Annotated in this window: 85 protein-coding genes, 4 tRNA genes and 1 pseudogene (1 of these 90 only partly in view); 44 read left to right on the top strand and 46 right to left on the bottom strand. The window is 43.9% G+C overall.

Translation table 11 applies throughout. The features are described 5' to 3' along the window. The 3 genes from AB4405_RS03385 to AB4405_RS03395 all read right to left on the bottom strand — a co-directional run. Window positions 1-1,643 carry the 5' portion of a TRAP transporter permease gene (locus AB4405_RS03385; RefSeq protein WP_372059631.1) on the bottom strand. Its footprint begins 511 nt before the window's first position, so 1,643 of the gene's 2,154 nt are visible here — the first part of the coding sequence; the start codon lies at window positions 1,641-1,643; its stop codon lies beyond the left edge, outside the window. A 156-nt stretch (window positions 1,644-1,799) separates the two neighbouring features. Beyond that, entirely contained in the window at window positions 1,800-2,813 is a 1,014-nt protein-coding gene (locus tag AB4405_RS03390) for a TAXI family TRAP transporter solute-binding subunit (protein WP_372059632.1), read from the bottom strand. A 355-nt stretch (window positions 2,814-3,168) separates the two neighbouring features. After that, complete coding sequence (locus AB4405_RS03395) at window positions 3,169-4,518, bottom strand: sigma-54-dependent transcriptional regulator (protein WP_372059633.1); 1,350 nt, start codon at window positions 4,516-4,518, stop codon at window positions 3,169-3,171. Between the two features lie 156 nt (window positions 4,519-4,674). Here AB4405_RS03395 and AB4405_RS03400 point away from each other — a divergent pair, with 156 nt between their 5' ends. The 4 genes from AB4405_RS03400 to AB4405_RS03415 all read left to right on the top strand — a co-directional run bounded on the left by AB4405_RS03400 (window position 4,675) and on the right by AB4405_RS03415 (window position 11,287). Then, a complete protein-coding gene (locus AB4405_RS03400) occupies window positions 4,675-6,741 on the top strand; it encodes an ATP-binding protein (RefSeq protein WP_372059634.1) in 2,067 nt (688 codons plus the stop codon). A gap of 160 nt (window positions 6,742-6,901) precedes the next feature. Further along, on the top strand, window positions 6,902-8,977 hold the full coding sequence (locus AB4405_RS03405; protein ID WP_372059635.1) for an alpha-amylase: 2,076 nt from the start codon (window positions 6,902-6,904) through the stop codon (window positions 8,975-8,977). Window positions 8,978-9,155: 178 nt separating this feature from the next. Beyond that, window positions 9,156-9,401, top strand: coding sequence for a hypothetical protein (locus tag AB4405_RS03410; RefSeq protein ID WP_372059636.1), 246 nt, complete (start codon window positions 9,156-9,158; stop codon window positions 9,399-9,401). A gap of 431 nt (window positions 9,402-9,832) precedes the next feature. Further along, window positions 9,833-11,287, top strand: coding sequence for a catalase (locus AB4405_RS03415; RefSeq protein ID WP_372059637.1), 1,455 nt, complete (start codon window positions 9,833-9,835; stop codon window positions 11,285-11,287). 50 nt (window positions 11,288-11,337) lie between these two features. On the opposite strand, the gene AB4405_RS03420 is transcribed toward AB4405_RS03415, so the two are convergent. Beyond that, complete coding sequence (locus AB4405_RS03420; RefSeq protein WP_372059638.1) at window positions 11,338-12,597, bottom strand: patatin-like phospholipase family protein; 1,260 nt, start codon at window positions 12,595-12,597, stop codon at window positions 11,338-11,340. Window positions 12,598-13,200: 603 nt separating this feature from the next. Between AB4405_RS03420 and AB4405_RS03425 the strand changes: the two genes are divergently transcribed. Then, window positions 13,201-14,610, top strand: a complete 1,410-nt coding sequence (locus AB4405_RS03425) for a CoA transferase (RefSeq protein ID WP_372059639.1) — start codon at window positions 13,201-13,203, stop codon at window positions 14,608-14,610. Window positions 14,611-14,795: 185 nt separating this feature from the next. Here AB4405_RS03425 and AB4405_RS03430 read toward each other — a convergent pair whose 3' ends face one another. Beyond that, a complete protein-coding gene (locus AB4405_RS03430; protein ID WP_372059640.1) occupies window positions 14,796-15,605 on the bottom strand; it encodes a ribonuclease H family protein in 810 nt (269 codons plus the stop codon). Window positions 15,606-15,959: 354 nt separating this feature from the next. Further along, entirely contained in the window at window positions 15,960-16,316 is a 357-nt protein-coding gene (gene hpf, locus AB4405_RS03435; RefSeq protein WP_372059641.1) for a ribosome hibernation-promoting factor, HPF/YfiA family, read from the bottom strand. 489 nt (window positions 16,317-16,805) lie between these two features. Between hpf and AB4405_RS03440 the strand changes: the two genes are divergently transcribed. Then, window positions 16,806-18,506 carry an amidohydrolase gene (locus AB4405_RS03440; protein WP_372059642.1) on the top strand — a complete coding sequence of 567 codons (1,701 nt, stop codon included), beginning with the start codon at window positions 16,806-16,808 and terminating at the stop codon, window positions 18,504-18,506. 461 nt (window positions 18,507-18,967) lie between these two features. Here AB4405_RS03440 and AB4405_RS03445 read toward each other — a convergent pair whose 3' ends face one another. Then, window positions 18,968-19,645, bottom strand: coding sequence for an HAD-IA family hydrolase (locus tag AB4405_RS03445; protein ID WP_372059643.1), 678 nt, complete (start codon window positions 19,643-19,645; stop codon window positions 18,968-18,970). Between the two features lie 122 nt (window positions 19,646-19,767). Beyond that, the gene (locus AB4405_RS03450) at window positions 19,768-20,262 is read right to left on the bottom strand and encodes a flavodoxin (RefSeq protein ID WP_102468542.1); all 495 of its coding nucleotides are present in this window, start codon (window positions 20,260-20,262) and stop codon (window positions 19,768-19,770) included. Between the two features lie 75 nt (window positions 20,263-20,337). On the opposite strand from AB4405_RS03450, the gene AB4405_RS03455 reads away from it, so the two are divergent. Next, window positions 20,338-20,811, top strand: coding sequence for a CreA family protein (locus tag AB4405_RS03455; protein ID WP_372059644.1), 474 nt, complete (start codon window positions 20,338-20,340; stop codon window positions 20,809-20,811). 285 nt (window positions 20,812-21,096) lie between these two features. On the opposite strand, the gene AB4405_RS03460 is transcribed toward AB4405_RS03455, so the two are convergent. Together AB4405_RS03460 and phhA are read right to left on the bottom strand one after the other, a co-directional pair. Beyond that, on the bottom strand, window positions 21,097-21,441 hold the full coding sequence (locus tag AB4405_RS03460) for a 4a-hydroxytetrahydrobiopterin dehydratase (RefSeq protein ID WP_372059645.1): 345 nt from the start codon (window positions 21,439-21,441) through the stop codon (window positions 21,097-21,099). After that, entirely contained in the window at window positions 21,431-22,225 is a 795-nt protein-coding gene (gene phhA / locus AB4405_RS03465; protein WP_372059646.1) for a phenylalanine 4-monooxygenase, read from the bottom strand. The genes AB4405_RS03460 and phhA overlap by 11 nt, the downstream gene beginning before the upstream one ends. A 199-nt stretch (window positions 22,226-22,424) precedes the next feature. Here phhA and AB4405_RS03470 point away from each other — a divergent pair, with 199 nt between their 5' ends. Further along, complete coding sequence (locus tag AB4405_RS03470) at window positions 22,425-24,443, top strand: acetoacetate--CoA ligase (protein ID WP_372059648.1); 2,019 nt, start codon at window positions 22,425-22,427, stop codon at window positions 24,441-24,443. 425 nt (window positions 24,444-24,868) lie between these two features. Here the strand turns inward: AB4405_RS03470 and AB4405_RS03475 are convergent, their stop codons facing one another. The 3 genes from AB4405_RS03475 to AB4405_RS03485 all read right to left on the bottom strand — a co-directional run bounded on the left by AB4405_RS03475 (window position 24,869) and on the right by AB4405_RS03485 (window position 29,217). Next, entirely contained in the window at window positions 24,869-26,137 is a 1,269-nt protein-coding gene (locus AB4405_RS03475) for a DUF1254 domain-containing protein (RefSeq protein WP_372059715.1), read from the bottom strand. 269 nt (window positions 26,138-26,406) lie between these two features. Then, window positions 26,407-27,564 carry an anaerobic sulfatase maturase gene (locus AB4405_RS03480; protein ID WP_372059649.1) on the bottom strand — a complete coding sequence of 386 codons (1,158 nt, stop codon included), beginning with the start codon at window positions 27,562-27,564 and terminating at the stop codon, window positions 26,407-26,409. 123 nt (window positions 27,565-27,687) lie between these two features. Next, window positions 27,688-29,217: a sulfatase-like hydrolase/transferase gene (locus AB4405_RS03485; protein ID WP_372059650.1), complete on the bottom strand. Its 1,530-nt coding sequence runs from the start codon at window positions 29,215-29,217 to the stop codon at window positions 27,688-27,690. 210 nt (window positions 29,218-29,427) lie between these two features. Here AB4405_RS03485 and AB4405_RS03490 point away from each other — a divergent pair, with 210 nt between their 5' ends. From AB4405_RS03490 to AB4405_RS03505, 4 genes are all read left to right on the top strand, one after another. Continuing rightward, window positions 29,428-30,333 (top strand): LysR family transcriptional regulator, encoded by a 906-nt coding sequence (locus tag AB4405_RS03490; protein ID WP_372059651.1) that lies wholly within the window; start codon window positions 29,428-29,430, stop codon window positions 30,331-30,333. Between the two features lie 180 nt (window positions 30,334-30,513). Next, window positions 30,514-31,902 carry a DUF1254 domain-containing protein gene (locus tag AB4405_RS03495; RefSeq protein ID WP_372059653.1) on the top strand — a complete coding sequence of 463 codons (1,389 nt, stop codon included), beginning with the start codon at window positions 30,514-30,516 and terminating at the stop codon, window positions 31,900-31,902. A 449-nt stretch (window positions 31,903-32,351) separates the two neighbouring features. Continuing rightward, a complete protein-coding gene (locus tag AB4405_RS03500) occupies window positions 32,352-33,143 on the top strand; it encodes a helix-turn-helix domain-containing protein (protein ID WP_372059654.1) in 792 nt (263 codons plus the stop codon). Window positions 33,144-33,219: 76 nt separating this feature from the next. Next, the gene (locus tag AB4405_RS03505; protein ID WP_372059655.1) at window positions 33,220-33,675 is read left to right on the top strand and encodes a GNAT family N-acetyltransferase; all 456 of its coding nucleotides are present in this window, start codon (window positions 33,220-33,222) and stop codon (window positions 33,673-33,675) included. Window positions 33,676-34,074: 399 nt separating this feature from the next. Here AB4405_RS03505 and AB4405_RS03510 read toward each other — a convergent pair whose 3' ends face one another. Continuing rightward, window positions 34,075-35,619 (bottom strand): ParB-like protein, encoded by a 1,545-nt coding sequence (locus tag AB4405_RS03510; protein ID WP_372059656.1) that lies wholly within the window; start codon window positions 35,617-35,619, stop codon window positions 34,075-34,077. A gap of 636 nt (window positions 35,620-36,255) precedes the next feature. On the opposite strand from AB4405_RS03510, the gene AB4405_RS03515 reads away from it, so the two are divergent. Together AB4405_RS03515 and AB4405_RS03520 are read left to right on the top strand one after the other, a co-directional pair. Continuing rightward, window positions 36,256-36,807, top strand: coding sequence for a hypothetical protein (locus AB4405_RS03515; RefSeq protein ID WP_372059658.1), 552 nt, complete (start codon window positions 36,256-36,258; stop codon window positions 36,805-36,807). 823 nt (window positions 36,808-37,630) lie between these two features. Beyond that, window positions 37,631-37,811: pseudogene (locus tag AB4405_RS03520) on the top strand (IS5/IS1182 family transposase); the annotation flags it as partial. A gap of 608 nt (window positions 37,812-38,419) precedes the next feature. Here the strand turns inward: AB4405_RS03520 and maiA are convergent. From maiA to AB4405_RS03545, 5 genes are all read right to left on the bottom strand, one after another. After that, a complete protein-coding gene (maiA, locus tag AB4405_RS03525; protein ID WP_372059659.1) occupies window positions 38,420-39,094 on the bottom strand; it encodes a maleylacetoacetate isomerase in 675 nt (224 codons plus the stop codon). A gap of 56 nt (window positions 39,095-39,150) precedes the next feature. Next, window positions 39,151-40,188, bottom strand: coding sequence for a fumarylacetoacetate hydrolase family protein (locus AB4405_RS03530; RefSeq protein WP_372059660.1), 1,038 nt, complete (start codon window positions 40,186-40,188; stop codon window positions 39,151-39,153). A gap of 12 nt (window positions 40,189-40,200) precedes the next feature. Next, a complete protein-coding gene (locus tag AB4405_RS03535) occupies window positions 40,201-41,346 on the bottom strand; it encodes a homogentisate 1,2-dioxygenase (protein WP_372059662.1) in 1,146 nt (381 codons plus the stop codon). After that, complete coding sequence (hppD, locus tag AB4405_RS03540; RefSeq protein ID WP_372059664.1) at window positions 41,339-42,412, bottom strand: 4-hydroxyphenylpyruvate dioxygenase; 1,074 nt, start codon at window positions 42,410-42,412, stop codon at window positions 41,339-41,341. The genes AB4405_RS03535 and hppD overlap by 8 nt, the downstream gene beginning before the upstream one ends. Before the next feature lie 643 nt (window positions 42,413-43,055). After that, window positions 43,056-43,247 carry a hypothetical protein gene (locus AB4405_RS03545; protein WP_102468532.1) on the bottom strand — a complete coding sequence of 64 codons (192 nt, stop codon included), beginning with the start codon at window positions 43,245-43,247 and terminating at the stop codon, window positions 43,056-43,058. An 831-nt stretch (window positions 43,248-44,078) separates the two neighbouring features. Between AB4405_RS03545 and AB4405_RS03550 the strand changes: the two genes are divergently transcribed. Together AB4405_RS03550 and AB4405_RS03555 are read left to right on the top strand one after the other, a co-directional pair. Continuing rightward, window positions 44,079-44,945: an MBL fold metallo-hydrolase gene (locus tag AB4405_RS03550; RefSeq protein ID WP_372059665.1), complete on the top strand. Its 867-nt coding sequence runs from the start codon at window positions 44,079-44,081 to the stop codon at window positions 44,943-44,945. Between the two features lie 39 nt (window positions 44,946-44,984). Further along, entirely contained in the window at window positions 44,985-46,142 is a 1,158-nt protein-coding gene (locus AB4405_RS03555; RefSeq protein WP_372059666.1) for a DUF1566 domain-containing protein, read from the top strand. A 302-nt stretch (window positions 46,143-46,444) separates the two neighbouring features. Here the strand turns inward: AB4405_RS03555 and AB4405_RS03560 are convergent, their stop codons facing one another. Continuing rightward, on the bottom strand, window positions 46,445-47,542 hold the full coding sequence (locus AB4405_RS03560) for a Fic family protein (protein ID WP_372059667.1): 1,098 nt from the start codon (window positions 47,540-47,542) through the stop codon (window positions 46,445-46,447). Between the two features lie 202 nt (window positions 47,543-47,744). Then, the gene (locus AB4405_RS03565; protein WP_372059668.1) at window positions 47,745-48,680 is read right to left on the bottom strand and encodes a diguanylate cyclase; all 936 of its coding nucleotides are present in this window, start codon (window positions 48,678-48,680) and stop codon (window positions 47,745-47,747) included. A 208-nt stretch (window positions 48,681-48,888) separates the two neighbouring features. Between AB4405_RS03565 and AB4405_RS03570 the strand changes: the two genes are divergently transcribed. Then, the gene (locus tag AB4405_RS03570; protein WP_372059669.1) at window positions 48,889-50,193 is read left to right on the top strand and encodes an inosine/guanosine kinase; all 1,305 of its coding nucleotides are present in this window, start codon (window positions 48,889-48,891) and stop codon (window positions 50,191-50,193) included. A 168-nt stretch (window positions 50,194-50,361) separates the two neighbouring features. After that, window positions 50,362-52,110 carry a formate--tetrahydrofolate ligase gene (locus tag AB4405_RS03575; RefSeq protein ID WP_372059670.1) on the top strand — a complete coding sequence of 583 codons (1,749 nt, stop codon included), beginning with the start codon at window positions 50,362-50,364 and terminating at the stop codon, window positions 52,108-52,110. Window positions 52,111-52,180: 70 nt separating this feature from the next. Here AB4405_RS03575 and AB4405_RS03580 read toward each other — a convergent pair whose 3' ends face one another. Continuing rightward, the gene (locus tag AB4405_RS03580) at window positions 52,181-52,813 is read right to left on the bottom strand and encodes an OmpA family protein (RefSeq protein WP_372059671.1); all 633 of its coding nucleotides are present in this window, start codon (window positions 52,811-52,813) and stop codon (window positions 52,181-52,183) included. Between the two features lie 182 nt (window positions 52,814-52,995). On the opposite strand from AB4405_RS03580, the gene AB4405_RS03585 reads away from it, so the two are divergent. Both AB4405_RS03585 and AB4405_RS03590 read left to right on the top strand, forming a co-directional pair. Continuing rightward, window positions 52,996-53,619, top strand: coding sequence for a thioredoxin domain-containing protein (locus AB4405_RS03585; RefSeq protein WP_372059672.1), 624 nt, complete (start codon window positions 52,996-52,998; stop codon window positions 53,617-53,619). A gap of 57 nt (window positions 53,620-53,676) precedes the next feature. Then, window positions 53,677-54,150: an FKBP-type peptidyl-prolyl cis-trans isomerase gene (locus AB4405_RS03590; RefSeq protein WP_102468523.1), complete on the top strand. Its 474-nt coding sequence runs from the start codon at window positions 53,677-53,679 to the stop codon at window positions 54,148-54,150. A 169-nt stretch (window positions 54,151-54,319) separates the two neighbouring features. On the opposite strand, the gene AB4405_RS03595 is transcribed toward AB4405_RS03590, so the two are convergent. Together AB4405_RS03595 and helD are read right to left on the bottom strand one after the other, a co-directional pair. Then, window positions 54,320-54,916 (bottom strand): beta-phosphoglucomutase family hydrolase, encoded by a 597-nt coding sequence (locus tag AB4405_RS03595; RefSeq protein ID WP_102468522.1) that lies wholly within the window; start codon window positions 54,914-54,916, stop codon window positions 54,320-54,322. A 70-nt stretch (window positions 54,917-54,986) separates the two neighbouring features. Further along, window positions 54,987-57,056 (bottom strand): DNA helicase IV, encoded by a 2,070-nt coding sequence (gene helD / locus AB4405_RS03600; protein WP_372059673.1) that lies wholly within the window; start codon window positions 57,054-57,056, stop codon window positions 54,987-54,989. Window positions 57,057-57,329: 273 nt separating this feature from the next. On the opposite strand from helD, the gene yccS reads away from it, so the two are divergent. The 3 genes from yccS to AB4405_RS03615 all read left to right on the top strand — a co-directional run bounded on the left by yccS (window position 57,330) and on the right by AB4405_RS03615 (window position 61,347). Next, on the top strand, window positions 57,330-59,519 hold the full coding sequence (gene yccS, locus AB4405_RS03605) for a YccS family putative transporter (RefSeq protein ID WP_372059674.1): 2,190 nt from the start codon (window positions 57,330-57,332) through the stop codon (window positions 59,517-59,519). Between the two features lie 220 nt (window positions 59,520-59,739). Beyond that, on the top strand, window positions 59,740-59,901 hold the full coding sequence (locus AB4405_RS03610; RefSeq protein ID WP_198593060.1) for a hypothetical protein: 162 nt from the start codon (window positions 59,740-59,742) through the stop codon (window positions 59,899-59,901). Between the two features lie 186 nt (window positions 59,902-60,087). Then, window positions 60,088-61,347 carry a hydroxymethylglutaryl-CoA reductase gene (locus tag AB4405_RS03615; protein ID WP_372059675.1) on the top strand — a complete coding sequence of 420 codons (1,260 nt, stop codon included), beginning with the start codon at window positions 60,088-60,090 and terminating at the stop codon, window positions 61,345-61,347. A gap of 186 nt (window positions 61,348-61,533) precedes the next feature. On the opposite strand, the gene AB4405_RS03620 is transcribed toward AB4405_RS03615, so the two are convergent. From AB4405_RS03620 to AB4405_RS03640, 5 genes are all read right to left on the bottom strand, one after another. Beyond that, on the bottom strand, window positions 61,534-64,017 hold the full coding sequence (locus AB4405_RS03620) for a LuxQ periplasmic sensor domain-containing protein (RefSeq protein WP_372059676.1): 2,484 nt from the start codon (window positions 64,015-64,017) through the stop codon (window positions 61,534-61,536). Window positions 64,018-64,109: 92 nt separating this feature from the next. Next, window positions 64,110-65,210, bottom strand: a complete 1,101-nt coding sequence (locus AB4405_RS03625; RefSeq protein WP_372059677.1) for an autoinducer 2-binding periplasmic protein LuxP — start codon at window positions 65,208-65,210, stop codon at window positions 64,110-64,112. A gap of 67 nt (window positions 65,211-65,277) precedes the next feature. Continuing rightward, on the bottom strand, window positions 65,278-65,559 hold the full coding sequence (locus AB4405_RS03630) for a GIY-YIG nuclease family protein (RefSeq protein WP_372059678.1): 282 nt from the start codon (window positions 65,557-65,559) through the stop codon (window positions 65,278-65,280). 102 nt (window positions 65,560-65,661) lie between these two features. Next, window positions 65,662-66,324 (bottom strand): YceH family protein, encoded by a 663-nt coding sequence (locus AB4405_RS03635; protein ID WP_372059679.1) that lies wholly within the window; start codon window positions 66,322-66,324, stop codon window positions 65,662-65,664. Between the two features lie 43 nt (window positions 66,325-66,367). Continuing rightward, window positions 66,368-66,601, bottom strand: coding sequence for a hypothetical protein (locus tag AB4405_RS03640; RefSeq protein ID WP_133148205.1), 234 nt, complete (start codon window positions 66,599-66,601; stop codon window positions 66,368-66,370). 192 nt (window positions 66,602-66,793) lie between these two features. Here AB4405_RS03640 and AB4405_RS03645 point away from each other — a divergent pair, with 192 nt between their 5' ends. From AB4405_RS03645 to ureG, 15 genes are all read left to right on the top strand, one after another. Beyond that, complete coding sequence (locus AB4405_RS03645; RefSeq protein WP_102468515.1) at window positions 66,794-67,111, top strand: DUF496 family protein; 318 nt, start codon at window positions 66,794-66,796, stop codon at window positions 67,109-67,111. 354 nt (window positions 67,112-67,465) lie between these two features. Then, window positions 67,466-67,711 (top strand): YgjV family protein, encoded by a 246-nt coding sequence (locus AB4405_RS03650; protein WP_102468514.1) that lies wholly within the window; start codon window positions 67,466-67,468, stop codon window positions 67,709-67,711. 669 nt (window positions 67,712-68,380) lie between these two features. Continuing rightward, window positions 68,381-69,661 carry an urea ABC transporter substrate-binding protein gene (urtA, locus tag AB4405_RS03655; protein WP_372059680.1) on the top strand — a complete coding sequence of 427 codons (1,281 nt, stop codon included), beginning with the start codon at window positions 68,381-68,383 and terminating at the stop codon, window positions 69,659-69,661. 204 nt (window positions 69,662-69,865) lie between these two features. Further along, window positions 69,866-71,479: an urea ABC transporter permease subunit UrtB gene (gene urtB / locus AB4405_RS03660; RefSeq protein ID WP_372059681.1), complete on the top strand. Its 1,614-nt coding sequence runs from the start codon at window positions 69,866-69,868 to the stop codon at window positions 71,477-71,479. Window positions 71,480-71,488: 9 nt separating this feature from the next. After that, window positions 71,489-72,616: an urea ABC transporter permease subunit UrtC gene (gene urtC / locus AB4405_RS03665; RefSeq protein WP_372059683.1), complete on the top strand. Its 1,128-nt coding sequence runs from the start codon at window positions 71,489-71,491 to the stop codon at window positions 72,614-72,616. Next, complete coding sequence (gene urtD, locus AB4405_RS03670; RefSeq protein ID WP_372059684.1) at window positions 72,613-73,464, top strand: urea ABC transporter ATP-binding protein UrtD; 852 nt, start codon at window positions 72,613-72,615, stop codon at window positions 73,462-73,464. The genes urtC and urtD overlap by 4 nt, the downstream gene beginning before the upstream one ends. 2 nt (window positions 73,465-73,466) lie before the next feature. Beyond that, a complete protein-coding gene (urtE, locus tag AB4405_RS03675; protein ID WP_102468509.1) occupies window positions 73,467-74,162 on the top strand; it encodes an urea ABC transporter ATP-binding subunit UrtE in 696 nt (231 codons plus the stop codon). A 44-nt stretch (window positions 74,163-74,206) separates the two neighbouring features. Next, window positions 74,207-75,082, top strand: coding sequence for an urease accessory protein UreD (locus tag AB4405_RS03680; protein WP_372059716.1), 876 nt, complete (start codon window positions 74,207-74,209; stop codon window positions 75,080-75,082). A 110-nt stretch (window positions 75,083-75,192) separates the two neighbouring features. Further along, entirely contained in the window at window positions 75,193-75,495 is a 303-nt protein-coding gene (gene ureA / locus AB4405_RS03685) for an urease subunit gamma (RefSeq protein ID WP_102468508.1), read from the top strand. A gap of 10 nt (window positions 75,496-75,505) precedes the next feature. After that, entirely contained in the window at window positions 75,506-75,841 is a 336-nt protein-coding gene (locus tag AB4405_RS03690) for an urease subunit beta (RefSeq protein WP_372059685.1), read from the top strand. Window positions 75,842-75,927: 86 nt separating this feature from the next. Continuing rightward, complete coding sequence (gene ureC / locus AB4405_RS03695; RefSeq protein ID WP_372059686.1) at window positions 75,928-77,631, top strand: urease subunit alpha; 1,704 nt, start codon at window positions 75,928-75,930, stop codon at window positions 77,629-77,631. Between the two features lie 13 nt (window positions 77,632-77,644). Continuing rightward, complete coding sequence (gene ureE / locus AB4405_RS03700) at window positions 77,645-78,100, top strand: urease accessory protein UreE (RefSeq protein ID WP_372059687.1); 456 nt, start codon at window positions 77,645-77,647, stop codon at window positions 78,098-78,100. Window positions 78,101-78,235: 135 nt separating this feature from the next. Next, on the top strand, window positions 78,236-78,865 hold the full coding sequence (locus AB4405_RS03705) for a HupE/UreJ family protein (RefSeq protein WP_372059688.1): 630 nt from the start codon (window positions 78,236-78,238) through the stop codon (window positions 78,863-78,865). A gap of 47 nt (window positions 78,866-78,912) precedes the next feature. Next, window positions 78,913-79,641 (top strand): urease accessory protein UreF, encoded by a 729-nt coding sequence (locus AB4405_RS03710; protein WP_372059717.1) that lies wholly within the window; start codon window positions 78,913-78,915, stop codon window positions 79,639-79,641. Window positions 79,642-79,651: 10 nt separating this feature from the next. Next, window positions 79,652-80,278 (top strand): urease accessory protein UreG, encoded by a 627-nt coding sequence (ureG, locus tag AB4405_RS03715; RefSeq protein ID WP_102468502.1) that lies wholly within the window; start codon window positions 79,652-79,654, stop codon window positions 80,276-80,278. 284 nt (window positions 80,279-80,562) lie between these two features. On the opposite strand, the gene AB4405_RS03720 is transcribed toward ureG, so the two are convergent. The 7 genes from AB4405_RS03720 to AB4405_RS03750 form a co-directional block, all read right to left on the bottom strand. Further along, window positions 80,563-80,636: transfer RNA gene (locus AB4405_RS03720), tRNA-Cys, on the bottom strand. A 68-nt stretch (window positions 80,637-80,704) separates the two neighbouring features. Further along, window positions 80,705-80,791 (bottom strand) — tRNA-Leu (locus AB4405_RS03725). 97 nt (window positions 80,792-80,888) lie between these two features. Beyond that, window positions 80,889-80,964 (bottom strand) — tRNA-Gly (locus tag AB4405_RS03730). A 37-nt stretch (window positions 80,965-81,001) separates the two neighbouring features. Beyond that, window positions 81,002-81,075 (bottom strand) — tRNA-Cys (locus AB4405_RS03735). Between the two features lie 344 nt (window positions 81,076-81,419). After that, window positions 81,420-82,865, bottom strand: coding sequence for an ATPase RavA stimulator ViaA (gene viaA, locus AB4405_RS03740; RefSeq protein ID WP_372059689.1), 1,446 nt, complete (start codon window positions 82,863-82,865; stop codon window positions 81,420-81,422). A 23-nt stretch (window positions 82,866-82,888) separates the two neighbouring features. Continuing rightward, window positions 82,889-84,550: an ATPase RavA domain-containing protein gene (locus AB4405_RS03745; protein WP_372059691.1), complete on the bottom strand. Its 1,662-nt coding sequence runs from the start codon at window positions 84,548-84,550 to the stop codon at window positions 82,889-82,891. Between the two features lie 174 nt (window positions 84,551-84,724). After that, window positions 84,725-86,218, bottom strand: a complete 1,494-nt coding sequence (locus tag AB4405_RS03750) for a VWA domain-containing protein (RefSeq protein ID WP_372059692.1) — start codon at window positions 86,216-86,218, stop codon at window positions 84,725-84,727. A gap of 223 nt (window positions 86,219-86,441) precedes the next feature. Between AB4405_RS03750 and AB4405_RS03755 the strand changes: the two genes are divergently transcribed. From AB4405_RS03755 to AB4405_RS03770, 4 genes are all read left to right on the top strand, one after another. Continuing rightward, the gene (locus tag AB4405_RS03755; RefSeq protein ID WP_372059693.1) at window positions 86,442-86,960 is read left to right on the top strand and encodes an NUDIX hydrolase; all 519 of its coding nucleotides are present in this window, start codon (window positions 86,442-86,444) and stop codon (window positions 86,958-86,960) included. A gap of 10 nt (window positions 86,961-86,970) precedes the next feature. Next, window positions 86,971-87,975 (top strand): low-specificity L-threonine aldolase, encoded by a 1,005-nt coding sequence (gene ltaE, locus AB4405_RS03760; RefSeq protein WP_372059694.1) that lies wholly within the window; start codon window positions 86,971-86,973, stop codon window positions 87,973-87,975. A gap of 449 nt (window positions 87,976-88,424) precedes the next feature. After that, on the top strand, window positions 88,425-89,585 hold the full coding sequence (locus tag AB4405_RS03765; protein WP_102468496.1) for an efflux RND transporter periplasmic adaptor subunit: 1,161 nt from the start codon (window positions 88,425-88,427) through the stop codon (window positions 89,583-89,585). A gap of 9 nt (window positions 89,586-89,594) precedes the next feature. After that, window positions 89,595-92,717: an efflux RND transporter permease subunit gene (locus tag AB4405_RS03770; RefSeq protein WP_372059695.1), complete on the top strand. Its 3,123-nt coding sequence runs from the start codon at window positions 89,595-89,597 to the stop codon at window positions 92,715-92,717. A gap of 530 nt (window positions 92,718-93,247) precedes the next feature. On the opposite strand, the gene tdh is transcribed toward AB4405_RS03770, so the two are convergent. Both tdh and AB4405_RS03780 read right to left on the bottom strand, forming a co-directional pair. Then, entirely contained in the window at window positions 93,248-94,279 is a 1,032-nt protein-coding gene (gene tdh, locus AB4405_RS03775; RefSeq protein ID WP_372059696.1) for an L-threonine 3-dehydrogenase, read from the bottom strand. A 111-nt stretch (window positions 94,280-94,390) separates the two neighbouring features. After that, the gene (locus tag AB4405_RS03780) at window positions 94,391-95,584 is read right to left on the bottom strand and encodes a glycine C-acetyltransferase (RefSeq protein ID WP_102468493.1); all 1,194 of its coding nucleotides are present in this window, start codon (window positions 95,582-95,584) and stop codon (window positions 94,391-94,393) included. A gap of 155 nt (window positions 95,585-95,739) precedes the next feature. Here AB4405_RS03780 and AB4405_RS03785 point away from each other — a divergent pair, with 155 nt between their 5' ends. Both AB4405_RS03785 and AB4405_RS03790 read left to right on the top strand, forming a co-directional pair. After that, a complete protein-coding gene (locus tag AB4405_RS03785) occupies window positions 95,740-96,663 on the top strand; it encodes a LysR family transcriptional regulator (RefSeq protein WP_372059697.1) in 924 nt (307 codons plus the stop codon). Window positions 96,664-96,782: 119 nt separating this feature from the next. Then, window positions 96,783-97,169, top strand: coding sequence for a VOC family protein (locus AB4405_RS03790; protein WP_372059698.1), 387 nt, complete (start codon window positions 96,783-96,785; stop codon window positions 97,167-97,169). 70 nt (window positions 97,170-97,239) lie between these two features. Here the strand turns inward: AB4405_RS03790 and AB4405_RS03795 are convergent, their stop codons facing one another. The 8 genes from AB4405_RS03795 to AB4405_RS03830 form a co-directional block, all read right to left on the bottom strand. After that, window positions 97,240-98,025: a LytR/AlgR family response regulator transcription factor gene (locus AB4405_RS03795; RefSeq protein WP_372059699.1), complete on the bottom strand. Its 786-nt coding sequence runs from the start codon at window positions 98,023-98,025 to the stop codon at window positions 97,240-97,242. Window position 98,026: 1 nt separating this feature from the next. Next, window positions 98,027-99,097, bottom strand: a complete 1,071-nt coding sequence (locus AB4405_RS03800) for a sensor histidine kinase (protein ID WP_372059700.1) — start codon at window positions 99,095-99,097, stop codon at window positions 98,027-98,029. A 2-nt stretch (window positions 99,098-99,099) separates the two neighbouring features. Further along, window positions 99,100-100,572 carry a hypothetical protein gene (locus tag AB4405_RS03805; protein ID WP_372059701.1) on the bottom strand — a complete coding sequence of 491 codons (1,473 nt, stop codon included), beginning with the start codon at window positions 100,570-100,572 and terminating at the stop codon, window positions 99,100-99,102. Continuing rightward, window positions 100,572-101,351, bottom strand: a complete 780-nt coding sequence (locus AB4405_RS03810) for an outer membrane lipoprotein-sorting protein (RefSeq protein WP_372059703.1) — start codon at window positions 101,349-101,351, stop codon at window positions 100,572-100,574. The genes AB4405_RS03805 and AB4405_RS03810 overlap by 1 nt, the downstream gene beginning before the upstream one ends. Further along, the gene (locus tag AB4405_RS03815; RefSeq protein ID WP_372059704.1) at window positions 101,344-102,675 is read right to left on the bottom strand and encodes an ABC transporter permease; all 1,332 of its coding nucleotides are present in this window, start codon (window positions 102,673-102,675) and stop codon (window positions 101,344-101,346) included. The genes AB4405_RS03810 and AB4405_RS03815 overlap by 8 nt, the downstream gene beginning before the upstream one ends. Before the next feature lie 102 nt (window positions 102,676-102,777). Further along, a complete protein-coding gene (locus AB4405_RS03820; protein WP_372059705.1) occupies window positions 102,778-103,461 on the bottom strand; it encodes an ABC transporter ATP-binding protein in 684 nt (227 codons plus the stop codon). Between the two features lie 392 nt (window positions 103,462-103,853). Then, window positions 103,854-104,927 carry an RHS repeat domain-containing protein gene (locus AB4405_RS03825; protein ID WP_372059706.1) on the bottom strand — a complete coding sequence of 358 codons (1,074 nt, stop codon included), beginning with the start codon at window positions 104,925-104,927 and terminating at the stop codon, window positions 103,854-103,856. A gap of 85 nt (window positions 104,928-105,012) precedes the next feature. After that, complete coding sequence (locus AB4405_RS03830; protein WP_372059707.1) at window positions 105,013-106,095, bottom strand: MBL fold metallo-hydrolase; 1,083 nt, start codon at window positions 106,093-106,095, stop codon at window positions 105,013-105,015. Window positions 106,096-106,261 lie beyond the last annotated feature (166 nt).

Below are 106,261 nucleotides of genomic sequence, written 5' to 3' on the forward strand. Positions count from 1 at the left end.
TGTTCAAGTAACGTTTCGACAAAATCTGCTGGGACAAGCGCGACCAATTCTTTTGCTGTTTCTAACGACATAGGTGCATTGAGTAGATCAAGACGCTCAGGCGCAGCCAACATAAATATGGCCTTGGCTTGTTCCGGCAATTGACCCGACATCATCAGTTCAAACAGTTGATTTTCTGCAATAAGCTTATACAAAGCAGGAGCCGACAAAGTCCCTAATACGATGTAAGCAGCCGTCACAGGTAATCCCATACCAAGCACGAGAGACGCTAAGGCGATCAACAGCAGCATGACTAATAAATTGCCACTTGCCCAGCCGTCAATCATAAGAGAGAACGTGTTACCAATGCCGGTTGTACTGATCACATTAATCACTAAGCCAATACCAACGAGCAATATCGCCGTGGTCGCCATATTCTTCGCGCCTTGCGAAAGCGCTTCAATGATGGCTTTCGGTCCCATTTTATGATCTTTCGAGAACCAAGACGCCACCACGACTGACAAAATTGATATACCCGCCGCGTACGTTGGGGTAAAACCTTGCACCAATAACGTCACGAGAACCGCAAGTGGGATAAGGTTATGCCAACCTGAAATAAGTACTTTCCACAATGGCACCTCACTCGTGGTCACTTTTTGTACGCCGCTGCGTTTGGCTTCGATACGAACAAAGAAAGCAACAGATAAAAAGTAAATCAATGCGGGGACAAATGAGACCGCGATAATATCCACATAAGGAATTTGGGTGTAAGACGCCATGATAAACGCGCCGGCTCCCATAACGGGCGGCATGAGCTGCCCACCTGTCGATGCTGCAGCTTCTACGCCCGCAGCAAACCGAGAAGGAAAGCCCGCCTTTTGCATTAATGGGATGCTGATGACACCTGTTGACACCGTGTTGGCGACGCTCGACCCCGAGACCGATCCCATCAACCCTGATCCAATCACCGCAATAAACCCGGGGCCACCGATTATTTTCCCGGCCGCGGCGCGAGCCACATTAATAATGTAGTCACCCACTCCTGAACGAACCAGAAATGCCCCAAACAAAATAAACATGAACACAAAGGTCCAGCTAATACGAGAAATCGCCCCGAACATCCCTTCAGAAGAATAAAAACTGCGATACAGCAAGGTTTCCATACTTAAACCGGGAAAATGAAAAATCCCACTGGCCCACTTACCCCAAAACACGACATAACTTAAACAAATTAAAATAAGAATGGGAATGAACCAGCCCATTGTGCGGCGAATGAGCTCAATAACAATGACAATCGCAAGGATCGCGAAGACCCAATCACTCGTCACAAACTTCACGCCTCGTTCGTACAGCGCATCTTCTGCGTACGGGATATAGAGCAAACAGGCCATCGCCCCCAGCGCGATAAACACATCCACAACAAGCGCAATTTTGCTCGACTTCAATGAGACATGAGCGGGATACCACAAGCTGCATATCACGGCAAACCCAGCAAAGTGCGTCGCAGAAATCCACAATTCTGGTAACGTCGATAATGTATTAAACCATATATGCAATAAAGACAGCACCACGCCAAAAACGGTAATGGTTGTCGTCACCCACGGGAAATCACTTCGGGTAGGTAACTCGAACTTCTGCAATTCCTTCTGTACGTTGTCACTCATAACATACTCCAAGCCTTTTGGCTTCTTCTCCTAACCATTTGGGTATGCCCCCTGCTTAGCAAGAGGCAATGTCGAGTGTGTAAAAGGACGTGGTTTCAAGAAGACCTACGCCCTATGACTCATCACTCTTATGACTCATTAGCCTTTGCAATTAAACTATTGAGCAATCAGGTGGGAAGGGATATCAAGCCCTACTTCTTTATAGTAGCGGGCGGCACCCGGATGGAGTGGTACAGGTAGGCCAGCAATGGCTTTTTCTAGTGCCATCGCTTTGGTTGCTTTGTGAATACCTTGCAAAAATGACAAGTTCTCATAGATAGCTTTTGTGAGTTCATATACGTCGTCTTCAGAAATATCGTCTCGTACCGCTAAAAAGTTAGGTTGCGCAATCGTGGTGATCGGTTTATCTAACCCTGGGTAGGTATTCGCTGGAATCTCGTATTTCGTCCAAAGCGTAAAGCCACCGTTCGCTTCTTTGATTTGCTCGTCGGTGAAGGACAGAATAGAAATATCATCACCTAGCGCTGCGAAAGCTTGCGTCACCGCACCCACAGGCACACCAGCTGGCGTATTCATGCCATCGATGGTGCCATTTTGCAATGCACTGGCACTGCCGCCGTATCCCATATAGGCGAGATTGAATGAGTTAGGGTCAACGTTCAAACCTTTCATAATTTGGCGACCTGAGTTTTCTGTCCCCGAGTTCTTCTTACCTATTGAGAACTTCTTATCTACAAGGTTATTTAAGTCGGAAACCGTTCCTGTTTTCGCTAACTCTGTGCGAACAATAAAGTGCTCTACATTTTGCCAAAGCATAGAGACCGAACGCAATTGCTCTTGACGACCTGTCTTCGCATAAGGGCCTTCACCAGACCATGCCCAAGCGCCATATAGACCTTGTAGAATCGCAAACTGTGCTTCATTTTCATTCAGCAACTTTACATTTTCGCCCGATCCTGCAGAACTAATTGCAGATAAAGAGAAATGATACTTTGGCGCCAACTTCACTTTACTTAATGTTGCCAAGGCGACGCCTACAGGATAATACGTACCCCCTGTCGAGGCCGTGGACAAAATATAGCTTCGCTCTTCCGCGGCAGCGACATTCGCAGCCAGTCCAAAAGAAGTGAGGGCGATGATCAACGCTTTAGCTACTCTATTTCTGTTCATTGTTACACTCCGTGTTATTTAGTGTTGCGAACTCGTTACTTGTAAACTCTTAATTGCAAGCACAATGCCAAAACACTAACCAACTGATTTAACAATATTAAATTTAAATTTAGCAACAAAACAAGCAAGATATTGCTCAAATAAATCCGTTTCGATAAGCAAAATATTGCTCATAGATACCAGTGACAAATCACCTGACTGCGTGAAAATGTTAACAATTTGTGATCAAGTAAGCAGTTTAAAATAAATAACACTAAGCAAGTTATTGCCGATCACACCGTACATTTTTAGGGACTCAATGCTTGTTTAGCCACTCAATACGTTTCCGGGTACTCAGGTAAACCGAAAACGAGTGTCAGGTGAAATCTGCCCTGTTTAACCCTAATTTTTGCATTTTTTGATTGAGTGTTCGTCGCGGTATATCCAACTCTAATAGCACATCACTGATACAGCCGCGGTGACGAGCCAGCGCTTCACTCAACACCTTCCTTTCAAAATTATGCAGCTGGATCGCTAAAGGTACGCCACTTTGGCTGGGCTCTGTGGTCGAACTGGGTCTCGTGGTGATAATCTCCATTACGGAAGTCGTATCATCTAACGCAAAACGAACCGCAACGTTTCTAAGTTCACGTACATTACCCGGCCAGGCATAACTGAGCACAGCCTGTCTATCTGCATCACTGAGTGTTCGGGTTTCAGTCCGGGTCTGAGAAGCGAAGTGTTCAAATAGAATCAGCGTATCTTTATCTCGTTCACGTAACGGGGGAATATGAATTTGTGCAACATTGAGGCGATAATATAAGTCTTGTCGAAACGCTCGGTTCTCACTGAGATCCTCTTTAGCCGCGGCGATGACTCTAAGATCCGTTTTGATCGTTCGGTTACCACCAATTCGTTCCACGGTATTTTCTTGGATGCTTCGTAGCACCTTAACCTGCATGGCTAATGGCATGCTTTCTATTTCATCAAAAAATAATGTACCTTTATCGGCATACTCCAACTTACCAATTCGTTTACCGCTTGCTCCGGTAAACGCCCCTGCTTCGTGACCAAACAGCTCACTTTCAAATAAGTTTTCTGGAATAGCACCACAATTAATCGGTACAAAGGCTTGGCCATGACGAGGACTTTCATTATGCAAACTCGTGGCGACTAATTCCTTACCACTCCCCGTTTCGCCATAAATAATGACATGAGTATCTATCCTCGCTAACCTCACCAACTGCTCTCTCAGCTGCACCATTGCGTCACTTTGCCCAATAAGTACTTGCTCTAAGCCACTAATACTCGCTAAGTAGTCTTGACGATCTTGGACAGACATTTGAGACCGGTAGGAATCAACGGCATCTTGGACTCTTTGTGACAGACGCTCTGGTTGGAAAGGCTTTTCGATAAAATCAAAGACACCGTTTTGCAGCGCCTTTACCGCCATATCAACATCACCATGCCCGGTAATGAGAATCAAAGGGGTCGTAATATTGGCTGCGACTAACTCAGAAAATATGGTTAAACCATCGATATCCGGTAAACGTACGTCACTGACTATCGCATCATAGTCATCGGTGAGCACCGCCGACTTCCCCTCCACGCCATTACTGAACGCATTAACGTGGAATCCTGCTAACTGTAACCATTGGCTTGTTGCTTGGCGAACAATGTCATCATCTTCGATGAGTGCCACACGTGGTGCTTCGGAGAAAACCATAATCTATTACCAAAATGAATACGCCTCACCTACGGTATGGAAATTTTCAATGAGATAAAAGGAGCTAGCTCTCAATTTATGATCACAACTCTTTTACAACCTGTTAAAACAGCGCAGTCTTTTAATGAGGCAAATTAACCGATCGCAGGATGGATAATGAGGAAGAAATGGACAGCTGCTGTGGTTATCATCACGTTGATCGCCTCTTTTTATTGGACGAGTCGAGAGATCGCTCGACAATGGCTTATCAGTCAGGCTCAAGAGCAGGTCCAGCAGCGGTTGTTAGATTATATTGGCGAAGTACGTCGCACCCTTAAACGCTTCTACCACCTCCCCTATCTTGTCACTAACAACCCTAAAGCGATCGCCTTAGTTCAAGGTGACATCCGTCAAATTGATGCGATTCAAGAAGAGCTATTGCAGCTTGATAAAGCGGCTAATACCGAAGGTTGGTTGATTTTATCCGTTACCGGAGAAGCATTAGTGTCTAGCCTAATAGGAGAACGCTTTAGCCTCTCGGATAGACAAGCCATCGCTCGACAAATTCACTCTCAAGGGGAAGGCGTTTCATTGGTGAGTAAGACAAAAGGCTCAAGCCCGTTTTATTATCTTACCGCGCCTATTTTTGACGGATTAACAATTGCTGGCATCGCCGTAGTACAAATTGATCTGAGCCTTTTAACTGATCAGATCATTACCAGTAGCGATGTCATTGCTTTGCAAAACCGCCAAGATCTATTTTTCTTATCAAGTAGCGCTCGATACAACGCAGACTGGTTAAACGACTCAAACCATCAGGTCCTACGAAATAGCCATTGGCTTTATAACAACACTCGTATACAGGCTTGGCAACTTGCCGACGCTCTTCATGTAAACGATGAACGTTATTTGGGCCATACGGTGACCTTAGATGATTTGAACTGGAAAATTAGCTATCTCACACCAATGAAACCGATACAACAACGTATTAACGACATCGGTTGGAGCTCGATCACCTTATTATTATTCATCCTTTTACTTGGCATTATCATCTTTCAACGTCACCAAAAACAATTAAGCAAACAGCAGATTCAAACTATTTTGGAAGAGTCTCAACAACGACTCACACAGATGATCAACAAAACACATGTTGGATTAATGGTGATTGATGATAAGGGGCTTTTGTTTGATGTTAACCCCATGGCTCGACGTCAGTTTTGTTTACCCGACCGCCACAGCAAGTCGATAAAAGCATGGGAGTTGTTTGATGCGGGAAACCCCAACTCTACGACGCTCAAGCTGCTAAAAAACTTATCGACTCACAAAGAGCATACCGAATTAAGCGCCGTTGATACGATGGCAAAACGAAGTGATGGTAGCCTTTTCCCCGTCTTATTTTCATTAACCTTGTTTCCTTGGCATGGACAGGCTTTTTTTCTTGCCACGGTCATCGACATCAGCAAAAGAAAAACGGCAGAACAAGCGCTTCAGCAAGCGAACCAAGATCTCGCGAGGCGTGTAGAGGAGCGTACTCAAGCACTGAAGCATGCGCAAGATGAGCTCATTCAAGCCAGTAAAATGGCGGCCTTAGGCCGTATGTCTAGCGCTATTACGCATGAGTTAAATCAACCGCTCACTGGGCTTCGCACGCTCCTAACCACCAATGAGCTATTAATGGAGCGCAATGAGCACGATATGATGCGTGCCAACAATACCCTCATTCAGACATTAATCGACCGTATGGCGAATATGACTCGTCAGCTAAAGAGTTTCGCCTACAACAAACCAGAATTACTGAGCGCAATATCATTACCTGATATTTTGGAAGAAACGCTGTGTATTTACCAATCTGCATTATCTAGCATTAACATCCGAGTCCGAGCGCCATCAGAGTTGCCCCACATTCTTGGTGAAGAACAGCGCCTTAGGCAAGTACTCGGTAACCTGATTTCGAACGCTATTGACGCACTCAATCATGTTGAGCGCCCGACTCTCATCATCACAATGAACTGCGTTGGCTCAATGGTCGAAGTACACATTATAGACAATGGCTGTGGCATAGAACCGTTATCGTTAGACGCGATATTTGAACCCTTTCAAACCAGTAAAAAAATCGGGGATGGGCTTGGTTTGGGCTTATCGATCACGGCAAATAATATGCGAGACATGAATGGCACTATAACGGCGCACAATAACCGAAAGCAAGGAATGACGTTTACGTTATCTCTACAAATAGCGTCATGATAAGACTCCCTATCGTCATATTCTTTATGGCCTATTTCTACGCCCCTGCTTTTGTAAAATGTGAACAACAACAAAGTTTAAGGCGTAGGCCGCGAGAATGATGTGGATTGACTGATGGCTGCGTACAGTAAGGGTGAAAAATAATAACAATGGAATGACCATGAATTACAAGACTCTATTCACCTGTATGCTAGCTGCTGCGCCGTCAATGATGGTAACGACTGGTCTGCATGCCTCGCCTTACCTTACTATTTCGACAACCACCACCAGCCGAGATTACCCGATAGAAGATGGCCAAGCGGTCGTTATACCGTTAACCAAAGATGACTATCAACTTAAAGTGTCTGGAATTAACGCGCAGTGCGATAATCACTTACCTGATAAAATCAAATTTAATACCCCTATTCCTTTATTATGTGGCCAAGATTCTGACTTGCCCCTAAAGATCAGGTTCACCGGTGACTATGCGTTCACTTACGATCAAGAAACTCACTCATTAGTTTTTAAGCGACAGCCTAAAAAGGTGGCTAAAACAGAATTTAAGCGCCCATTGCCCAACGTGACGTGCGAAGTATTTAGTGAAGGCGAAAGATCCATTGATCTTGCCGAAAGTTATCCTGACGGAACCGTCTTACAAGATGCTTTATCTGGGCAAAAAGTGATTGTTAAAAATGGGCGAGTGAACGTGACGCCCTCGATGGACAATGGCGGCTTAATGCTTCTAGAACCTGTCTCGACGCCGACTCGAACGAAACCCGTACTGAATTATCGAAATGCCAATATCTATTTCGTCATGGTTGATCGCTTCAACAACACAAGTTCAACACAGCCCCAACCGTATCAACGACAAAACGACAATAATCAAGAGATTGGTACGTTTCATGGCGGCGATCTAAATGGCGTAACTGAAAAACTCGATTATATAAAGAGCCTCGGCACTAACGTAATTTGGCTTTCTCCGATTGTCGAACAGGTTCATGGTTTTGTCGGTGGCGGGGACAGCGGTTCCTTTCCGTTTTATGGCTATCATGGATACTGGGCACGTGATTTTACCAAAGTCGATGAAAGCTTTGGTAACGATGCTGATTTAAAACGATTGGTCGAGGAAGCACATAAACGAGATATAAAAGTCCTTCTTGATGCTGTTATTAATCATCCCGGATACGCGACATTAGCGGATATCCAATTTGACCAATTGAAAGTGATTCCAACTCCCGAACACCTCCCTGCATTGTGGGCTGAATGGGCGCCCAAAAATGGCGAAAATTGGCATAGCTTCCACAGCAGTATTGATTATACTTCAACACACTGGAAAGATTGGTGGGGAGCGGATTGGGTGCGCACTGGACTTCCCGGTTATGATAAACCTGGTTCAAGTGATACCACCTTATCTTTGGCCGGTTTACCCGACTTTAAAACCGAATCATCGGATCATGTTACCCCTCCTCAATGGCTACTCGATAACCCTGGAACACGCGTCACAGCGCGTGAAGATTATACCGTAGCCGATTACCTGATTGAGTGGCAAACAGACTGGGTGAAACGTTTTGGCATCGATGGCTACCGCGTTGATACGGTCAAACATGTCGAGGCTGATGTTTGGTTAAAACTGAAATCGGAAGCGACATCCAGTTTGCAACAATGGCGAGAATCAAATAACACCTCAGGCCAACCATTTTGGATGATGGGCGAAGTATGGGGGCACAGCGCTTATCGAAGCCCATACTTTGATGATGGATTTGATGCATTAATCAATTTCGATATGCAGAAGAAGCTTGATAAAGGTGCCGCTTGTTTCAGCCAAATGGCCGACACTTATCAGCATTATTCCGACTCAATCACCAATTCTGACGACTTTAACCCCGTCAGTTATATGTCATCCCACGATACAGAATTGTTCTTTAGTCGTTTTAAAGATTATGACATGCAAAGAAATGCCGCGAATGCTCTTCTTCTCAGTCCAGGTGCCATACAAGTTTACTATGGTGATGAAGTCGCGAGAAACATTGGTCCTTTCGCTGATGATTTTCATCAAGGTACTCGCTCTGACATGATTTGGACGTTAACCGAGGATAAACAAAAACTACTGGATCATTGGAAGGTGGTTGGACAATTTAGAGATCGACACCCTGCGGTGGGTGCTGGGCAGCATCAAGTACTTGCCAACGAAAATGCGTATGTGTTCTCGCGGTCACTAGGAGACGACCGCGTTGTCGTCGCCTACTTTGGTAAATAGTTTGATGTGGGAAGTCTTTATCTGACAGGGCAATGAAGCCGAGTTTCTTTCTTTAAAGGTACTCGGTTTCTACGCCTTACCTATTCACATCCTTCTACTTGCGTTGTAAAGTGCCTCCATTATCAACCAACCGTGTTGTGTCGATGAAAGACCACGTACAACATGAATAAGGGATACCATGAATAGTGAAAACGAAGTAATTGAAAATCTTGATGATTTAGAAGCATTTTTATTATCTGTAGAAAACGGCGGACTCGGGTTAGAAGGCGTTGCCGGTGTAGGTATGGCTACGAACAATTCAGATGGACGTCATTTTGTTGCGGTATTTAATGAGAAGCAACAATTGCTTTTAGCCCGATGGGTCACTGACAACGTGTTTGAAACTGGCAAAGATTTAGTCCGAAACGGACCAAAACGCCGTTAATGCCCGTTCTACGCTAGCGTTTCAGCCTTACTAAACATGCCTCAGCCATTTAAAGATATCTCCTATTATTAAATGGCTGATTCCAACCTGCACACCATCCTCTAAATAACAGCCAAACCCGTTCATTTAGCTGGCACTTTACGACAAAATTATTCAATTGATACCATAACAATTTCCATCACAAATAAGCACGCCAGCCCCAGAAGCCATTCCATTATGTTGATTTAAATCAATAAACTAGCCGCACAACATCACACTTCAATGATACAGTTTCGTCGTTTGTAAAGCTGTGTAAATAACGTTGAGCAGTCATACCGAGCTAGACTACAAAATTACTATTCGATATTAGTTTCTGATTCATTAAAACCATCGAATTACAGAATTTAAGTCATTGTTTTACTACATACGCTATTAGCAGAAAAGGATTCTCTATGAGTAAAAAGCTCACTACAGCTGCAGGCTGCCCTGTTGCACATAACCAAAATGTACAGACGGCAGGTAAACGCGGTCCCCAACTCCTGCAAGATGTTTGGTTTTTGGAAAAACTCGCACACTTCGATAGAGAAGTCATTCCCGAGCGTCGTATGCATGCCAAAGGTTCCGGTGCGTATGGTACGTTTACGGTTACCCACGATATCACCCAATATACCAAGGCTAAGCTGTTCTCTGAAATAGGCAAAAAGACCGACCTATTTGCACGATTCACTACGGTTGCCGGTGAACGCGGTGCCGCTGATGCAGAACGAGATATCCGTGGTTTTGCTTTAAAATTTTACACAGAAGAAGGCAACTGGGATCTAGTTGGAAACAACACACCAGTATTCTTCTTGAGAGATCCATTAAAATTTCCAGATCTAAATCATGCCGTTAAACGTGACCCAAGAACGAACATGCGTAGTGCAAAAAACAATTGGGATTTTTGGACTTCACTACCGGAAGCATTACATCAAGTAACGATCGTAATGAGTGACCGTGGGATCCCTGCCAGTTATCGTCACATGCACGGATTTGGTAGCCATACATTCAGTTTTATTAACAGTGATAACGAACGATTCTGGGTTAAATTCCACTTCAAATCACAGCAAGGTATTCAAAACTTATCCGATGCAGAAGCAGAAACAGTCGTCGGTAAGGATCGTGAAAGCCACCAACGTGATCTATTGGACAGTATCGATAATAAAGATTTTCCGAAATGGACATTAAAAGTTCAAATCATGCCTGAAGACGATGCGGGGAAAGTACCGTACAACCCATTCGATCTCACTAAAGTATGGCCGCATAGTGATTATCCACTAATCGAAGTGGGTGAATTTGAACTCAACCGTAATCCTGAGAACTTCTTTGCAGAAGTTGAGCAATCGGCATTCAACCCTGCTGCTGTTGTACCAGGTATCAGCTTCTCTCCAGATAAGATGTTACAAGGTCGTCTGTTCTCGTATGGGGATGCTCAACGATACCGTTTAGGTGTTAACCATCATAGTATTCCAGTAAATGCGCCACGTTGCCCAGTACACAGCTACCATCGTGACGGCGCAATGCGTGTCGACGGTAACCATGGTGGCACTTTAGGCTATGAACCTAACGATCAAGGTGAATGGGCTGAGCAGCCTGATTTTTCAGAACCACCATTGAGTCTTGATGGTGCCGCCGATCACTGGAATCATAGAGAAGATGAAGATTACTTTAGCCAACCGGGTGATTTATTCCGCTTAATGACACCAGAAAAGCAAGCCATATTATTTGATAATACGGCTCGAAATTTAGAGGGTGTCCCTAAAGAGATTCAGATTCGACATTTAAAACACTGTTACCAAGCGGATCCTAACTATGGTAAAGGTATCGGTTCCTTATTAGGTATTGACGTAAGCGAGTTTAATACACTGTAACTTTAAGTCTCACACGGTGGTGCTGGAACGACATTACCACCGTGTGTTATTCATTTCACTGACATTTCATCATGTAATTCATCCTCGCGTTTTTCTATTTTCTCTCCCGCTTTAACGGTCGCAGTCCATAGTTGCCCGCTCTTCGCTTTGTCATAACCGTAGTCATATAACGCTTTCATATAATTTTCGTCAAAAAACTTTGACTCATCCGTCTTAACATCAAAGTCTTTCTCTATGTTTGTCAAATACGCATTGGCATTGGCCGTACCACTGAGATAAATCTCTTTGTATAGATCACCGAGCGTTTGAGAAAAGATCAAGTTATCAATACTTCTCGCACCAATCGCAAGAATTTTATTTTCAACTTGTTTGAAGTCATTATGAAGGAACCCATTCCGTATTATATAAATGTTTGGCGTACCACTCACACCATAGGCCTCTGATGCGGATTTTAAATCAAAGCCATAAGTATTAAAGAACAGTTGATGAGACAACCCACCATCGACATGCATTTCCTCGTAAGCTTTACCATGGTCATACACAGTAAAGTACTGAGGAGGAAAAAATCCGGGAATAGAAGCACTCGCCATCAATATTTTGTGAATAAGTTCTGCTTTATTAGGAAGATCGCTTGACGCAATTCGACCCACATTCCAAATCATCTGTCTTCCTGAATCAAAATGCGTCGTGCCTATTTGTAAGCGTTTACCTTTGTTGTACTCTCTCGCGATAGCTTCTATCAAGTCATCATCATAAGTATCTTCAATAAACTGATAAAAGGTTTTTCCTTTAACCATCGATGTACTGTAAGCCGGCCACAATAAACCACGTTTATCTAACAAACCATCATTAAGGGCTAGCATAGCGTCTTTGAGTTTATGTATATATTCACCACCAGCGAAAACGAAGGGAGCAGTCAAAGCACCTGTGCTAACGCCTGTCACTAAAGAAAACTCAGGAAGGTTTCCATTATCATATAATCCATTAACGATCCCCGCCCCATAGGCCCCTCTTTCACCACCGCCTGACAATACCAACACGTCAAATTCGTTGCCGACAATTTGTGGAGCATTCGGTGTGTCAACTAATTCATTCAAAGCCCTTTCTTCTTTTAGTTTTGCTAAAAACGGTGGCACTTCGTCACCAAAAAATCGATAAGGTTCTTCAAAGTGCGCATCTGGTGAGACCGCAACGTTCTTAGTCAGCGTCACTTTAGTATAGTTTTGTTCTGTGACTCGTTTGTCTATCGAGTGAGTCGTTGAGCAGGCCATCATCGCTAAACTTAACATCACTATAATAAAATTTTTCATATCAACTCTTACGCTGTTAGTGTCAATAATTAATATCCTGGGCAAGCAGCATCAATTATTAGACTTATTTAGTAAATAATGGAACAACCTTATCCATCACTCTCACTTGTGAATAATTAACCATTATTTTATATCTATTAATAAAAACATAAACACCTCAAGACAAAAGCCAGTTTTGCATAGAAGCAAGAATAGAAACAAACTGACAAACCAAACAAAGAACATAATTAAAATATAAAGACGATACTCTACAGTACGCAAACGCGTTATTGCCTGTGTGCAATAGTCACTTTGCATCTAAGCTATTTATTCTTTAATCAAGCTAAAACATAATGACCGAACTTTCATCGCATGCTTGATAGGTTGTCAAAGATAAACGCACAATCAAGCACTAACACTGTACGCTTGGTACAGCCGATGATGGCGCAGTGCATGACGAATCGAGGCTAAATGCCTTAACGTTCAAGTTCAACAAACATGGTCACCTGGCCTATATCAATACAAAAAAAAGAGAGCATTAATAGCTAATGGCGATATTTGCTTATCGAAGCATACCGTTTATTAAATTAAAAACTCATCATCAACATTAAATAAGGCATTATTATGTTACACGCACTAAATAATTTAAAATCGATGCTTGCCGTCGACATCGACCCTTCAATTGACGCTATCGACATTAATTATGTTGAAGGAAGCGACTCGTTATCCCCATATAACCTATCTGATAGTTTCTCTTCTTTACTCATGATGAATGGCTTGCTGGTCGCCAACATTTGGAAACTTAAGACTGGGCAAACTCAGTCAGTCATCATTGACCACAATCACGCGATGGAAATGCTTTATCGTCCAAACTTTTTACATATCAATGACCAACCGCTCTCTCTGGATGCTTTTAAACGGTTTGAGTCATTAACACATAAAACAAAAGATGGATATTTTGAGACAATTACAGCGTTAAACCATCTTCATGACAAAACACTTAATCTATTAAATTGCCCTCCAAACAAAGAAGCCATCGAAGCCGCCTACCTAACTAAAACAGCAGAAGAATGGGAACACATCTTCAATGAGAATGGTTTAAGTGGGACGAAAGTTCGTACACAAAAAGAATTTCGTGAGCACCCTCAAGGTCAATTTCTTAGCAAGTTACCACCGGTTCAGGTGACATCGCTAGGGAAAGGTACCATCGTTCCATTTAAACCGAGTGATCGTCCATTGAGTGACATTAAAGTCGTGGATGTTAGTCACATCATTGCGGGGCCTTCGATGTCAACATTTTTGGCTGAGCAAGGTGCTGAAGTCATCCATATAGCAAATCCTACTGCCGAACGCATTGCATCCAACTATCTAGATACTGGATTTGGTAAGAAGAATGCCTATCTTAATTTTAATCAACAAGATGACCTCGCAACATTCTATGAGTTAATCAAAGATGCTGATGTCTATGTCAATGGTTATGCACCTGGCCGGTTACAACATAAATTTGGTATCACTAACGATAAATTATTATCTATCAATCCAAACTTAATCATTGTTACTAGCTCTGCTTTTGGCGAAGTTGGTCCTTGGAAAAACCGTCACGGCTGGGAAAACATTGCACAAGCTGCCGTTGGCTCTTCATTTGATCATGGTTTAACAAACCAACCAATCCTCTGTCCTTACGGTTTCATAACGGACTACGGCACTGGCTTGATGGGTTCGATGGGAATTCTAAAAGCACTCCATAACAGAGCGTCAATCGGTGGCCCGCAGCAGGTCAGTGTTTCACTTGCCTCAACATGTATGTGGTATCAAGACCAGCAAACCCAACCTGTACTCAAAGACAGTGAGGCGATGTTAAAAACAATACAAAAAGTGGTGTCAGGTGGGAACATCAGTCAATTTTCAACAGATACCATGACGCCATTTGGGCGAATTACCCACCTAAAACCGGTGTTGGTTTATTCGCAAACACCCGCTTACTGGGCGCGACCAACCTCTCCGTTGGGAAGTGATTTGCCTAAATGGGACTAGGCTTACATGGTTGTGGAAGCAAGAGCGCATTTTCTTGTTTCCCTATCCATTTCATATCCGGCATCAACACATTGGTGCCGGATACTTTGATGCGTTAGTACATTGATAAGTTCGTATTTTTACACGTTACTAGTTTTACGCATTGATAGCTTTATGCATTAGGACTAAGGACACGCCTTTAGCTATTAACCCGTTCTTAATCCGAGGATCTTATCAATGTCAGAAAGATCCGAGTATAAGACAAACCCTTCCTCAGCTGAATCTATTGCGACAATAGACATACGGTCAGCCAATTCATTACCTTCAATACCAACGTGACCATTAACATGGTAAATGTCGATATTCTCTTTAATTTCTAGATACAGGGAATACATTGGTTGAATTAAATCCAGATTTTTTATTTCTCCTCCTGATTTTTTCCAACCTTTTGCCGACCAACTTTTCGCCCATGTAGTGATGCACTGGATGGCATACATTGAATCGCAATAAATGCTGACTGTCTGGCCTTGCGCAAGTTTTTGTTTGGCTAATAACATCGCCTCATATAACCCATTCAACTCGGCAGTATTATTGGTACCAAATGACTGGTATTTGCCATACCACAGTTCACTTAAGACGTTAGCACTGTATACCGCAATACCAGTTCCGGCTTTACCCGGATTCGGCTCACAACCTCCATCGGTGAATATTTTAATATCGAACGGCATCATGTCGATTGTTTGTTGCGTCAACTTTTCTTTGGTGGTGTTGGATGCGTTAGCTTTGGATACGTTAGCTTTGGGCGACTTTTTAGACGCAGTTGAATTGGATTTAGCCGGAGTTGAATTAGGATTTGGCGTGCCAGTTGATCCAAACGCAGTCTCTGCTTCTGCTAGTGTCGGAAATGATTTATATCTCGCGCCATTGAAGCGGTCTACCTGCGCTTTACACTCTGCCCACGTCAAAAAGATACCCGTTTCACGTCCTTTCCAAACTACATAATACTTCTTTGCCAATGTTGTACCCTTAAATGTTGTGCCTTAATTTTCCATCACAGGTTAGACCGTCAAACGAATCCTCGTAAAGCCTGTAACCAATGATGTTGTACATTCCGACTACCTTAACCAAGTTAAACGTCAATTTCCATTGCCAACAATGCTTTCCTGCAACTGCAGACGAGCACGCTTGGATATGGGTAAACGATGAGGTGAAGTAAGCATATCTATTAACCGCGATTGCCAATACCGACTTATTACTAACAATTTGCTACTAGCCATTCACTAATGCCGATAGCGGAATATCGACATAAACGGAAGACATGAAAAAAGCCAGCACTAAGTGCTGGCTCTAACGTTGTTCGTTGTACCTTATTACACAAGTTTCATTTCTTGAATGATATCCGATGCAATTTCAGGTTTCGTACTCGTTGGTTTCTCATGGAGATCAGATTTTAGCTGTCCTTTACGATTTCGCAAACCTGCTTCAAGTTTTTTCAATGCGGCTGCGATAGCTGGATACATAACATCGTCGGTTGATTTTGCTACAACTCGAACACCTTCGTAGTTGGTAAAGACTTCCACATTATGCTGCCCATGTTCCTTTGTGATAATAATGTCGCAGCTGATCAGTTGTGGAAAGTGAGCGGAAACCTTCTCAAATTTGCTTTCAATTTCTTTGCGAGAGTCATCGTTGATTGATACATGATGTGTTTGAACATTTACTTTCATATAATTCTACCTTTCCAATCACTGTGTCATTTAAACGTAGCAAACTCCGCGTAGTTTCACCAAGTGAATTTGTGCTCTTGTGTGATTAACTTCCGTGTTCTCAAATAATTTTCACGCCAACCCTTGAATACGTCACCATTCGACAGAATATGTTAGGGGCAAGTGATTCACTCTTGTCATTTTTCACTGAAAAACAAGAAAATTGCTTCCTATTCTGGTGGTGTCCCGATTCTACTGCAAGCCTCAGCGAATCGATGACATCGAGCATACGCGAGAGCGATAATCCTTCTGAATGACACTCACAATTAGTGACAGCGTCACGCATCACTATTTATTCTCATCGGTTTTTATTGTCGAGCAATTCGTCGCGGCTGTCTCATTATTCTTAAAGCGAGTATTTTTCCTTTCTTCCTTATGTTAAGTACAATTAAAGCATTGCCGTACACCGCGATATTTCTAATGAAAAGAACGGTATGAAAGGAACAGACCATGAAATCAATCTCTTCAACGACAACCCTCATTTTAGCTACAATGCTGATTAATACAGGTTTAGTTTCAAGTGCCATTGCCGGTGCATCTGCAGATACTATTTTAACCAACGCGACGATTTATGGACATCACAATGCCGATTCAATCGCTGTGCAAAACGGGCGTATTGTCTATGTAGGTCCCGTCTCAAAGATTAATGGCTATCGTTCTGCAAATACGAAGGTCCTTGACTTAGAAGGTGCCATGATACTGCCTGGGTTTATTGATAACCATAATCATGTATTTGAGGCAGCCTCAGAAGCTGGCGGAAACTGCGAGCTTAGTATGAGCGCGTCTCTTCTAGAACATATTCCTGCTTTAGAAGCCTGCCATCGCCAATCTAAGGGCGATGGTTGGGTTATGGGTTATGGTTTCTCATTAGACGCCGTTTTGGACAGTAGCAGCTCACTCACGCCGCTTCAGGTCATTGACCGTATTTTTCCAGATCGACCCGTTATCTTGATGGAGCAGACTTCTCATTCTATGTGGGTTAATTCTGTGGCATTGCAACTCGCGGGCATCAATAAAGCCTCTCCAGCCCCACAAGGTGGCGCTATCCTCAAAGACGAAGTGACAGGCGAGCTTAATGGCATATTGTTTGATAATGCCGGTGATATCGTGATGGAATTGGCTTGGAATAGCCTCGATGACCAATTCAACCAAAGCTATGATGGCCTAATAATGGGATTAAACGAAGCGGCAGCACATGGCATCACAACCATTGGTGACGGGCGACTATATTGGAAGCGTGGGTGGTATGAGGTATGGCAACAAGCACTAAAAGACAATGCCTTAACGGCTCGCATTTCTTTGCGCCCTTGGATCTACCCTGCTGACCCAATGAATAAACAGCTCGCTTTTCTAAAGTCCGTTTATTCTAATAACCCATCCCGCTTACTAATCGTCAACCAAGTCAAAATGTACAGTGATGGCATATTTATTAATGGCACAGCGAAAACGCTTACGCCTTATCAAGATACCTATCTGCCCGACTTCCCTTACGGGATAAATTACATCCCACCCACGCAAATGAAATCATGGCTGACGGCGCTTGATAAAATGGGGTTCAGTGCGCATATCCATGCGATCGGAGACGGTGCCGTTCACGAATCTCTCAATGCGATTGAGTCAGTAAGAAAGGCCGGATCAGACAAACCCTATACACTGACTCACGTTGAACTCGTCAATAAAAGTGATATTCCTCGCTTTAAAGAACTCAATGTTACAGCCGATTTTCAAGTCGGCTCAGAGTACATTGTGCAGCATGAACACCAATGGGCTGAACCCTTTTTAGGTCAATCTCGAGCCAATGCTATGATGAACCCACGAGCAATACTTGATACCGGGGCTAACCTCACTTTAAGTAGTGATTGGAACGTGCACGACATTAATCCACTCGTTGGTATATCTAACAGCTTACGGATGGGCAAGACTGGCTTTCACTCCATTGAACAAGCGGTCGATGCATACACGATCAACGCAGCCCATAGTTTAGGAATAAGCGATGTGACAGGGTCACTTAGTGTTGGGAAATTCGCTGATTTCGTCGTACTAAATAAGGACATCACTAAAATTCCAGTGTCTGAGATTTCGAACACAACCATTTTGATGACGTGGTTAAACGGAGTTATGGTTTACAACTATGGTATGCAACAAAGATGAGGACTAACGACAAGTACGAGATTATCACCTTCTAAAGTAGCCGTTGAAACCGTCAGGCTAACAGTTACAGCAACAGTGCAATTACAACAGAGCAACCGTTAACGCAAGTTTATTGAATTGAAATGTTGGTGATTTAAATATTGGCTCATCAATGCCGTGATATAACTCGCAGCGTACAATGCAAGAGGCTAATTTTTCAACATAAAATTAGTGACCCGTATTATGCTTAAGCTGATGAGAGACCACTCAATTAAAAAAGTGAAAAGGTTTAGTACATGAAAAAGAACACCATTGATACCCAGTTAAACCAATGCTGTCCAAAATGTAACGCCGATGAATATTTACTGTCCGATAGCGGCGAAACCTTCTTATGTGCAAATTGCGGGTTTTACACAAAAGAGTACTCAAAAGAGTGGACCTCGATGTACATAAAAAAGATGATGGTGCAGACAAGGATTAGATTACGAACTAACTGCGTGATGCACTGACCCATTCAAATCACTGATATAATCCACCACTTGATCCATTGCCGTTAAGCACACTACGTTGGATTGTTTGATATGGCATACTTTAGCAAAATGAATCGTATTAATATCCGTCGCCACCCCCATCGTCACCCCTTTAATGGTATCGTCGATATAGACACACTCATTGGGTAAAAAGCCCATCATCGTTACGGCATATCTCAACAAATCGGGCTCAGGTTTCCAGCTGTTTGCATCAAAAGCAGAAATAACTCGCCCTTTAAATCTATTTGCCAAACCGACAATCGTTAACATATGAATGGCTTTGTGTGTCGGACTGTTTGTCACAACGCAGTATTCAACGCCTTCGCTATCCAAATAGTCTAATAGAAGTTCGACGCCATCGATAGGCGTCAACTTAGATTCAAACAGTTCGGTGGTAATTCGACGATAAATTGGCTCGAGAATATCCAGTGACACACGTGAACCTGCAGCCTGCTGCGCCGACATTAACACGTCTGCTATCTTCCCACCGGTGAAGTCTTCGCTGACGACCGTTAAAGGTAACGTAACCCCCACCTCTTTAAAGGTGGCAACAAGTGCATCACAACACAGCATTTCGCTATCGACTAGCGTGCCATCACAATCGAACAAAACGCACTTAACTACCGTCATATCTCTCTAAGTCCATACTACTTAATTCGTCGTAAATATTAACCGACTATGAGTACGCAAAACGGTATCTACGCGAGGGTTTACAACATTTATTTAAGTAATAGTCGAAACTTCCAAGCCGATCACCGTTTTTCAATCCAAACTTCAGATAAGTTTGAACTTTCTAAACTCTGTATTAAAGACAACGCGATTCGGTCATAATCGACCGCGGTATCTGAACTAATAACGTCAGAAACCAGCATAACGTTATCGTCTTGACTTAATAATGCGGCGCACGTTGGCTGACCATCCTCAAAACCAACATACAACCCATAGTCAGGTTCAAGAATAATTTGAGTTAAGAACTCCACGATAAGGTTTTGCCCTTCTTCGGTTCCCCATTGCTTAGATTGCATTAAGGCAAACATAACAGTAAGTCGATGAAAGTCGACAAGGTGCCACTCAATATTCACCTTCTGCATTTCTGAGTTTGGAACAGACTCTAAATATCGACTCGTGAGTGAATCAAGATACAACGCTCGCCCTTTTAGGCTTTCTGGGGTAGGAAATTCCACATCAACTTGGCTCGCTAACCATTCATTCTTTTTGTTATATAGAGCAATTGCCGCGTCTTTCATTGTAAATCCTATTTGATTTTTTGCTGACCGTGGTTATGGTATACGTAAGCTCTTATATTAAAGGATTACACCAATATGTTGAAAAAGCTCTTGATCGTTCCAGCTATCGCCCTCGCCCTAACAGGTTGTGGAGATAAGGAGGTCGGTGATGTTTCACTTGGCATGTTTACATTAAAAGACATTAAACTCAACACATTAACGGACCCCGAGGTCCCTGGTGTAACGTGCCACATCGCGAGTATCGAGGCCAACTTGAGCTTTTCAGACCCAAGTGACAGTTCAATATCTTGCCGTCAAACTGGCGAAATTACGCCTGAAATGATAGCACAGATAGACAGATCTAAATCTGGAGAAATTGTCTTTCGAAAATCAAAAAGTATTCTATTTAAAACCATGAAAGTACGACGTATTTTTGATGCTGACAACCAAACTATTATGTATTTATCTTACTCAACGAAAGAGACATCGGGTAGCTTTAAACATAGCTTGTCAACGGTACCTCTATGGGGAACGAAAGCTTATGTAGAGACCGTAGAGACCGCACAGTAGTCCAATCATTGGGTAGTCCAACACCCGTTGACTACCCATAAAATTTAGCAGACCTCAAATTCGTTACTCTCAAATACAACGAATATATTGCCTTAAACACCATCCTTATCTCTTCTCCCGCGACAATTTTTGTCACCCATTTTATCCATCCTAGCGACATTGGATCGCCTTCCCTTGTGAAACGAGACTCTTTTAAACCGTGTGACTCACTTTAGATAAAAACCAAAGGGTAAGAATCAACTCACAACGTGCTGATAAAGATTCTTTTGTTCAAGGGATTGACGGTTAGTTTTTATTTGTTGCTACAGTGACATCGCAGCGTGAGGCGCAGATGAAATCATTTTTGTGCAGGCCTTTGATCGAATGGCTCCACCATGTCACCGTGACTTGGCCCCACTCCAATAAGATAGAAGGGTGATGAAATTCTTCTTCCGCCAACGCTGCCACTTTATTACTAAATGCCCACGCCTGCTTAAAATTGTTAAACTTATACACTTTTTCAAGCTGTGGGATACCGTCTCTTTCGATAATCTGCCACCCAGACAACTCCAATAGTAAAATTTGTTGATCATCTTTATTAAGCGCAATGGCATCGATACCGCAGGCTTCACATTTTTGTTCATTCAACATGTACTGGTTCCTTGGGTTCATAAAGTGGTGGTAGTAATCCCGCTTCTATCGCGCGATCAACGTGCTGTAAAAGGTTTGTCTGACTGATTTTAAAGAGTTCAGACAGTCCCTCGATGACGTAATATTTAGGCTGCATGATATCGATGCGATAAGGGGTTCTTAGGACAGTGTGTATATCAAACTCATCACGGATCGCCACGTTCCCTTCTAACGCATAAAGCGTTTCTGCTGGAGACGAAAGAATGCCACCCCCATAGATTTTCAGTTTCTGCCCCTCTCGGACTAAGCCGAACTCAACCGTAAACCAATACAAACGAGCAAGATAAGCGCGCTGCTTGGGTGTTGCCACCTGTCCTAGTTTTCCATAATGCTCCGTAAAAGCAGCGAAATCGGTATTGGTCAACATGGCACAGTGGCCAAAAATTTCATGGAAGAAATCAGGTTCTTGTAAATAATCGAACTCATCTCGTGTTCTAAGAAAAGTCGCAACAGGAAATCGCTTGTTGGCGAGTAAATCAAAGAAATGGTCAAAATCGATCAATGCCGCAACAGGCTGCACCTGCCAGCCCGTAGTTTCCTTTAGCACCTTGTTTATCTCAGGGAGCTGAGGAACCCTGTCTGAGGGTAGATCAAGCAGGGTCAAACCATGCAAATACGCATCGCAAGCGCGATCGTTGACTACGTTCAATTGCCTTTTCACTAAGTCGTGCCAAATGGCGTCGTCTTCGAGGCTCCACTCAACCCACCCCTCTTGGCTCACGGGCTTAGAATGATATCGTGTCATTATCCACCTCCTAACGAATGTCTCCCTTTAAGCCTACCTCCACTCTTACTAAGCGCCAATTTGTACCATTTATCGAAACCAGCCTTTCTGTAACATTTTGTTTACACAATTCTGTCAGGTGCTTATTTTGCTGATCTTTTGACTTTGTAAAACCTGAATACCAGACTGAAAACGTTAACCTTTTGTTAAAGGCAAAGGAATGCACCAGAGCAATAAGCCAATTTGGCGACCCAGCAAACAACGTATCACACAAGCCAACGTAACCCGATTTATAGATAGCCTCGTTCTACCAGAATCGAAGCCACCAAGCTTGGGTCTCGATAGGGAGCTAACCTGCTACGCCGACCTCCACCAATGGTCGGTGGATCAGCCCGAGTTATTTTGGCAACACGTATGGCAGTTTTGTGGCATGGTGGGTTCGCAAGGAGACAGCGTATTAAAACAAGGCAACAGCCGTTGGCAGCAAGCAAAATCTGAGCGTGATGCCATTTGGTTCCCTGACGCGCAAGTCAATTATGCAGAAAACTTGCTGCATAGTGCGAATACATTGCCAAACGAGCTCGCAATTTGGTTTGAGAATGAACGCGGTGATCAACAGACCTACACTTGGCAAACGCTATGTGAGGAAATATCCGGTGTTCAACAATGGCTCATTGCTTGCGGCGTGCAACAAGGCGATGTGGTCGCAGCCTACACCCCTTACCTGCCGCAAACCATCGTCGCAATGCTAGCCACCACCAGCTTAGGCGCGATTTGGACATCGACTTCGCCTGACTTTGGTGTAGAGAGTGTGATTGAACGATTTGGCCAAGTAAAACCCAAGGTACTGTTCACCTGCGATGGCTACACCTTCAATGGCAAGGCGTTCGATATGACGGACAAAAATCACGACATCAGCGAACACTTAAACGAGCTAAAGCAGGTGTGTTCCATCGGCTATTTAAATCAGAGCGGTCACTTTCAAAAAAACAGCGTTGAGCCTGATGTATTGAGCCAAAGCTGGCAAACCATCATTAATCATTATCAGCCGCAACCTTTGCGCTTTACGCGTGTAGATTTCAATTGCCCATTGTTTGTTCTGTATTCTTCTGGCACAACGGGCAAACCGAAATGCATTGTGCACTCGGTGGGTGGCACCATCATCAACCATCTGAAAGAGCATCAACTTCATTGCGATATTAAACCAAGCGATCGCGTTTTCTACTACACCACTTGTGGTTGGATGATGTGGAACTGGCACGTCTCTGCGCTCGCCAGTGGCGCTTGTTTGGTGATATTTGATGGCAGCCCAGTTTATCCGCAGCCCGATGTACTTTGGGATTTAGCGCAACGTGCCAATGTGTCGCTGTTTGGCACCTCAGCTAAATACTTAGAAACGATTGAAAAAGCGCCGCTTTCTCCCGCTAAGAGCCACTCCCTTCCTCACTTAAGAACCCTCTGCTCGACAGGTTCGGTGCTCTACCCTGAGCAGTTCGATTACGTCTACAAGCACATCAAGCAAGACCTGCATTTAGCGTCCATTTCTGGCGGCACAGATATTTGTGGCTGCTTTGTATTGGGTAACCCTATCTCCCCTGTTTATCGCGGCGAGTGCCAATTCGCGGGGCTGGGAATTGATGTACGAGTATTTAATTCAGAAGGACAAAGTCTCACGCAGCGACGAGGTGAATTGGTGTGCACCAATTCCCTTCCCAACTTCCCTGCAGGCTTTTGGAATGACACTGGTGAGCGCTACCACAGCACTTACTGGGACAAGTTCGACAATGTATGGCATCACGGTGACGAAGTTGAACAAACTATCCATGGTGGCTACCGGTTCTATGGACGAGGCGACACCACGCTCAATCCTGGCGGCGTCAGAATTGGTACCGCCGAGATCTACCAGCAAGTGAATACCATCGAGGGCATCGTTGACTCCATCGCAGTCGGGAAAAATATCGACCGCAATGAACAGATATGGCTGTTTGTTCAATTGCAGCAATACATGACTTTGAGTGACGAATTGCTGGCAACCATCAAGAGCAAACTCAAATCCTCATGCTCGCCGAGGCACGTTCCAAGCCAAATATTTGCTATCAGCGACATTCCAAAAACACGCTCAGGCAAACTCGTGGAGCTTGCGGTTAAACAGGTGGTCAATGGTAAGCCAGTTGAGAACATGGGCGCGATAGCCAACGCCGATGTGCTGGACGAGATAAAGCGCGTAGCTTCACTTTAATATAAAAATAGAGAGGCTCATTTCTAGAAGAACGTAACTTAGAAAACCCTCCATGGATTGAAAGGTATGGCAGTTTTTCCGGTCTTTGAGATGCAACTGATGATCGACAAAATTGTAAGCTGCAGTTCATCTTGCGGGTGATAATACTGATCAGGTTCAAGGCTTTTCAATGCAGCCAGAAAATTCTCCATATGACGGCAAATGTCACTATCATTACTTTGCAAAGAACTCAAAGCGGTAATGCCTCTGCGATCATCGTTGCGATCATTAATGAGCGCATTAGGTTCACATTGCCCTACTTCAAGTGGTATCCCACATCGCATCATAAATTGTCTTGTACTTATGAAAATCCTCGACCAAGTAAAAGTAACTGGTCTCAATAGTGTCAGCAACAGGGTTCTAGCGTCCTTGCCAATCCATATCCTTTATTTTCGTACTTTGTTAAATGGCGTAGACTTCCATTCGTCATTTACCACAGTTTGTCCTGGGGTATACATTCTCAGAATCGAATACCACTTATGATTGGGTATAGGCAGGAAATTGGGATTATTTTCTTGCCCTTCAACGTTCGAACTCATGGTTATTGTGTATGTGCCATCGGGATTTTGCTGTAATGTCCGGTCCCCTCGAGAGTGGCGATTAAGTGCGTTGTTTTCCATAAGCCTACTGGCTGCACTGTACGCAGTATAAGACCAGAAACCACCTGAATTAATCTCGGGGGCGGTAAATGTCACCGTGTAGTCGTACTTACTGCCATCAAGTGCGTCACCGTCAGAATCAAAGAAGTCTCCTCCGTACATGGTGTGCTGAGCAGGTAAACCCCATTGCCCCATTAACGTTCCGTAGGCGTGTTGGAAGCTCGGAACCTGCGTCATTTGTTGACGTGTACCCAACACATCTCTGGAATCGTCAAACCCTGCATTTACAATGCGTTCAGTACCATTTTTCTGCGCTAGAGCAATCCAATCTAATTCGGACTCTGTCCATTCGTTTGTCGGATTGTCACCTAATTTAACCAGACCGAAAAAGCTCAGAAGCATTGAATCGTGTTGTCGCATAGACCCTTCAGAGAGAATAAAGTTCGTTCTCTCTACCCAATGAGATTGATCTGGGTCAGGGTAATGTCTGGCAATAGGCTCGGGGCCTTTTTGACCTAAAAAAGCGGACAACGTTCTGATGTTCCAATGATCCATCAATGATTGCGCAGTTTTCGAGTCCTCTCCGCCTAAATCCATAATACGCCCCATCATTTTGACTAAAGGGTGTTCGACGTAAATGACCTCATCGACACTGGCAGGAACGACCCCTTGCCATCCTTCCAATGCATACATAAACATGCCTCCTTTGGAGCCTCTATCCGGTGAGCCAAAAGCCGAATCGGTAAAGTGTTGCATGTTCATGGTATGAAATAACCAGTAGCGCCCTTCATCATGGTCAGGAATGGTCACGATAACCGGTTCAGCCCCCACATCCATCCAGCCCATAAGGTGCAAGGTGTCGTTGTTAATGGACGGGTGCGCGGTATATGTGTCATCCGCCAAAGTTCGAATGTTTTGAAACTGATTTAATGGGTAGTCAGCAACAACGACGGTGTCATAAAAATACTTGTACGCCTCATCGATGCTGTACGCGTATTCATAGGCAAGCTGGGCCAGCTGCTGGTTATCTTGTTGCGACTGCGCATCGGTTGCCATTTCGACCGGTTTTGTCAGCGAACGTTGCTGGCTTGCAAAGGAGGCGTGGCAACTGACGACGCTAATAAGTAACGCTACTAATAGTCTTGAAATCATTGAATTCACCAGTGGTGTCATAAGGTAATCATTGTCAGGTTGAGTTAAAGGAGATAGAAAAATCGGTGGACTTGCGCCAACGCAGGCTTTGCAAAATTAACTGGTTTGTAAAAACAACTAGTTTGCAAAAGCGCATGACTTACACCAGGGTCTTTTCTACACAAGGGCATTTTTTACACAAGAGAATAGTATTGCGGTGGATACCCACTGTTCATTGCATCCACCATTTTGAGCATTCTTGGCAGTGCATAACGGAAAAAATGCTGATATCCGGCACAAAGTACATTGTGTTGCTGTTCGTTCTCCCCCTTTTCATCCGTTACTTTCTCAATGCGATACTTAGGGCATCCACCTTGGCATAATTGCAAAAAGTCGCACTCGTGACAGTGTGTGCTTAGTGTCGCTTGTTTTTGCTCAGCAAACTCTCTTTGCTGTTTATCCGTCACTAGAAATTGCAAAGGCGTATCGAATCCATCCCCAATTCGGTGCTTTCTATAGCCATAATGGTCACAGCTATAGACGTCTGCGTTGGCTTCCATCATTAATTGCTGCCCACATTGAGCACTGTGATGGCACATTTGGCTGGGTTGTCCCATTAAAATCATCAGACAGTTTTCAAAAAACTGCACATAGACCTTTCCAATATCGTCTTTGCACCACTCATCAAACACATCGCAAAGAAATTGCCCCCACTGATCCCCTGTCAGCGACCAATCAACGCTAGAGCGGCGATCAAGTTCATGATCCAAACAAGGTTGGAATTGAAGATATCGACTGCCTGCTTGTTTAAGAAAATGATAGATTTTCTGACCATGCTGATAGGTTCGGCGGTTGATCACGGTGAGAGTATTAAACTCAATATCATATTCTTTGAGACGCGATATGCCGGCCATTGTGCGCTCAAAGCTCGACTGTCCAGTCTTGTCGATGCGAGCCATATCATTGAGCAAGTTAGGCCCATCAATGCTGACCCCTACCATCACATTATGATCTCGAAAAAACAGCGCCCACTGCCGATTGATTAACGTACCGTTGGTCTGGATGGTGTTAACAATTGTTTTGTCGCCTGCCCACCGTTGTTGCTGTTCAAAGGCGTGCTGATAGAACGCCCTTCCACGCAGCATCGGCTCTCCACCGTGCCAGATAAAATCGACGCTCGTGTTTTTTTTCGGTTGAGACTCGATGTGATTTTTTACGACGACATCGACCATTTCACTAGGCATTTCGGAGGGACGGCAATCCTCATTGGATAAATAGTAGCAATAGCTGCAATCGAGGTTACACGTTGCCCCAACGGGTTTTATGGTTAAGCTATAGGGTAGTTCTTGCATCGTATTCTCTGGTTAATGTGCAACAGGCCAATGCGCCTTCAGATCGGCAAACAAAGTAGGGAAAAGGGACGTTGAAGAGACGCAATCACCTTGTACATAAGCGTTGTGATTGCGCCGACTTCATCAGTTAATGGTGTCGTTACCCATACCCACACCCGTTCCTGTTTGGACGGGAGGGTATTCCACTAACGATTGCTGGTATTCACCAATCGCCTGATAGAAGTAAGGCAACACCCAAGACTTTTGCTTCATCCAGTGATACCAACCATGAGTATCCGGCGAGCGTTCGTAAGGGTCAGCTTTTATGTCCACTAGGACACCAAAAGGCCATGCTTTGGCAGGCTCTGTCCAAGTGGATTTGGTTTTTAGATGGACCTTCCACTGATTAACTCGAACCGCATTAAGATCACCCTCGTTGTAGAAGAAAAACTCTTCTCGCTGACTTTCTTTACCGTTAGCCAGCATGTCGAGTTGATTGTAACCATCGATATGCGCGACGCGATTTACGCCTTCAATCTCTTTACCTTCAAGCAGTTGCTGCTTGATATTTGGCTCTCCAGCAGCCGCCATTAAGGTTGGCACCCAATCTTCAGCAGACATTAAACCGTCAACGTACTCACCTTTTGGTAGTTTACCAGGCCAGCTGACAAGCATAGGTACTCGAAAGCCCCCATCCCAGGTGGTGCCTTTTTGCCCTCGAAAAGACGCGGCGCCAGCATCGGGCCAGTGATCGGTGTTCACCCCGTTGTCTGAAGTAAACATGATGATGGTATCTTCGAGCTCTCCCATCGCTTCTAATTTGTCCAGAAGAACACCAATCTGAGCATCCACCTCTTTCATGGCGTCATAATAAGTGTTGGTTTGACTCGAACCTTGATATTCCTCGCTCACATGCGTAATGGTGTGCATACGTGAAGGGTTGAACCACATAAAATAGGGTTGTTCATCTTGGCTCGCTTGATGAGAATCGAGCCAGTTAAGCGCAAAATTCAAGAACTCTTGATCGATTTGCTTCATGCGCTCTTTTCCTAGCGCACCTTTATCGGTGATCTTCTGCTTCCCTACCACACCAAATCTTGGATCAACATTCTCATCAAAGGTTGTCGTCGCCGTTGAGTGGATGACGTTTCGAGGGTCACCAACAAAGTTAGGGTCGTTTGGAAATTCAGGCTGCTCAGGCATTTCCATTACATTGAGGTGGTATAAGAATCCGTAATACTCATCAAAGCCATGCACCGTCGGAAGATGGTTATTATTATCGCCTAGATGTGACTTACCCACGTGAACGGTCGCATAGCCCTTTTGCTTAAGTAGCTCTGCCAGCGTTGGCGTTTCTTTTTTCAAACCCAGCTTTGAACCAGGTTGCCCAACGGATGTCAGTCCTGTTCTAAACGGGTATTGGCCAGTGATGAAGGCCGCTCGGCCTGCAGTAGAACTGCTTTGCGCGTAATAATCACTGATCATCAACCCTTCATTAGCAATTCGGTCGATATTAGGCGTTTTGATCGCACCAAGTCCGCGGTGATAGGCTGAAATATCCATAGGAGCAACATCGTCTAACATAATGGCGACAATGTTTGGGCTCTTAGCCATTGCGCTGGTCGCAAGCAATGTAGAGGAAGCGGCGACAGACAACGCGATCGCACTTTTCATGAATGTCTTCTTCGGTGATTTCATGGCAATTCTCTGTTAATTGAATAGCCAAATAGTACCCAAAACCGCTAAAAATGAGCCTATAGCAACTATTAATATTTTTAATACAGCGTTAATTATTGAGCGTATACTAGTGTGCGATAACTCTGCACCCTGCTGGCAATAACCAAGAAGACGGTCTCACGCAGAAAATGAAAGAGAACAATGATTATGAATAGAGATTTAAACTTATTGCGCTTACTGGTGGTACTCAGTGAAGAAAAACAGACCATACGCGCAGCCAAAAGATTACGCGTGAGTCAACCAACCATCAGCGTGATGCTGCAAAAGCTCAGAGAGCAGTTTCAAGACCCACTTTTTGTGCGCAATAAGAACCTGTTTGAGCCCACAACAAGATGCAACGAACTGTTAGTGCAGTTGCCTATGATGCTGGAAGAACTGGATGCACTGTATGTGAATCGTAGCGAGTGGCAAATAGACAATCTGACGGGAGAGATATCACTGATTTTCTCGCCCCCTCTTATGAATACGTTGGCCATTCCTATGGTCAGTAAAATAAGCCTTCTTGCGCCAGAAGTTACCGTGAACTGCTACCAGTGGGGATTTGATGCACTGAGGGATTTGGAGCTTAAAGCAAACTGCTGGGGCTTTAATTATCTCCCTATGGAAACCAGTAAATATCTTATGCAAAAAGACATCGGTGAAGATGAGTTTGTATTGGTTATGCGTGCCAAGCACCCTGTCTCAGGCAATACTGTTGAGGACTATATACATTACCCAATTTGTATCAACTTAATCCAAGGTGAAACCGAGTTTTCAAGAAGTGAAAAGCTCATAAAAGCGCTTAACATTAACAAGCATATTAATATTCGAACCAGCGACCTTGGGGTGATGTTAGGAATTGTAAAACAGAGTGATTATTTGGGTATTGTGCCCAAAAATACGGCTCTAAATTTATCGGAAGATTTTCGCTTTGAACCCTTGCCTAAATCACTGACTCAAGAGGCTCAGTTTCGACCGTTTTCATTGTTTAGCCACCAGCGGAATCGAATGGATCCGTTTACGGAATGGCTGTTTCAAGAATCCAAAGCCATTATTGAAGCCAATCGTGAATAGAGTAATAAATTTCTCTATTCTTATCTTTCTAAAGGCTCAAGTCCCAATCCCAAGTTTCAAATGACAGAGAAATGCTATTAATATTTTTAATAAACTTTATAGCCAGCCTTCGATATTAGCGTGGTCGTTCCTTTGATAGCCTCGTAAGACATTAGACCGTCTTTCTTTAAGGAACGCCCCATGAAAAAAACACTGTTTTGGCTAAGTGTCCTACTGTCATTTACAGCCAACGCAACCGTCTCAGACTCGGTGTCTGCCGAAGAAGAACTCGCCTACCAACTTGGCGTACAAGCCTTCATTTACGGTGCAGGGCCATTAACCGTTGCTGCCGTAAGAGAAACCTCAACCTCGGTGGACATCCCAATGGACAATGCCATGGCACCGATGAATCTGATGGGTAAAACACGAGCATTATCCGGCCCCTACACTCGCATTGTACCCACAGTGAACAACGACACTCTTTACTCGCAAGCCCATTACGATCTCGACGTCACCGGTCCTATGGTGTTGGAGTTGCCGCGTACAGATGAGCGCTACTACATTGTTCAACTGTTGGATGCGTATTCTGAATCGATCGACGACCTTTACGCCGCGAATACCGGTAGCCAAGGTGCAAAGGTACTGCTTGTCACTAAAGATTGGCAAGGAGCCCTCCCTAAAGGGATTGATAAAGTCGTGAGATCTCGAACCCCGAATGTCTGGCTTATCCATCGCACCGGGGTTGCGGGTGAGAGTGACCTAAATGACGCTCTTGCCATCCATGATTACTTTCTTAGCTACCCGTTAAGTGAGCTAGGGCAATCTCATCAGTCAATCACACTCGGTGAATCTTCAGGTGGCATTCCACCAATGGCCAAACCGAAAGGCTTGGAATGGTATGCTTTAATCGATAAAGAGTTGCGCAAAAACCCTCTACCGGAAGATGCGGCCATTGTAGAACAGTTTCAGATGATAGGCATTGGGGGAGACACTCCTTTTAACGCCAACGCATTAACTGAAGCTCAGAAGAAAGGTCTGCTGCGCGCTCTGGAATCATCGTCTGCCATAATTCAGTTTGCAGGACGCAGCCTAGGCACCACCAATAATGGTTGGTCTATGATGTTTGAAGGAGGACGCTATGGCCACGACTATTTAAGTCGCGCAAGCATTAACATGAGAGCTGCGGGTCTGAATGTCCCTGAACGCGCTATTTACCCAAATCGCTATACAGACTCCAGTGGTAAGCAGCTGTCTGGTGAACATCACTACAAAATGGTTATGCCGGCTGATACCCCAGCGAATGCATTTTGGTCTCTGACCCTGTACGACGCTAGAGATCTGTTCATGGTTGAAAATGAAATCAATCGATACTCACTGTCCACCAATCGTAAAAGTGAATTAAAATTTGCAAGTGATGGCACCTTACCGATTTGTATCCAGCATCAACGCCCTGCTGACGATCAGTGTAATTGGTTGCCTGCCCCAGAAGATGATTTCTATCTCCATATTCGCTTGTACGAGCCAACCCAAGCAGTATTAGACAATGATTACTCGATGCCACAAGTAATAAAAATTGAACCTCACCAATAGGCCGCGCGATTTCCTGTTTGTCTTCAATAACAACGATAACTGAATGGCATCGAAGAGAAAGACGTTAGCGTTATAAATCTTTGAGTACTTATTAGAGTGAAGACAATGTTTTCGCTCTTAATAACAATGTATAGGATTGAATATACTTCTTCGGCAACGGGCCTTCAAACGCGACTTTCCAAGAGTTGACGCTGTTTTACGCTAGTTTAGCAGCGTCTTCTTGCCGAGCTTTTCTGAATCAGAAAAGGGTTTACTGAGTCGAGATCGGCACAAGCAATACTGGTCACTAAGCCAAGCGACTTGGACTTGCCATACCTATAGTTATCTATGAATCGCTCATATTCGATTTTTAGAAACTCATTTCTGCCCCATTGTGCGTTAACTAAAGGAGTTTAATCTTTTGAACATCGTTTGCTTCACCTTAGTTGTATTCATAGTATTATTGATGAATGAATACATGGAAACTTAAGCCTACATCAAATCTTCTCGCCCAATATGTTGAGTATATCTGGGGATTGCACGTCACAGAGCCGAGTCAACAGTCGGCTTTGTTGCTTCCCAATCCTTCTGCTAACGCCATTCTCTCTCCCTCGGTAGACAAGCATGTTTACCGAAAGAACGGGGTTAAACTAGATATTCAAGGTGGGCATTGGTTGTCTGCTTACACTGAGGCGCTGTATGTTGATGATGTTTACCCACGCCAACTGCTAGGCGTGAAGTTTTTTCCTGATGGCGCATTTGGCTTAGGATTGGTGCAAGCAGAGAAGTCTAGCCAGAAGATCATTCAATCTTTACCTTCTTGCTTTAGATGGTCAGATGAAATTGATATCAATTGTCCGAAAATAGCAGCTCAAGTTGTAGAGTCACAGTTACTCTCTCTCCCTCCAGCTAGCGACAAGCGAGTATGGGAAAATGTTCGTAAGGCTCGTTTACACATCAACGAAGGAAAAAGCCTCGACTTGTTGCCAATGTCTAGACGAACACTTGAGCGGCAGTTTTCATTAGTGACAGGCTTATCGCTCAAACAATATGAACAAATGGTAAGAATGGATCGCCTTATATGGGCCATCTACCAAGAGCAAGCCGAGAGCATCGATTGGAGCGACCTTGCCTATAGATTTGGTTTTAGCGACCAGCCCCATCTTATACGTCAATTAAAGAAAGCGATTGGCGTTACTCCTAAACGATATTTAATCGAAAAACATCTTTCTATTGATCTGTTTGGTGACTTCAATAATTGATCTTGTCGCATTTGTTCAATTTTCCCAAAACCACAAAGGGTAGATTAGCCTTATTGTTACTAACAGGTCATAAAAAATGAAAATTAGACAGGCAAATTTGAGTGACACTCACTCTCTGAAAGAGCTATCCAAGCATGTAATTAGCGTGTGTTACACAGGTTTTATGGGTGAAGAAATGGTCAACGGCTATTTATCTAGTGGTGCTAGCGACGATGAAGTTGACAAGCACATTAGCAATACCTTTGTAGCTGTAGACGATAGCGAGGTTGTCATGGGATATGTTGTGGTTATTGATGACTTAGTTCATATCATGATGGTATCGCCAGAACAGCAACGAAAGGGTATCGGTGAAAGGTTGTTGTCGTTTGCTGAGAATAAAATCCATAATGACAACTTTAAGCCAACACTTGAAACCTTTGAAACCAACACTCAAGCGATGAACTTTTACCTCAAAAATGGATGGTCTATTTCTCGTAAAGAGTCTGATCCTGATTTTGGTTTTGTTCGAGTATTTTTTGATAAAGAAAACTAATTACTGCATATCCAGTTAGAGTCCCTGTTCTAACTGGTTTCTGTCCAAAAGCGTACCAGTTCAGCTTCCGTCAGCGTGTCTTGGTCAGTAAAGAATAGACTCTGTCATTTTCTGCTCCCACAAATAAAAACTAACCGTCATCCACTTGAAAAAAGGGATCTTCATCAGCGCGTTGTGGAGCTATTTTGATTTCATTCATTTCTAATTAAGTGAATCTCACGCTGATGAAGATATTCGTCTGTATTAGGATGACGGCATAATTGGGATGGGTTAAAGAGCGATATGTCCAAAAGCTTCATAAATCCAGTTTATGTAGCTACATTTCCACAGCTCCAAGAAAAAAGCCCTCATTGCAACGCAACGAGGGCTTAAATCAAATTCCAATAATCTAACCGCAGTTTAATTCACGGCGTAGTGTTTTCTTGCTGCATCGAGGATCTTGTTGGCTTCCACGTCGTCACCCCAGCCTTGCAGTTCCATGCCACCACCTGGGCCTTTGTAGTTTTCAAACCATAGGCCAACGATGTCTTGAACACCTGGATAGGTAGTGTTTAGATCGTTTAAAGAAGTAACATCTTTAAATGGTGAATCGTTAGTGAGAACGCCAACGAGTTTGTCGTCTTGCTCGCCATCATCTAGCATTTTCATCACACCGATCAGACGTACAGGAACAACTTCACCACGTGGTACAGATTGACCAAGAACAATCACATCTAACGGGTCGCCATCACCACCAAACTCTTTTGGTAGTGCAGTACGTGGGATAGAGCCGTAGTTACCTGGGTAGCCAAGGTAGTTAACCACGCGTGGTGCGCCTTTTTTGTGTTCCCAGATAACTTGCTTGTCATTGTCTTTACTTAGTTCCCACTTAGCGGAAGTACCTGTTGGGATCTCTACAATTGCATTGACGATGCCATCAGCAGAAGCTGCTGGGTAATCATTAAAGCTTGAGTTTGCTTCAAGGGTAAATTGGTCTAACTGTTTTAGTGCGGGAGCTGACGCTGCTGCTAAGTCATAGCTTAAACCATTGGCGGTAGATGTGGTTTTGTAACGCAGCATGTAGTCAACCTTACCGCGATCTTTAAACAGTTTATCGAAGCCTTTTTGGTGGTATGCGCTAAACTGCCCCATCTGCTTAACCGAGAGCTTTGAACCACCAACGTTGTTGGTATCCATAGATAGGATATAGTTGCTGACCGCATTGACTGCCTTTGCGTAACCTTCGGTAGAGTTTAGATCAAAGTCTGCTGCATCAATCGCTTTACGTACTTCTTTAGACCAGTAGAACTCTAAGAACGGGACTGGTTGATTTGGCTTGTTCCAGCCCACATCACGAGAAAAGTACATCAGTGAGCGGTATTGATCGTTAGCGAAGTTGGTTAGCCCAAGAGAGGTTGGAAGTTGTTGATAGCTAATCGCTTCGCCGTTGTTATCAAACAGCCATGTATTGCCGTCTGTTGCCATTTGGTTCCAGAACGCATCCATGTTTTTGAGGTTGCGGTAATCTTTATCAACCACCACATTCACATTGAACGATGCGCCACCTTGCAACATGCGGTAGAACACATTGAACGTATGATGACCGTCAGTCAGGTAGTATTCACCGTTGGGTGCGATAACCACTGTCTTCATGTCTTGTTTACGTGCACCTGTTTCCATTTCACAGGTGAAAGTCGAAGGGATATTCGGGTGTGCTTGCTCTTTGATGCTCGCTACACCTTTTTGGCCGTTGGCTTCACAGATTTCATCAAACATCTTTTCTTGGTCAAATTGGTAACGACCCAACTTGTACATAATTTGGTCATAACCCACAGATGGTTGAGTTGGTTTTAACTCATGGAGACCAAGGTTAATAACATTGCCTTCAGAGACATTGCTTGCGTGAGTCGGTAAGGCGAAGATAGCCAGAGCGCCAATCATGGCAAAAATCCCAGTATTATTCATAAGTCTCTCTATATATGGAATAAAAATTCATTCGTTAAATTAATATGCAATCGTGACATTAATATTTCACTTTGATAAAGAAGATGTTGCAGCCGTTCTGTGGTGGGTGACTGATTTTAGGCTTTGCTATACCTCAGATAATCCGTTGAGTGCTAATTTAGTAAGGCCTTGTCCAAGAACGTGTCCGCTCAGTAAAGAATAGACTGTGTCATTTTACTGCTCCCACAAATAAAGACTAACCGTCATCCCCTTGAAAAAGGGGATCTTCATCAGCGCGTTGTGAACCTATTTTGATTTCATTCATTTCTAATTAAGTGAGTCACACGCTGATGAAGATCCTCGTCTGCACGAGGATGACGGCCTAATCGAGATGGTTTGAAGAGCGATAAGCTAAGTGCCCTCTGTCCACAAACGTGCCAGTTCGGTTTTCATCAGCGCAAAACAAATCCCTGCATGTCATTGTTCCCACGCATAAAACTAACCGTCATCCCCTTGAAAAAGGGGATCTTCATCAGCGCGTTGTGGACCTATTTTGATTTCATTCATTTCTAATTAAGTGAGTCACACGCTGATGAAGAGCCTCGTCTGCACGAGGATGACGGCCTAATAGAGATGGTTTGAAGAGCGATAAGCTAAGTGGCCCCTGTCCACAAACGTGCCAGTCGGAACTTCCGCTTTTGGAAAGCAAGTCCGTTTATTTTAGAACACGCCGAAAACGGTCTGCCAGATATAGTTAGAGAACAAATATCAACGATGTACTGGCTTTATCAAGATCTCATTAAAGAGAAAGACAAAGTCGCAGCACAACTCAATAATGAGATTCAGCAACAGCCTGAATGTCGTGAGCTCTCTGCCCTTGAGGGCGTGGGCAATGTCAACACGCTGGCGTTGTATCTCGCAATAGGTGAAAGCGACGGCAACTTCAAGAATGGCCGTGAAGCTTCCGCGTTTATCGGTAAAAAATTCGCCTGTAAGCGAATACGAGCTAATTTGATTCAAGGAGCTCTCGCTTTTGTTCAGGCTGTCGACCGAAGAGAGCCCAAGACAACAAAAGAGGCTTCGGTTAAAAGCCTGATAGAAAGAGCTGGGCTTCGAAGAGCGGCTGTTGCTCTCGCCAACAAAACAGTCAGAACGGCATGGTCAATGCTCAATCACCATCAGCCATACCAATTACCCGAACCAGTTTAAGAACCATATTCAGATTACAACCAAGAGTAAGACGAAAACAAGTAAGACCGACCCTGACGAGCAAGATCATCCTCATGGTACTAAGTACCTTTTTCGCGAAGTGGCATTAGGGTGCGAAAACATCAAGGGGCAAAGTTCGCTACTCAATGAGAGCCCGAATATGTGCATGTTTCCTACTTATTTTTGTCCTGTAGTTGCAATCTAACCGGAGTCCAAATATAAGGATGACGACTGTTTTATGTTTTTTTCCACTTCCTGAAATTTTCAACAAGCAAAGTCAAAATAAAAAATATTAATAAGAACAATACTGACGTCCCAATATCAAAGTCACCAAATAATAAAGAAATAATCACATATGAAAAAAAAGCTAAAAAAGTTTGAAATAATGTGTTTTTCATATAATACCTCCAACAAGGCTGATTTAATCAGCCTCAAAATCTTAAACACTCTAAAAATTGCCCTAGTTCATGGATTACTTCTGCCTTTGACAAAGGCCCATAAGGCAGCCCGGAAATTTGACTATTAACTAAAGAAACAGAAGTTTTGTTCATTACAACCTACAGAGGCAGTGTTATTTATTACTTCCTCTATTAAAAATTAGGAATTAAATAATCACACCTTTACTAGAATTTTTTTCGTGTCACAACGCAATAGAATGTGTTGATAAAATTAATGATTTCCCCCTCATGCGAGACACTTATCGGTTATGTTGCGTAGTTCGATGTGTAGTGGTCAACTAGAATGGGCTTTGTTGCTTAAATCAACGGAACCATTTTAAGAAGCTATAATCTGGTCGGTTACATCAGTTAATTATCGTAGCCGTCTGCCGAAACCTCCATACAAAACAACCAATTGGAAACAGAACAACAAAGCCCTATTCAACCGTAGCTCTTCGACCTTTGGGATTGATGAGGAAACGATAGCCGAGTGGAAGCAAATAAGGCAAACGTAGTAGACCACGCCGATTCAGTGACTTAACCATGACTACTGCTTTGTTGCGTAAATCGAGTGATCGCAATCACCCATATACGAAACTTCCCTATAAAAACTAATGTGATTTAGCTTGGTCAAATTGCATGGTGAAACTAATAATTATCCAGGTCTGCACTGAAGGGGGAAAACTCATATATAACCGATCACAACAAACATTCATCTGTCCCAAATATTGTCATCCCCTTGAAAAAGGGGATCTTCATCAGCGCGTTGTGGACCTATTTTGATTTCATTCATTTCTAATTAAGTGAGTCACACGCTGATGAAGATCCTCGTCTGCACGAGGATGACGGCCCAATATAGATGGTTTGAAGAGCGATAAGCTAAGAGGGATCTATCCAAGAATGTGCCCGTTCTGTTTTCATGAACGCAGAATAAATTCTGGCATGTTACTCCCCAACAAATAAAACCAACCGTCATCCCCTTGAAAAAGGGGATCTCATTCAGCGCGTTGCGAACTTGATGTACTTAACTTAATCGAATTTTTTCAATTGTCTACGCGCTTTGTGAGATCCTCACTTTCGTGAAGATGACGGATATTGTTAGTTGGAGGAAAAAGGAAAGTAAACCGTTTATCTCCAAAAACGGTTTTGGTGGCGCAAGGGACGAGTATTTACATTTACAGCGGTGCATTCGCATCCGCTTGGTTTTCAGGTATCGCGTCAATAAAGGCAGGCAGCTGGTTACACGCATCTACAATAGAGTTAATCAACGGATAAGGCGACATATCAACCGCAAAGCGCAGCGCGTTATAGACTTGCGGCACCAAGCAGAGATCGACAATGCATGGCGAATCTGTGAGGCTATAAACCGAATCACCGTGTGTTTTTCGGTGCTTCGCTAACTTCTCCTCTAGCGCACTGAACCCTTGATGAACCCAATAGTGAACCCAATCCATTTTGGCCTCTTGTTCGCACGACAGTTCCTGCTCCAAATACTGCAGCACACGCAAGTTGTTAAGAGGGTGAATTTCTATCGCGATATCCTGAGCCATTGCTAATGCTTGATAGCGCAGCGGTGTGTGCTCAGGAATGAACGAGGCTTTTGGGTAGGTTTCGTCCAAATATTGCAAAATCGTCAGCGACTGATTGAGCTGAACCTCGCCATCCACCAGCACGGGCACAAGTTCACTGGCATTGAGTTCTCGATATTGTGGATCATGTTGCTCGCCGCCATTACGCACTAAATGCACCGATATAGACTCATAGTTGAGCTGCTTTAGGTTCAACCCAATACGCACTCGATAGGCTGCCGACGAACGCCAATAGCCATAGAGTGTGATGTGCTTATTCATAAAGTGCTCTCATTCATACGATGCTCTCGCTCATACAAAATCCCCTATTATGTGGATCATAGCGCTCGATATTGGCTCACTTTTTGGTCAATCGCGCCAAAAATTGAGTCACCCGCCACATCAAACATCTCTAAACGAATTGAGTCACCAAACGACATAAATTGCGTCGCTGGTTTGCCATCTCGGATGGTCTCAATCATGCGTACTTCCGCTATGCATGAATACCCCACGCCTCCTTCAGCAATTGAGGTGCCGTGATCCGTGCCTTGCTTATTCGATACCGTGCCAGATCCAATGATTGCGCCCGCCGATAGTGGGCGAGTTTTCGCGGCATGCACAACTAGCTGTGCGAAATTGAAGGTCATATCAACGCCCGCATTTGGGCAGCCAAAAGGTTGGTCGTTGAAGGTTGATATCAGCGGTAAATGTACCTTGCTACCTTTCCATTGTTCACCAAGCTCGTCGGGTGTAACCGCGACCGGTGAGAACGCCGAAGACGGTTTAGATTGGAAAAAGCCAAAGCCCTTAGCAAGCTCCGCGGGAATCAAGCCGCGTAGCGACACATCGTTCACCAACATCAGTAAACGAATGGCATCGTGCGCTTGTTTAGCGCTTGCACCCATCGGCACATCCCCTGTCACAATGGCGACTTCTCCCTCAAAATCGATGCCCCATTCGTCGCTGGCAAATTCAATATTGTCACGAGGACCGATAAACGCATCTGAGCCGCCTTGATACATTAAGGGGTCAACCCAGAAGCTTTCTGGCATTTCAGCGCCACGCGCTTTACGCACCAACTCAACGTGGTTGACATACGCACTGCCGTCTGCCCATTGATACGCACGCGGCAGAGGTGATTCACAATACTGGGAGTCAAAAACTTCACTGCCTGACACCTGCCCGTGGTTTAACGCGAGGTATAACGCTTGCAGCTGTGAAGCCACGTTATCCCAGTTATCCAATGCCACCTGCATGGTTGGCGCAAGGTGCATGGCGTGGAAGATTTCAGTGGCAGCGGCACATTGTTTGAGATCTTTGCTCACGACCATCAACAGCCCATCACGGGTGCCATTTTTCTTGGTTGCTAATTTCATCCTTGTTGTCCCTTACTTCTTATCGTCAGCCGGCTCTTGCCAGCTATAGACATATTCTTTGTTCTCAATGCTATCGAGTTCATCAGAAAACTGCAGTGCATGGCGAGTATCGATCATCACGGCCACTTCATCGGTGAATTTTTTCTTGTGCGCTTGCCCTGCTTTGAAGGCTTTAGGATGAGGCCCGTGGGTGAATCCAGCTGGATGGAAGGTCACCATGCCCGCTTCAATGTTGTCGCGGCTGAAGAAATCTCCCGCATGATAAAACAGCACCTCGTCGTAGTCGTCGTTGTTGTGATAGAACGGCACTTTCAATGCACCGGGGTCGCTCTCAATCGGACGCGGTACAAAGGTACACACCACAAACCCAGCGCCCACAAATGTGGTATGTGCGGAAGGAGGTAAGTGATAGCGATGTGACATCAGCGGCCTAATATCTCGCCAATTCACTTTCACTACCGCTAAGTCGCCATGCCAACCAATCGCATCCAATGGGTTGAACGGATAGGTGATCACACTCACTTTATCGTGGCGTTTTACCTGAACCTGAGTCTGACTTTCTGAATACTGAGCGCGGAACTTGTCATTGATCGACGGGATATCGAGCACGGCTGGATCAAACACCGCGTGATTACCGACCATGCCCTTTTCTGGCAAGGAATACGCGGCATCGGTATTTTCGATCATCAAGATGAACATCGGCTCGCTTGGCTCTAAGCGCCAATTGGTCGAGCGTGGGATCATCACGTAATCCCCTTCGCTCACCGTTATATGGCCATAATCACAATAGAGATCGGCGCTGCCTTGGTGAATGAACAGCAGCTCATCCCCATCAGAGTTACGCACCAAGAACTCCATCTTCTCATCCATTCGCCACACGCGGATTTTGCAGTCAGCATTGTGCAAGAGATGAGGCACCGCCCAAGGGGTTATCTGGCTAGCTTTTTCCACTAGCGTAAAATCAAACGCACGCGGGCGTAAATCGCCCTCCCACTCAGACCACCCTGTTGGGGCATGTTGGTGATGAAAGTGAGCTGCAGGACCGAAGAAACCACTCCGCCCCGCTTCCCTTTCATAAATAGCCTCTTTGGGAAAGTCGGCATGCGCTTGTTTGGAGCACACGCCCTCCCGATGAGGAAACGAGATCCATTTATGCATCGTCTAATACTCCCCGACGAATCTGGTCCTCTTCAATCGATTCAAACAACGCCTTGAAGTTGCCTTCGCCAAAGCCTTCGTTGCCTTTACGCTGAATAATTTCAAAGAACACTGGGCCGATGACCGTCTGCGTGAAAATTTGGAGCAAGATACCGTCTTTGGTAGGCGCACCATCAATCAAAACACGTAATTCGCGCAGCAAATCGGTGTCTTCCCCGTGGCCTTTCACACGCTGATCGACTTTGTTGTAGTAAGGATCTGGGGTTGGCATGAAGTCCATGCCGCGATCACGTAAGGTTTTCACGGTTTTGTAGATGTCATCTGTGGTGAGCGCGATGTGTTGAATGCCTTCGCCGTTGTATTCACGGATGAATTCTTCGATTTGTGATTTGTCGTCGGAAGACTCATTGATTGGTATTCGTATTTTGCCACATGGCGAGGTCATGGCGCGGCTCACAAGGCCTGTGAGCTTACCTTCAATGTCGAAGTAGCGAATCTCGCGGAAGTTGCCAAGACGCTCATAGAACCCAGACCACACGTCCATGTTGCCTTGCTTAACGTTGTGCGTGAGGTGGTCGATTTCATACAAGCCAACATTGGCTTCGGCCATTCGCTCTTCAGCATCATCGTAAAATCGGAAATCCACATCATAGATGCTCTGCTTACCATAACGATCCACAAAATAGAGCAAGCTTTCACCGATGCCGTAAATGGCAGGAATGCTCAGTTCCATCGGCCCTATTTCTGTTTTGTACTCTTCACCGCCGCCCTTGAGCGCTTGCTCCATTGCAGCCGTAGCTTCGTTAACCCGAAAAGCCATGCCACAGACCGATGGTCCATGTACCTTGGCGAACGCTTCCGCTTGACTGTGTGGCTGTTCATTAACGATAAAGTTGATGTCACCTTGTCGATACAGCCAAGCCTCTTTTGAACGGTGCTTGGCGATTTCAGCAAAACCAAGTGACACAAACAGCGCTTTAAGTTGCTCAATTCCCTTGTGGTCGACGGCGGTATATTCAACAAACTCGAATCCGTCCGTGCCAAGCGGGTTGTATGTATCCACCATGAACTATCTCCTTGTACCTGTTGGTGTGGTGTTGTGTTTTTTGTCCTTTATTAAATTTGGCTCACAGGCCGAGATAAGGGAATTCATGGATGAAAATAGCCCATCATGGTTAAACCCCATCAGGTTGTAAAATAATTGTTACACGCAGATAGCTAAATCAAGAAAGTGAATAACACCAATGGATTGAATGACGGTGGTTTGATTTACAGTCAGGCGTCAGATGTGAATGAATTGTTACAAGGCGGCCTTTTCATCGCGAAGGTATAACTTACACAAACGCTTCTAAGACATAAAACGCTATAGTCAGTGGCTTTATGAGTTTTAAAATGTTCATGAATCGAAACAACACGCGGATGAAGACCTGCTTTTTCAAGGGGATGAAGAGAGTTTGGACTTGCGGGTGCAATGACGGGACATAGTCGATTCCGTGTTAGCGTAGAGCAACACGGACACACCTTTGGACAAAGCTTTGTCCAAAGGTGTGTCCAAAGCTTCTTAGCGCCATTCGATAAACATGCATATCCTTAAGTACTGTCAATTCGGATCACAGGATGTCCAGCTTGGCTGGTGCCGTACACTTCAGCTCTGTTTTCGCTTTGAACGTTGGTAGGCCACCCTTTAAAGGTTTTTGCGAAAACTAACTTTAGCGAGACGCTTTGTACTTTTTAAGGTATTTCACTACCGTCCAAATGAGATATACCGCAACGCCGACAATGATTGCCGAGCGAATGAGAATAGGTGCGTCATGCTCAAGTTGGGTAATATGCGGTCCGATACTGGCAAATAATCGACTGGTAAAAAGCAGCCCCATAACTAACATAACAATTTTATTCATGTGTCCTACCAATCAGATGGATGTGTCGCACAGAACAAACTATTGTTCGATCGCTCCATTAATTAAAGCAAACGCCGTCCTGCTCGGAAATAAAAGAATGCGCTTCTCAAACGTGGTCGTCAATGCTACATCAATCTAAAACGGGTAAGCTAACATTGCATTTTTGAAAGTAATTCATACCGTTAATACAGAGCTGATTGAGAAGGAGTATCTAAGGAAATCGCAGCTTACACGCGTTGGTGTCGTATCGTATAGTCGGATTTTTGACATCTTCTTATTCGGAAAAGTAGTTCGTTCAGTTCTCGTTGGATCTAAGTCGGACAGCGCTCTCTTAGAGCGTCATTCTTTACACTAACCAAATTATGTCGTCAATTTCGTGAAAGTTGGGTTGTCCAAAAGCGATTGTCCCAATTAAATTAACAATCCAGCATTTGTTACTAATAACCCAGCAATTATCTTTTTTCTGTCTATCGCTTCGTTTTTTAATGCGGATCTTTCTCTAATAAGTAAATTTTGCATGATTAACAAAATACATAACCTCATCCGCCAAGAACTATTTTTCCTTATGCGCTGTCATCACATTGCGGTGCAGCGGTTCGATTCATATTCATAAAGGCAATCAGTTCTGAGTCTTATTTTTGTATATAGAAGATGTTTAGTTATTGATACGTAAATTTGAGTAAAGGTTATATTGTTTGTTTGCCGTGATCTTTAAAGTGTAATGAGTTTATTATCCTGAAATTGGAGTTTCCCTTGACTCACCTCAAGCGACAAATAATTATCATTGCTGCATGCAGTCTGGCAAACCTTGTGTATGCGCAAGCCCCACAAATGAATACTACTATCATAGGCTCTGGCTCTCCGGATTATAATCCTGACCGAGTCAGTGCAGGCGTACTAATCACATTAGCTGATACTCAAATTTTGATTGATATGGGTGATGGTGTAAAACGTAATTTAGAGAAGTTGGGGGTTGATGGACGTCAGATAGATGCACTTCTTTTCACCCACCACCATTTGGATCACAATGCCGACTTTTCTTCCGTATTCACTACGGCTTTACTCGGTCGTCACGATTTTCTTGTTGCTGGTCCAAAACAAACTGAAGACTTTGTTGGCGCTAACATTAGTTTGTATGAAGAAGATTTAAATTACCGCCTTGGTAAGACTCAACGTTCTTTAAAAGACAGAATGGAAAGCCTAGCTGTCCGTAAGCTAAAAGGCGGTGATCGTTTTGAAATTAATCAGATAAAAGTCTCGACTCTTTCAGTACCACACACCATCGAATCCATTGCATACCGCTTTGATTATCAAGATCAATCTGTCGTCGTAACGGGAGACTTGAGCTCTGGTCCTGGTGTCGCGCAATTCGCTAAAGATGCCAACTGCTTAATCATTGATTCAGGTGGAATGATCATGAATAACAGTGGTAAGGCTCAACGAAATAAAAAAACCAAATCGGGTCTAAAAAGTAAAACTAAGAAAAAGAATGGTCAACATGCTCATTTAAATATTAAGGAATCTAGTCAAATAGCCAAAGATGCTAACGTAAGTAAACTTGTTTATACCCATTTTGTGCGTGGCGAAATTAATGAAACTGCAAGTCTTAACGTTATCGAAAAACAATATAAAGGCCAAGTTATCTTTGGTGCTGATTTTATGTCGTTAGATTGTGGCAACACAACAACGGCGCAATAAATATCACTACCCTCTATCCCCTTACTGTTAAGGATATTTATGGTTACTTTCATTCGAACAGTTTTTATCACAGCGGCTTGTTGTACGGTTAGTGCGCCTTTTGCTCAAACGGCACCAATAACACCCTCAGTCGACCTTGCAAGTTATCCCGTCGTCTCGATAGATACCGGTCAATATCAGAATAACAACGACAATACTATCACCGATAATGTCACTGGTTTAATGTGGCAGCAAGACTATCAAGTCCTGAGTTTTAATGAGGCCACTGAATACGCTAAATCTACCACTATTGGTGGTTACAACGATTGGCGAGTCCCGACCATTAAAGAGCTGTACTCGCTTATATTGTTCACTGGAGTCGATGCCAGCAATCGAGATATGTCTACCGTACCTAAAGGTGCTAAGCCGTTCATTGATATAGAGGCTTTTGATTTTGCTTATGGCACTAATGGTGCACGGGTGATTGATTCACAGTACCTCACAACCTCGATTTATACGGGTAAAGTGATGGGCAAAGACAAAGCACTCTTTGGCGTTAACTTTGCTGATGGACGTATCAAGGGTTACCCACTTGTCCATCCGCTTTCCAAACTAGATAACAAATTTACGGTTCGCTTGGTCCGCGGGAATTCCGATTATGGTAAAAACCACTTTCAAGATAACAATGACCAAACAGTCAGTGACTTTGCGACTCAATTGATGTGGGCAAAACAAGACAGCCAAACAGGAATGAATTGGTCAGAGGCGAAAGAGTGGATTGTTCAACTGAATAACGAGCAGTACTTAGGATATAGCGATTGGCGCTTACCTACGATTAAGGAGCTGCAAACGATCGTCGATTACTCTCGCTCGCCTCAAGCAACGAGCTCTGCTGCGATCGATCCTGTATTTTCCATATCTTCAATAAAAGATGAACAAGGGAATTTGAATTACCCTGCATTTTGGAGCAGCACCACGCATCTGCGTGTTGGTCCGAAGTCTCAATCACAAGCCGCTTATTTCTGTTTCGGCGAATGCCTGGGCTTTATGAAGAGACCAAAGTCTGGGACTCGCACCCTACTTGATGTACATGGCGCTGGAGCTCAACGAGCGGAGCCCAAAGAAGGCAATGCAAAAGATTACCCTAATGGTCACGGCCCCCAGGGTGATGTCATTCGCATTGAAAATTATGCTCGTGCAGTTCGAGATCTATCTTAATCAAAGTTAAAAAGATAAAACTTTATCAAGGTGGCTTGTTCAATTACGTGTCAATAGAGCGGTTGCCTGTAAAACCGAATGGAGGGGTGTACAAACAATACAGGCAATCAACTTAAGTGGCTTTTCATTCTGGTCTCTATTCATACATTATAATAACGGGGCGGGCAAACGAGTGTCCAATAGCGATGATCTCCTCAAGTAAACCAGAATGATTATCCAGCCGTACTTTGGGTAGAATCAATTTTGTCGCTTTCCCCCTTACCACACCAGTGGTTATAGCGAGCAATAACGTCAAAACTGGGTTATCTAGGAAGCAAATAACGAGTACTGCGCCCTGCTCCCGATTTCACCAAGCACCCCTGCTCAACCAGCGCGGTCAGATGACGAGTGGCCGTTGGTTTACTCACCTTAGCAACCTTATGATATTGGGAGGTATTAATACCGTCGATAAAGTCTCCATTCAACATTCGATTTAGCACTTTTACTTGTTTTTCCGTCAATATGGTCTGGTCAACATTCCGCCAAAAGTTGGTTTTGAATGCAGTCTGATCAATCTCATTCAGCACACCATCAAACGTTTCGTTTAATATTTCAAAAAACCAAACTAACCAGTCGGTTATATCCACATCCCCTTTCTGAGTTTGCTCAAGGATCTCATAGTAGCTTTTTCGATTAGCAAGTATCCCTACTGACATTGCGTAGAAGCGCACTGATTTCTGTTCAGCTTGAGCCAAAGCTAAGTCGGTTAGTAAGCGAGTAATACGCCCGTTACCGTCGTCAAGCGGATGCAATGTAACAAACCACAGATGAGTAATGGCTGCTCTTAATAATGGATCCAATGCCATGTTACTTTTAGAGTCATTAAACCAACTGATGAACGCTTCTAATTCTCTATCAAGAATTTCGCGTCCGGGTGCTTCAAAATGAATAACCGGTCTATCAATACGCCCAGAAACCACTTGCATCGGCTCATTACCTCGCAGTTGACCGCCAGTGACTGGGCTAAACATCGTGTAACCTTTTGGAAATAACTGCTCATGCCAGTGTAGTATTCTTTCAAGTGTGAGGGGTGTGTCTAGATTATCAACAGCGTCTACCATGATTTCCGCTAGGCCATCGGTTTGCTCTGTTGTAGGGAAAGGTCTTGCTTCAGACAGACCCAATTTATTTGCCAACGACGAACGTACAGAGAAGGCATTTAGCTTCTCACCTTCGATGGCACTGGAATGGACGATATTCGCCAACAATGTATCCAGCATGTTCTCTTCTTCATTTTGAGAGTGACTGAACATTTTTCCCAATAGAATGCCCTGGTTTAGACGGATCTGTCTAAGGGTCGGTTCTATAACGGTTTTATCCCAGATAAAGTTAGGCCAATCAGTCTCCTGCCAGATCCACATAAAGAGTCCTTGATTCGATAATACACACTATTCACATCACATTATGATGCGAATAGTACAAACAATCAAATCACAAGATGAGTTGATTAAAGCAATTAATTGCATCACTCTTACTTAAACAAGGTACGACAAGGCCTGAGTAAAAGCTAAACTTTATGCTCACACTCAGCGGAAAGGTTGCTCATATATAACAACCAATGTCTCAATCACACCCCGAACAATCGGAGCACGTTAAGATTGCTTGTTTCAGTTCACAAGAGACATAGGTAATATTCTTTTGATTTCGCTTAGCTTGCATCAAAGCAACATCGGCAAAGTTGGTCATCATCTTAATGTCTTGCATGCTGGTAAGGTTCGCACACCCTAAGCTTATCGAGACAACCAATTTTTCATCACTGCCTGTATCAAACCGCTTGTCAGCCACGCGTGCCCGCAGTCGCTCTGCAAGAAAATAGGCCTCTTGCAGACGTGTATTAGGAAGTAATATTGCAAATTCATCACCGCCATACCGACAACAGTAGTCCTCAATTCGCAGCGCTTCCAACATGAGTCGACCAAGCCCTTCTAAAACATGGTCACCCATGCTGTGACCAAACTGATCATTAATTGATTTGAAGTTATCTATATCAAGCATAAGTAACGACAACGGTTGCTTATGACGTTGGAAGGCGGCATGTTCTCTGATTAGCTGCATCTCAAAGAATCGACGATTGTATAAGCCCGTTAATACATCTCGGATCACCATCGTTTCAAGTTCATTGCGCTTCTCAACAGTGCCAGTCACATCAATAGCAATACCAAACACGCCGATGACCTTGCCTTCCACATCAAGCAAGGGAGACTTCATGACTTGATAAAATCGAGTACGCTGCCCTTTTAAGACACTTTGTTCAATTTTTGATATGGTTTGACCCGCTAAAACACGCTGATCGTTGTAAGCGATATCATTGCACTCATCTAGGTCAAAAAAGTCGTGATCGTGTTTGCCTAGAATCTGCTCGTTGTCCAAACCGAACAACTTACAAATTGCGTCATTAACGAACACATAGCATCCCTCGACATCTTTAATAAAGAAGTAGCTATCGAGTCGATTGAATGCTTGCTTAAAGTCGACCTTATCAATATCGAAAGGATTCAATATCTCACCTATATCGCTGTTTTAAATTAGATTAGTATCCCTATTAAGGTTGTCAACACAACGACCGACATATGCACATGCATTTATAGTAATAATTAGAAAGCTGCTACAAAACAAATGATTCATCCTATAAATCCTGCAATATATTGCAACGAAATGACACTAAACGTGATATTATGCGGAAAATTTTGATCCCTTAGCGTTTACTATGAGATTCCCCGGACAACGTAAATCAAAGCATTACTTTCCAACAAGTAAAAAGAACTTGTCAGTTAGCCAAGCCCAAGCGGCACCAAAGTACTTTCGTCCCACCATTATTGGTGTGGGCCAAACGATCGTGGATATCGAAGCTCGCGTCGACGATTCGTTTTTAGAGAAATATGAGTTGAGTAAGGGACACTCACTTGTTCTTGAAGAAAGTAAAGCCGATGCCTTATATCAGGAGCTTGTTGAACAAGGGTTAATTACTCACCAATTCCCTGGCGATACCATCGGTAATACGCTACACAACTATTCGGTTCTCGCAGACAGCAAATCCGTTTTGCTTGGCGTAATGTCGAAGAATATCGAAGTTGGTTCATATGGATATCGTTACCTTTGTCGCACATCATCTAGAATGAATCTTAATCATCTACAAACCGTAGATGGTCCGATTGGTCGCTGCTATACCCTTATCACAGACGATGGTGAACGTACCTTTGCTATTAACGAAGGTGAGATGAATCAGCTACTGCCTGAAAGCATACCAGAGCAGATTTTCGATAAAGCTTCCGCGCTTGTCGTTTCATCTTACCTTATGCGTGGTAAACCAGACGATCCAATGCCTCTAGCCGTCGCACGTGCTGTTGAGTTAGCGAAACAGAAATCAGTGCCTGTTGTCCTGACTCTTGGCACAAAGTGGGTAATCGAAGGCAACGAAAAATTTTGGCAAGACTACATAAAAGATAATGTCACCATTGTGGCGATGAATGAAGAAGAAGGTGAAGCGCTTACTGGTTTCTCCGACCCACTACTTGCCGCTGACAAAGCGTTAGATTGGGTAGATTTGGTATTATGTACCGCCGGTCCACATGGTTTGTACATGGCAGGATATTGTGACAATGTCGCGCTAAGAGACACAACTCACGAACTCATTGAAGGCCCTATCGAGAACTTTAACCAGTTTGAATTTAGCCGAGCAATGCGTAAGTCAGACTGTACCGACCCACAGAAAGTCTATTCGCATATCGGCCCTTACCTTGGTGGTCCGTTAGAGATCAAGAACACCAATGGTGCTGGAGATGGCGCGTTATCGGCGTTATTGCATGACATGACGGCGAATGCCTTTCATCATAACAATGTACCAAAATCAGACAAACACATCGTCCCTTGTTTGACGTACTCCTCATTGTCGCAGGTTTGCAAATACGCGAACCGAGTAAGTTACGAGGTGTTGATGCAGCACTCTCCGAGGCTGACTCGCGCACTGCCTGAGCGAGAAGATAGCTTGGAAGAAGCATACTGGGACCGATAACAAAAAGAGGCTAATTAGCCTCTTTTTTTGTTAAAACAAAAGATTAAAACTTAGCTGCTCAATATTAGTACAGCATTCTAAATTTTTATCTTTACAAAGAATTATTACCCAGTATTATCTCGACGCAAACGTTTCCCTCATTAATTTTGTGGCTTTAAAGGACCGTTAATGCTATCCGACATTGAAATTTGCAGAAATGCTCCACTTTCCCCTATTACCACCATCGCAAAAGATGCAGGCTTGCTTGATCACGAGGTCTTTCCTCAAGGCATGCATAAAGCAAAAGTGTCTTTAAAAGTGATTGAGCGGTTGAAACCAAACCTTGATGGTAAACTGATTGTTGTGACTGCGATTACCCCTACGCCAATCGGTGAAGGGAAAACGGTGACCACTATCGGCTTGGCGCAAGGCTTAAAAAAACTTGGACAGTCTGTATTCTCTTGTATTCGTCAGCCTTCAATGGGGCCGGTATTCGGCGTTAAAGGTGGTGCAGCGGGTGGCGGATACGCACAAGTCGCACCAATGGAAGAACTTAACCTGCACCTTACTGGCGACATACACGCTGTGACTGCGGCACATAATCTTGCTGCGGCAGCCATCGATGCTCGGATTTACCATGAGCAGCGTCAAGGCTACGAACAGTTCGAGTCCAGAACGGGGCTAACTGCGTTAAAAATTGATATCAAGAACGTCGTTTGGAAGCGTGTCATCGATCATAATGATCGCTCACTTCGAATGGTTACGGTCGGAAAAAATGAAGTCAATAAAACCATCAACGGCATCGAGCGCGACGATGGTTTTGACATCTCGGCTGCGTCAGAATTAATGGCAATCTTGGCATTGTCTGAAAACCTAAAAGACCTCCGCGCCCGTATTGGTCGCATTGTTGTCGCTTACAATTTAGATGGCGACCCGGTTACGACTGAAGACCTTCAAGTTGCAGGCGCAATGGCCGTAAGCATGAAAGACGCCGTTGAGCCGACGCTTATGCAAACGTTAGAGGGCGTACCTACGCTTATCCACGCAGGCCCATTCGCGAATATTGCCCATGGCAATTCCTCAATTATCGCGGATAAAATTGCGACCAAGCTGGCAAGTTACACGGTAACGGAAGGTGGGTTTGGTTCAGATATGGGCTTTGAAAAAGCGTGCAATATCAAAGCAGCCGCGACCGACAAAAAGCCGGACTGTGCAGTAATCGTGGCAACGTTACGTGGCTTGAAAGCCAATTCGGGTTTATATGATTTAAAACCTGGAATGCCAATCCCCGACGCTCTATTTGAAAGTGACAACAAAGCCTTACTCGCTGGCTTCGATAATCTAAAATGGCACATTAACAACGTGGCAAAATATGGTGTGCCAGCGGTAGTTGCGATAAACCAATTTCCACAAGATTGCCAACAAGAATTAGACCTACTGACTCATTGGATAAACGAACTTGCTGCAGACTGTCGTGTTTCTGTCAGCCAAGGATTTTCACATGGCGGCGCAGGCACCGTAGAGTTAGCTAAACAAGTGATGTCAGCTTGTGAAACTCACGTCAATTTCAAACCTTTATACTCACCAGAACAAACGATTAAAGAGAAATTGATGGCCGTTTGTGAGGCTGGGTACGGTGCCGCTACGGTTTCGTTGTCATACCAAGCCCAAAAGCAACTTGCCTTATATGAAGCACAAGGATTCAATCGACTGGCCGTCTGTCTTGCTAAAACACCGTTGTCGATCACCACTGATGGCAGTATCAAAGGTGCACCCTCTGGATTTGAAGTCGTGATTAGAGAGCTTAAACTTTGTGCCGGTGCTGGGTTTATTTATGCATTGTGTGGCAACGTAATGACAATGCCAGGCTTACCTGACAAGCCTGCATTTATGGCACTCGACCTTGACGATGAAGGCAATATTATCGGTTTGAGTTAATGGTTGGCTTAAGTTAGGTACAATGAAAAAGCGACGATTAACGTCGCTTTTTTTATCTCATATTGTTTAACTATTTGGCCACGATTAACGTCAACTCTACTCGCCGATTACACGCCTTACCAAACGATGTAGCGTTAGTACAAGCTGGTACGTATTCACCGTAACCACGGGTATATATCATCTGACGAGAGACTTGGTTTTGAATCAGCGTATTCTTCACGGTTTCCGCACGTCTATCGGATAAGATATCGTTCTTGGCTGTTATACCCGTACTGTCCGTATGCCCACCGATAACGACATCTATTCCCTGCTGCTTTGACAAAAAGCTGGCCAGTTGGAACAACCATTGCGCAGAATTGTTCGATACGCTCGCAGAGCCTGAGGTAAAATGGATTTGCTCTTTTAGACGAATCATCACGTAATCGCCTGGAACGAGCTCGTAATCTAACCCGTGATTAACTAAATACGTTTCTAATGAATCCCATGCTTGCGTTCGATACTGACCATCCGGTCCACCCACTCTTGTCGCATTTGTGGAAGGGGTATTCATCACAGGGGCATTCGCCCAGTCGGGATATTTCACATCATGTTCTGAGCGTGGCGCGGTATCAAGCATTCCAGAAAACATGCTGTCAGTAATCGACGACGTACTACTGCAACCTGTCAGTAAACCCGCCATAATTAAATACGCAATTTTTTTCATCGCTCACTCCACATGCTTGTAACCTCATCCGATAATTTATGTATCGGCCCTCAAAACAGAAACTTTAAGGCTCTAGAATAAAATAATCTTCACATACCTGTTTCAGTTTATTACTAATTGCTTGTCTGAACTAATTACTAGCAGTTACACTCAGTGCATTATTATCAAACCGATGTATTCCAATGATTAAATCTCTCACAAAAATACTCACAGTCCTTTCTTTAGCGGCCGTTATTACTGCTTGCGGCGAATCAGATACCCCTGTTGAAGGTAAGCAGTACAGCGTACTTCCTAATGACTTAAGTCAACTCAACCTTCCACAAGTGACAGAAGTTTTTTCGCTAGGCTGTGGCCATTGTCGCAATCTTGAGCCAATGCTACCTGAACTAGAAGAGCTGACTGATTCAAAGTTGGGGAAAATTCACGTCATGTTTAATGACAGTGCTCAGATAGCCGCCATGATTTTTTATAGTGCAGTAATGCAATCAGAAGACCAACGCGTTCCAGAAGATATGAAGTTGGAGTTATTTTCACTTGTACAAAATCAAGATCTCGACGGCCAACAAAAACAAATTGAACTGGATCGAATTTTCGCTTCTCGTACGATGGTAAGCCCTTATGCGTTAGATGAGGCTCAGCAAAAAGAACTATTTGAATATGTTGAGCTCGCCAACAAAGTCTCTACCGAAGCTCAAATTAACGCCGTACCGACATTCATCGTGAATGGTAAATATGAAGTGATGCTTGCAGGTCATGAAGACATCAAGCAAATCGCAGCAACAATTAACTACCTGAAAAACAAATAGTGTTATAACTGACGTTAGACATTACATTTTATTACTGAAATTTATCAAGGAATTACTGTGTCGAAGATACTTATCCCCATTATCGTATTCATCCTCGCGGGTTTTATGATTTACCGTACATGGACAAATAACAAAGCAGGTGAAGTGAACCTCCAGCAAGGGCAAGCTTTTCTGCAAGAAAATGCAATGAAGGAAGGCATACAAACGACTGAAAGTGGCCTTCAATATGAAGTATTGCATAAGGGTGAAGGCACGGTACACCCGTCAGCGAAAGACAAGGTTAAAGTACACTATCATGGCACGTTGATCGATGGCACAGTATTCGACAGTTCGGTCGAACGTGGTACCCCAATCAGCTTTGGTCTTAATCAGGTCATTAAGGGTTGGACTGAAGGGCTTCAACTGATGTCTGAAGGCGATAAATATCGCTTGTTCATTCCAAGTAACCTTGCTTATGGCAAAGGTGGTTCGGGTCCTATCCCGCCGGCATCCGTGCTCATCTTTGATGTCGAGTTGATTCAAATTCAATAAGCAATCAGCAATCAGCAATCAAGCGTGTGAAGGGTGACAAGGCAAGGTTTGCCTTGTGGCCAAAAAAACTAAAGCACTGATTTAAAATAAAAAAAAGCCCATTTCTGGGCTTTTTTTATTTTAAAACTGAACGGCTAACAATGGCACTGTTCACTCAAAACCAATCTACTCAGCTAGCAGGGTGAAATTCAAACCCCTGAGAAGTGACAAGGTAACAATCCATTCCTCCTGCATGCGCCGCTTGCAATCCTAATTGAGTATCCTCAAACACAATACAGTTGTTTGGCTCTGTCGACATGAGTTTGGATGCCAGTAAGAATGTATCTGGATTAGGCTTGTGTTGTTCAACGTCATTGGATGAAACCACATAGTCAAACTCTTCATAAAGGTTCGCATGCCTGAGCAAACGTTCAGCCGTGTCACGCATGCTCCCCGTCCCAATAGCCATCGGTTTAATACCCGCGTACTTTTTCATCACCTTTAAGGTGTGCGCTATGGGGTCGGCACTCGTTGGATTGTCATTAAATGTTTTCATTTTAAATGCGGCAATCTCGGTCGGTATGCCTTCAATGTTTGCGGCCTCTAACATAACGGCGGCAATTTTTGCGCTGGGCATTCCACCCATCGAGTGTATCCAAGCCTGGTCAAATGGCAGATTAAAATGAGCAGTCGTCTTTGACCACGCTTCAAGGTGGCTTGGCATCGTGTCAAGTAACGTGCCGTCCATGTCAAATATGATCGCTTGATAATGGTCTAGATCTAGCACTTTGAGTCCTCTGTATTAGGGTAAATGGTGACATTCTACTCCTATAGTGTTGCAACAATGATGTTGCCACTTATTTTTTTACAATAACTTGATCGTATTCAGCAATTTCTTTGACGAACACAGAAGGTGTAGACTGGTAAGTCACCCACACTTTTTTCTTCGCACGACTCAAGGCAACATAAAACAACCGTCTTTCTTCTGCGTGGGGATACGTATCGGTGGTCGCTGTAAGTGCGTTATCAAGATGGATGAATTTTCGCTTTGCTGGAAACTGCCCTTCATCCACGTTCACTATAATGACATAGTCGGCTTCCTTACCTTTACTACCGTGGCACGTCATGAACTCGAGCGTCAATTGCTTAAACTGATTTTTCCAATCCTTGAGTAACTCTGGGCAATGGTAATGATTACGCCCTAACAAGAGAACCGATGCTGGTACTCGCGCTTTCGAATTTAAATCTTCTAGAATTTTTTCAACTCGATTACCGTTCTCAATCACCACGGACTTTTGTTTGACGTTTTTATGGCTCTTCAGGTCTTTTTCAATCTGATTTGGATTGGTCTGAATAAAACGATTCGCAACATCACCCAACATATTGTTGAATCGATAGGTTGTATCTAGTTGATGCACCGACGCATTAGGAAATCGTTCAGAAAATCCAGTGGTCAGATCCACATCAGCACCGGTAAATTGATAGATAGATTGCCAATCGTCACCCACCGCAAATAAAGTAGCGTTATCTTCACCCTTAGGATTTTGCTCACATAACCCTTGAATTAAAGCCAGACGATCTGGAGAGATATCTTGATATTCGTCCACCATAATAAATTTCCATGGCGACGAGTAGTGCTTACTTTCAATAAACTTAGTCGCATTGGTTATCATTGACGTGAAATCAATTTGATCGTTCTCTTTTAGCATTTTTTGCCAAGCTTGATAACACGACCAGCACAGCATGAGTTCACTGTTAAGACGAGCATAATCTTCGTTTTCGACTATTTGTTCTTGGATCGCCTTTTTCGTTAAACCTGACGAAACAAGCTGATCTAACTGCTGTTCCAACCACGCGATCAGTTTTGGGTTCTCAGATTGGCTACCCAGTTCATCATCACCTTTCAAATACGCAATGGGCCAGCGTGAAAGGTGTTTCTGCCATCGCTTATAGTTTGTCGGTGTCATCCAGTGCTTTTTAAGCCAATCAACACACCATGCATTTTTTTGCGCTTTTTCAGTCGCCAATGGCGTCAGCGTCGTCGGCACTTTGTTAGACTGTTTCAGGATCTTTAGTCCGAGCTGATGAAAAGTAAGGACCGATATATCATCCGCAGTTTGTCCAAGTTTAGACACCAAACGTTGTTTCATTTCATTCGCGGCGTCACGGCCAAACGCAACCAACAATATTTGCTCTGGCTGTGCTAAATGACTCTGTAAGAGATAAGAGACTCTCGCCATTAGAACGCTGGTTTTCCCTGAGCCCGCCCCGGCTAAAACAAGGTTATGGTCATTATTGTGTAAGACGGCTAACTGTTGAGAATGATTGAGTGGCGATGATTCCGATTGTGCAAATAACACTTGCCAGTTTTCACATTCATTCTCCAGCCAGGACTGATTACGGGAGTGTAATGTATGGCTTGTTTCATCTAGCCAAGGCATTAGAGCGTCAATTCGATTAGGCATACGCCGAATGGCTTCACTCAAAGACATGTTCATGTCTAGGAATTGGCGATTCACTTCCAACTTCCATTCTGCAATCGAAGAATGAGGCAGAAATCGCGGTAGCGTTGTAAGGCGCCGGAGTTCATCCTCCCATTTTGGCAGATGCTCGTTAAGCAACTGACATTGCGTCTCATGCCAATGCTGGTAACAAGAAACGGCAAATTTAGCGAACTCTTGTGCTTTTACCCATGACAATCCTTGTACAACCCAACACAGTTGTGACTTGTCGGCTTCATGGCCAAACACGGAGATCGACGACCAAAAAACACCACGCTTTACAGTGAGCTTTCCTGACCACTCGCTAAAAGGTATCCTGACTTCTGCCCGCGCTGAGTGTAACGTAAGGCTATGTTCATCGAGTTCGATGGTTCTGAATTCGTGCTGGGTAAAAATCTCAGCGGTTGGTGACGCGGTTAGATGCATTTCGCTCATCAATCTTTAACAAATAAAACTACCAACAGTCTACTCCATCAGTTACTGATTTCCATCTAAGTTTCTGTTAGAAATGTGAAAAAACGACGATAATTCGTGTTATTCAAACGGGTAAAACACTCGCTTTGTTCCATAATTTATCCGGATAGTATTTGCTCCAAACAACATTAATTGTAACGTGACGCTTATTTCCTCGAGACAGAGATACACCTGTTCAAGTGGTTTCTGCTAGAATGTTGTTTTGATTCAATATAGCTGCAAATCGTGAGCATTTTTCGCCAACTTCGTCTTCAATGGGCTAATAAAACCTTTAACTACAGCATCCTAATACTCATTACGTTATTAGGCGTTGTCATTCCTGCTTGGTATTTAGACCAGCATACTTGGGTGACACCGCTAATTTTAGGTGTTATCGCCGCTGCACTCGCAGAAAGCGACGACAGTTTTGTCGGGCGCTTGAAAGCCATCACGCTGACTTTCATTTGTTTTGCGATTGCCGCTTTTTCAATAGAGATCTTATTTAATACACCTTGGGCGTTCGCACTCGGTCTGTTTTGCTCGACGTTTCTTTTTATCATGCTTGGCGCGTTAGGCGCTCGCTATGCAAGCATCGCCTTTGGTTCATTATTGATTGCGATCTATACCATGCTGGGCGCGCACGAAAGCACCAATTTATGGTTCCAACCTTTATTGTTGCTTGCAGGATCAGCATGGTATTACTTAGTCTCGATGGTTTGGAATATTTTCTGGCCAATGCAACCTGTTCAACAAAGCTTATCGAATGTATTTAAAGATTTATCTTTGTATCTTGATGCCAAGCGAGGTTTGTTCCACCCCACTTTTGATTTAGTACCACAACCTTATCGACTTGATGAGGCCAAATTTAATGCTCGAACCGTAAACGCACTGAACGCCTGCAAAGCGACCTTACTAAACCGCTCTCGAAAAGGTCATGTTGATGGACCAAGTGACCGATTTTTAAAAGTCTACCTAATCGCTCAGGACATTCATGAGCGCGTCAGTTCAAGCCACTCACGCTACCAAGAGTTATCAGCACAATTTGGGCGTACCGACGTATTATTTCGATTCAAGCATGTTTTAGAGACTCAGGCTCACGCATGTCGAGACATAGCGTTAGCAATCAAGTTAGGTAACGAATACGACCACAACGATCGTTCTATAAAAGCACTGGTTGAACTGCAAGACTCCATCGAATACTTAAATGAGCACAAACAACCTGAACATCTCGCATCACTTGCTCAGCTCAATTACCTCCTAAACAATCTAGCAACGGTCGAAAAACTGTTGAGTAATGTCAGCAACCCCGATAGTGGTATCAGTGATGACACAATTCTAGATGACACAAATCCACATACCTTATCGGCAATGTGGGCAAGAATTAAAGGTAACTTCAATACCGAGTCAATCTTGTTTCGCCACGCTGTACGCCTATCTGTTACGCTTACGCTCGGATACGGCATTATCCAAGTATTTGACATTGAACGTGGCTACTGGATCTTGCTCACCACACTATTTGTCTGCCAACCCAACTACAGCGCGACTCGTAAAAAACTATCCGCTCGTGTTGCCGGTACCTTAGTTGGACTGTTTGTTGGTGTCCCCCTATTAACACTCTTCCCTTCACCCGAAAGTCAGTTATTACTGATCGTCCTTTCTGGCGTTATGTTCTTTGCATTTCGCATTAATAATTATGGCTATGCGACAGGCTTTATTACCGTACTAGTGCTACTTTGCTTTAACCAGTTAGGTGAAGGTTATGCCGTCGTTCTCCCGCGGTTAATGGATACTCTCATTGGCTGCGGACTTGCCGTCGCCGCGGTTCATTTTATTTTACCTGATTGGGAGTCTCGCAAGCTGCATAAAGTGATGGCTGACGCCGTGTATTCCAATCGCCATTATCTAATGCAAATCATTGGGCAATATCGTATCGGGAAGAAAGACGACCTTAACTATCGAATTGCAAGGCGCCGAGCACACAACGCCGATGCGCATTTAACCAACGCAATTTCGAATATGCTCGCAGAGCCTGGGCGTTATCAATTGGCGACCGATGAAAGCTTTCGGTTTTTAACACTAAACCATGCGCTACTCAGTTACACTTCAGCACTAGGTGCCCATCGTCAGCGACTAGAAGATGAGTCGATCCACCTCTTGGTGCTAGAAGCGCACAGAACCATTAATGCGCACCTTGAACAGCTAGAGCATCAATTGGCCACGTATTCAGAGGACTGCGAGTTTTCTACCGTTGAGCAATTTGATATTCATCGTCGATTAACTGAATGGCGAGAAGAAGACGAGCGCTCAGCCCGAATGGTCCTTCAGCAACTTCATTTGATCTACCGGATGCTGCCAGAGCTCCACACTCTAGCCAATACATTTTCAACATTAGAAAATTCTGCGCAAAAAGACGAAAGAAATATCAAAATCACTTAATGCTATGATTTTAAATAATTATTTACAATAACCGTCAGAAAACCCTTGTGAGCCTTGGGTTTTCGACCACTTTTTCTCACCTTTCCTTAAAGATACCCTTACATTTCTCGGACAAGTCTTAATCAATCATTCTATAAATTAGATGCTAAATGATTAATACAAAATACAGATGAACGGACCTCATCCAAACTTGCTCAAGACATTAGTAAAAGGTGATAACATGTCCCATCAACAGTTCGAGAAACTTAGAGAACAGCTTAAGTTACTATCTAATCAACAACTTAAGGCGTTAAAAGGCGAAATTTCAAGTCAGTTAGAGCCAACCGCTCAGTCGCTATTAAATGATGACGAGATGCAAGCACTGTCACAATTATTTAAGTAAGTTAATCTTAAGTAGATTTACGCAGAAGTGTTAGGTTGAAAATTGTATACAAGTATTTCCTTTTAGCACTGAAATTACTTTAAAATCAAACTCTCAGCGACATTACTTAATAAAACTGACTGAATTACGCTTGTATCTGTCCGTGACCTAAGTAGAATTCCCCCAAACTGTTCTACTGCGACTGAAATGCCCAAAATTAATCTACACAAACGAGATTATCTCGATAACATTACACAAGACGCTGCTCTTTCCGAGTTACAAGACAAACTCGCACCAAAGACGCACTCCCCCAGCCAACGTGTCAATCGTAGCCCCAACCTGTCTCAACGACATGTGGATTATCGCTGGAAACAACTCGATAATGACGAGGCCAAGCAACAGCTACTCGACCCTCACACCATTAGCCAAATGCACGAGTACAATAAAAACATTGAGTTTTTCATTGGAACGCTAAAGATGCCAATTGGTACCGCTGGACCACTCAGAGTCAACGGTTTGTTCGCGAATGGCGATTATCAGGTACCACTCGCGACGACAGAAGCCGCATTGGTCGCATCGTATAACCGCGGAGCGAACCTCATTACGGCAAGCGGTGGCGCTAGTGCTATGTTACTCAATGAAGGCGTGACTCGAACACCAGGCTTTGCATTTCGATCGCTTATTGAAGCAGGACAGTTTGTTGCATGGGTCGTAACGCAATTTGATGATTTCAAAATACTCGCAGAATCCACTACCTCGCACGGCAAACTGATTGATATTAACGTCAATATCGAAGGTAATCATGTTTACCTGGTCTTTGAATACTTAACTGGCGACGCATCAGGACAGAACATGGTCACAATTGCGACCAATTGTGTGTTTGAATTTATCTTAGCGCATTCACCAATCCAACCTGAATATGCATTCTTGGATGCAAACCTTTCTGGTGACAAAAAAGCGAATTCACAAACGTTAAGAAGTGTACGAGGCAAAAAAGTAACGGCAGAGGTCACAATAGCAGCAGATCTCATTGAAAAGTACCTGCATACAACGCCTAAGAAAATGTCAGAATTTGCACAAATGACCACTGTCGGTGGAGCATTAAGCGGCACCATTGGCATCAATGCCCATTATGCGAATGCGCTTGCTGCACTTTACATTGCGTGTGGTCAAGATGCCGCGTGTGTCGCAGAGTCAGCGATTGGTATGACACGTATGGAACTGACTGCCAATGGTGACCTTTATGCCAGTGTTACGATGCCTAATATCATGGTGGGAACCGTGGGCGGAGGAACAGGTTTGCCGAGTCAGCGCGCATGTTTAGAGCTTCTTGGGCTACATGGTTCAGGAAAATCTCAAGCATTTGCAGAAGTGACAGCGGTACTATGTTTAGCGGGTGAACTTTCTATTGTTGGTGCGTTCTGTGCCGGCCATTTTTCTCAAGCTCACCATAAGCTGGCGCGGTAGACGTACTCTTTTTTGGATATATAACCGAGACTAGCACCAAGCGCCACCTAGTAATCGACGAGCGCCCCTGCCACACACGAATTAAGGGTGAGGTAAAGTAACCTCACCCTTAACAGTACTTTATTCTCTTTGTTATTTTTAAACTAACTACGAACCTATCTACCTGCAGCGTTCCGAATCATTCTTTCATGATTTGTAGTGATATTGTCTAAAATGCTTAAGTGCAAGATTTAATGACTTCTCTTTAATGGGTTTTACAATAACGTAATCAGCGCCTGCTTGTAAAAATGCATCTCTAGTCGTTTCTAGGTTGTCGGCTGTGCACGCGTAAATAGGCGTATCTATTTCGCTATTCTTTTTTATCTCTCGCGTAATCTCAATCCCTGAAATGGATGGCAGTTGGTTATCCATCAATATCAGGTCAAAGGACATACTATTTAACAGTTCGAACGCTTCGTGTCCTTCCCTCGCCCACATCACATTCATCCCATACTTCTCGCAAAATGCTTTAGCGATAAAAGCGTTAGTATGATTATCTTCCACCAACAACATACTAAGCGAACGGTCAAATAAATGATAATCGAGTTCGGGTTCAGCCAACGGCGTTTTGATACTTGATTCAATGACGAATTCAATTGGGATCTCGATTGTGAACCGAGTCCCTCCACCTAACTTACTTTCCAGTAAAACGTCGCCATCGAGTAAGTGCACTAAATGCTTGACAATGGCAAGGCCTAAACCGCTCCCCCCATACTCACGAGTTGAGGTTGCTTCAGATTGAACAAAGGGATCAAAAATCAGAGACATTTGGTCAGCAGAAATTCCAATTCCCGTATCTTCGACAATAATGCGCAGTGTGTCCAACTCATGACCATTGGTTTTACTTAAAATAAATGATGCCTGCACTGAACCTTGATGTGTGAATTTAATCGCATTACTAACCAAGTTAAATAAGATTTGATTCAGTCTCACTTGGTCTGAATTAAGCATCGTATTTACAGGCAATTGATCATCAATAACAAAATCCACGCCTTTACTTTTGCATAATGGTCCATAAATACCATTTAATGCACTCGTAATCTCACTAAACTTAAATATATGCTTCTCTATATTAAAGCTGCCATTTTCTATTTTCGAAAAATCAAGAATATCATTTAAAACCGCAAGTAAGTGCTCTCCACTTTGGCAAAGGACTTTAATTTGTTCTTGATAATTTACATCAGCACTGCCTTGTTTAAGAAGCTGTGAGATCCCTAATATACCGTTTAGAGGCGTGCGTATTTCATGGCTCATCTTAGCTAAGAAATCGGTTCTTGCTTTGGCGGCTGATTCTGCTTCTTTTCTTGCTTTTTTACTTTGTCGCTCAGCATCAATTAAAACCGTAATATCCAGTCCTTGTGCAAGAACAAATGTTTTATTACCTTGGGGCTGAATGGCTGAGAGATTCCAACGAAATACTTTATTTCCGATAGGTACATTGATCCCGGTTAGCGTTGCGCCTAGGTTAGCCTTCTGAACATGGACTTTCATTTGTTCAACAAACTCTGTATAGGGCTTGGTGTCGGCGCCTTCAATTTCATTCGTTAACCCCAGTACTTTCCTACCTGCAGGGTTAATCTGGGTAATGGTTGCCGTATCGGACCAAACGATAATCGGTGATAACGAAAAATTGAATAAGTCCTGGAACAATTTTTTCTGTTCCGACAACCTTTCAAATGTATCGTTCAAGGTCATACCTATATGGTGGAACTCATAGATCGGTGACCCTGAAAAATTAAATAAGTCGCCCTCATTGCTGGAAATTTTTGTGTAAGACATGAGGTTTTCAAGCTCGATGCTCACCTTCCTGTTTAACCACCTTCGCGTCACGAATGATACTGATATAATGATGACTAGCGATAAAGCGATCCCGATCAGATAATTATTTCTTAAAACATTGCCCCTAGCGTTACGCTGAATTGAATATATTTTAAGTGTGTGTTGATTGAGGCCAACCGCCAAATGAGTTTCTGATATTAATAGTGGACCTAAATCCCGTTTACCATTTTTTATCATGGTCAATATTGAATGGTGCGTATAATTATCATCATCTGATATAGTTGAAGCTACAAAATGCTCATCAAACATTAATAATACATCGTCACTATTACTGCCACTCATTAAGCTAGACAATAACCCAGCGTTATCATTTAATACAATGCCCGCCAGTAAATAACCTAAAACTTCTCCTGATTCGCTATGGATAATGGGAGTCCTACGGACCAAAATAAATAACTCCCCCAATTGAGAGTCCACTCGAACCACATTCCAATTACTATGGGCACCTATTTGCTGCAAAACGTCAATAAGGCTATGATCTTCTAAACCGTAAAATAGTGCATTACCATCATCCCAAATGATGTCGGTAAGATGAGTAATAAAACGAAAATCTGGGGAGTGTATCGGCTCCAAATTATCTTCGCGTAAGAAATAATAATCAAGAGACCGAGTATCATAGTTTTCAAAATACTGCTCAACCGTATCGCTCTTGGCATTACTATCTTGTAATATTTTGAGTGACGCTAACCGGTAATCAAAATAGTTGACCATTAAACTGCTTGTCTGACGGGACGTTCGCTGTATTTCTTCTTTGACAAGATCTCGGCTTAAATGCCAGCTTTGCAACAGCATTCCAATAGTAAAAACACCTACCACCCAGACAACTATCCGGGTGATAAGTGTAACCAGCGTTTTACGACTATTAAAATGAGTCAACGGCATCATTATTTATCGGAATAACGAAAGGCTTGTGCTTTCAGCGTTTCAATTTTCTGTTCTGAATCTAAGCTTGTGACCAGCTCGAAATCACCAGAATATACCGTTGGAACCGGTTTGTTTTCCAAATCCCTTTTGATTGCTTCTGCCATTGCTATACCGGTATCGTCATTCATACGCATAACAGTAACATCAAGGTCGCCTTTTCTAATTGCATCTAGCTCGGCGGATCCCCCACCCCAACCGTTTATGATGACATCATGTCGATCCAATTCTTTGATGGCCTCAACCGCACCTAGAGCAATATCTGTCGCACAAGCATAAATAAAATCTATTTCAGGATGCGCCTTCAACATATCTTTTGCCGCTTGGTAACCGCTCAACTTATCTGCTTTTGTATAATAAGACGAAGCGAGTCGATAACGGTTTTCCCTGGACATATCTTCAATAAAGGTTCCACCACGTGCATCACTCACATAACCCTCAGAGAAATATAAAACGGAATATGAGCTGTTTCCCGTCACGGTTTCCTTAAAGTAATCCGCTAGTACGTGACTACCTTTAACGTGATCAAATCCAACGTACATGAAGGGTTGATTATCAGCCCACGCTTTTACTGGGGTGGTTATATTCTGAAGAATTAGCTTTGTGTCTGTCGAATTCTGTACATGTTCGATAAACTTTCGATGACGAGTCGTATCTAACGTGAAGATTAAATACCCCGTTTTATTTTTAATTGCCTCCATTAACGAAACACTTTGTTGTCGGAGGTCAACATTAGGGCGAGTGAAGACTTGATTAATCTCATAATCAATCCCCAGTTCATCCATTCTCGATTCAAAAGCTTTAATATTCCGAATCCAGTAATCCGAAACCTGTTGACCAGGGTAGACAACCGATATCGTAACGGGATCTTTTTGTTTCACCGACAAACGAACTGCCGAAGCTCTCACGCTTTTCGTCAACTCATCGGTTAATTCATTTTGGGTTGGGAACTCATTAAGGTATTCATGATACTCCCAATATCCAGGAAGTGAATTCCCTGCCAGCACAGGCGCTGACAACGAAATGAGCAATGCTTTAGTTAATATTGAAAACGTCTTTTTCATTAGTAATTATCATTTTGGCGTTTTAATTAATTGTATACAACATAACGTATTTCAGCCAGTAAACTCGTTATTCGTTTCGTACAAAAACAGAAGCGTTGACAACCAGATTCTCTTTAGTGGCTTTGGGCAGCTTTTTTATCGCTATTTCTGTCTTTAATGCCTCACTTTTATTCGCGACTTCTTGCGTCCAGACAAGATGCAAAGGGCCTCGACCGCGTAACGATTTGGCCCCTTTCCCTGTTTCGTGTTGTAGAAAACGCCTTGCCATGTTGTTAGTTATGCCACAGTACAGTTTGTTTTCATTCGTTCGAAGCAAATACACCGTCCATGGCGTGGTATCGATGGTCACTATTCTCATTCCTGCTTAAAGTCGATTTATGAGCACCGAGTAAGGCATTTTATATTGTACAACCGATCAATTAGTCAATTAGTCAATTAGTCAATTAGTCAATTAGTCAATTAACGAGTTAACCAGCGCCTTGAGTTCGGCCAACTCAGATTCCAGGGTTTGAACTTTGAATTCAAGAGAGTCAATACGACCGTCGTTTTGGTTACTCGATGTAAATGATTGAGAAGACGCCTGTGACAATGCCTCGATGTCCACCTCACCGCTAAACAGATGTGCGTAGCGAGAATCACGCTTACCAGGTTCACGAGGCAGTTTAACCACTAAAGGGCCTTGTTCTCTGGATGCCATCGCATCGAGCGTGACTTCCACTTCTTTGACATCTGTAAAATTGCATAAACGGTTAGTACGAGTTCGTAATTCACCTGGGGTTTGCGCACCTCTAAGCAGCATACAACATACAATCCCTTTCTCTTGCTTAGACAAACGTAGATCACCAAACTCAGTATTACAAAAGCGATGTTGATACTTCGACACTCTGCTGTTGAATGCACTTTCGTCATTCACTAAGCGACGTGTAATTAATCCCTCTAGGGTATCTTGTACTTCAGCTTCGGATAACGACAAGACAGGCTCGCGGTTACTTTTTTGATTACAGGCAGACGTAAGACTGTTCAAAGTTAATGGGTAATGATCTGGTGTTGTTACCTCCTTTTCAATTAAACAGCCGATAACTCTTGCTTCAAGGGGGGAAAGTTCAATGCTCATATTTATCCTTCTTGCTCTCGTCTTTTTGTTTAAATGCGTGCGTTTAATGCTCTATCAAAAATGGCATTTTAATAAATCGACCATGTTGATCTACCATCACCACTCGAGAACGATTCAATTCAACTTCGGTACGCTCTTGCTTAAGACGCTCACGGACGTAAGCCTCTTTCAGTTTAGGCGAGATATCATGATCAGGAGAAGCCATGTCAGCGAGCATATCACTACTTACCTTTATCTCACTCGCGTACTTGGGCGGTCGATTTGAATTGGACAACATTATTTGGCACACACTATAAACTTCAATACCCCCAAATATAGCGCTAACCGCCCTCTCAACTCAATCGGTTATTCTTCTAAGTGTCTAGATTATAAGCAACAATGCGACAGCATTGATCTAAGGACTGTTCTACAGGCAATTGTTGTGTTTTAATCAAGTTAGATTTTGACGAATAATTTAGGAAAGGATTTTATGAGTAGTGTATTCGAAATCGTGTCTCAAGCACGTCGTAAGAACAAACTAAAACGTGAACTACTAGACAACGAAAAAAAGGTTCGTGATAACCGCAAACGTGTCGATCTTCTTGAAAACCTTCTGGACTACGTCAAGCCAGACATGACACAAGATGAAATCTTGGCGATTATCAAAAACATGAAAGCAGATTATGAAGACCGCGTTGATGATCATATCATCAAGAGTGCTGAAATTTCTAAAGCCCGTCGCGATATCAGCCGTCGCATTCGTGAGCTGACAGAAGAAGACAAGCAACAAGTGCAAGGCAAGAAGTAATACTGCCGATTCATTTGGTTGTTATCAACGCTCGCTATCTCAGCGAGCGTTTTAATTTGATTCTCTCCCCTTAAACCTTACTGTTCCACACGAATAAGCACCAGCATGCACAAGTACTCTCCACGCAAGAAATCCTTCAACAGATCTTGTCATTAACACACCGTTAATTCGAAAAAACGTTTGCGTAATCGCTAACCCTCTCCAATAGACAACCTTTGGGTTTCCTCGACACATTGGGCTTGTTATATTAATTCCATCAACCCAACGAACCATTCGGGGCACGGAGCTTCCTCGTTAATCTCATGATGAGAAGAACTGGTACCAGTTAAACTGGCAAGATTTAGAGGAAAACAAATGGACGTTAATACAGTGGAAATTCTTGGCTATGCCGCTTCAATCATGGTGGCTATTTCACTAACAATGAAAGACATCGTAAAATTAAGAGTACTGAATTTTATCGGCTGCGCACTGTTTACTGCCTATGGACTGGCAATCGACTCTATGCCAGTAGTGGTCACTAATGGATTTATTGCTTGTGTGAACGTATATTTTCTAGCGAAGATGCTAAAAGAAAAGAAGTCAGTTAAGTCAATGGCTTAACTTAAATTCAAGCCCATAGATAGTTATTTTTCATGGGCTTGAATTTAATATATACACTCTTCAATAGGCGCAACTATATCCCTAGTAAACGGCTATACCAAGTGACTTCTCCATAAGAGATGAGATCAAAAATGGTCAAAAAAACTGCGGTTATTAACGCCAATTTTATTAGTTTGTATACAATAAACATACTTGCTCCCTTTCATTTGAACACGAGTTTATCTATCCCGCTTAATACGCGCAAGATGTAAAGTGTTTCTGACCTCCCCCCAACTCTTCTCTCACGATCCTGCGAGCTACTCATCGCGATATTTTCTGTCCACAATACGCTAACGCCTGCAACTTAAGCGCATTCAACGGCTTACTACTAAAACTCCTATCAGCTGCCGTACCCATTCATCATCCACACACTTAACCACTGAGAAAAACATCTCATGTACGCTGAGTTTTCGTTACCGATCAAATTATCAACATGTATTCACCATTTTGGTGAGTGACTTGCACGCATGAACCAAAATGCGGCGCACTTCATTTTTTATCTCGCACCTACAATAACAATTAGAAAAAATTAAACATTTAAAATCAATGCGTTAAGCTTTTATTTTCTCCAGTGTCGATTTTGGCAACAATCTTGCTCCAAGAATAGTTATTCATTACAAGGAGATAAAAATGAAGACTACCAAAAAGCTCACACTGGCCACTCTTGGCGCTATTGCCGCATTGTCCGCTTCCGCCTACGCAGAAGAAACGATCAAAGTTGGCGTATTGCATTCTTTGTCGGGAACAATGGCGATCAGTGAAACCACACTAAAAGACACAGTGTTGATGCTGGTCGAAGAACAAAACAAAAAAGGCGGTTTGCTTGGTAAAAAACTAGAGGCGGTTGTCGTCGACCCTGCGTCAAACTGGCCACTATTTGCAGAAAAAGCACGTGAACTGATCGAAAAGGAAAAAGTCGATGTTGTGTTTGGTGGGTGGACGTCGGTCTCGCGTAAATCCATGCTTCCTGTCTTCGAAGAACTCAACAGTATCTTGTTTTATCCCGTGCAATATGAAGGTGAAGAATCTTCTAAAAATGTCTTTTATACAGGCGCGGCGCCTAACCAACAAGCGATCCCTGCCGTTGATTACCTAATGAATGACTTAGAGATTGAACGTTGGGTGTTAGCTGGGACAGACTACGTTTACCCACGTACCACCAATAAAATTCTCGAGGCTTATCTCAAGAATAAAGGTGTTAGCGACAGTGACATCATGATCAACTACACGCCATTCGGTCACTCTGATTGGCAATCTATTGTTTCAGATATCAAGAAATTTGGTTCCGAGGGTAAAGCAACCGCTGTCGTCTCTACGGTCAATGGTGATGCCAACGTCCCCTTCTATAAAGAACTTGGCGCACAAGGCGTATCATCTGAAGACATTCCAGTCATCGCGTTCTCTGTCGGCGAAGAAGAATTATCTGGCATGGACACCTCTTCACTCGTTGGTCACCTTGCGGCATGGAACTATTTCATGAGCGTTGATACCGATGAAAACAGTGAATTCATCGAGACATGGCAAAAATTCATCAAAGACGATAAACGTGTGACCAACGATCCAATGGAGGCACACTACATCGGTTTCAATATGTGGGTTCAAGCGGTCACCAATGCCGGCACCACCGATGCAGAGACTGTGCAAGACGCTTTGATTGGTGTTGCCGTTCCGAACTTAAGCGGTGGTTACTCAACTATGCTGCCTAACCATCACATCACCAAACCAGTGCTGATTGGTGAAATTCAAGACGATGGTCAATTTGATACTGTTTGGGAAACAACAGGACTTATTGCTGGAGATGCTTGGTCTGACTTTCTTCCGGGCTCAAAGGATCTGTTCTCAAGTTGGAGCAAGCCTTTTTCATGTGGCAGCTTTAATGTCAAAACAGCGAAATGTTCTGGTTCTAACTAACCAAGCCTGATCTATCGCCAGAAATCTTCTTAACCGGGATGTCATGTAAATATTGAGGTCATCACTCGTATTTAAATCGTCACCCATGGTGAGTAGATATTGTTGCTCGGTGTTTTTGCAACACATTAACGCCGAGCATCGCTGACTTTTGGATACGTTTTTCGAAAAGTCAGATCATAACTATAAAACACAGGACGTCAGAATATGAAAGCATTGAGAATACCCATTACTTTCTCTCTCTTTTTCACATTACTTTTTTCTTCGCTTGTCCATGCAGAAACCGTCACATCTTATGAACAAATCGCCCCAACACTTATGGGTAAGAGCACAAAAAACAAGCAACTTGCCATTAACTGGCTCACAGAACAACCTGAGAAATCGCAGAATCAACGCCTATTGAATGGTTGGTTGAACGGTGATCTTTATTTTCACCCAGAAACGAATCAGCTTTACGTTATTGATAATCTTGCTGTCAACCAACAAGCTGAAACCGTATATTCTCAATCCACTCTCGTCATCACAAATACTCGTGACTTCAAAAAAGTACGAGTCAACAATAAGCTACGTAAGGAAATTCGGTCAGAGCTCGCCAAAATGGGACTCTTCGCTGAAGACAGCACCACTCGCTTGAATGCTGTCCTTTCTCTGGTTGGCAATACCGAACCCGCCCTCAATGCCGACATAGCACTCGCACTTGCGACAGAAAAGGATTCGGCAGTTATCAACGCGATGACCCTTGCGACGGCTGCTTTTGGTGCATTATCTGACAATAAGTCGATACAACTTGCATCAATCGTCACACTATCAAGTTACAAAAACTCGATTGTATTCAGCCGACTGACTGACGTGATGAATAAATCAACTGATGCAGAGGTTCTTGCTGCTGCACAAAAAGGTTTGGACCAGTACCAACAAAGTCAACGCTTGTACTCCGGAGTGGAAACCGCATTCTTCGGCCTTAGCATGGGGTCCATCTTAGTACTTGCGGCCATTGGACTTGCGATCACCTTCGGCGTAATGGGCGTGATAAACATGGCTCATGGTGAACTAATCATGATCGGTGCTTATACCACTTACGTCATGCAACTCTTAATGCCAAACCACCTCGGGCTGTCACTTATCTTGTCCGTCCCTATGGCGTTTCTTGTTTCCGGTGCCGTTGGGATAGCCATCGAACGGGGTGTAATCCGTCATTTATATGGTCGCCCCCTTGAAACATTACTGGCAACCTTTGGTTTGAGCCTTATTTTACAACAAGCCGTTCGCTCCATTTTCTCGCCACTAAATCGCTCCGTTAGTACCCCTGACTTCATGTCAGGTGCATTACAAATTAACCCTATGTTGTCGATCACTTACAACCGTTTGTACATTGTGCTTTTTTGTTTTGCCGTCTTCATGGCATTACTTACGCTACTCAAGCGAACGCCTCTCGGGTTGCAAGTTAGAGCGGTCTCACAAAACCGTTCAATGGCAAAGGCAATGGGTATCAGGTCAGAGCGTGTGGATGCATTGACCTTTGGGCTAGGTTCTGGCGTTGCGGGTGTCGCTGGTGTTGCATTGTCCCAACTGACTAACGTTGGTCCAAACATGGGTCAGGCATACATTATTGATTCATTTATGGTTGTCGTGTTTGGCGGCGTCGGGAACTTATGGGGAACGCTTGTTGCGGGGCTGGGGCTTGGCATATTTAACAAGATTCTTGAGCCATGGGCTGGCGCAGTACTCGCAAAAATTTTGGTGCTTGTCTTTATTATCTTATTCATCCAAAAACGTCCACGAGGCTTATTCCCTCAACGCGGCCGCGCAGCAGAGAGTTAAGGAACAACGATGCTAATGTCTATTTTAAAAAATGACCGCGGTGGCCAGTTTACCATCGCGATACTATTTGCTATGGCGGTATTCATACCCATGGCTAACTTGTTGCTGCCAACAGGACATCCTCTCCATATCGAGACGTTCACGATTTCCTTATTAGGTAAGTATCTCAGCTATGCCATGTTGGCACTTGCTGTGGATTTAGTGTGGGGATATTTAGGTATTTTGAGTCTTGGTCACGGCGCATTCTTCGCGCTTGGTGGCTATGCCATGGGTATGTACCTCATGCGCCAAATCGGTGACAGAGGCGTCTATGGCAATGCAGAGCTACCTGATTTTATGGTCTTCCTAAACTGGAGCGAAGTGCCTTGGTTCTGGCAAGGTTTCGACCAATTCTGGTTTGCGTGCCTTATGGTCGTGCTTGTTCCTGGCATATTGGCGTGGGTTTTTGGTTATTTAACGTTTCGCTCTAGAGTGTCCGGTGTGTACTTATCCATCATGACGCAAGCGTTGACGTTTGCACTTATGCTAGCGTTTTTTAGAAATGAAATGGGATTTGGGGGAAATAACGGTCTTACCGACTTCAAAGACATCATCGGTTACAGTTTGCAAGCCGACGGAACCAAAATCGCCCTCTTTGTTTGCACCGCCATCGCGTTGATTCTTTCATACCTCGTCTGCCGTATGGTGATCAATAGTCGCTTAGGGCGAGTGTCACTCGCGATTCGTGATGCCGAGTCACGCACACGCTTCATGGGCTACGATGTCGACAACATGAAGTTATGGATTTTCATCCTTTCTGCCGTGATAGCTGGTGTCGCGGGTGCGTTATATGTTCCGCAAGTTGGCATCATCAATCCAGGTGAATTTTCGCCTCTTAATTCTATCGAAATTGTTGTTTGGGTGGCACTTGGAGGTCGAGCCACGCTATTTGGTGCCATCGTTGGTGCCTTACTGGTTAACTATGCAAAAAGCTGGTTCACCGTTGAATTTCCAGAAATCTGGCTGTTCGCACTCGGCGGACTATTTGTGTTGTCTACGATGTACCTACCAAAAGGCGTCATGGGTTTTGTGGCCGATCAGGGTTCAAAATTAAGACGTGCTTCGCCTCATCCCAAAACTAAGGAGGCGACACAATGAACGCCCTGAGCCGCTTAAGTGAAACAACTCAAGTTTTAAAGTCTTTTACCAAACGAGATGAAGTCTTTGATTTCATCAAGCCTCAACATCATCCATTGATCGATACCTCACACAACATCTTGTTGTATTTAGAAGGGGTCAATAAATCCTTTGATGGGTTTAAAGCCATTAATGACCTTAATTTATACATCAAGGAAGGCGAACTTCGTTGCATTATCGGTCCAAACGGTGCAGGAAAAACCACCATGATGGATATTATTACAGGCAAAACAACACCCGATACAGGTTCAGTTTGGCTTGGTTCGAATATTAATCTTTTGGATATGAATGAAGCGGAGATTGCCAATGCTGGGGTCGGCAGAAAGTTTCAAAAGCCAACGGTCATTGAATGTTTAACTGTATGGCAAAACCTTGAGCTCGCGATGGCTGGCCAACGCTCAGTTTGGGCAACATTCCGTGCAACATTATCTGGTGAGCAACGCGATAAGTTACGTTCAGTGCTAGAGCTGATCCACCTTCAATCTGCCGAGACTAATCTCGCCGGTAACCTTTCTCATGGCCAAAAACAATGGCTTGAGATTGGCATGTTACTCATGCAAAACCCAAAACTATTGCTCGTCGACGAGCCTGTTGCAGGCATGACACACCAAGAAATGGACAGAACGTCAGAGCTCCTTAATTCTCTAGCTGGGAAGCACTCAGTCGTTGTCGTCGAACATGACATGGATTTTGTACGCTCCATTGCAAGCCATGTCACCGTGCTCCATCAAGGACATGTTCTAGCGGAAGGCACAATGGATCAGGTGCAAAACCACGCGCAAGTCAAACAAGTATATTTAGGAGAATAGCGATGCTCAGTATTCAAGGAGTCAACCAGTTCTATGGTGAAAGTCATACGCTTTGGGATCTGAACGTCGAGATTCCAAAAGGTAAATGCACGGTGTTAATGGGAAGAAACGGCGTTGGAAAAACAACGCTCCTCCAATCGATTATGGGGCTCGTTAAAATTAAAGATGGCCAAATTCAGTTGAATGGCGAGAGCATTCAACAAAAAGCCCCAGAAGAACGCCCTCGCCTCGGGATTGGCTATGTCCCGCAAGGAAGACAAATATTTCCGACACTTACGGTCGAAGAAAATCTTCAAGTTGGTCTTCCGATTCGTCAACGCGGCGACCGAAAAATACCGGCATTTATCTACGATATTTTCCCAGTGTTAAAAGAAATGCGTCACCGCCGTGGCGGCGACTTGTCCGGTGGTCAACAGCAACAGCTAGCGATCGGGCGCGCGCTCGTTGTTGATCCGCAGCTGCTTATATTAGATGAGCCGACGGAAGGCATTCAACCCAACATAGTTCAAGAAATTGGCGACATCATTCTTATGCTCAATCAAAAATATGGGCTTACTGTTTTGCTGGTCGAGCAAAAACTGCCATTTGCACGAAAAGTCGGTGACCAATTTTGTATCCTAGACCGCGGACGAGCGGTTGCGACGGGGGAAATGCCTGCGCTTAATGAACAACTTATCTCGGAGTACCTGACCGTATGACGACTCCCCAGCACGCTTCTTCTCTGACGCCCTCCTCGCCAATAATGCCACCAAGTGCTTCAGTGCACTCGACACCATGCAACGATGTCAACGCAGGTTGGATAGCAGAGCTCAAGCTAGGTTTTATTGATCGAGGGGACAAAACGGTCTTAAAACATCGCTCTCAAAAAGGCCCTTTGTCTATACAGCGCCCACTCTATCCAGAAAAAAACATATGCCATGTCTATTTATTACACCCTCCAGGCGGTGTGGTGGGTGGCGATTCATTGACTATCGATGTGCAGGTAGAGTCAGGGGCCCATACCCTGATCACGACACCAGGAGCAACTAAGTTCTACCGTTCTGATAATAAGCTGGCGAAGCAGACTCAAACTCTCGTGGTCGAAGATGGTGCGACATTGGAATGGTTGCCACAGGAAAATATATTTTTTCCAGACAGCCATGCAAAGGTAAACACACATATCTATCTCACTGATAAATCTAGATTTATGGGTTGGGAGATGCACTGTTTTGGACGCCCTGCACTAAATGAGGGATTCGATATTGGTGCAATCACAGGTAAGACAGCGGTTTTCATCAATCAGCAACGCGTTCTCACCGAACAAATTAAACTAATAGGTGAAGATAAACTCTTTAGTATCAATGGACTAAGAGACTGTTCCATGACTGCATCATTCTTTATTACCAATACTGATGATGAGTTATTTGAGTTGGTACAGAGCTTGCTGAATGCAATACAGGGCAGAGAAAAATACGCCAGTCTTATCCTTGGTATCACCCATATTGAAGGGTTAATTATTATTCGGGCTTTAGGGGAATGGAGCGAAACTATCCTAGCGGCATTCAGTGAAATTTGGCAGCAGGTTCGTCAAGTATGGCTCGGTAGCGCCGCTGAATTACCAAGGATTTGGGCAACGTAATTAACAGCAAGCCGTTAAGAAAAAAATTAAATAGCAAAACACCGTAACCGGTGCGATCCGACACGAGATGTCATCGCGCCAGATCAATCCACCACGACATGGACAGCAAGATGGAATTAACGCCAAGAGAAAAAGATAAGCTACTTATTTTTTGTGCCGGCATGCTAGCGAAGCAACGCAAAGAAAGGGGAATTAAACTCAATTACCCTGAATCGATCGCCTTAATAAGTAGTGAGATTCTCGAAGGCGCTAGAGAAGGAAAAAGTGTCTCGGACTTGATGGGTTACGGACGAACCATTCTAAGCGCTAATGACGTAATGGATGGTATTCCCTCTATGATCCCAGATATACAAGTTGAAGCCACCTTCCCGGATGGCACCAAACTCGTCACCGTCCACGAACCCATTGTTTAGGGCTTAATTCATGACAAATATTGCGAAACAAACCAGTGCTTTTATTCCCGGTGAATTACAAGCCGCGAGTGGCAGCATTGAATTGAACCCCGGTAAGCAAACGCTGACGGTTTCTGTAAAAAACCTCGGTGATAGACCCATTCAAATCGGTTCTCACTATCACTTCTATGAGGTCAATGAAGCGCTAGAATTCGACCGCATTTCGAGTAAAGGTTTTCGCCTAAACATACCTGCAGGCACAGCGACTCGTTTTGAGCCTGGACAGTCTCGTACGATAGAACTTGTCGAGTTTGGTGGCAAACGTGAAGTATACGGTTTTCAAGGTAAGGTCATGGGTTCGCTTTAGTCGACAGCGCCTTACTTTGAACACCCAGGTTTTATACAAACACATAATTAGCAAAATAATAATGAAAACAATAACAAGGACAGGTTATGGCGAGTATTTCTAGACAAGCGTACGCGGAGATGTTTGGCCCAACAGTTGGCGACCGTTTACGACTCGCTGATACAGAGTTGTGGTTAGAAATAGAAAAAGATTTCACGACCTACGGCGATGAAGTGAAGTTCGGTGGTGGAAAAGTAATACGGGACGGCATGGGACAGAGCCAGCGACCTAGCGCAGAAACCCCGGATTTAGTGATTACCAACGCCGTCGTATTGGATTACTGGGGTATCGTAAAAGCAGATGTTGGCATCAAAGATGGCCGCATTGCCGCCATTGGTAAAGCTGGTAACCCTGACATACAGACGGGTGTCGATATCATTATCGGCCCGGGAACTGAAATAATCGCAGGTGAAGGATCGATATTAACCGCAGGTGGCGTTGATTCTCATATTCATTTTATCTGCCCACAACAAATTGAAGAAGCCTTGGCGTCTGGCGTGACCACCATGATAGGCGGCGGCACCGGACCAGCCACTGGAACCAACGCGACCACATGCACGCCTGGTCCTTGGAACATTCATCGTATGCTGGAATCTCTTGATCAATTTCCAATGAACTTTGGATTACTTGGAAAAGGAAATGCAAGTCAACCCGAAGCACTTCGCGAGCAAGTGGCAGCTGGTGCCATTGGATTAAAACTCCATGAAGATTGGGGGACCACACCCGCTTCTATCGACACCTGCTTAACCGTTGCTGATGAGATGGATGTTCAAGTCGCGATTCACACCGATACCCTTAACGAGTCTGGCTTTGTAGAGTCGACACTTGGGGCCATTGGCGACCGTGTTATACACACTTACCATACCGAAGGCGCTGGTGGTGGACACGCTCCTGATATCATTCGCGCTTGTGGGGAAGCCAATATACTCCCCTCTTCAACGAATCCAACCAGACCTTATACCGTCAACACCGTTGATGAACACCTGGATATGCTAATGGTCTGTCATCATCTTTCACCATCAATTGCTGAAGATGTTGCCTTTGCGGAATCACGTATCCGTAGAGAAACCATCGCTGCTGAGGATATCCTTCATGATCTCGGCGCATTCTCAATGATTGCCTCTGACTCACAAGCGATGGGCCGAGTCGGTGAAGTTATCACTCGTACATGGCAAACCGCTCACAAAATGAAGGTTCAACGTGGTCATTTAAAGGAAGACACTGACTTTAGTGACAACTTCAGATTAAAACGATACGTCGCCAAATACACTATTAACCCAGCAATTACTCATGGTATGAGTCACGAGATTGGATCCATTGAGGTTGGAAAGCTTGCTGACCTCGTGCTGTGGAAGCCCGCGTTTTTTGGTGTTAAGCCGAGTTCAATTATCAAAGGCGGAATGATTGCAATGGCACCAATGGGCGACCCTAACGCGTCAATCCCTACCCCACAGCCCGTACATTACCGATCCATGTTTGGTAGCTACGGTAAGGCATCTCAAAAAACGTCCATGCTATTCATCTCTGAGCAGGCGAAACAAGATGGTATCGACAAGCAGCTTGGGCTAGGCAGTCTTATTGGTGTGAGTAAACACTGTCGAAACATTTCTAAAAAAGATATGAAGCTGAACGACTGGCAACCAAAAATTGAGGTCGATTCACAAACCTATCAAGTCAAGGCGAACGGTGAATTACTGACTTGTGAGCCGGCCGTTGAGCTACCAATGGCACAACGATATTTTTTATTTTAAATCAGGAGTTTTCATGATCGAACTAATGGAGCTTGCCTCTCGAAGCTCACACACTCAAACCGATGGTAGCCTTAGCTTACCGATAGACAGCCGGATTAAAAGTAGACTCAAAGTCACATTAGATGATGGGCGTGCTGCTGGTCTGTTTCTTCCTCGTGGCCACATTCTTCGTCATGGGGAAGTACTGCGCAGTAAGTGTGGCTTAACGATTGAAGTTAAAGCGGCGTCAGAAAGCGTTTCTACGGTGTACTGCGACGATGCTTTGCTCCTCACTCGCGTCGCTTACCATTTAGGTAATAGACACGTCCCACTTCAAGTTCACGCGGGTTGGGTACGCTATCAGCATGATCATGTACTTGATGAAATGGTGGTCGGCCTCGGAGCGGAAGTTACAAGTGAAATCGAGCCTTTTGAACCTGAGGGCGGTGCTTATGGAGGCAGCTCTGGTGGCGGACATCACCACCATTAAGTTTCTAGCGCGTTTTGCCGCCCTAACAATCAGCAATAAACAATCAACAATCAACAATCAACAATCAACAATCACTCTAAACTTAATCGCAACTCATTGACGCACCGATAAATATAATCAACAAGGAATCGTTTTATGTCATCATTTCGCTTACCGTCAGTTCAGGTTTCCAAAGCCTCCGTTAGAACACTATCACTTTCAACCTTGTCTCTTTCCGCACTATTTAGCGCACCAAGTTTTGCACACGTGGGACACCACCATGATTCAGCAATGAATGCTTTCCTTTCGGGCGTAACGCACCCAGTGACCGGTCTTGACCATCTGGTGGTTCTGATTGGTTTTGGGTTATTAGTCGGGTTTGTGCAATCTAAACAGCCATCAAAACCTCTTCACCTCAAGCTTATCATGGCGGCACTTGGCAGCTTATTAATCGGGCTCGTGGGTGGGCGCTTGATGGGTGAAATAGCCGGTGTCGAAACTCTGATTATTGGGTCGCTCTTTGTCGTAGCCTTTGGTCTTTGGAATGTCTTTTCCGCCAGAGAGACCCTAACAAAATGCCTCACTCTCGCATCCATTGCTTTGATTTTTTTCCATGGTTTTGCGCATGGTGTTGAAGCATCTGGTTCCATTACACAATTTTCAATTGGCATGCTTGTCTCAGCGTTTATTTTGATGCAGCTAGGGCGAAAAACCAGTTTACTACTGACGCACAAATGGGCCGCGATTGGCGTTGCGTCAACCTCCGTTGCTATTTCTCTGCTTTAAGCAATAAGGTAACGATTGTGAACAATGCCTTAAAACACCATGACCAATTGGCACGTCACGGATCCCAAAGTGATCAATCAAACCATACGGGTGATTCAGTTTCGAGCTTTCGTCTGTTCCAGCTTATTAGCCCTTCTCTTCCCATAGGGGGTTTTACCTACTCTCAAGGACTTGAATGGGCGGTAGAGGCTGAATGGGTGAACAACCAATCTTCAATGGTGGACTGGCTCACTATGATGCTCAATTACAGCATGGTGACACTTGAGCTTCCCATAATGAAGCGTCTGTATGCCGCCGTTGCTGACAACGATATGTCAGCTATCGCGCATTGGTCAGAGTATTTATATTCATGTCGCGAAACCAAAGAGCTGCGCGCAGAAGAGCTTCAACGTGGTAAGGCATTGTACACACTATTAAAGCAACTCAATTTCAAATCAATATCGCTACTAGATGAGGCCAGACAACACACCAATCATCGATCTAATTCGCTATTGGGTTTTTGTTTGGCCGCTCATGAGTGGGGCATCCCTCTCCATGAGTTAGAACGAGGGTATGTATGGAGTTGGGCGGAAAATATGGTGATGGCTGGGGTCAAACTTGTCCCACTAGGGCAAACCGCTGGTCAGCTATCGCTGATCGAATTATCCAACCAGTTTCCGCAAGCTTTATTGGCAGCACTCGATGTTCAAGACGATGAGATTGGCAGCTTTACGCCCTCCATCGCGATCGCTAGTAGTCGACACGAAACCCAATATACCCGACTGTTTAGGTCGTAAAGAGAATATTATGGAAGATTATAAACAACCACTTCGCATTGGAATTGGCGGTCCAGTAGGATCAGGTAAGACAGCCCTGTTAGAAGTTCTATGCAAAGCGATTCGTGACAAACTGAACATTGCAGTCGTCACTAACGACATTTACACGCAAGAAGATGCAAAAATTCTTACTCGTGCTGAAGCATTAGCGCCAGACCGAATTATCGGTGTGGAGACTGGTGGATGCCCACATACTGCGATTCGCGAGGATGCTTCAATGAACCTTGCTGCCGTTGAAGAGTTAGCACAAAAACACAAAAACCTCGATGTCGTTTTTGTCGAAAGTGGTGGTGACAACCTAAGTGCTACTTTCAGCCCTGAGCTGGCAGATTTGACTATCTATGTTATCGATGTCGCTGAAGGAGAGAAAATCCCAAGAAAAGGTGGCCCAGGTATTACACGGTCAGATCTCCTCGTGATTAACAAGATCGATTTGGCGCCTTACGTAGGGGCCTCGTTGGAGGTGATGGAAAGCGACACGCAAAGAATGCGGCCAACAAAACCCTATATTTTTACGAACCTTAAAGAAAGTATTGGCCTAGATTTTATTATCGATTTCATTCTTACCGAAGGAATGCTTGAGTTTAAGTCCGTATAAGCGTTTTACTATAAACCCTCACTACAAGATGTGGCCTACTAGCCGCATCTTTTTTCGTCTATCCCACATTAGAATCAAAGCAAACTAATATCGATGCCTTTGCGTCAATACCTATAAAAATGGTCTGTACGAAGGTGTTCAAAAACATAGACTCAAGTGATCGTTTTTCACAGTAGACTGATTATGGGGATACGTATAGATCATCACTAGGAACGAGAGCTGTTGCTGGTAATGGTCAGTCTAAACGGGATTAGTAGGAAGATATAGAGTGAGAGAAGATTGAATGGAGGCGCCTCCCGGAGTCGAACCGAGGTCCACGGATTTGCAATCCGCTGCATAGCCACTCTGCCAAGGCGCCTTCAGTAGTGTTTAAAGAGAACAACTCTTTTGATGTCATTCTAGCAATAGAATGTCTATCAAAGTAGATGGTGCCCCGGGCCGGACTTGAACCGGCACAACGCGAACGTCGAGGGATTTTAAATCCCTTGTGTCTACCAATTCCACCACCAGGGCACGCAATGTCTTGCGATGCGCCAACCAATGTACTCTTTCAATAAAGAGTGGTTAAACACCATCTGTGTCTCATCGCTTTCGCCATAAGATTTTAATTTGGAGCGATACATCGGGTTCGAACCGATGACCTCAACCTTGGCAAGGTTGCGCTCTACCAACTGAGCTAGTATCGCATTGTCATTCTTCTGACTCATAAACTGAGAAAGAGAATGGAGGCGCCTCCCGGAGTCGAACCGAGGTCCACGGATTTGCAATCCGCTGCATAGCCACTCTGCCAAGGCGCCTTTAGTTTAAACATAATCGTCTTCAATATGTTTAATTTCAACACGTTAATGAGAGAGTGTCTCCGTGTGAGATGCATACTTTACGGATTGAGCGGTATTAGTCAAACAAAAAAATGAAATAAGTTGTCCACTTGCTGGCTTTCCGTACAAAGCGATTATCTAACCCTCAGTTCGTGCAAAAACCACTCTACGAGAACCGCTCATTGAAGCGGTAGATTCTGATCTCAGCACGGACTGTGAGTATAAAAAAGTACACTTAAATTGGTTCATACGTTTAAAAAGAAACGGTATTTAACCCACCAGTGATGCAAATAGGGGCCTGCTAACTTTCAAAAATCGTCCCCTCACCATTTTTTCATCAGTCGCCCTACGAGATTGGGATGATAAGACCAGCAATGGTCAAACATACCCATCAAGGAAGGGTTGCCGTATTTTGACAGGCTAATAGCATGGAAACGATTCTTTTTGTTCTTGAGTTCGGTTATCTTTCCCACCAGCTCTGGTGACTGTTCTGGAGCAATGAAATCAGAGATCACAACGAGGTCAGCATTCTTATAGGTATCAGACAACATCAGATCAATGGACTGGGTTAATACCGGCTCTAAGTCGGTACCACCATGGAATGAATAACTGAGGAAGTCGGCCGCTTCCCGTAAACCGTCTTGTTTCGTCAGTTCATAAGTAATATGTTGCGTTGAAAAAAGAATGACATAGCATTCTCTTGATTCAGCCAAGGCGATTTGCATCAATGCATACGCCATCGCTTTCGCGCATTGCTCAGGGAACCCACTCATTGAGCCTGACGCATCCACACAGACGATAAATGGGCCTTTATCAATCTCTATTTCGCTGTTATCAGGCTGCGTGGCTCGTACTTTCTTTAATGTCCTCGATTTCCCCTGCATTTTATAATTCATTAACCGCTTATCGGCTAAGTGTTTATAAAACACAACTTCCAATTCAGGATAAGCTAGGAACATGGTTTCGTTCGGTAGTAGTTTATTCAGGTCGTCTGATTCGTGGATCCCGACAATGTCATCAGTCGCTTCATCACTTTCTTCTTCCACCATCTCTAAAGATTCAGTTGGTGATTTATTGAGTTCAGGATCATCTTGTTCGTTAGCCATTCGACCTAACTGCTCGGCAATGTCTTGCAGACCTTTATTCTTTTTAAGGAACTCCGCATGGTTATGCATAACCTTGAGATCGGTTTTGGTTAGCTTAGCGGCCGCCATATCCCATAGACGTCCCAACGCGGCTTCGTCACCCTGCTCCGCAACGGTATCCATGTTTTTCATGGTTTCCATGCGTTGGTAAAGGTCGGTGAGAAACTTTTCTTTGCTGGCTTCGAGCTCGGTCATTTCTGCCTGTTTGATCGCATCTGATAAGCTCTTGTACCAAAGATCACAAAAGTAACGGGGAAACATGGGGTTATGATGCTGATTGTTTTTATCTAGCAAGCGTTTCGCTTGTAAATAAAAAGCAGAGTGCCATTCTAGTTTTTTGGTCACATCGTGAATTTGAGCGAAAAACGTCGCTTCATCCCAATGGATCACTTCTTGATATAAGGCTAACTCATGCTGAAACCGTTCGGTTTCACAAACACGAGTCATGCGCTTTTTCACCGAGCCTCGCCATTTCAATAAATGACCTTTAACAGAACTTCGGACGCCTCGATTCTCCGTTAGCGCCGTGACCTGTGAGCGAGCCATAAGGTCGTTAACCGCACTATCAACGATCCCTGAATCAGCAATCATCAAGGCTAAATTTAAGCCATCTGCTCCTAACATCCTGTCTCCCGATGGTTACGGTTTTACTCAAAAAATGATCGTAGACTTTTTACCCTAGCAATCGTTTTGGCACTTTCTGCGCTGGTTGTCTCTAACGTCTTAGTTACCGTTTGTATGCTGACTTCCATTTCCGTTGGAATCATTTGGTCAATAAAATTATGAGGTAGCGCGCCATGAAACTTAGAACGTACCGATCGCAAATGATGTTCCGTGTGATTTAATTGCGCCAGTACTCGTGCAGCTTGTGTTTCCCATTCGATATGTAATGTTTCATCAACGCCTTGTTTCGTCACTAGTGTCAGCGGTACAGAGCGGTTGGCGATATCTTTAATCACGAGGTTATTCGCCGCATCAAGATCGAGTTTTAATCGGCATAGGTGAGTATTTTGATTCACGTAACCATAAACATCCCCGCCCCCTTCTTTAATGGTGCGGTTGAGTTCGTCACGTGGAATATAAACCCAACGGCTATCGCCCTTTTCACTTTCGGATACTGAAAGGTTGCTTCGTAATAACACCAATTTCACTAAGTCTGTCGCGGGCCCTACTTTGTATGACTTGGCATTCGACGTATCATATTGGTAAACATCCTTGCGTCGTAAACCAGTGGTGCTTTCTAGTGACAATGGCATCGCGTATTCCGCTTCAATCTCTTCTTGAAGGTCGGTAAGGGTTTCTTTGCCGTCTTCAATTTGTTGAAAGACCTCTTGCTGATCAAACGCATAATTCAGTGCAAAGTTATGTACGACACTGTTAACGATTTCTCTTGATTCAGGGCTATTCCAAAGACAATCTTGAAGCAGTAACAAATCCAGCGGGTTCACGCTGTCTCTACCGTTAAAAAACGCACTGGCTTTAAGCAGTTTCACGGCTTTTTTCCAACGACGGTCTGAGACATAGAGATCGGATTCAGACAAGCGCGAACGGTTATCGTTAGAGGCAGATTCTAGTAATTCTTTTAACTGGTAGAGCTTTTCAAAAACGTCATCACTGAGTTCAACTGTTTCCAAATCGCTTTGCCATTGATGGTATTCATCATCAGTGATCGCTAACCCTTCCGGGATTTTTGCTTCTTGCGAGGTACCCACAGTTAACATTGATTTGAAATTTTGTTTGTTCTGAATACGGTTAACAAAAACCCGTACTAGCATTCGATCGTAAAGAGCATCTAAGCCACTATCTTCATCAGGCAGTTCATTCGACGCCGACACGAGCAGGCGCATAGGGACCCGCTCAATATCACTGCCATTTTTAAAGGTTTTTTCATTCACTACAGTAAGGAGCGTATTGAGAATTGCCGGTCCTGCTTTCCAGATTTCATCTAAGAACACGACTTGAGCAGTAGGAAGGTAACCTTTTGTCAGTCGAACATAGCGACCATGATCTTTAAGCTCTTGAATACTAAGTGGCCCGAAGACTTCTTCTGGCGTTGAGAATCGAGTCATTAGATATTCAAAATAACTGCTGTTATCGAAAGCTTGAATGAGGCGTTTGGCAATCAAGCTTTTTGCAATCCCCGGAGGACCAAGAAGGAAGACACTTTCACCTGCTAATGCAGCAAGCAGGCACAGTTTTATGGTCTCTTCTCGTTCATAAACACCATCAGAGAGTGCAGCAGCAAGCTTGGTAATTCTTTCTGACCTTAACGCTCTGTCAGCATGGGAAACAACGGTGGGTTTGATCATGCCTTTACCTCTGAGCACAAATTAGGACGCATTATTAAATTTATACATTTGTTATTATTATGTTACAAGACATTTCATTAACGTCCCATGATAAGCATGAACGCTCTCAGAAATTTATCAAGCTGATTTTATTGATGTTTACACAAAAACTTGTGCGTTCGACTTTCCTGCTTATTAGCCGAAAGTATGAGACAGCACTTGTTTCGCTTTATTTAACTTCAGTGAAGGGTGTTTGACAAACTGCCCCATTAAACTTGGATGATATCGCCACTGGCTATCGAATAAGTCGAGTACATCGGGGTTGCCGTATTTCGATAGACATAAGGAGTGAAAACGATTGTACTGCCCTTTTAGGGACGACACTTTGTCGACCGTATTTTCATCCTGTCTTGGCGTAATAAAGTCAGAAATAACTAAAAGGTCGGCGTTTTTGTAACGCTCACCCTGCATAATATCAACGGCGTGATTTAGAACCTGAGATAAATCAGTTCCACCTTTAAAGGTATACGACAAAAAATCACACGCTTCTTTTAAACCACTCACTCCCGTGAGATCGTATGTGATAAAGGTTGATGAAAAAAGAATAACATGACATTCCCGCTGTTGTTGCGCTGCCATTTTCATTAATGAGTACGCAATAGCCTTAGCCGACTTCTCTGGAGCACCTTGCATAGAACCAGACGCATCTATCGCAATCACCATTGGGCCTTTCTCTTTATCTACCTTGCCATTCGCATTGGTTGGCACTTGCAGTTCACGAATCGTCCTATGTTTGCCTTCGGCTTTATACGTTAATAATCGTTGCTCAACTAAGTGCTGATAAAATATTGTTTCCAACTCTGGATCGGCTAAATACATTGTTTCGTTAGGGAGCAAACGGTTTATGTCATTGCTCTCGTGGATACCCACTATATCGTCGGTTGCGAATTCACTTTTCTCCTCTACCACGATATTTTCTTTGCAACGCACCTTGGTTAACTCAGGCGCATCGACATCTTCTGCCATTCGACCAAGCTTATCGGCAATGGCCTTGAGATCTGAATGCTTTGCTAGGTAATCGGCGGTGCGTTCAATGTGTTTCCAATCTTGCTTAGTCAACTCAGAACCAGCAAGATCCCACAGTCGCCCCAGTTTGCCCTCATCCCCGTCGCGCTGTAGATGTTCCATATCTTTAAGCGTGTCGATTTTTTGATAAAGCTGCTTAAGGAATTTAGACTTTTGTTCATCAAGGGTGGCTTGTTGCTTCTCTTCAACGCTATTTTTTAAACTGTCGTACCACAACTTACAAAACTGGCGAGAGAAAAGAGAAGCTGGATATTCGTTACTATTAGCGGCGAGCGAATGTGCTTGGTCAAAAAAAGCGGAATCGACGGGAAAATTTTGAATCAGAACGCCGAACTCTTGATGGAACTCTTGGTCTGTGAGATAAACCACTCGCTGATAAAGATTGAGCTCGTCTTGCAATGAATCAGCGGCCTGTTTTGTAACCAGCTTTCGTCTGACGGTTTTGGTCCATTTGGTCATTGTCGCGGTGACACTTTGTTTAATTCCCTCGTCACTGCCTAGTGCCAACAAATCCGTTTGATGCATGATATCTCTTACCGCTGAATCGACTATTCCTGATTCCGCAACCATCATGGCAAGATTAAGACCGTCCGCTCCAAGCATTACTCACCTACAATAAAACATAATAAATACACAGATTTACTGATATACCTAAATTTCGAACACTATAATAGATCAGAAATCCTAGATTCCATTTTCGATCGTAAGCTGACGTGAGCCTGACACAACACTCCATCGACTTTTGCGCCACATTATGGTTTATTGCATTGATATCATCCGTCTCTAACTCCTAAGCTATTAGCTTATACATCAACGGGCCCCAATTATGGCGAATCGGACTATTCATCAATGGAAATCAATCTCGCTAATTGAAGAAGATATCGAGTTACCCAATCAAAAAATCATCACTCACACGACCATTAAACACCCTGGCGCCGCGGTAATTCTGCCCATCACCGCTAGCGGGGATATCTTACTGATCAATCAATACAGGCCGTCGTTGAAGAAATGGTTACTTGAACTCCCCGCCGGTACACTCGAAGAAAATGAAACGTCCTATGAATGCGCCCATCGAGAACTGATTGAAGAAACGGGTTTTCAAGCCAGCGAGTTGTATTCACTAGGGCAAGTTACGCCATTGGCTGGTTTTTGTGACGAGATACAACACCTATATGTCGCAAAGGGCTTACTTTCAAACACCGACCTTCCGTGTGATGACGATGAAGTCATTGAAGTTGTGACAATGTCACGCTTAGAACTACAACAAAAAATAATTGATGGTTGCATCACTGATGCCAAAACGATAGCTTGTTTAAGTAAAGCTATATTATGTGGATACCTTTAGGAGAGTTTCAATGGATTTTCGCTCGGACACCGTGACCCAGCCTACTCAAGCTATGCGTGCTGCCATGGCTAACGCCCCTGTTGGCGACGACGTCTATGGAGATGACCCCACCGTCAATGACCTTGAGTTGTGGGCCGCAGAGCGACATGGCTTTGAAGCCGCGATGTTTACTACGTCCGGTACCCAAGCAAACCTACTGGGTTTAATGGCACACTGCCAACGTGGCGATGAATACTTATGTGGTCAGCAAGCCCATAATTATAAATATGAGGCTGGTGGCGCTGCAGTATTAGGATCTATTCAGCCTCAACCTATCGAGAACAATCCAGACGGCACTCTCGATTTTGCCAAGCTGAAAGCGGCCATTAAACCGGACGACAGCCATTTCGCACGTACCACGTTACTGAGCTTAGAAAATACGATCAATGGCAAGGTTCTACCACTTTCTTATTTGGCCGATGCCCGTCGGTTTGTTGATGATCACAAACTCAATCTCCACCTCGACGGCGCTCGTGTCTATAACGCGGCGGTAGCGCTTAACGTTGATGTTAAAGAAATTGCACAACATTTTGACTCAATGACAATTTGTCTTTCAAAAGGGTTGGCCGCTCCTATTGGTTCGTTACTCCTTGGAGATAAAGCATTCATTCAACGCGCAAGAAGGCTGCGTAAGATGGTTGGCGGCGGTATGCGTCAGGCTGGGATTTTAGCGGCGGCGGGTAAACTGGCGCTGACGGAACAGGTTGAACAATTACGCGTTGATCATGCCAACGCTAAAAAGCTCGCTTATGGTCTCAATGATATAAATGGTTTTAGTGTCAACGCGGACTTCGTAGAAACCAATATCGTATTTGCTAAACTATGCGATACCGTTGATATTGACGCTATTGCAGATACACTGGCAAAAGACGGCATCACTATCACGCCAAGTAATCCAATTCGGTTTGTCACGCACAAAGATATCTCATCCAATGATATCGATGTATTGCTCAGCAAATTAACCACACTTGTCTAGCCATATTTCAATCTAAAATGAAGCGTTAAGCATAGTTAACTTTTTTGTCTTAACGCTTCAATTATCAATGACGTAAAATAGGCACACAAAAGTATGCCTATTACCTTTCTTAATGAAGATCAAGAGAGGAAGAGAGGAAGTGAGACACTATCCTTTTGTAACTCATATCCAATCGACATAAAAAGCCTCCAATATGAACTGCCCCCCAATAGTTGGACACCAATTATTGGGGGCTTTTTCTTATCTGCTACCATCATGGGTCAATCGTCCGGGGAGTCATGCTCTCGCTTCATTGGGTATGCACACACTGTTGACATACTTGATGAACCTCTCATTTCTATCAAGTCATTAACAAATATGCATTATTTCCTACATTTACCCTGCTTTATGTGAATCATAATGTAAACTTAAATAATAAATTGGTCATTTTCACTAAACAAGGATTGTTTATGCTTTACTTTCCAAAAGCCAAACGCATTGTCGCTGGGTTTGCCGTTACTCTCATTCCCCTCACTTTTTTAATGGGCTGCGACACTCAGCCTTCAGCTGAAAACAAAGTCATTCCAAAGGTTAAAGTCCTAGAGGTCGTTGTTAAAGAAATTACGCCTAGTGAAGAATTTGTTGGCCGTACCGAAGCAAGTCAAGATATTCAAATTAAATCAAAGGTTCGTGGTAATTTACTGCACACTTTCTTTGAAGAAGGCAGTAATGTCGAGAAAGGCGATGTCCTATTTGAAATCGACCCTGAACAATACGAAGCGGCTCTCAAAGCATCTAAAGCATTGGTAGCACAATCCAAAGCGGCTTATAACACCTCGGTGCGCAACTTCAAGCGCGGTGAAGGATTGATTAAAGACAAATATATCAGCCAATCTGATTATGACAATCTACTCTCTACGAAGCTTCAAAATGCAGCGGCATTACAAAGCGCCAATGCCGAATTAGATAATGCAAAACTTGAATTAGGTTACACCAAAATATACGCCCCTTTTAGTGGTCGTATCGGACGCGCTGAAGTCTTCATGGGTGACTTAATCATTCCTGATCAAACCGAGCTAGTGAATCTTGTTCAAGTGGAACCAATCTGGGTGAATTTCCAGCTTCCAGAAAAAGTCATTATCAACGCACAACGCGCGCACAAATCGTCGACTTCTGACTACAAAATAGAAGACCTACCGATCAAAATTCGCTTCCCAGATGGTTCCGTCTTTGGTGAAGAAGGTATTATCGACTTCATCGATAATCGAGTAGATGGCGGTACAGGAACGCTAGCAGTGCGTGCTGAATTCCCGAATAAAGAGCACCTTATTGTCCCTGGGCTGTATGTAACGGCCATTATCCAAGCCCCTGCCATCGAGAAAGTCGTATTGATTCCTCAACGTGCCGTTCAGGAAGACCAACAAGGACGCTACGTATTAACCGTTAATAACGAAAGTATTGTCAAACGGAAAAACGTGGTTTTAGGTAAACGTTACGGCATCGACTGGGAGGTAGAAAGCGGCATTGAAAAAGGCGAACTTCTCATCACAGAAGGTTTACAGAAAGCTCGTATCGGATCTGAAGTCGAGCATGATATGGATACTATTCAGCCATTTTCAGAAGATAAATAAGGAATCGCTATGATTAGTAAATTTTTTATTCATCGGCCCAAATTCGCGTTCGTCATTTCTATAGTATTAACGCTAGCAGGTTTGTTATCCATTCCCGTTTTGCCCGTCGCTGAGTTTCCAAACATCTCACCCCCGATGGTCTCTGTCACCACCTCATATCCAGGTGCGAGCGCTGAGGTCGTTGCCGATACCGTTGCCAAAGTCATTGAGGCTGAGGTTAACGGCGTTGAAAACATGATTTATATGGAATCAAAGGGGGCAAATGACGGTAGTTACAATTTAAGTGTTACATTTGAAGTTGGCAGTAACGTGGACATGGCTCAGGTCAACGTTCAGAACCGGGTCCAGCAAGCCATGCCCCGGTTACCTTCTGAAGTTCAACGAAATGGTGTAAAAGTAGAAAAACAAGATCCTAACATCTTGATGATGCTTAACCTTGTTTCTCCTAATGAGTCTTTAGATAATCTCTTTCTTAACAACTATATGGGCATCAATATTAAGGACAACCTTGCCCGTGTAAATGGCGTGTCCAAAGTTAGCATTATCGGTGGCATGGATTATTCAATGCGTATTTGGTTAAACCCAGATCGCATGGCAAGCCTTGGTGTAACGGTCGAGGATGCGATTGGATCCATCCAAGAGCAAAATATCCAAGTCGCTGCCGGCCGTATCGGTGCTGCCCCAGTGCCGCGAGACCAACAATTTCAATATACGCTTTCCACCAAAGGTCGACTGAGCCATCCAGAGGAATTTGAAGAGATCATCATTCGTTCAAATGAAGACGGAAGCGCTGTTTATCTCAAAGATATTTCGCGTATTGAACTTGGTGCTGCAAGTTATGACGCGGAAGCTATGCTGGACAACAAAGCCTCTGCGCTATTGTTTATCTACCAAGCCAGTGGTGCAAACGCCTTAGAAGTCGCTAAAGGTGTGCATGAAGAGTTGTCTCGCCTCGAGAACCAATTTCCAGAAGACATGGATTATAAAATCCTCTATGACACCACTCAGTTCGTAGAGACCTCCATTGATGAAATGATCGAAACCCTGCTAATAGCAGTCACATTGGTTATTTTAGTGGTGTATATATTCCTTCAAGACTTCCGGCAAACCCTCGTTCCCGCCATTGCAATTCCTGTTTCACTCATCAGTACTTTTGCCTTTTTGTTAGCCACAGGAATGAGCATAAACACCGTGTCTCTGTTCGCACTGATCTTGGCAATCGGTATTGTGGTTGATGATGCCATCGTCGTGGTCGAAAACACCACCCGATTAATGGAAGATGAAGGGCTAAATGCCGTTGATGCCACGACCAAATCAATGCAGGAAGTAACAGGTCCGGTTGTTGCAACCACACTTGTACTGCTTGCTGTATTCGCACCGACAGCGGTCATGCCTGGCATTACTGGGCAAATGTATGCGCAGTTTTCCATTACCATTTGTATCGCCGTTCTTATTTCCTCAATCAATGCATTAACATTGAGCCCTGCCCTTTGTGCGTCGCTGCTTAAACCGCCTAAAGTTCATGAAAAAGGCTTTCACGCTAAATTCAACAAGGTGTTTAATCGTGCAACCACTAAGTACACAGGCTTCGTGTCCGGGATGGTTCGTAAACTAATGCTGGTCGGGGTCGTCTATGCCCTACTTATCGGTGCCACCGGTATGCTAGCCACTTCATTGCCGTCAGGCTTCGTACCGACAGAAGACAAAAAAGCATTCTTCGTTGACGTACAATTGCCAAATGGTGCGTCCATTAACCGCACCAAAGAAGTCATGACGCAAATGGTTGACGACCTGAATAAAATTGAGGGTGTCACTAACGTTATTTCGGCCAGTGGTTACTCCATCATTTCTGGTGCTGTGTCGTCAAATGCAGGTCTGATGGTGGTCATTCTATCTCATTGGGACGAGCGTCAAGATCCGTCCCTGGTTGAATCTCAAATTGTACAACGAGCCAATGGCGTATTAGCTCGATACAGTGAGGCTCAGGCAGTCGGTTTCTCCTTGCCAGCACTTCCCGGTGTGGGAACCGTATCCGGTGTGGAGTTCTACATTCAAGATACTCTGGGTCGTTCTCCGGCAGACCTCGCGGGTGTCATGCGGGCAACGTCGATCCAAGCAACGACTGAACCCGAGCTGACCGCGGCATTTAGTACTTACCAAGCAGACGTACCACAATTATTTGTGGATGTTGATAGGCAAAAAGCAAAGGTACAAGGCGTACAACTTAGTAGTATTTTCACTACGCTACAAACCATGCTCGGTTCCATGTACGTTAATGACTTCAATCGCTTTGGTAAGGTGTTTAGGGTCAATATGCAAGCCGAAACAGAATACCGAGATTCTGAACTCGACATCGCTCGTTTTTACATTCGAAATAAAGATAATGTCATGGTGCCCCTTAACACACTCGTGACCATTGAGCCTAAACTTGGTCCTGAGTACATTAACCAATTTAACCTATATGGTGCGGTTAAGGTTAACGCCTTCCCTGCCCCAGGTTACAGCTCAGGGCAGGCTATCGATGCCGTAAAACGCATTGCAGACAATACTTTCCCGAATGGTTATACGTATGAATGGTCAGGGCAAACTTATCAAGAATTGAAAGCGGGAAATCTAGCGCCGTTCATTTTCAGTTTGGCACTTATTTTTACCTATTTGTTCTTAGTGGCTCAATATGAAAGCTGGACGGTCCCTATTTCGGTCATGCTTGCGGTTCCTGTTGCCATCTTAGGTGCCTTTGTCTATATCTGGATTATGGGCTCCGATATTAACTTGTATACCCAGATCGGCTTGGTACTACTAATAGGCCTCGCTTGTAAAAACGCCATATTGATTGTCGAGTTTGCCAAGCAGCTTCGTGAAGGCGGCATGAGCATTGCCGATGCCGCTGTCAAAGCCGCTCGATTAAGATTTAGGGCGGTACTGATGACAGCATTCTCCTTTATTTTAGGGGTTATTCCGTTAGTTATTGCTACCGGAGCTGGCGCAGCAAGCCGAGTCTCATTGGGTTACGCAGTAATGGGTGGCATGATCGCGGCGACTATTGTCGGAACCTGTTTGGTGCCCGTCTTTTACGTCATGCTTCAATCCATGCGAGAAAAGTTTAAAGCGAAAAAAACTGACGCTGTGTAGACATAACATAGTTAAAAACACATCGCTGTCCCGAACAATCGGGTGATAAAAAGCCCTCCAATAATTGGTTTCCAACTATTGGGGGGCTTTTTTATGACTCGTCGAATCAATGCTTGTCGCCGTTGTTCGTTAGGTTAACCGTCGTATATTATTTTCTTAATTTGGTATTCAGCGTCTCAATCACACCCGTTGCAATAGAATCGAGTAACAGTATTTAACACCAAATAAACGGTACGCCTTTTTAATTGGGCGCATTGTTATACTTGTTTGAAACAATCTCACGCAAAGGAGAGGCAATAGCATTTGAGCGTTATACGTCTATGTAATTAGAAGAAAGGCAGGATAAGTCAAAACCAAGGTTCGCTGAAACGGGGACTGGAACAGGATTAAAGATGGATGAACGCACTATTGATAATGAATACCGGAATAATGGCCCATTACCAGTCATGTATCGCCTAGATAGAAACCCTAGGCACAAAAAAAGCGATAGTTTTACCTATCGCTTTCTATCAATTTAACCTTGTTTGTTACTATTCCCAATCAAGAATAACCTTGCCAGAAAGTCCGCTGCGCATAGCATCGAAGCCGGCTTGGAAGTCATCGACTTTAAAGTGATGAGTGATGATTGGTGATAGATCTAGGCCAGATTGAATCAAAGATGCCATCTTGTACCACGTTTCAAACATTTCGCGACCGTAGATACCTTTAATAACTAAACCTTTAAAGATAACTTGGTTCCAGTCTACTGCCATGTCTGACGGTGGAATACCTAGAAGCGAGATCTTACCGCCATGGTTCATGTTGGTTAGCATGCTGTTAAACGCAGAAGGGTTACCCGACATTTCTAAACCAACATCGAAGCCTTCCGTCATACCAAGATCAGACATGACATCTTCTAGCTTCTCTTCCATCACGTTAACAGCGCGCGTTACGCCCATCTTCTTAGCAAGATCTAAGCGGTATTCATTGACGTCAGTAATCACAACATGACGAGCGCCAACGTGTTTTGCTACTGCCGCAGCCATGATACCTATCGGGCCTGCACCTGTAATAAGTACGTCTTCGCCAACCAGATCAAACGATAGTGCTGTGTGCACTGCGTTTCCAAACGGGTCAAAAATCGAAGCCAAATCATCAGAGATTTCAGCTGGAATTTTAAATGCGTTAAACGCTGGGATCACTAGGAATTCAGAGAACGCACCGGTACGGTTAACACCAACACCTGTCGTATTGCGACAAAGGTGCGTACGTCCGCCACGACAGTTACGACAGTGACCACAGGTAATGTGACCTTCGCCAGAAACACGGTCACCGATCTCAAATCCGCGCACTTCTTGGCCAATGCCAACCACTTCACCAACGTATTCATGACCCACAACCATAGGAACAGGAATCGTATTTTGAGACCATTCATCCCAGTTGTAAATGTGTACATCAGTACCACAAATCGCTGTTTTCTTGATGCGAATAAGAAGATCATTATGACCCATTTCAGGTTTTTCAACCTCGGTCATCCAAATGCCTTCTTCAGGTTTGAGTTTTGATAGCGCTTTAATTTTCATCGGTTTACCTATGATTCCTACGGCTAATCAGCACGTAAAAATATCAATTCTTAATATCAAATGAGCATCGTTTTGATGCTCATTCATTGACGCTTATTGCTTATACGGCGTCTAAATAATAGACATGTCTTTGCCGACTTCGATAAAGACATCAATCGCGCGATCAAGTTGCTCACGTGAGTGTCCCGCAGACATTTGTGTACGAATACGTGCTTGCCCTTTTGGTACAACAGGGAAAGAGAAACCAACCACGTAGATACCTTTTTCTAGAGCGCGCTCTGCAAATTCTGCTGCCACTTTTGCATCACCCAACATAATTGGGATGATAGCGTGATCAGCGCCGCCCATAGTGAACCCTGCCCCTTCCATACGTGTACGGAAATGCGCGGCATTCGCCCATAAATGGTCACGCAAATCTCCGCTTTCTTCTAGTAAGTCTAGAACGCGAATGGATGCATTAACAATGGCTGGCGCAACCGAGTTTGAGAACAAGTATGGACGTGAGCGTTGACGCAACCAGTCAATGACTTCTTTTTTACCTGAAGTATAACCGCCTGATGCACCACCCATTGCTTTACCCAATGTACCTGTGATGATATCGATACGGTCAACCACATCATGATATTCATGAGTGCCCGCGCCAGATTTGCCCATAAAGCCAACCGCGTGAGAGTCATCAACCATGACCAATGCGCCATACTTATCTGCTAAATCGCAAATGGCAGGAAGATTAGCCACCACACCATCCATCGAGAACACGCCGTCGGTTACGATAAGAGTATGACGAGCGCCCGCTTCTTTGGCAGCAATTAATTGCTGCTCAAGCTCAGCCATATTGTTGTTTGAGTAGCGGAAACGCATTGCTTTACACAAACGTACGCCATCAATAATTGAGGCATGGTTCAAAGCATCAGAGATGATTGCATCTTCTTTGCTCAAAATGGTTTCAAACAAACCCGTGTTGGCGTCAAAACATGACGTATAAAGAATCGTGTCTTCTTTGCCCAAGAACGTAGATAGCTTTTGTTCTAGTTCTTTATGAATATCTTGGGTACCACAAATAAAACGTACAGATGCCATACCAAAACCATGCTCATCCATACCGACCTGACCGGCTTTGATAAGTTCAGGGTGATTAGCAAGACCTAAATAGTTGTTTGCACAAAAGTTAAGGACTTCTTCACCGCTAGAGATCTTAACCGCTGCTTTTTGTTGAGAAGTAATAATACGCTCTGACTTGTACAGCCCTTCGTTTTTTACTTCTTCAATTTGATCTTGGATTTGCTGGTAGAATGCAGAAGACATCTTAGATTCCTTTTTATGTTCCTATATACATAGGTTTTGTAGGGAAAGACGAGTCACCATAGGCGCTTATCTTTAATGAAACCATTCTAGTTCATTGTGAAGGAAACGATTATCCCTTAACATGGAAAACCATTAGTGAATCTGAGGCAATAATAATGTTTAATCACAAGCTCATCAGTTTACTCCCTGACCTTGCCTCTTATATTATGGTGGTCAATGAGGGCAGCTTCACCGCAGCGGCGAAAAACCTTGGGGTGACCCCTTCCGCCCTTTCTAAAACCATCACCCGTTTAGAAAGTGCGCTATCTGTTAAACTATTTGAACGCACAACGCGTAAGCTTGTCATTACTCAGGCTGGGGAAAAGGTCTATGACCAAAGCGTATTGATGGTAAATGCAGCGCAACAAGCCGTAGAAGTGTCCCAGTCGGATCATACTGTACCAAGCGGGGCCTTAACGGTCGCCGCGCCTGAAGCTTTCCTTAATTCCGTGTTGCAGCCCTTTATCACCCCGTTTTTAAAACAGTATCCAGAGATTCAACTCAAGGTTCGTGCGCTCGACGGCAATATTGATTTAATGAAAATGGGCGTAGATGTCGCCTTTAAACTCACTGATAAGCCTGACGAAAATCTCGTCATGAAAGACGTAGGCCCCACTAACTTGGTGTTGTGTGCTAGTCCAGATTACATTGCCAAGCATGGGATGCCAAAGACCCCTGAAGACTTACTCGAGCACGACTGTTTATATTTAGCTGAGACTACACGAGACCATGTTTGGGATTTTTTAAAAGACGATGCGTTTCTCACCGTGAAGGTCTCTGGACGATATGCCGTCAATCAATCACAACTGCGTTTAAGTGGTGTGAAAGAAGGGCTAGGCATCGGTATTTTTCACGATTTTGTGATCAAAGAATCATTGAAAGACGGCAGTACCGTGCAGGTGTTGGCAGATTGGACGATAAAAAGTAATTATCATGGCACGATTGCGCTTCAATACGCGCAAACTAAATATTTGCCAGCCAGGATGCGGGTGTTTATTGATTATGTCATGTCAGTGTTACCCGAACGCCTGTCGTTGTAATTCGCTGCCGCGTAACTGACTGTTTCCCGCTCTTTTTTAGTGGAACATTCAGGTACTTCTGTTTGCTTTATTGTGTAAAAAAAAGCTAATCATGACTCTTCATAATTGTAGGAATCTTCATGTTAAAAGCCACACACCACGTCGCCATTATTTGTTCCGATTATGCGGTTTCGCGTCATTTTTATACTGAGGTATTGAAACTCAGCATCCTTGATGAAAATTACCGAACCGATCGAGACTCCTACAAGCTTGACCTTGCCCTTCCCGATGGCACTCAATTGGAGTTATTTTCATTTCCTGATGCACCCAAAAGACCGAGCTTTCCCGAAGCACAAGGGCTTAGACATCTAGCATTTACTGTCGACAATATGGCTAACGCCGTGGCGTGGCTTGTTGAACAAGGCATCGCAGTCGAGCCCATACGTATTGATGAGTACACTGGAAAACGGTATACCTTTTTCCAAGACCCCGATGGCCTGCCATTAGAATTATGCGAGATTCAATAATCAAAATGTCGCTGTTTATTTCCGCAGCGTTAAGGACCCACCAAGCGAAAACCGCATCACTCAATACCTTTTAACGAAACAGAGACTGCATGGCTCGGCTCACAGGTAATGTCGTGCCGGCAATGTGCACCATCCATTTGCCGGAGAGTTCTTTTTTGACCTTATCTAAACGACGAACATTTATGAGTGTCGCACGATGAATTTGCCAAAAATAATCTGGGTCGAGCTGTGTGGTCAGTTCTTTAATCGAACTACGTAAAATGTATTCCTGATAACTTGACTCTACCCAAGCTACAACCGTAACGTACTTGTCTTCAGCTTTAACATACGCAATATCATCAACGGCGAGTAAATGGACCTCATCATGCTTGCTCGCCTTCAACCACTTGGTATATTTTGGCGGTCCGCCTGCCGAAAGGTGTTCAATCTTTGACATCAGCGTTTGCAAGGTGCCACTGTTCTCAGATGGAAGTAAACGTTGTTGTATTCGATGACAAGTGGCGAGCAGGCGGTCTTCTTGTATGGGTTTCAACACATAATCAATCGCATTGGCCTCAAAGGCCGCAATCGCATATTGATCAAACGCGGTGACAAAAACGATAATCGGAGCCGATCGCTCCGTTGCTTTCTCGAGTGCGGCAAGCTGATTGGCAACATCAATTCCTGATAAACCGGGCATTTGAATATCAAGAAATACTACATCAGGTTGATGCTCTTTGACTGCCTCTATGGCTTGTTCACCGTTCTCACAACGGCTCACAATCTCCAATTCTGGCCATATCTCTACCAACATTTTATCTAAATGGAATCGTAATAGAGGTTCATCGTCGGCAATAACTGCCGTATATGTTGTCATTTTAGGCTTCCTGTTTATTTTGCGTGGGCAAGACTGTAGACGTCGGCAATACAATGGTAGACATCACACCACCTTCCTTTTTCTCGTTTACCGACAACGACGATTTTTCTCCATACTTTGCTAACAACCGCTCTTTGACATTGGACAAGCCAATACCATGATTCGAATTTTCGGAGTTTTTATTCCCATACTGAAGGCCAACGCCAGTGTCTGAAATTTCTAAAATACAGAATTCGCCTTCCTGACGCGCATTTATCTCAATACTCCCCCCTGCTACGCTTGGTTCTATTCCATGTATGACGGCATTCTCGACCAACGGCTGTAACAAATAAGGAGGGATTTTTATGGTTGACAGCTCATCTGGAATATCGATATCAAAACGTAGTCTCGAACCTAACCGCACTTGCTGAATGCCCAAGTAAGCTCGAATCAGCGTTACCTCTGACGCCACATCAATTTGGGTTTGTCGATGTCGAGACATTGACCCACGAAGCAGTATCGTCAGTTTATCTAACACCTCTTTTGCTTGATTCGCGTCGTAATCAATGAGGACGTTAATATTGGCAAGGGTATTAAAAAGAAAGTGTGGTTCAATTTGGCTTTGCAGTTGCTTAAGCTCAGATTCAATTAAGACCTTGTCTTGCTTCGCTTTATCCAACTTAGCTTGGTCTATTTGTTGCTGCAAAGAAAACTGCTTTTCCTGTGCATGGAAGAAGTAAAAGGATATCGCGGTAAAAATAATCCCAAGTAACAACACCGGTTTTAACCCTTGCCACGCGTCAAACCCCGGGTATTGTCGTAGCCAAAAGTAGGCATTTATCGTACCCAAACAAACTGCGCCAGATATCGACATCACTAATGAGGTGATGCGCATAGCGGCAATCTTGGGTAACCATCGCTCAATCAGCCATGAAAAAAACAACGCACTGTATCCATAACCAAGGCTGATAAAAGCATTTTCATAATACGGGGCCGTCCAGATTGACGAGGTGATAACCGCAATCGCAAGACAAAACAAAGACGTAAAAATGGTGGATCGCACCCAGTTTGAACGTTTGCCTGTGCATTCCATAATTAGAACCTCCCTTTTATATTAATCAACATGTTATAGCGTTCAGGCAGATTTGCATATACAGAACTGTCCGCGCCAGCAACATAACGCGCAGCCAGTTCAAGGTGCAGGTTCGAATTCCCGTTGTCCAACATCATAAAATCGAGCCATTGTGTCGCAATGACACCACCATCTTCAGGTGAGATCATAACGTCTATTTTTGGTGTTAAACGATCGGCTAGCCCGAGTTCTCGACTCCATTGCCAATTTGCCCATGCAGATGGATCGAGCGCCCAATGTAACATTACACTATGCTGAACCAAATTCTGTTGGGTATACCCCAGCCCGTATGAGTTGGCGACTATCGGGTAAACGTTCGCCGCGGCGTCATAAGCATGTTGCCATTGACTCTGACTCCATGCTCTCTCGTCATACCAATATTCGGCGATGACACTATTACCCGACTCATGCGCCCATGTTATGCCGACAAGGTATTGAACGGCATTTTTGCCTTCAGACAACGTCGCAGGCTTTTGATCGGCAAATGTATACGTGAGGTAACGGCGCTGGAGTGAAGCAGAAGAATGCACCTCCCAAGCATCGCCAAAGACCGTAACAAAGCTACCAGCGATCATCCCTTCTCTCACATTGTCGTAGTAGGTTATCGCTTGTAATTCAGAATCACCTAGTAATGTGTAATAACGCATACCGAGTCCCTGTTGTTCATTGGCTTTTTCAAACTCAGTGCTAGTGAGCTGAGTCCAGCTCGAATCAGTGGTGATAAACGTCAATTCAGATTGATCACCATAATGGGACACCGCCAGTGTTCCAGCCCCCTCCTCAATCTGAATTCCGACGGGATTGCGGCGATAAGGATTAAACAAATCTAACACTCGATAGCCATAACCCACACCCCAGTCTATGCGAGCCTTTCCAGCTAGCATATCCCACTCCCTATCACCTATCATGAATGACGATTCAATGACGGCTTCGCGAACCACCAAGTCTGTGCTGCGCTCTTGATAATACCTAGAGTGAGTATCAACACTGTTGTATAAATCGCTGTTGAGCAATGCAACGCTTCCAGAAAAAGCGTCAAATTGAACACCAACGTCAATCACTCCGTTTACCTTAGAGACTTGGCTGGCCTCTTGTTGCGAAAAGAAACGCGAGGTTTGAGCGCCAATACTTTGCGCATTGACTTGATAGTCCACACTAAAGGACAGCGCATCAAAATAGCGTCGCACACCATTTTTATTCACTTCATTGGAATCCTCATTCACGTTATTTGAATCAACAGCTGCACTGGACTCACTGGACGTCAATGGCTCATTTAAATGATGACTGTCAGTTCGAGGCTTGTACGTACTCGAATGGTCATATTCAGTCGCGATGACATTAGTGGAAACAACAAAGCTGATAACCAATCCAGCAACGCTCGATAATCCATCACGCTGGTTCCACCTTATGCAGCGACGACCAGGGTCACTTTTCATTATTCAATCCCTAGCTGCTTATTCTTAGATAAGAACGCAGGGTTGTAATACTTGTTCGGCAGCGAGTAAGGTTCGATGGACTGATAATCAATGACTGTTTTTTTATTCATTTGGATCTGGTCACGTAAGATCATGGCGGTAACACGTCGCTCACCATTTCTGACACCCTGTTCAAATTGCGCTTTCTTTGCCAACTTTCCAGAGCGTAAGTAAAGGTCAGCCTGAATGGGAAATGCGGTTTTGTTATCCAACCATAGATCTATTTGTTGGTAACTTGCGCCTGCGGTTTTCGCTACCAGTTTCAGCCTCTTGGTTTTTGTCATCGAGCCATCTGAGGCTAAGATGTCTTCATTTTCTATCATCTGCCCTTGATAATCTTGGCTCCACGTCAATGTCGATATGTCACCGACCGACGCCTCTCCAAGTAGTTTTTGCATAGGTGTAATACGAATCGGTCGGCGACTTTTCGGCATTAATAACCAATAATTATCTCCGAGCATCAACATTTTTTGTCCTTTCTCGACATTAGCCTTAAACACGACCAAGGATTCACGATTAGGCTTTAGATAGACATCATAAAGACGCGTTTTATCCAACTTATCATCTTGATAAAGCCTAACCTCAGACACGACACGAGATGCGCCTGCATCCAAACGATAGCGATCAGCTTGCTTGATTAATGATTCTGCCTCTGAAGCAAGAGCGGAGACAGAGGCCGCGGAGACAAGCATCGCTACAATACCGCGCAGTTTTATCGTAATCAGCCATGATTTATACATAAGATAACGCCTCTGTTATGGGTTTTTGAGCGCCTTTACGTGCAGACACATAGGCGGCGAACATGCAAATTATCAATATTACCAACGAGGAATACATTGCAACTTGAGGGGAAAAAACAATCTCTAACGGGTACCCTTCGGAGCGTCCTGGCGGGGGTGGCATTTGTATATCTGCCACCTTAAGAAGTAATGTCGTGGCAAGTGCTAGCCCTGCCCCTATTACGCTACCAATGAGTGCGATGAGGATCGATTCTCGTACAAATCCGCCAATGATTTCTCTAGGATAACTGCCAAGTGCAGACAGCGTGCCGATTTCTCGTGTACGTTCTGTCACGGTCATTGTCATGGTATTAAACAAGGCAACAAATACCACCAGCCCCATCACCACACCAAGCACCCCAAAAATACCGTTATAAAGCCCACGAACCTTGTGATAAAAAAATGCCCGTTCTTGCCAAGGCGTCGTCTCTAAGTTTTGAGCGTCACCCTGCAAGCTAAATTCCTTACTTGTCTGGTACTCACTGAGGCGTTGATTGACGTCGAGTAATCCTTGTGACGTATATTTGGTATCGCTCAAGTAGAGCGATAACGTACTAATGCGCTCTGAATTGAGTAAATCTTGTGCCGCACCTATACCAACGTAAACCTGACGCTTATCCATTTCCGGCACACCGGTGGAATACACGCCGGTCACCTCAAAATCAATCGCATTTAGTGCGCCATCGCTTGTCGTGGCTAACAGTGTGACCCAATCTCCTTCTGAAACCTGTAAATTATGAGCGAGATCTTTCGCAATCATAATGCCAGCGTCCATTTCATTGCCAAACTCGCTGTCTTTAAGGCTCACCTCGCCATCAAATAGCGAAGCCCCCGCAGATCGGTAATCTTGCAACGTATTTCCCGACTCCATCTGAACAAAACCATCTCGCACCTGAAACTCATTAGGCTCGACCCCATTACCAATGAAGATTGCTGATTTTCTACCATTCGAGATTAACCCTGAGAAGTACACGCGAGGTTGGACACTTCTAGCGTGCTCCACATCGCCGAGTAAGGCGATAAGCGATTGCGGGTCACGCACTCCATTTTCCAGCGGCATCTCTTCTTCAGAAGTGAAGTAACCCGCTTGGGTCACGGTAATGTGTCCAACATCATTGGCCGTTGATTTCTCTAACGCTTGATAAGTAAACAAGCCAAAACCGGCCGCCGCGGTCAGTGCAAAAATAGCAATCGCTACGATCGACAATGAGAGCATGGTGCGCCTACGATTACGTAATAAGTATAAAAACGGCATTTTGAACGAATAGAGTATGTGTGTGATCATGTTGCTTCCTTTTTCTGGTGGCTGTCGTCAATACAATCGGTCATCCCGACCTATATAACGTCTTCAATGAACGCGGTGCTCATTCGTGACATTCCTTGATGACTAACTGGCCCACTCGTGCGGCTGATGGCTTATTTCTCCGTCGACCAGATCAATCATCCGATCACATCGCGTTGCCATCCTTCCATCATGGGTCGCAACAATAAACGTCGTTGCTTGCTCATGCCCTAAGGTTTTCATTAGTTCAATGACCTGGCTAGCAGATGCACTATCAAGGCTTGCTGTCGGTTCGTCTGCAATAACGAGGCAGGGTTTATGGACCAATGCTCTAGCAATAGCCACACGCTGTTGCTGCCCCCCAGACAATTGCTCCGGTCGGTGATGAACCCAATCACCTAACCCGACCTTTTCAAGCATTTCCAGCGACAAGCGTTTCTGGTTTTTCTGGCTATAACCATTCAACGCTAGCGGGTAGCTGACGTTTTCTAACGCGCTCATCACAGGAACCAAATTGAAACGCTGAAAAATAAATCCCAGATTTTCGCGGCGATACTGAGTCAATTCCTGTGGTGTTTTTGACAATATTCCATCGCCAAAGGTAATGTCTCCATCGTACTGAGTGTCCAGCATGCCTAAAATATTGAGTAGTGTGCTTTTCCCCGAGCCTGACGGACCACATAGTGCAACTAACTCCCCCTGTGCAATGTGCCCAGACACGCCACCTAATGCCTGTACTTGATTTTGGCCGAGTGAATAATGCTTTGAGATACCATCAAATTTCATCATGTTGTCGCTCTCCTGTAGATTGACCATTAGCCTACCGCCTTTGAAGAGCCTCGACATGTGGATGCGACATACGGTCAGCATCGAAGATTAACGGTTGTTATAGAGGACAAACGGGAGCAGGTATTTTGAGGTGTTCCGTAACATTGGTTGCTAAACGACACTTCTTACTTGTCATGGTTCACCTCATTAGTGATTGTGCTCACTTAACTCAGTGTCCAAAACTGCTGGTGCGGATCATGTATGGTTTTTTGTAAAATCAATTGGCTGCATCGGTTTCTTGCGGAGTCGTCTATCTGTTAGTAGATAATGGTGTTAACTCAATTAATCTATTATTCAGATAACAGCAAAAGCAAAACACTCACCCAAAGAAACTACCGGTTAGTGTTTATCTTTTAAAGCAAGTCATTCAGTTGAATATCAACGTATTGATATTTAATGGTACTGATTAAGTTTTGGCTATTATATTCCCCTAAACTCATATGGCGCTCTTCAAATAAGAGACCATTTAACTTCCAGATATAATAATTAATAGTCATGGATCTATGTACTGGTTCACTACCTTGTATATTCCTGCTTTCATAAACATGTCGTTCTTCAATCAAACGATTGTTATCATCATATGTGTAATACCATTCACTTTTTTGGCCACTTAGTACCTGGTCATCAACCACAACTTCACCATATGATGAGACTTTTATAAGCGTGTTTGAGGTGTCATAAAGGTAATTTATTGTGTCGATTCTGGTCCCTATAAGCCCTACCTGTGAGTATTTTTCGCTCTTAGATTTGTTACCTAAGCTGTCATAATGATGGATATAGTATTCTACCTGGATTCCATCAACATTTAGTGACGAAGCGATTAACTGACCACTTTTTGAATACTCGAAAGAACGCGCCACTTTACTCCCATTCGGGTAATCTTCAGTTTCCTTAGCAATATTCCCATCCTGATTATATTGATAGGTCATGACACTCATCGGCCTACCATTTTTGACAATAGAACGTGTTAATAGCTCGTCAGAAGCATCATATTTGTAAGACTCCACGGTAGTTTTAGAAAAACCAAAGCGTGACCGTTTTTGCGCTAACCTCCCTTGTTTGTCATATGCATAATTTTGCTCCTGTATGTCCGAGCGTTTACGGTTCTGGTAGCTATAACTGATTCGTGAAATGACCGGAAAAGTCAGGCTTAGTACATCATGTTTGTATTTCCCATCAATAAATTGACTAAGGTAGGCTCTTGCATCATCCAGTGATTCGATTTTATCGACTATCTGCTTTTCAAGTGATTTTTTTTGAATATTCTGTTCTTTCAAATCGTTAACCTTATTCAAACTCATTACGTCTATACCAGAGGGAAGACTTTTAGCAATGACTACATCACTGTTAATGAACAAGGAAATAACCAAGCAGACACTAACGAGAATATTCAACTGAACAAAGCCCTGGCTATTTCGTTGCTTCATTATTTGTTTCTCCTGATATATGGCATGAGCCAGATGAACCACCTCTAAGTTCCCGACCGAAAAAGAAATGTGGATAAGGTTAAGGTTAGTATTTAGGTGCGATACTTTTCTCTGGATTAAGAACCATTAATTGCATCCACATCATTTCGCAGTTCTCTTTTGAGTTCAGCCTAACATTACGGACACGACCAACCCACTTTTCTTCCCACTTTGCTGCACACATGCTTGAGCCAGCTTCAATAACCTCTTTATAAATCCAATGCTCTGAGCCATCAGAATAACGCCTCATCGTTTCTGCTACTTTCTCTTGAAACTCAGGTGATGCTGCAGCCTCATAAGTAAATTTCTTCATATCACCGACCATGTCTCTATAAGTTTCAAAGTGAGCGCGAGTTGGCACTATCCTTTCATGTCCATTAAAAATGAGCTCGAAGTCGTATGTATCAAGAATAATTTCCGGCAACCTCCATGTCATGATTGCATCAATAGCTTCACCAAAGTGAAGCCATGGCGCTGCGTCAGCATGAAACGTGTCTGTCGCTAGGAGAATTTTATGTTCCGGTGCATATACAAGGCTATCTGCATGTGAGTGCCAGTTTCTATCCAAGTCTTTAAATTCAAGACGTAATCCCCCCGTTTCTAAGACATAACTATCTTCCCAAATCACATCAGGTACTGGTCGCATAGGATCGTTGGCATCTTTTAGTAAATTAGCAGTTTCATTGTTACCTATTTTAATTGCAGAATCAGGGAAAAAGGTCATGCCACCAGCGTGGTCAGCATGGTGGTGAGAATAGATAACGTGGGTGATTGGTTTATCTGTGACTTCCGCTATCGCTTTTAGAGTATGAGGTGAAACATCTGGTAATGCGTCGTAGACCACAACGCCTACATCAGTCACAAAAAATATTTGATGCTCAAAGTTATCATGCACAAAATAGACATTTTCTGCGACCTTAAAATAGTTATACCCTCGCTCTGGAAGCGGCTCGTATACATAATCTCTAATACTATACTTTGACTTCATCTCCTCTATATTGAAAGTATCTTGATTAGATGAAGCTTCGTTTGCCATTATGTTAAAGCTTGAAGCAGAAAGTATTGAGAACAAGCATAAACTTAAGGCGCTTTTCGCCAACCCTTCTATGGGATAGATTACAGTATTCATTAGACTTACTCCTCGATGGCTGCAAATGATAACTCATGCCAATATGGTTATTACCGAGGTAAGTATAGTCCAACGCTTATATTTCACTACAAACGCACTCATAAACATCGCCACTTAAAACGTAAGCACTCATTACTCAGCATAACACAGTGTCTTTACACGGAAC

Source organism: Vibrio sp. 10N.261.51.F12 (genome assembly GCF_041471725.1).
Classification (GTDB): Bacteria; Pseudomonadota; Gammaproteobacteria; order Enterobacterales; family Vibrionaceae; genus Vibrio.

Coding starts and splice junctions, on each gene's coding strand:
- urtE (WP_102468509.1), top strand. CDS start 73,467: ATGCTCAGTATTCAAGGAGTCAACCAGTTCTATGGTGAAAGTCATACG.
- AB4405_RS03585 (WP_372059672.1), top strand. CDS start 52,996: ATGATTAAATCTCTCACAAAAATACTCACAGTCCTTTCTTTAGCGGCC.
- AB4405_RS03480 (WP_372059649.1), bottom strand. CDS start 27,564: ATGCAAGAACTACCCTATAGCTTAACCATAAAACCCGTTGGGGCAACG.
- AB4405_RS03765 (WP_102468496.1), top strand. CDS start 88,425: ATGCTTTACTTTCCAAAAGCCAAACGCATTGTCGCTGGGTTTGCCGTT.
- ureE (WP_372059687.1), top strand. CDS start 77,645: ATGATCGAACTAATGGAGCTTGCCTCTCGAAGCTCACACACTCAAACC.
- AB4405_RS03820 (WP_372059705.1), bottom strand. CDS start 103,461: ATGATGAAATTTGATGGTATCTCAAAGCATTATTCACTCGGCCAAAAT.
- AB4405_RS03450 (WP_102468542.1), bottom strand. CDS start 20,262: ATGAAAGACGCGGCAATTGCTCTATATAACAAAAAGAATGAATGGTTA.
- AB4405_RS03625 (WP_372059677.1), bottom strand. CDS start 65,210: ATGAAAAAGACGTTTTCAATATTAACTAAAGCATTGCTCATTTCGTTG.
- AB4405_RS03790 (WP_372059698.1), top strand. CDS start 96,783: ATGTTAAAAGCCACACACCACGTCGCCATTATTTGTTCCGATTATGCG.
- tdh (WP_372059696.1), bottom strand. CDS start 94,279: ATGAAAATTAAAGCGCTATCAAAACTCAAACCTGAAGAAGGCATTTGG.
- helD (WP_372059673.1), bottom strand. CDS start 57,056: ATGCATCTAACCGCGTCACCAACCGCTGAGATTTTTACCCAGCACGAA.
- AB4405_RS03800 (WP_372059700.1), bottom strand. CDS start 99,097: ATGGAATGCACAGGCAAACGTTCAAACTGGGTGCGATCCACCATTTTT.
- AB4405_RS03815 (WP_372059704.1), bottom strand. CDS start 102,675: ATGATCACACACATACTCTATTCGTTCAAAATGCCGTTTTTATACTTA.
- AB4405_RS03395 (WP_372059633.1), bottom strand. CDS start 4,518: ATGGTTTTCTCCGAAGCACCACGTGTGGCACTCATCGAAGATGATGAC.
- AB4405_RS03555 (WP_372059666.1), top strand. CDS start 44,985: ATGGTTACTTTCATTCGAACAGTTTTTATCACAGCGGCTTGTTGTACG.
- AB4405_RS03805 (WP_372059701.1), bottom strand. CDS start 100,572: ATGAAAAGTGACCCTGGTCGTCGCTGCATAAGGTGGAACCAGCGTGAT.
- AB4405_RS03795 (WP_372059699.1), bottom strand. CDS start 98,025: ATGACAACATATACGGCAGTTATTGCCGACGATGAACCTCTATTACGA.
- AB4405_RS03400 (WP_372059634.1), top strand. CDS start 4,675: ATGAGGAAGAAATGGACAGCTGCTGTGGTTATCATCACGTTGATCGCC.
- AB4405_RS03530 (WP_372059660.1), bottom strand. CDS start 40,188: ATGAAATTAGCAACCAAGAAAAATGGCACCCGTGATGGGCTGTTGATG.
- urtA (WP_372059680.1), top strand. CDS start 68,381: ATGAAGACTACCAAAAAGCTCACACTGGCCACTCTTGGCGCTATTGCC.
- AB4405_RS03755 (WP_372059693.1), top strand. CDS start 86,442: ATGGCGAATCGGACTATTCATCAATGGAAATCAATCTCGCTAATTGAA.
- maiA (WP_372059659.1), bottom strand. CDS start 39,094: ATGAATAAGCACATCACACTCTATGGCTATTGGCGTTCGTCGGCAGCC.
- AB4405_RS03460 (WP_372059645.1), bottom strand. CDS start 21,441: ATGTTGAATGAACAAAAATGTGAAGCCTGCGGTATCGATGCCATTGCG.
- hppD (WP_372059664.1), bottom strand. CDS start 42,412: ATGGTGGATACATACAACCCGCTTGGCACGGACGGATTCGAGTTTGTT.
- AB4405_RS03485 (WP_372059650.1), bottom strand. CDS start 29,217: ATGAAAAGTGCGATCGCGTTGTCTGTCGCCGCTTCCTCTACATTGCTT.
- AB4405_RS03440 (WP_372059642.1), top strand. CDS start 16,806: ATGAAATCAATCTCTTCAACGACAACCCTCATTTTAGCTACAATGCTG.
- AB4405_RS03420 (WP_372059638.1), bottom strand. CDS start 12,597: ATGAAAAATTTTATTATAGTGATGTTAAGTTTAGCGATGATGGCCTGC.
- AB4405_RS03490 (WP_372059651.1), top strand. CDS start 29,428: ATGAATAGAGATTTAAACTTATTGCGCTTACTGGTGGTACTCAGTGAA.
- ureA (WP_102468508.1), top strand. CDS start 75,193: ATGGAATTAACGCCAAGAGAAAAAGATAAGCTACTTATTTTTTGTGCC.
- AB4405_RS03535 (WP_372059662.1), bottom strand. CDS start 41,346: ATGCATAAATGGATCTCGTTTCCTCATCGGGAGGGCGTGTGCTCCAAA.
- AB4405_RS03620 (WP_372059676.1), bottom strand. CDS start 64,017: ATGCTGTTGCAAAGCTGGCATTTAAGCCGAGATCTTGTCAAAGAAGAA.
- AB4405_RS03425 (WP_372059639.1), top strand. CDS start 13,201: ATGTTACACGCACTAAATAATTTAAAATCGATGCTTGCCGTCGACATC.
- AB4405_RS03680 (WP_372059716.1), top strand. CDS start 74,207: ATGCCACCAAGTGCTTCAGTGCACTCGACACCATGCAACGATGTCAAC.
- AB4405_RS03470 (WP_372059648.1), top strand. CDS start 22,425: ATGCACCAGAGCAATAAGCCAATTTGGCGACCCAGCAAACAACGTATC.
- AB4405_RS03570 (WP_372059669.1), top strand. CDS start 48,889: ATGAGATTCCCCGGACAACGTAAATCAAAGCATTACTTTCCAACAAGT.
- AB4405_RS03510 (WP_372059656.1), bottom strand. CDS start 35,619: ATGAATAATACTGGGATTTTTGCCATGATTGGCGCTCTGGCTATCTTC.
- AB4405_RS03780 (WP_102468493.1), bottom strand. CDS start 95,584: ATGTCTTCTGCATTCTACCAGCAAATCCAAGATCAAATTGAAGAAGTA.
- AB4405_RS03610 (WP_198593060.1), top strand. CDS start 59,740: ATGTCCCATCAACAGTTCGAGAAACTTAGAGAACAGCTTAAGTTACTA.
- urtD (WP_372059684.1), top strand. CDS start 72,613: ATGAACGCCCTGAGCCGCTTAAGTGAAACAACTCAAGTTTTAAAGTCT.
- AB4405_RS03475 (WP_372059715.1), bottom strand. CDS start 26,137: ATGGCAACCGATGCGCAGTCGCAACAAGATAACCAGCAGCTGGCCCAG.
- AB4405_RS03545 (WP_102468532.1), bottom strand. CDS start 43,247: ATGAATAAAATTGTTATGTTAGTTATGGGGCTGCTTTTTACCAGTCGA.
- AB4405_RS03390 (WP_372059632.1), bottom strand. CDS start 2,813: ATGAACAGAAATAGAGTAGCTAAAGCGTTGATCATCGCCCTCACTTCT.
- AB4405_RS03830 (WP_372059707.1), bottom strand. CDS start 106,095: ATGAATACTGTAATCTATCCCATAGAAGGGTTGGCGAAAAGCGCCTTA.
- hpf (WP_372059641.1), bottom strand. CDS start 16,316: ATGAAAGTAAATGTTCAAACACATCATGTATCAATCAACGATGACTCT.
- AB4405_RS03445 (WP_372059643.1), bottom strand. CDS start 19,645: ATGACGGTAGTTAAGTGCGTTTTGTTCGATTGTGATGGCACGCTAGTC.
- AB4405_RS03405 (WP_372059635.1), top strand. CDS start 6,902: ATGAATTACAAGACTCTATTCACCTGTATGCTAGCTGCTGCGCCGTCA.
- AB4405_RS03575 (WP_372059670.1), top strand. CDS start 50,362: ATGCTATCCGACATTGAAATTTGCAGAAATGCTCCACTTTCCCCTATT.
- ureC (WP_372059686.1), top strand. CDS start 75,928: ATGGCGAGTATTTCTAGACAAGCGTACGCGGAGATGTTTGGCCCAACA.
- AB4405_RS03550 (WP_372059665.1), top strand. CDS start 44,079: ATGAATACTACTATCATAGGCTCTGGCTCTCCGGATTATAATCCTGAC.
- AB4405_RS03745 (WP_372059691.1), bottom strand. CDS start 84,550: ATGATCAAACCCACCGTTGTTTCCCATGCTGACAGAGCGTTAAGGTCA.
- AB4405_RS03650 (WP_102468514.1), top strand. CDS start 67,466: ATGGACGTTAATACAGTGGAAATTCTTGGCTATGCCGCTTCAATCATG.
- AB4405_RS03415 (WP_372059637.1), top strand. CDS start 9,833: ATGAGTAAAAAGCTCACTACAGCTGCAGGCTGCCCTGTTGCACATAAC.
- AB4405_RS03615 (WP_372059675.1), top strand. CDS start 60,088: ATGCCCAAAATTAATCTACACAAACGAGATTATCTCGATAACATTACA.
- AB4405_RS03495 (WP_372059653.1), top strand. CDS start 30,514: ATGAAAAAAACACTGTTTTGGCTAAGTGTCCTACTGTCATTTACAGCC.
- AB4405_RS03690 (WP_372059685.1), top strand. CDS start 75,506: ATGACAAATATTGCGAAACAAACCAGTGCTTTTATTCCCGGTGAATTA.
- AB4405_RS03770 (WP_372059695.1), top strand. CDS start 89,595: ATGATTAGTAAATTTTTTATTCATCGGCCCAAATTCGCGTTCGTCATT.
- urtC (WP_372059683.1), top strand. CDS start 71,489: ATGCTAATGTCTATTTTAAAAAATGACCGCGGTGGCCAGTTTACCATC.
- urtB (WP_372059681.1), top strand. CDS start 69,866: ATGAAAGCATTGAGAATACCCATTACTTTCTCTCTCTTTTTCACATTA.
- AB4405_RS03750 (WP_372059692.1), bottom strand. CDS start 86,218: ATGCTTGGAGCGGACGGTCTTAATCTTGCCATGATGGTTGCGGAATCA.
- AB4405_RS03645 (WP_102468515.1), top strand. CDS start 66,794: ATGAGTAGTGTATTCGAAATCGTGTCTCAAGCACGTCGTAAGAACAAA.
- AB4405_RS03500 (WP_372059654.1), top strand. CDS start 32,352: ATGAATACATGGAAACTTAAGCCTACATCAAATCTTCTCGCCCAATAT.
- AB4405_RS03825 (WP_372059706.1), bottom strand. CDS start 104,927: ATGAAGCAACGAAATAGCCAGGGCTTTGTTCAGTTGAATATTCTCGTT.
- AB4405_RS03560 (WP_372059667.1), bottom strand. CDS start 47,542: ATGTGGATCTGGCAGGAGACTGATTGGCCTAACTTTATCTGGGATAAA.
- AB4405_RS03640 (WP_133148205.1), bottom strand. CDS start 66,601: ATGTTGTCCAATTCAAATCGACCGCCCAAGTACGCGAGTGAGATAAAG.
- AB4405_RS03410 (WP_372059636.1), top strand. CDS start 9,156: ATGAATAGTGAAAACGAAGTAATTGAAAATCTTGATGATTTAGAAGCA.
- ltaE (WP_372059694.1), top strand. CDS start 86,971: ATGGATTTTCGCTCGGACACCGTGACCCAGCCTACTCAAGCTATGCGT.
- AB4405_RS03580 (WP_372059671.1), bottom strand. CDS start 52,813: ATGAAAAAAATTGCGTATTTAATTATGGCGGGTTTACTGACAGGTTGC.
- phhA (WP_372059646.1), bottom strand. CDS start 22,225: ATGACACGATATCATTCTAAGCCCGTGAGCCAAGAGGGGTGGGTTGAG.
- AB4405_RS03810 (WP_372059703.1), bottom strand. CDS start 101,351: ATGTATAAATCATGGCTGATTACGATAAAACTGCGCGGTATTGTAGCG.
- AB4405_RS03455 (WP_372059644.1), top strand. CDS start 20,338: ATGTTGAAAAAGCTCTTGATCGTTCCAGCTATCGCCCTCGCCCTAACA.
- AB4405_RS03705 (WP_372059688.1), top strand. CDS start 78,236: ATGTCATCATTTCGCTTACCGTCAGTTCAGGTTTCCAAAGCCTCCGTT.
- ureG (WP_102468502.1), top strand. CDS start 79,652: ATGGAAGATTATAAACAACCACTTCGCATTGGAATTGGCGGTCCAGTA.
- AB4405_RS03785 (WP_372059697.1), top strand. CDS start 95,740: ATGTTTAATCACAAGCTCATCAGTTTACTCCCTGACCTTGCCTCTTAT.
- viaA (WP_372059689.1), bottom strand. CDS start 82,865: ATGTTAGGAGCAGATGGCTTAAATTTAGCCTTGATGATTGCTGATTCA.
- AB4405_RS03635 (WP_372059679.1), bottom strand. CDS start 66,324: ATGAGCATTGAACTTTCCCCCCTTGAAGCAAGAGTTATCGGCTGTTTA.
- AB4405_RS03505 (WP_372059655.1), top strand. CDS start 33,220: ATGAAAATTAGACAGGCAAATTTGAGTGACACTCACTCTCTGAAAGAG.